The following is a 115343-nucleotide window of genomic DNA, read 5'->3' as shown; positions in this document are numbered from 1 at the left end:
ATCACACCTGCTATCACCGGAAAAACAGGCATAAAGCTCATGCCGATGATAAAGATTGAAAAGACATGGCGGCTCGGAAAACTCTTTCCCTTTGTATCTTTTTGAATAAGTGGTCTGATCTGCATCTGCTCATAAGGACGTGGTGCGTTGTAAACACGTCGGAATATGCTGACAACCACAAAGGCAACTCCCGGCACTAAAACAGTGTGATATAGCATCTCATATTTTTCTGAAAAAAGCAAATACAAAAGAAGCATAGGATATGCTGCTATCGTAAGTAATGTGATCACACGGTTTAGCCCCAGCATAAGCCCAAGCATTCCCGGATGCTTTCGTAAAGCATCTGCCATCTGATTATACTGCTCTTCGCGCATCCTACTCCTCCTGCACTTCACCATGCGTATCAATATATTGATTGACATCTGTCAAAAACTGTTGCCAGGCATCCTCATGCTCTACATAATAAAGTGGGCATTTTTTACCCGTCACATCATAATGACGAATGACATCGTCCGTTGTCAACTGAAAACGTCCCATCAGATATGCCGTCAACTCCACAAGCGAATCGTAAGTCTGCTGATTAAACTTACCTGTGGCATCCGGGTGACAACACTCAATGGAAATCGTGTCGTTGTTTCTGTCATTGGAAGCATAACTGATCTCATTGGTTGGGATGCACTGCACGATCTCTCCGTCAAGCCCCACAATAAAATGACTGCTGGCCATAGTCTCATGACTGTCTTTTAATCCTTCAAAATAATTACGGTTCTGGATCGCGGTGGAACCCGGATTGGCAGTATAGTGTATCACAATACCCTTGACTTCATTCATCGCAAGTCCCGGTCTGGAATAATCATTGATGGATAAGAGTTCCACATCGAGTTCCGGCTGCTGACTCACCACCTTATGGGCTGTTCTGCCCGAAAATACATCAACTACCTTGTGTCCGATTCCCAGTATAATGGTCAATGCTCCCACGGTCGCCAAAAATAAGATGATGACCTCTAGGATCAATTTTTTCTTTTGTTTTTTTGTAAATTTATGTCTTTTCTTCTTCGTTGCCATAAATCTATTATAGCCTTTTTTTTTATTTTCTCAATGCACAATAAAAAAGAAGGTGCCAGAAATAAACCAACACCTTCCTAAATGTACAAAGCTGGATATAAAACTCACGCTATGTATTATAAACTGTATATATGAACCTGGCCTGTAATCCCACTGCCGTCCTTTGGCACTTCCTTCGGACGTCCATACGGATCCGGTGTGCTGCTCATCTGGCGTTCCAGTGTTGTTGCGACCTCAATGCGGATCTTATTTTCGCCTGCTGCCAAGGCATCTGACAGGTCGAATACATAAGGGGCAAAGATCTGCAGTCCCAGATGCTTGTCGTTGACATAGACATCCACAGTCTCAAAGGCATCCGTAATCTCAAGCCAGTATCTCTTTCCGGCCTCTGCCCTTAGTGTATTCTCATATCGAATCCAACCGGAAAATTCCGGATCTACCTTGGCATAATCATCCGGGAAGGATACTTCTTCGGCATCGGAAAATGCAGGATAGTCGATACTCTTTACGGTACTTCGTTTCCATGTATGCAGAGGTGCCAGTTCTTTGGCTTCATCTGCAATTGCAGTCTCTTCCGTCACGGCACCAGCAAGCATTTGATCCGTCCCTGCATCCTGAGCCAGCAATAGGAAACGGCTCTTGCCCGGAGCAAGTCTCAGGCTGATTTTTCCATCCTTATCATCACTTGCATAGATTTTTTGCTCCCATGCATCATATACATAGACAGAAATTGTCTTTTCTTTTTCCTGCACCAGATCAAGACTTCCCTCGTAAACTTCCTTTCCTTCGTTGACCAGCATGTAGATCTGCATGCCGTCTTCCTTAATATAATGATAATAACGGATGTAGGAATCCTGCGGTGCTATGGTAATATCAGCCACTTCTTTTGTCTTCTCCGCGATGTCAGCCAAGCCTATGATCTCTGCGTCCGCGAGATTCTCTTCCAAAACCTGCTCTGATATTTCTCCATCAAACACTCCCTCCGGCTTCCCATCAACAAAATATACCGGCAGACCGGCGTCGGTAAGTTTCTTTACGTCTGATACAAATGCTGCATCCATAAACTGCATATACGGTACAAGAACTGCCTGATACTTCTGTGTATTGATCTGCAAACTGCCAGTTTCGATCTTTGTATGATATGTTTCCTTGTCTGAAAAAGCATCAAATGGGACAAAATCAAATTCCACCTGATTTTCCGCGAGGGCTCTTGCCACCTTTTCATCCGGCAGAACCTTTCCTGTCCACTCACCTTCTCCATGATAGAGCAAAGCCACCGGTGCCACATGTCTGCCACCGGAAATCAGTTCATTGGCACGATTCATATAAACCATCAATTGTCCAAATGCCTTATACTCCGGATTGTGTCCATGTGCATAGAAATGTGGTGGGCAGTCCGGATCCGGGAACTGTGCTGCACTAAAGGCATGCGGAACATAGTGGTTGACACCTCGCACCATAAAGTGATCTGCCAGATATTTTTCCAGACGAAGTCCCTCCTGCCATCCGTAGTTTCCAAAGATCTCACACATAGCATTTCCATGCTTGTTCTCGTCCAATGCTGCCAGCGAACTTGCCAATTTTCCAAGCATAAAGTGATAAAACTCACCATTTCTTACCTGAAATACACCAAGGTCATAATTATCATCTTCGCCCTGTGGATATACCTGTCCACCGATATCATCAATGCCTGCCATATCCTGTCCAAAAAGTGACCGGAAGTAGTGTCCTAACGTAGAACCTGTCCGGCAGTGCTGTCCGTTATCCTCAATGATATGTCCGATGTACTGCACACCGTGGTCGCGACACCAATCACCGATCTGGTAAGAAAAATTCTTCTCTACCAGTCGTGTCAGTATATCCATATATGTATATCTAGCTTTTGCGCGCTGACTCTCATCGCCCTCAGTCTCCCAGATCAAGGGCAGTTTTCGGGCAAAATCTGCACCCAGTTGCGCCTTTAAAGCCGCCTCCAATTCCTGTCCCCATGGGTAGTCCATATCAAAACCAATGCCCATCTCATGGTGCAGTTCATACAGATGACCATTACCGAGTTCCGGTTCATCTGAGAAAAATCCTGCGATCGTCTTGCCAAAATCATCTGCATAGTGCTCCCAATGCTTTTCATAGACGGCATCGATCAGCACCCGGCAGGATGCACCATCCGTCATATTGATATAGTCCGGGTGTGGACCACGGTTTCTTGTGGTGTTCATCTTGTACAAAACGCCATCTTCCTGTGGTGTATATGTGAACGTGCCGTCTTCTGCAACAAGTCCTGTCAGATCTTCTGCCCGTCCATCCGAAAAATGTACGGATATCCCAAGCAGTCTATCATCTGCAAATGCCGATTGCGGCTTGCTTTCATCCTTGCCGCCAAACATCATGGCAATCTGTTTTTCTACATCCCCAGGCTTCTTCTCATCCGGATGTTTCACCTGGTCTGCATCCAGCGACAAGACCTCCCCTGCTTTCAAAACATACTTCTGGCAGCAGATACTACGTCTGGCCAGAGAAAGCGGTTGGTCCTTCATGGCTCCGTTGGCAAAGCCAGTTGGGAAATGGCTGTCATCCAGAATCCACACCTTCATGTTACGTTTTCTCGCCTCGTCCAGGATCACATCCATATCCTGCCACCATTTGTCACCGCAGAAATCCGGATGTGGACGACTCTCCACACAGACCGCTCCAATATTTGCTTCATCAATCGCTCTCATGTAATCACGGAGCGTATCCTCGTCCTCTCCATGCTGCCAAAAGAATGGCAGAATGTAATTTTCATGCTGATCGTTTAAAATCCTCTCAATTGTTTGACTCATCGCCTATCCTCCTCGTTTTCCTATGTTTCAAGACAAATTTTCTCGAAAATATACTTATCTTATTTTAGATTATACGAATCTCCTAATTCCTCTGTAATCTCTGAACTTAGCCATTGTATTGACCAAACTTCACATTTATGTTATGAAATAATAAGATAGACAGGAGGACAGCACATGACACCGGAACATCTTGATGAATTTTTACGACAGGAAAACGACTATGAAAAGGATCCCAGCGCCACCTTTAATCTTACGGCTTTTAACGAGATCCTCTTACATATGACCTCTTTCCCCTACATAGAGGATTCTAAGGCTTTTACAGAACATATGATAATTTCTGCCGATGGTGTTATTGCATCCAAGCAGGATCGTCATCATGCGGTACTTCCCCATGCGCATAACTGGATGGAACTGGCATATATGTATTCCGGTCACGCCGATCTCACCATTGCCGGTCAAAAGATTTCTCTGGTTCAAGGGCAATGTATACTGATAAACTACAATGTTTCCCATTCCTGCGCCCCATGTGGTCACGATGATATTTTGATAAACCTCCTTTTGAGCCGTAATTATCTGCAAACGAATTTCTTTAACCGTTTTTCAGACAGCGGTTCTCTCGCCCACTATCTGATTGCCTCGCTTAACAATGAAAATAGGGAAAACGGTTATATCCATTTTAAATCGGCCGACAATCGCAGGCTTTCCGTTTTTATGCGGGAATTTCTGTGTGAATACTACGACAAAAGTATCCATTATAATGACTATCTGGACAGCCTTACGACCCTGATCTTTTTGGAACTTTCCGACATTTATAAGGACGAATCCATCCGGGATGCATCAGAACACAATGAAATTCTTTCCATCCTTCGTTATATTGAAGGCAACTACCGCAACTGCACCCTAAAAAGTACCGCAGAATTTTTCCACATGAATCCCAATTATCTGTCCGGTTACATCCACAAACACACAGGAAAAACTTTTAAGTCGCTTATTCAAGAACAGCGGATGATGCTTGCCACAAGACTTTTAAGCAACTCCGATCTTCCTGTCACAGACATTGCCCTGCAGGCCGGTTATGAAAATATCACCTTTTTTTACAAGAAATTCCGTCAACTCCACGGATGCTCGCCGGCAGAATACCGGAAACAATTCCAATAAAAACCTTCCCATACAAAGGATTTCCATGTAAAATAACCTATTCAGACAAAAGTTATGCTAGAAAGGATATAAGTAGTAAATAAAAGGAACACCGCCTCTTTGATTATAAAGACCGGTGTTCCTTTTCTTATTCCTTAATTGGCATTTGTATTGTTTGGTGTGGTCGTTTTATTGTTGTCTGTCATATTGTCTGTGGCATTTTCCACACCATTGGTCACATCTTTGACACCATCGGATACGCCGTCGGTCACATCCTTAACGCCGTCGCCTACACCATCGACAACATCATCAATGATGCCGCCGCCATTCTCCTTCGTCTTTGTGTCATCACTTGTGTCCTTCTTGTTGCCTCCGGTCGCGTCGTTGACATTCTGCGTTTCGTTCTTATTATTGTCGGTTGTGTTCTTGTTGGTTCCGCAACCTACAAAAGTAGCGAGTGCCAATACCGAAAGTGCCAATACCAGCAGAAGTTTTCCTTTTTTCATCGCGATATTCTCCTTTACACAATTTACCTCGTTCCTTGCAAGGCATTTATAGTATGGCTTGGATTTTCTGTTTTTATACCTAGTCCTATGCGTTTTATCGTTTTCGCTTGAGTGGGAAGATCAGGGCTCCCAAATAACCAAAGATGAGTGCCGCCGAAATCCCCACAGCCCCGGCCTTGAGCCCACCTGCAAAAGTTCCTAAGAATCCCTGTTCTTCCACGGCTTCTTTGACGCCTTTCCATAAGACATTGCCAAAGCCAAGCAGGGGCACTGATGCACCTGCGCCTGCAAATTCCACAAAAGGTTCATAGATGCCGATGGCTCCTAAAAGTGCTCCTGTGCAGACCAGAAGTACCATGATACGCCCCGGCAACATTTTTGTTTTTTCCATTAAGATCTGTACCAGGGCACAGATCAGACCGCCAATGACAAATGCTTTTACATAGTCCATCATGCCACCTCCTCATGTTCGATCACGACACCATGCGCAATGCCTGGTACACTGTTGCCCTCATTGAAACTGACCGGAGATAAGAGCGCTCCCGTCGGAATAAATAAGATCCGTTTCCATTTGCCAGATATGACACGGGGCAGATAATAGGATGCCAACGTGACCGCTGAGCAGCCACAGCCGGAGCCTCCCGCACAGGTGTGCTGCTCGTCTGCATCAAAAATTTCCATGCCACAGTCATAGTGATTGTCTGTGATGTCGCATCCACCGATACTGCAAAGTTCTGCCAGGATCTCGCTTCCCACACTTCCCAGATCCCCCGTGATGATGGCATCATAATCTTTGGGACTCCGCTCAAAATCTTTCATGTGGTTTAAAATGAGGGCAGATGCTGCAGGAGCCATGGCAGCCCCCATATTCTGTGCATCCCGGATGCCCAGATCCATGATCTTTCCCGTCGTGATGCCTGTGATCTTTGCCCCGGATTTAACCGTTCCCAAAATATAAGCACCGCTGCCTGTGACCGTCCATGTCGAACAAAGTGGTCTTTGGTTGGCATATTCTATAGGAAAACGGAATTGCCGCTCTGCTCCGCCAAAGTGTGAGGAAGTGACCGCAGCAACAAGATCAGCATAGCCTGCCGCAACGCTCATGGCTGCCAAAGATAAGGCTTCTCCCACCGTCGAGCAGGCACCATACAAACCGAAAAATGGTCTTTGAAACTCCATCAAGCCAAAAGAGGATGCAATGGTCTGTCCCAAAAGATCGCCCGCAAAGAGATAGCGCAACTGCTCTCCGTCCATCCCTGCCTTACCCAATGCCAGCGTCAGCGACTCTTTTTGCATCTCGCTTTCCGCACGTTCCCAGGAATCCGCGCCAAATCGGTCATCCGTACAGATCATGTCAAAACAATCCCCCAGTGGTCCCTCTCCTTCCAATTTTCCAACAACAGATGCCGTCTGCATGATATAAACCGGCTTCGGCAGACAGAGACTGTCCGCCCCCATTTGTATTTGCATACTATCCTCCTCGCCACAGGGACGTTCCTTTTGCCACAAGGAGTGTCCCCTTTGGCTCGTTCCCATGTTTTCGTTATTTTTCTATAGGATAGGATGCGTAAATTGAAGAAAAATATACTGGTGAAACACCATTGATAGAAAATACTCAGATTGAATATCTTTGATTTCAAAAAATTGATGCCAAAGGGACGCTCCTTGTGACAAAAGGAACGTCCCTAGTGGCCATCCCTGCCCTGGCGAAAGAGGTCTGCCATCTGGGCATCGTACTCATCCGCCGGACGGTAGCGCAGGAGCAAGGTTTTCAGATAAGCCTTGACCGGCTCAGTCTCTTCATCCGGTGTATAAGACGCTAAGGCTTCATCCACGATCTCCTTCATGACAAGCGGTGCGGTTTTCTCATCCACCGCCAGATCCATCAGACCTTTTAATTTTCCACAGGCATAATAATATTCATAGTTTCCCACCAAAATGGATGCCTGCATATCCAATTTCTTTTCTACAGCATTGACTGCCAATTCTTCTACCATTAATTACCACACTCCACACTGATCTCGTTAAATACACCCATGATATCGTCAACTGCAAGATCCTTTTTCTCCTTCCCGGACTTATCAAGAATCGCCTGCCCCTGATGCATCATCAAAAGCCGGTCACCATATTCCACTGCATAACGGAGATTGTGGGTGACCATCATGGTGGTCAGATGTTTTTCGGCTACGATCTTACCCGTCAGTTCCATAATGATCTCTGCTGTCTTTGGGTCTAATGCCGCCGTATGCTCATCTAAGATCAGCATGTCGATCGGTGTCATGGTCGCCATCAAAAGTGCCACTGCCTGCCTCTGTCCGCCGGAGAGGGAACCAACCTGCGTACGCATCTTATCTTCCAGCCCAAGTCCCAGCGGAAGCAACAACTCCCGGTAATAATCTTCCCGGCTCTTTTTGACGCTCATCCCCAGATTGTATGGCTTACCCTTATTGTCCGCAAGTGCCATGTTTTCCAAGATAGTCATATGCCCGCAAGTACCCTTGGAAGGATCCTGATAGACACGCCCGATACTGCGATGGCGCAGATAATCTTTCTGCCTTGTAATATCCTCGCCCCCAATCAGGATCTGCCCCCGATCCACACCGATACTGCCACAGATGATATTTAAAAGGGAAGTCTTTCCCGAACCGTTACTGCCGACGATGGAAACAAATTCTCCATCCTGGATCGTCAGATTGAAATCGTCAAACAGGCACATCTCGCTGACGGAGCCTGCATTATAATATTTGTGAATATGCTTTAATTCGATCATGCCCGCTCCTTTCTACGCTTTCTGCCCTGATATTTCTCGATCCTTGAGGAAAGTACCAGGATCAAGAGGAATAAGACTGCCGTTACCAGTTTTAAGTCCGTGGATTGTAGTCCGATACGGATGGCTGCTGCCACACAGCCCTTGTAAAGGATGGATCCCAGGATCACGCTGATAGAAAATCCAAACACACTGATCTGTCCGAAAAGTGCTGTTCCAATGATGACCGATGCCAGACCAATGACTGCGGTTCCAACACCCATAGATGCATCAAAAAAACGCTGCTGCTGGGCGAACATGGAGCCACTGAGGGAAACCAGACCGTTTGCAATGGCAAGTCCTAAAATCTTGATCTTGCCCTTGTCAATCCCCATCGAAGTCACCAGTGTTTCGTTGTCCCCGACTGCCTTTAAAAGATAACCGGATTTTGTCTTTAAATACCAATCCAGCACACATTTTACGATCACGACAATGATCGCAATGATGATCAAATTCTTATAAGGCGACAGGGCACCGCCAAGCAAATGATTGGTCAGACTATTGTTATAAATATTGTCATAATTGTAGATCGGCAGATTTGCCTTTCCCGCAATACGAAGGTTGACCGAATAAAGCGCCGTCATCATGATGATGCTGGCTAAAATATCCCGCACCTTTAATTTTACATGAATGAGTCCTGTGATCGTCCCTGCCATAAGTCCTGCTGCAAAACTAAGAAGAAGGGTCAGATATGGGTTCATGCCCTGTGAGATCAAAACAGCAGACAAGGAAGCCCCCAAAGGGAAGCTTCCATCTACTGTCATATCCGGAAAATCCAGGATCTTGTATGTGATATACATACCAAGTGCCATGATCGCGTAGATCATACCTTGTTCAAAAACACTGATAACTAAAGTCATTTTATTCCTCGCTTACTGTGATCGTATCAAATACTTCTGCTTTTTCGGTAAATGTATTTGGTAAATCGATACCTAACTTATCTGCCACTTCTGTGTTTGCGTAGTAACTTGGGTCTGTGATCTTTTCAAATGGCATTTCAGAAGCCTTTGCCTGACCCTTTAAGATCTTTGCTGCCATTTTTCCGGTCTGGATACCCAGTTTCTTGTAGTCGATACCTGCTGCTGCAAGACATCCATTCTTTACCTGCTCTACTTCGGAACCGAATACCGGAATGTTTGCCTGATTTGCATGCTCAAGTACGGTCTGTAAACCGCTGACTACGGTGTTGTCTGTCAGGTTGGTAATGCAGTCTACCTTGCTTACCATGTCTGCTGCTGCCATATCCACATCAGCGATGGTGTTGATACCGGTCTCTACGATCTCAAATCCGTAATCCGGTGCATATTCCTTGTAAGTTTCAATGGTGCTGACTGAATTTGTCTCGCTTGTGGTGTAGATAATACCGATCTTCTTTGCATCAGGCATCAGTTCGCGGATCATCTCTAACTGTTCCTTGACCGGAAGTGCATCGGATGTTCCTGTGATATTTCCTACGGAATTTCCGTCATCATCTGCAAGCTGCGCTGCGACCGGATCGGAGATTGCCGTATAAACAACCGGGATCTCTGTATTCATTGCAGAATTGTATGCGCTCATGGCACAAGGTGTTGCAATGGCACAGATCATATCGACCTTTTTGGAAACATAGTTGTCTGCGATCGTGCTTGCTGTACCGGTATCGGTCTGGGCATTGTCATAAAGGACTGTCAGGTTCTCGCCCTCAACAATACCTTCTTCCTTCAGCCCCTCCAAAAAGCCTTCACGGCAATTATCCAAAGAGCCATGCTCCGCAAACTGGGCAATACCGATCGTGTACTCTGTGTCGGATGACTTCTTGCTGTCACTGCTTGCGTTTCCACAACCTACTGCTCCGATTGCCATCATTGCTACCATCATTCCTGCTACAATTCTTTTCTTCATTTTCTTTTCCTCCTAGAATTCAATACTTTTTCAAAGACATTTGCCATTCTTTGAATGATGTATGAATCGGATTCGGAATTTGGACTGGTAAATAGGATAATAAAAAAACCGCCCCAGAAAAACTCTGAGGCGGTAATAAAATCATTATCGCGGTACCACTCAAATTGGCTGCTATGCAACCCTCTCATTCCACATACCATCATACGTGCCAGTTTAGTAACGAGTCTGGTTCCCGTCATCCCCTACTCTGAAAAGATCATTTCAGGCATGCCCTCACAAGTCCATTCCTAACTTTTTGCATTGCCATCTTCCACCAACGATGACTCTCTGTGAATGTTCCAAGATAGTACTTCTCTTGTTCAACGGTTTCTCAAATATATGTTATTTATACTCCAATGTTGTCCCTCTGTCAAGAATTTTTTATAAGGATTTTTACAAAAAATCTTTTCGTACCCTGCTAAGGATTCCATCCGTCACCCCCGTATTGTGCCGCATCCGCCGCTCCAAAGAAGATAGGGTTCTTACCTGCAGATCCAGATCATAGGTCACTTTATGCTTCTTACAATCCAGCCAGGCGATCGCATCCATGACCATATAAAGTTCCAGATACATATTGCCCAAGAGAATGGTCTTGAGCAGATGATAATCCTCATAGACACATAAGAGCATTTCATAGAGATAGTATATGTAATACTTGCGGTATTTGTCATAAGTTCCCGGCATTTCCTCTTCCATTTCCTGCCAGATCTTTTCAAAAAAGGCTCCTGCTTCCTCTGCCGTCTTACCATTACAAAGACGATAATAAAGCCGGATACATTTTTTCAGGTAAGCGTTGTTGACCGCCAGATTTGGCAGATCCAACTGATGCGCAATGACCTTATCTACCAGATCCATAGGGAAAAATAACATCTGCCTTGGTGCACCTGCATCCAAATCCTCCTGTTCTCCTACCCGCCTGCTTTCCTGACACCGGTTCCTATAGGCATCTAACACGGTATTTGCCTCAGCACGCTTATCACGCATCAGATGCTCATGCATGGCATCGAAGCACCGGTATTGCCGGTATAAAAGTGCGACGTCAAAACGCTCCTGCGTCTGTGCCTCATCCACCATGGTCTGACGCAGATCCTGTAAAAATTCTAAAAAAGGAAGATCCTCATTGCCTATCTTCCAAAGGATCTCTCTTTCTTCCTTTTGCCAAGGAAGCATGGAAAGCGGCTCTTTTTCCTCTAAAAACAGGCGTGCCACCTCCGGACAGGCAAGTTCTAAGGCGATCTCCGCAAATGCTTCATAAGAGATCGTGCGCCTCGGATATTCCCTGCATACACGCGGCATCAGATCCGTCCTGCCCTCCTGCTGCAAACCGCACAATCCCTCCCCGGTATGATAGGGACAGGATCCCAAACGCTTTCTGATCTGGGGGCTATCTGTCTTTTGTCCTTTGATATTTCGCAGGAGAGTCTTTCTACGGTCTGCCGGCTCCTGCTCTATCTTTTCCATCGTTTTCGCATCCACCAAAATCTGCCAGCCCTTGCAACAAGTCTTGGGGCATACCCCCTTGCTGCAATGAAATTTATCTAAAAAGGAAATCCCGAAATACTTCATACTATTTGTCCTCATCCGTCTCCTGTGCTATACTGTTCCGCGAACGAAATCATTTACGCTACGAAAAAGGAGATCTTCATGAAATTAGATGCCGTAATCTTTGATATGGACGGAACCATTACAGACACCGAAAAATTTTATAACCGCACCTGGCCACTCGCTTTTGCCGCCTGCGGTTATCCTGATTTTACCAGAGAAGATGCCCTGATGCAACGAAGCCTCAATCACGCGGATGCACAAAAACTCTGGGGCAGCCGCTACGGGGAGGATTTCTCCTTTGAGACCGTGCACCAATACAACACAAAACTGGTTTTGGATCTCATGGAAAAAGAAGGTATCGAGACAAAACCAGGCTTAGACCAACTGCTGACCTATCTCAAAGACCACAAGATCCGGGCGGCTGTTGCCACTGCCACCAAACTGGATCGCGCTTTGGAACGTTTAAAGACAGTCGGACTGGAAAACGCTTTTGATACCGTGATCAGTGCTTCCATGGTAAAACAGGGCAAGCCTCACCCGGATGTCTATCTGCATGTCTGCAAGGAACTGGGCGCGGATCCGGCGCATTGTCTTGCTCTGGAGGATTCGCCTAACGGGATCCGTTCGGCACATGATGCCGGATGTATTACCGTCATGATCCCGGATCTTACCATGCCGACACCGGACATTGAGCCACTGCTTTATGACTGGGCTGGCGATCTTTCCAAGGTCATCCCTCTAATCGAACGCTTACAGGCAGAATAAGAAGACACAAAAAGCAAAAGAGGCATGCACGCAGCATGCCTCTTGTCATTTCAAAAGCCTGTCTTTTATTTACCCTCATAGGTCACAACAGATGCGACATCATACTTTGCCAACTTATCTCTGCCGTGAAGTCCTGCAAGTTCCATCAAGAATACGATCTTGACAACCTCGCCGCCAAGTTCTTCTACCAGTTGTGCAGCAGCCTCGATCGTTCCACCGGTCGCGATCAGATCATCTACCAATACCACCTTTTGTCCCGGCTTGATAGAATCCTTGTGCATCTCGATCGTTGCAGAACCATACTCCAGATCATATGTCTTGGATACGGTAGCGCATGGCAGTTTACCAGCCTTACGAACCGGCACAAATGGCTTGTTCAGCGCATAGGCGATCGGCACACCAAAGATAAATCCTCTGGACTCTGCTCCTGCGATCACATCAAAATCCACGCCATCCAGCAACTTGATCATCTCATCGATTGCCAGATGTAGTCCATCTGCTTCCTGCAAAATACTTGTAACATCACGGAAGATAATGCCTTCCTCCGGAAAATCCGGAATACTTCTTATGTAGTCTTCAACCTTTTTCATCGCTTGACCTCTTATCTTTTATTTTATAATGTCCGATACCCTGCATCAAACACCAAGTCCTATCTCATGTTATACTCATGCGCCCCACATGTCAAGTGGCAGCCTTGCCCTTTTCCAGTATATCTTTCATCTGCTCACAGATCGCAATACTGGTATCCAGATCCAGATTTCTGACACTAGCCGCCAGTTGATCGATCCTTACCTGCAAAGTTTCCTCATAGGCATAGCCCTCCAGCATCTGCATGATCTGATCTATGCCGTCATAATCCAGATTTTCCGCATCGGCACATAACATAGAAAGCATACCAAGGATCCATGCTCTATCTGTCATATTGGGTTTCTTTTCTAACGGCTGCATATGCACCGAAAGATTTTGCCTGCAAGCCTCGACTTCTTCCATCAAAACGCCATGCAGATGTCGCAGACGTTCTTCCTTGCCGTCTCTTGCCGCATATTCTAAGATCCTGGCAAGCGCGGATGCCTGCATGGCTCCGATCAACGCCAGATTGCTCTTTAGGGCATGCACCTTGATCCGATAGGCATCTATCCCCTTAGGGCCGGAAATATCCTGATATAAAAGATCCAGTTCCGCAACAGCGCTCTCACAGCCATTATAAAAATCTTCCACGGATTCCCACAACATCTGCGCATTCAGAAAATGCAAGAGCCCATATTCCCAGTCAAAGCCTTCCACCTGCGGCAGTTCCTGTAAGGCTTCGTGATTTTTTTCACCGTAGACTTCCGAGTTATTGCCGGAAAGTTCTATAGGCTCCACATGGATATTGTGGAGTGCCAGTTGCTCTACGATCAGATTTTCCAAGCGATGGGAATCGATCGGTTTGGACAGATAGTCCGTAAAACCGATCTGCATATACTGCTCCTTGGCACCGATGATGGCATTTGCCGTCAGTACGATGACCGGCGTATCCTTGCAGCGGTTCTCCTGCATGCTCTGCATATAAGAAAAAGTCTCGACACCGTCCAGTTCCGGCATCATATGATCCAAAAAGATAATATCATAATGGCGCTTTTTGACCATTTCCAGACAGGTAAAGCCATTGTCCACCTCGTCGATCTGGATCTGTGTATGCTTGAGCAGTTTGCAAAAGACCTTGCGGTTCATGGCATTGTCATCCACAAGGAGAACATGCACATTTGGCGCCAGAAAAGTAAAATGCTGCTCTTTGCTGTTGTCTGCATTCTTTTTATCCTTGACCTGGAAATGCCCGATCGGGGTCCAATCTTTGACACGCTGTTTTAGATCAAAATAAAAGGTAGAGCCCTGCCCATAGACACTCCTGACCTGTAGGTTAGAGTCCATCATATGCAAAAGATTTGCCGTGATCGCCATACCAAGTCCCGTACCCTCGATGTTGCGGTTGGTCTTTTCATCGATACGCTCAAATGCCTCAAAAAGACGATGCAGGTCTTCCTCCCGGATCCCCACACCGGTGTCTTCGATCTCAAAATGCAGGACTTCCGAATCTTCTTCCTGGTGCCCGGTCACGGAAAAATTGATACCGCCCTCTCTGGTGTATTTGATGGCATTGCTCATGATATTATTGATGATCTGGCGCAGGCGCAGGGAATCTCCCCGATACATGGCAGGCAGTTTCTCATCCACATGGATATGCAGATACAAGCCCTTTTCCTTAGCACGCAGACCGAATACCGTCACGGTATCGTGTAGCACATCACACAGTTCGTAATCATCTGCCATCAATTCCATCTTACCGGATTCAATTCTGGAAAAGTCCAAGATCTCGTTGACGATCTCAAGCAGGGATTCCGTTGAAGTCCGAATATCCTGTGCCAGACTTCTGGTATTATCTTCCCTGGTCTCACGCAGGATCATTTCATCCATGCCCAGAACCGTATTGATCGGTGTTCGGATCTCATGCGACATATTTGCAAGGAAATTGCTCTTGGAATGGTTGGCGATCTCCGCCTCTCTCTGCGCGTGCTTTGCTTTTTGCGTCACTTCCACCAGAAGTTTGTTTTTCTCCTCCACGATGCTATCCTGCTGCTTTTGCATCCATGCCTGCACCTTGACGATCAGACCTACCGCCACCGTCGTGACAAAGATACTCTGAACCACATCGAGGAAAAAACTTGCCTGCAGCATCTGCCCGTGCACCAATTGTGGATATTTGTAAGAGAGCCAATAACAACCGATGATAACGATAGCATCCAAAGACAACATAACAACAAAATTTACGCCATCCAAAAGCAGGAAAATAAATAAGATTCCCAGCGCAAACCAACTGGACATTCCACTTTCAATACCACCTTGGGAGAAAAAGATGCCAGGAAATAAAAAGAAGCAACTCACAATAACCATAAAATTGGAGGCTACACCCAGCCGCCCCTTATAATTTGCCAGATAAAAAGGAAGGACAGCGATCAGAATTGCCACAATAAAGATCGGCACCGGCTGTACCGGCAATAGCGATGCTATTGCCATGATAATAGAAAATACTCCGCCCAGCACTGCGACCACGACCATCACATTAAATAGAACCAGCCGCATACCCTTGGTACGCACATTGAAAAAACTTTTGATCTTATCCACAAAACTCTGCATAAATTCCCCCACGATATCACGTCAATATTATGTTTATTATAACGTGACTGCCGCGAAAAAACCATCCTTACTTATTCCAGACTATCCCTTAAGCACAACTTTCCCCATCCTGTCCTCTCAGACGGCATAGGCTCTCCCAGCAAGGGAAGCGCCCCACGCAAAAGATATGCCTTCAACTTTTCCCCATAGGCATATGAATCATTCCCTTCCAGAATCCCCCACTGCATGATCAAGGCAGCCGAACCGGTCACAAAAGGTGTTGCCATGGAAGTGCCGCTTCTCGTCACATAACCACCGCCCGGCGCGCAGGATGTGATATCCACACCCGGTGCCACCAGATCCGGCTTGACTTCCCCGGTCACCCAAGCAAATCCCCTCCCCGAAAAGGAGGCATACTGATTTCTCCTGCTGTCATATGCTCCCACCGAAATGACCTTGTCGGCAGTCGACGGCACCGTCAAAGTCGTTTCCTCACTCGCCTGTAAAAAGCCGGTATTTTCATTCAGACTTCCCCCCGTCTGCAGCCAAAGAGCATAAGAGCCATCCTTGATCCGCCGAGGCAAGAGCCTGATCGTCCAGACGCCAGCATCCACATAATCTGTCCTTGGCAAAAATGCAAAATAAATCTCCTGATAAATCTGGTAGGGACTTGGTGCGTCAAAGAAAACATGAATCTCTGTATTGTTCCATACATAAGATGCGATCTGCCCTTCCCCGACTCCCTGCTCACTATCTAAAAAACGGAAAACCTGACTCTGATCCGGTGCCAAAAGCACCAAATCCACAACATCCTGATAGCGTTTCCAAAATTGCAGATTGACACTGGTCTCATAGACATCCACTGCCAGTTCGATTCCTAATTCCTGTCTGAATGCAGACAGTCTCCCTTGCTGATGCAATGCCTCCTGTCCCTCATTCCCGGTACCGATCGCGATCGCCATCTTCCACTGATTTGCCACCTGGGATAGATAAGTCTCCAAAAGCGATGTTCCTGTGTGAGATCCATAGTTATTTCCAAAACTGATATTGATCGCCACCGGTTTCCTTTCCTCTATGGATTTTCGCTTGACATACTCCACTGCTTCCATCAACTGGGTGGTCAAAGGGAATCCACCGGATCGGGCTGTCCCTAGTTTTACGACGATCAGGGGACTTTCATATGCCACTCCCCGGTTTCTCCCCCCGGATGCCCTGCCGTTTCCTGCCGCAATCCCTGCCACATGGGTACCATGCCCGGACGGATCTGTCACCGGTACTAAAGAAAGTGCCGACGTGCGATCCTCCGCTGCCAGCGCCTGATCAATCTGCGCCTTACTGTATTCTTTTCCATCCGCAAAAAGCCATGCGATCCGGCTGCTTCCATCCGCATTGCGAAAATCCGGGTGAAAATAATCAATGCCCGAATCGATAATGGCGACAAAAATCCCCCGGCCAGACAAAGGTCCTACCGGGGTCATCTCTTGTTGTAACGGCCAGATACAGGATGCACGCACGCCCTGTGCCACTCCTGTTACGATCCGTTTGGGTTGCTCTATATAAATCACACTATCCTGCGCCGCCAGCGCCTCGATCGCATCCTCTGGGACAAGTGCCGTGACATAGCCACCGCTCAATTCCTGAAAACTTGCCTGGGGAAAAGCCTGCCGCAAGGTCTGCACCGATCCTGCCAGACGCAGGATCAACTCCCATGACTGGCTTTCTTTTTCATAGCCTGCCGACAGACTGCCGGATTTCTCCAGTTCTTCTGTAGGAAGCTGCAACGCCAGTTGCAGCGATGCATCTATCTTATCGCTGATCACATCCATAAATTACATCTGATGGCGCACGATCAGATACTCGTCATTGGACTGATAGTAAGGACAGGACGCCGTATTTCCCATCAAAAAACGTACCATATCATCCTCATCCAGATCCATATCACACACATAACATTCATCTTCGTCATCATAGACAAAATTATTGCACATTTCACAGTTTGAAGCCTCTGCCATGCTCATCTCTCCTTTTTTGTCATTCTATGACTTGTGTCATCCCTTCATGCCAAAAGTCTTTATCCAAAGATAAAGCGGAGCAATCCGCCAACCAGACATGCCGCTAAGATTGCCGCCAACATAATGGCATACTGATAGCCTTCATGCTCGCGTCCCCACTTGGTATGCATGACGCCCAGATAAATCCCAAGCCCTGCAAAAATAGCGATGACATTTATAATCATATTCAACCAATCCATAAATGATTGCCTGCCTTTCTCTCTTCTTTTATGCCTGCTGCAAGATTTCTTCCAATGCCGCAAACAGACGTTCCATCTCCTCTTTTGTTCCGATGGTAATGCGCAGGAAATTGTCAATGCGCGGCTTGTTAAAGTAGCGCACATAGATATCCTTTTCTTTTAAAGCCGCAAAAATAACTGCAGCCGCCATCTTGGCATGGCTTGCAAAAATAAAGTTTGCCTTGGAATCCAAAAAAGTAAATCCCAGACGCCGCAACTGCTCTTTTGCCCATTCTCTGGTCTCAACGATACGGTCGACCTGCTCCTTAAAATAAGGTGTATCCTCCATGGATGCCTTGCCGATCTGTATGGTCAGTCGATCCATGGTATAAGAGTTAAAGGAGTACTTACAATCGTTCAGATAAGAGATCAGTTTGGGGCTGCCCATAGCATAGCCGATACGGCTTCCTGCCAGTGATCTGGATTTGGAAAAAGTCTGTACGACCAAAAGATTTTCATATTTTGGTAACAATGCCAGCGCACTTTTTGTTCCAAAATCCACATATGCCTCGTCAATGATCACGACAGAGTCCGGATTTGTCTTTAAGATCTCCTCGATGGCATCTAATGACTCTGCGATCCCGGTCGGCGCATTTGGATTGGGAATCACGATCCCGCCGTTTTCTCTCTTATAGTCCTCGATACAGATACGGAAATCCTTCTGCAAAGGGATCTGTACATAAGGAATACGGAAAAGTTCTGCCCAGACATCATAAAAAGAATAGGTAATATCCGGAAAGAGGATAGGCTTGTCACTGCTAAAGAAAGTCAGAAAACTCATGGCAAGGACATCATCCGATCCGACACCGACAAAGATCTGATCTTTAGAAAGTCCTTTTTCTAAAGCAATCGCCTCGATCAGATCTGCGGCTTCGGGATCCGGGTATAGCCGGAGTTCTTCCGCATCAAATCCATCTAAGACCTTTTGCACCCGAGGGCTTGGTGGATAAGGATTTTCATTGGTATTTAGTTTGATCACCTTACGTTTTGGCTGTTCGCCCGGAACATAAGGTTCCACTTTTCTAACATATGTCTCCCATCCACTCATCTGCCTCTGTCCTTTCTATAATGCGTTATATGCTGCTACTGCCGCATCTAAAACTGCCTTGTTGCTGACTTTTGCCTTTGCGGCATCCGACAATCCGTTGTAGGCATTCTGTGCTGCGTCAATGGCGGCCTTGCTGTTTACCGTCACCGGTGTGCCGATCTGATCGATCAATGCGATGACTGTATTTGCCTGATTTTGTGCATCCGCATCTGCCTGCTGTGCAATACCAGCCCAGATATTTGCATATGCATTTTCGGCATCTACCAATACCTGATAGTTGTCTACACAAGCCTTGCCGGAATCTTTTAAGGCATCGTAAGAACTACGTGCTGCAGAAATGGCTGCGCCGCTGTCCGCCGTCACGCTTCCGATCGCATTGATGGCACTCTTGCAGGCATCTGCCTGCTGCTGGGTCAAAGAATCCACGGTCTCTGTGCCTGCCAGATCATACATGAGTACCGGGAAGCCTGCCTGCACATAACTAAAGATGGTGCCGGCAGCCGAAAGTGGCAGGTTGACACAGCCATGAGAACCATAGCCCTCACGGTAACGCTGTCCACCAAAGGACTTCTGCCAGGTCGCATCATGCAGACCGATATCTCCGTTAAACGGCATCCAGTAAGATACCGGTGTTCTATAGTTTGCTCCCTTAAGGATCGCATTTCTCTCACAATATGTAATGCGAAAAGCACCACAAGGAGTCACATGACCGTTGTTTGGATTTCCGGTAACACAAGGAGTATCCATAACAACAGATCCGTTTACGACCAGATATACATGCTGTGCCGTACGGTTGATCTCCACATAAGAGTTGCCATAATCGTTGCCGTCATGGCTGGCTGCTGTGTACTGATAAACGAAATCACGGCTGACATCCTTACCACCCTTGAGATCTTCGGTCAACTGTGCCACTTCGCCATCCTTGTCGATACGCCATCCGTAGTTGCCACCCGGTACGGTAACGGTCACGCCATACTGTGTTGCCAGTTGTTTTGGCTGTCCGTAAGTATCGTATTTCTTGCTCATGGTAGAGACGAATTCTTTCATTTTTTCGGTATCAAATGCCGGCTGCATATCGTCGTCACCGGAAAGCCATGTGCCGATCGTATCCTTTGGCACAGACTCGGTCGCACTGCCGATCTGGTAAGTAATCTTGGTATCCAGATAGCCATTGAGAGTTTTGATGAGTTTCTTGACTTCCTTGCTATCCTCGGTGTATTTCGGCTGTTTGTAGCATTTATCCTTGGTCAGATCCAGGGTCTTTTGCAAAGATAAGGCTGCCTGTTCTACCTTTTTGTTTAATTTTTCAACCTCGATCTCCGTACCGTAGACTTCTTTGGTGATAACAAAAGAACCATCCTTGTAGGAGACCTTTGCATTTTCGGTCGCCTTGACATTCTGATTGGTCACACAGGAGAGTTTTGCCACATTCTTTTCCAGCGTATCGGTATCACAGGAAACCAATGCATCATCCATATACTCTGCCGGTACGAACAGACGATATACCCAGAGGAAACCGTTCTGTTTCTTCAAGAGTGTCTTGATCTTCTTGTCGCTGATGTCGATCTTGAGTCCCAATTCATCGGAAGAAAGTGTTTCCTTGTCTCCTGCGCTGTCTACCACGGTGAGATCATATCCCTTTGCCGCATCTTGCAGACGGGTCTTCATGGTGGTTTCACTGGCTGCAGAAGCCTTCACACCATTGACCGTGCTGCGGAAAAAGAAGTGGCTCTGGAAAAAGATGCCAAATCCCACAAATACGATCAAAAGCGCACCTAAGACACTGCCACCAATGATGGCGATCTTCTTTTTGTCAACGTTCTTTTTCTCTTCTGTGCTCGTTTCCACAGTCGATGGTGCGTCCGTTTCTTCACCCTTTTTTGAAAATAACTTTAACATAATAATTACCTTTCCCTTACTCTACGCTCATTTATATAAGGATGCGATCTGCTCTAACCATAGTTCGGCACATGCATCTGAAGGCATTCTGAGATCTCCTCGCGGTGACAGACTGACCGTACCAACCTTTGGTCCGTCCGGCAGACACGAGCGTTTGAACTGCTGCGCAAAAAATCTGCGATAAAATGTATGCAGCCACTTTAGGATCGTGGCTTCGTCATAATCCTCTGCAAAGGCATATTTTGCCAGCCGATAGATCTTTTTCGGCTCACTGCCATAACGCATCAGATGATACAAGAAGAAATCATGCAATTCGTATGGACCTACCAATTCTTCTGTCTTTTGCGCGATCACACCATCCTTTGGCGGCAGGAGTTCCGGCGATACCGGGGTATCCAAGACATCGCGCAGCACATCTGCCAATGCTTCATCGGCAAGATAGGTCGCATAGTAGGAAACCAGATAGCGCACCAGAGTCTTTGGTACAGATACATTGACCCCATACATAGACATATGGTCGCCATTGTAGGTCGCCCAACCAAGCGCCAGTTCTGACATATCACCGGTTCCGATGACCATGCCTCCTTCTTTATTGGCAATATCCATGAGGATCTGGGTGCGTTCCCTAGCCTGTCCGTTTTCATAAGTCACGTCATGGCATTCGGCATCCTGTCCGATATCTGCAAAATGCTGAAGCACAGCATCCCGGATCGAAATCTCACGGAAAGTCGCTCCCAGACTTTTTATCATAGAAACCGCATTCTGATAGGTACGGTCTGTCGTTCCAAATCCCGGCATGGTCACAGCGATTACGCCCTTGCGATCCAGTCCCAGCATATCAAAAGCACGCACGGTAACCAAAAGTGCCAGGGTCGAATCCAGACCACCGGAAATGCCGATCACCGCCGTTTTTGCTCCGGTGTGTGCCAGCCGCTTCTTCAAGCCCATAGACTGGATGTCTAAGATTTCCTCGCAGCGTCTGCGCAGGCTTGCCTCATCTGATGGTACAAATGGTGCCTTGTCTACAAAACGTGTCAGTTTCGTCTCCTGCAAAGGCAGAGAAAAATAGGTCTCATAATAGTCGGCATCTGTCATCTCATAGGTAGACATCATATGGCGTTTTGCAGTGATTGCATAGACATCTATTTCGCTTAGGACCATTCCGGTCGCAAAGAGGTCACTCTCTACTAAGATACTGCCGTTTTCCGCGATCAGGCTATGCCCGGAATAGACGACATCCTGTGTGGATTCGCCCTCGCCTGCGCTGGCATAGAGATAGGCACAATATAGGCGTGCCGATGTCATTGCCACCAGATCTTTGCGGTATGCATTCTTGCCTGTCACTTCATCGCTGGCAGACAGATTGGCGATCAGGGTCGCTCCGTGCAGACAATGCCTGCCGGATGGCGGACACGGTGTCCACAGGTCTTCGCAGATCTCGGAGGCTATGACAAGTTCCGGTATCTCTCTACAACGAAAGACCTGATCTGTTCCCAGAGGTATGTCAGTCTCCTGTCCTTCCAGACAGACATTTACGATCTCCTGCATACCCGGTGTAAACTGTCTTGCCTCGTAAAACTCTGCATAATTTGGCAGATAGGTCTTTGGCACAAATCCCAGTACCTTTCCACCGCAAAGCGCTGCTGCAACGTTATATAATTTGCCCTGATGCTCCCATGGCAGTCCGACAAAAAAGATACCGGATAGGTCTTCCGTCTTTTTTGCCAGGCTAAGAAGCCCTGCCTTTGCCTGCGTCAGCAAAGTGCGCTGATAAAAGAGATCATGGCAGGAATATCCTGTAATGCAAAGTTCCGGGAATACCACGATCATAGCCCCCGCCTTAGCACTTGCTTCCATCGCCTCTTGTATCTGTTTTACATTATAAGTGACATCTGCGACACGCACCTTTGGTGTGATACAAGCCACCTTGATAAATCCGTCTTTCATACTCTTCTCTCTTATCTTATTTGCGCTTACGCATCTCGATCAATTCGTCCACGGTATAATTGTATGCCTTGTTGCAGAACTGACATTTGACCTCGATCGGCTTGCCATCCGCAATGATGTCTGCCACGTCCTCATCCCCAAGACTGCACAGACTTCGCTCCACACGCTCTGCGGAGCAATCGCAGACAAAGCCCGCATCCACTGTCTCATGGAAGGTCACGTCAAAGCCTGCCAGAACGGTCTCTAAGATCTGCTCCGGCGTCTTGCCCTCGGATAACATGGTTGTCACTGATGGCAGATTTTTGATATTTTCCTCTAATTTTTCAATGATCTCATCGGAAGTAAAAGGCATGAGTTGGATGATAAAGCCACCTGCCTGTGCCACGGTATTATCTTTATTCATCAAAACGCCAAGTCCAACTGAAGACGGCACCTGTTCACTGGTCGCGAAATAATAAGTCAGATCTTCGGCGATCTCGCCTGTCTGCAACGGTACCGTGCCCACATAAGGCTCTTTTAAGCCCATATCCTTGATCACGCGCATGATGCCCAGATCAATGGCTCCGCCGACATCTAATTTGCCATCCTTATTGGGTGGCAGCATGACATCCGGCACATTGGCAAAGCCCTTGACATGTCCCTTGGCATCCGCTGTGACCGTGATCCCTTTCATCGGTCCGTTGCCCTGGATCTGCAGGGTCAGCATGTCGTCGTCCCCCTTCATCATAATGCCCATCATGGCAGCCGCCGAAAGCATACGTCCCAGTGCCGCGGTAACGACCGGACTGGTATTGTGGCTTGCTCTGGCAAATTCCACCAGATCCTTTGATGTAATGGCAAATGCACGAATAGCATCATCTGCCGCGGTTGCTCTTACAATGTAATCTTTATATGCACTCATCTTTTATCCTCTCTTCTTTCCCACTTCTCTTGCAATGACATATATGCGCTCAGTCTCCTCCAATACTGGCGTCATGGTATCTGCGTCTAAGATCTCAAGCAGATCCATCCCTCCCTCACGCAATGCCTTTTTTATCGCTTCTATCTCATAGGCGCGCTGATAATGCACCTCTTCAAATCGCATAAAGTAATCCGGATCTTCCTCATCCTGAATATAGAGCGTCAGGTCATATTCGTTGATCCCGGTCGTCTCGTCAAAGGTATTCTCCCAGATAAAACTGCCCTGCTCGCGGTTCTCGGCAAAAGTATTATCCGCCAGTTGACTGCGATACTTATACGGCGTATTCAGGTCAAAGACAAAGATACCGCCCGGATCCAGATAATTATTGACTAAGCGGATAACCTCGACCAGATCTGCATATTCCACGATATAGTTCATGGAATCACATACACTGACCACTGCCGCGACCGTGCCATACAACTCAAAAGCACGCATATCCTGACACAGATAAAGGATGCCCTCTGCAGGATGCTCCATGGCAATGCCAAGCATTTCATAAGAATTATCAATGCCTATCATGTCATAGCCGGATTCTGCCAGCCGTCTTGTCATCTTGCCGGTGCCGCAGCCCAGTTCCGCTACCAGCCCCTCTGTAATTTTATACCGCGCCAAGATGCCCAGTAAATTGTCTTTCCACACATCATAAGGCACATTGTCCATAAAAAGGTCATAGACCTCTGCAAAACTTTCGTACGCTGCCATATTACCTCTTTCCTATAAAAAGGCATACTTGTCCAGTAAACCTTTTTAACCATAAGTAATACTAACACATTTATCCATAAATGCAAACGAAAAGTGGTCTTTGCCCGCCTTGAAAAAATCAGGTACAAACCTTATACTGAGAAAAACAAGACATTGGAGTATGCGAAATCATATGAAAGAAAATTTTGAACATTACATCAGCAGGAGCATCCGCTCCTTCTATCAGCATAGAATTGTATCGCCGATCATCTTTTTAGCCATCTTGGCACTGCTTGCCTTTTTCTATCCGGTCAGCAATCTCATGCGTCCGGCGAGTGCCAGCGGTGAGGACGATATCGAAAAACTATACCAAGACAATGACCGCTACATCGAGATCACGCTGAAAGACCTCTACTTTACCGGTTATACCAAGCGCTGGCTGGATAGCACGGTGGGCTATTATTACTATACGGTCATGGGCGACGACTGCATCATGGTTCTCTTGAATCCGGACGACTCCCAGCAGGGACTTCCGACTATTGACAAGATCATGATCCGCGGCAAGATCCTATATAATTCCCATGCCATGAGCAAATTGCTGCTCTATCTGTCGGAAGATCTGGCATGGTCGCAGAACGGCATTACTTCCACGATCTCACCTTATATGATCTCACAGCCGGATGCCACCGATCTTGCAACGACACTTTTTAAACTGGTCTATATTTTAAGCGGGCTTTATGCTTTTATCAGTATCATCCGCTATGCCATCTACATTGCCTTTCCGGTGCTCTCCGTACCTGTGCAGAGGCTCCGTTGTTATGGCAAGCCCCGCGAGATCTTAGCGGAAGCCGAGGAAGAACTGGCAACCCTGCCACAGCTTGCCACGGAAGACATGTTCATCACGGAGCATTATTTTATTGAAACGTCCAATTATGGTGTGGCGATCGTGCCGATCAGTCAGATCATCTGGATCTACAAATACTCTACCCTGCATAAGTTTTTGTGGCACCACTTTTCTATTTCCTATACCTTGCATATTACTGCCGCCAAACGTCAGTACATTCATTGTCCGAAAAATATCAAGTCTGACATTGATGGTATCATGGACTATCTGGCAGAAGCCAACCACGATATTCTGGTAGGATTTAACGAAGCCAACCGTCTTAAGGTCGAGGAGATCCAGGGCGACCTTGCCCCGTTCAAGAAGTTCTGGGCATTTCTCAGTAAGAAAGTGTAGGCGACAGTTCGGGCTGGGGATGTGGACAGATGCTGAGGCGAATTTCCTATCACACAAAAATCCCTGCAAGAAACGCCAGCACGTCTCCCGCAGGGACCTTCTATTTTATCTTTTCAGACGGACTATGCTCCCATCTTCTTTTGCATCCACGCATACAGATCCTCATATACTACCTGACGGTCTGTCTCATTTAAGATCTCATGGCGATCATCCTTGTATAATTTCAAGGAAACATCCTGCATGCCTGCTGCAAGGAACTTGTCTCTGGCAGCCTCAACACCCTTGCCCATATTTCCAACCGGATCACTATCACCGGAAACAAAGAAGATCGGCAGATCCTTCTTCATCTTTGCGATGTTGTTTGGATCATTGTCATACTTGGTAGACTCTACCAGTCCACGGTATGCACCTAAGGAAAATGTGTAGGTACACTTTGGATCCTGATAATATTTCTTTACAATATCAACATCCTTTGTCAGCCAACTCTTCTCCGGCCTAGCACCTGTGCAGTCATACTGCTTGTAAGGTGCACCATAGGTCATATCTCTGACCATAGTACTGCGATACTGATCTGAGCGGAAGAAGGATAGGAAATTAATCAACGCAAGTCCTGCATTGATGGTTCCGTCACTCTCTGTACCGGTTCCCATAATGATGGCTCCGTCCAATTCATCCATTTCCTCTGCCTTAACGCACAGACATTTTCTTGTCATATAAGATCCCATGCTGTGTCCCATGATAAAATATGGAAGTGTCGGATATTCTGCTTTGGTCAGTTTGTAGTTGCTGTAGATATCCTCTACCATGATGTCACTCGGATGCTTTGCATGCATGATGCCCCATTCTTTCGGTGAAGAAACAGACTCTCCATGTCCGATATGATCATGTCCTACTACCACGAACCCCTTACTGTTCAAAAATTCTGCAAACGGGCGGTAACGCTCGATGTATTCTACCATGCCGTGTACGATCTGAAGCACGGCAACCGGCTCCTGATCCGGCGTCCACTTGACGCCGTGAATCTGTGTTACCCCATCTGCTGATGCAAATTGATATGTCTGCTCTGCCATTTTATAATCCCCCTTATTATTTGTCTCATATATGTAAATGGTATTGCTACCTTTACTTTTGTATCTCTGAACCGCCGGCATCAGCAAAGGTCTGCTTCATGTGTGCGACCGTCTGCTCTAAATGCGTTGTGCTCTCTTCTTGCTCCATATAACAGGTGCCGATCTTTTCCATCTCTTCCAAGATGCACTCCTGCCTGCTGATATCATCTGTCACACGTCCCTGATACTCCTGCAAAGTCTCAATCAGACCTGCCATAGATGCCTCCGGTGACTCTGTATCAGTCTGTCCCGCGTTATAGCGGCTCACATCCGTTGCCATCTTGCTAAGCGCACGGTTGTTGTCCTTGAGCAAAGAAATAAACTGATGGATCTGTCCACTCATCTCGGTGATCTCCTTCTGGAGATTTTCTGCCTGCTCTAAGGTGTCCGATAACTGTCCGCCAAAGACTTCTGCCAAAGACCGGATCTGCTCTGCGCTACGGATAAAATCCGCGCCCTCGTCGCCCAGTCTCCCCGCATCGATTGCTGCCTGTAAGGCGAGTGCACTGATCGTCCCGGTAAACTTTTCCAAGCCTGACATCTGTTCCATCAGACGCTTGATCTCGGATGTCTCTTTATTGGAGCCTTCTGAAACCGACTTGGCAAGTCCGGTATAATGCTTGCTCTGCTCCATCAGGTCGGTCAATGCCGTCTCCTGCTGGTGTAAAAAATCAGTATGCTTGGCACTTTTTTCCAGGATCTGTCCCACTTGCAGACTATCCTGTCGTAAGACCTCGACACATTCCTGTATGCCATCTTCCATGACCTGCTGGTCATTCCGTGTATCCTTGGCATAACCTACAACCTTGGTCAGGCTTCGATCCATCTTTGCCGCGCTCATCTGTAACTGATCCACATCCATCTGTGCTTCTGCCACATCCGATGCCGCCGTCTGAAGCATAGCCTCGTATGTCTCCACCTGTCGCCCAAGCGTCTCAGCCTGCTGTAACTGTTGCTTCACTTCTTTGCTATGAAACATGCCTGCGCATACCTCCATTCATACATTTTCTTACACAAATGTATACTATGTATTCTACATTTTTTTGTAGTATTATGCAACATCTAGCAGACATTTGATATGACGATCTGCAGGCTTCTTCTGCCACGGAAGTCATTGATCTGCGGATAATATGTAATGGTAATGCATCCCCGCTCGCCTTCAATCTCCTCTAATACCGTCCGCTCCCCAAAATAAAGACCTTCCATGCGACTGCCATCCTCCCCCTGCAGGGTCAGACGCAGGAACTGCTTTTGTTTGCCGATAGGCATTTTTCGCAGGATGCAGACATTTTTTTGCGCGAATACCGGCTTGGGATTGCCATTTCCAAATGGCTCTAATCTTTCCAACTGCCCGATCAATTCCTCACTGATGTAGGAAAAAGGCATAGGCACATCAATGTGGATGAGCGTCTGCATTTCCTCTTTTGTCATCTGCGTATTGGCATTGATGGCTGTCCGAAAGGCATCTATATTTTCGACCGGAAGAGACAGACCTGCCGCCATAGGATGTCCACCAAATTTGCTAAAAAGTTCCTTGCACTTGCACATCTCATCATACATGGAAAAACCTTCGACAGACCTGCCGCTGCCTTTTGCCCCATTTCCGTCTGCCGCATCCACCAGAATAAAGGTCGGGCGCTCATAGCGTTCCCGGATGCGCCCGGCTATGATGCCTGCGACACTCTCATGCACCTGTGGCAGATAAATGACTAAGACAGGCGCATCCGCGTCTGCCGCCTGCTCGATCTGTGCGATCGCCTGCGCAACGCCCTGTTCGGTCATGACCTTTCTTTCTTCATTCAACTGGCGCAATGTTTCCGCCAATCCGGCTGCGCTTTCTATATCCTCAGCCTCCAAAAGTTCCAAGGCCTTTGTAGCAGAATCCAGCCTGCCGCTGGCATTTAAACAGGGACCTAAGACAAAGCCGACATGATAGGCACTGATGTCCTCTGGCGCAAGATCACAGCGTGCGATCAGAGTCTGCATCCCCAGATTCTTGGTATGGCGCAGCCGGTCTATACCAAGGGCTACGATCGTTCTATTTTCTTCGACCAGTTCCATGACATCCCCAATCGTTGCAAAAGCCGCATTTTCCATAAAACGCATGGCTTCCTGACGCGCAATGCCTGCCGCTTCATACAATACCCAGATCACTTTCCATGCCACGACCGCTCCACACAACTTTTTACACCGATACAGGCAGTCCTCCCGCTTGGGATCGACCACGGCATCCGCCGGCGGCAGATGATAGACTTTTTTGCCTTCGACCATTTCGTAAGGCACCTCATGATGGTCCGTCACGATCACCTCTATGCCCGCCTCCTTGGCATAGGCGATGGCATCCGCCGCCGCGATCCCATTATCGCAGGTGATGACAAGACCGATCCCATCAGCCACGCACTTTTCCATCAGACGGATATTGACACCATAACCGTCCTCGATACGATCGGGTATGGCATAGTCTACGATCGCCCCCAGACGCAGCAGTCCCTGATGCAGAATATAAGTCGCCTGGATCCCATCAATATCATAATCGCCAATGATACGGATCTTTTTGTTCTCTTTTATCGCCTTTTGCAAAAGAGCGACCGCCACATCCATATCCTTTAAGGCTTTTCCATCCCCAAGATCTTTTTCGCTGGGATGCAAAAATGCAGTAATGGCTGCATCCTCCGTCAAATCGCGATTGACGAGTATGCGCGCCACTACCGGATCGATCTGATATTTTTTGCCCATTGCGGTAAAATCTGCCCGCTTACTATACATGAGCCATTTTGCCATGTTTTTTCCTCTTTTCTCTATTTGTAACTTGTATCTTTTTTACAATTCCGCTATACCGGTTACTCCCACATAGATCTGGGAGATTTTATACCATGTACGATAGTCTACCACACCTGTCGCCGGCAGTCCAAAAATAGATTGGAAGGTACGCACCGCTTCCGCTGTCAAAGGTCCATAAATACCATCCACAGCCACACGCGGAATCGCCGGATAATCCCCTGCAATCACATTCAGATGTTCCTGCAGCTGGCTCACCTTTTTTCCTTCTGAACCCACAGACAGTTCTCCTGCCCAGGATGTCGGTATGCCACTGATTTCTTCCGCTGTGCTAATATAGATATTACTGCCATAATAATAACGAAGAATTTCTATGGTACGAAGCCCCTGATCTGCCAAATCTTTCGAGCCCCACTGGCTGAGCCACTTTGGACATCGTACATTTTTCCCATCACAATATTGCGTCAAAATTGGTTGCTTGACATTTGGTCGTGCCAGATAATTGGTATACATTTCATCGACCACTTGTGAAATCGATTCAAAGATGGTACGTCCATACGACCATTTTTGATCGTATGCCGTTGATGATGTAATGGTAAAATCATACCCTTTGCCACGATACCACTCCGTATAAACACGGTTCAGTGTAAATGACATAATGGCAAGTACATTTGCACGAATTGCAGCATCCGGCCAGGTCGCATAGATTTCACTGGATGCCACATTTTTGATATAATCCGGATATGTCACATAATAGTTCTTCGCTTTTGCATCGGACGGAGTTCCATCATGCACAATAATATACTCTGGGATCACCACGCGGCTTAAAACGATTTCTCCGGTTTCAGTAACTGGTTTTACCTCTGTCTCCGGAATTTTAGGCGTTTGCGGTACATAAAGCGTATTGCCGGGCACCACAATTTCTTCTGTTTTTCCTGTCATACTTCCCGTGGGGATCAAAGGAACCGGCTGCAGTGACAGTTCCTGCGGCAATACCTCCGCATTTGTCAGTTCTAATGTTTCATACCCTGCAGCTTCTACCACGATATTATATTGTCCATAAGGCATCCCCATTGCCTGCGATTCTAAGCTGTATTCTAACGGCGGTGTTTCTACACGTATATCCGGAATCTGTCCTGCTCCGTCCGAAACATAACTTGCTATTTTCTCACCATCTGACGCCCGGTAAATGCTCACCTGCGCCCCACGCACCGGTCCTCTGTTAGTACTATCATATAATTCAATTTCGAGTTCTCCTGAAGATGCAAATCCTATGTTTCCTGGTGTTGTCACATCCATTTTTTTCTCCTGCAGCCATCGTCTCTTTACTATATGACAGCATTAGGAAATGCGTGATTTTTCATCCACACTTCGATCAATCTGTAAATTCTTATAATACTGCATAGGTGTCACACCATATTCTTTCTTAAATGCCCGGAAGAAATGGTTGTACCCACCAAATCCACCCAGTTCATACACTTCGCGAATGCTTTTCCCCTGCTCAATATAGCGTCTGCAAAGATCAAGTCTTGCCTTTACAATATAAGCATGTGGTGTCTCTCCGGTCATTTTTTTAAATTCTCTTACAATGTGATACCGGCTGACATAGAATTCATCCTCTAAACGTTCCAGCGTAATATCCTCCGTCAAATGTTCCTTAATATAAATAAAGATATCATCCATCACCACATGTTTTTTCTTATTCACCTTATGCTGTCTGTCCTCCTGCACAGACGAGCGCAATGCCAAAATAAGCAAAATGGTCAACTGGCTCTTCTCATATAATGCATGTGCAAATTTTTGTTCTTCTTTTGCCATTGCATAGAGTTTTTTCGAAATATTTTTAATCAGCATTGCTGCTTCACTCTCTGCATGTACCATTTTTACCTGAAATGGTACGACATCAAACGCCGCATTCAAATCGGTATGTTCATCGGAAAGTGTTTTTAGTAAGTCAGCGCCAACATAAAGAACATACAGTTCCAACGGATATTTGTTTTTACGGTATTCCAATTTGATACGATTGCCGGGTTTGATAAAAATAAGATCTTCCATCGTACAAACCTCATTCCGTTCCTCTGCCTGTAAATAGGAAACACCGCCAACAACAAAAATAATGGTATGACGATTGCCTTGTCCAAAACTTCTCTGACCGCTCTCCACAATCTTTACATGCTCCATTTCATATCCTTGTCTCTTCATATGTTCACTTTGCACATTCCTTCCCTATATTTTTTGTTTATTTTGTCAATTTTAACGATATATCAATTTTTCATAGTTTGCAAGCAATTTTTGTATATGTGGTCTCTTTTTTTGTTTCTATAATAATACTGTAGCTACCAAAACATTATAAAACGAGAGGTATTTTATTATGAAAGAAACAAGACCTTTTTCTATGAAGGACAAAATCGGCTACACTCTGGGGGATTTAGGGTGTTGCTGTACGGAACAATTCCGTGCTATGTATCTAGCAATTTTTTACACATTGGTATTAAAAGTAAATCCAGTACACGTCGGTATCTTAATGTTGGTGACCAAATTGTGGGATGCCATCAACGATCCACTCATCGGTGCATTGGTTGATAGCCACAAAAACACCGGAAAAGGTAAATTTATTCCTTGGATTAAATTTTTCGCTTTCCCAACTGCTGTTCTTTGCGTGTTAGGATTTGTTAATGTAAGCAACTTCGCATATGGTGCCCGTCTTGCATATATGTTCATTACTTATGTTGTATATGAAATTATGTACACTTGCGTCAACGTTCCATTCGGAAGTCTTTCCAGTGTTATGACAGACGATGTAAACCAGCGTACAGATCTTTCCCGCTATAGAAGTCTTGGTGGAACCATTTTCATGACGGTTATCGTTATCGCTGGTCCATTATTCCTTTACAAGGATAACCAGCCAGTACCTAGTCATTTCCTGATGATGGCTGCTGTCTGTGCCGTTATCGGTTTCATCTGCTTGATGATTACAGCAAACTGGTGTAAAGAGCGTGTCATTACAGAACCTATAAAAGAAGAAAAAGAAAAACTCAATTACTTACAAGTATTAAAAGATATCACCAAAAACAAAGCTTTGCTCGGTGTTATGTTATCAAGCTTTATCGGTATCGTTGGTGCAGGTATGGTAAACGGATTGAATACTTATTTATTCCGTGACTACTTTGGAAACGTTGCTATCATGGCAATTTCTGGTATGTTAAGTGTCCTTTGGTCACTCATCGCTTTCGTTGGTATCAAGTTTGTTGCAAAGAAATTTGGTAAAAAAGAATGGATTATGTACAGTGCTACTTTCTCTGTCGTTGTATTTGCCATTTTATTCTTCTTCCCAATGAAGAATCCTTTGCTCTTTATCATCATCAACGGTATCTGCTATCTCGGTGTCAGCGGTTTCCAGGTATTGATCTGGGCACTTGTAAATGATGCCATTGATTATCAGGAACTCCAGACTGGAAAGCGTAACGAAGGTATCGTTTACTCTGCTTACACTTTCTTCCGTAAACTTGCAAATGCAGTATCTGGAAGTATGAGTAGTTTCGCACTTGCGATTGCTGGATTTAACGTAAATCTGGAAGTACAGAGTGACGCTTTCGCTGGACATCTCTGGAAAACCTATACCGGCTTATATGTTGTTGGTTACTTATTAGCTGTACTTGTATTAAAGTTTGTATATCCATTAACCAAAGAAAAAACAGAAGAAATGTTACATCAGTTAGCAGATAAGAGAAACGCTGCAAACGCTGAATAATTTTTAGAAAAGAGGTAAATCACATTGATCAAACAAGTCGAACTTACCAATCGTTCCGGTCACGTTTTACGCGGAATTGTAGATATCCCAGATGAGGGTTCACGTTTTCCTGCCATTGTAAATGTACATGGCTTTACTGGAAATAAGAGTGGATACAAAAACAGTTATACGCAAACGGCAAGATTTCTTGCAAAGCATGGTTTTGCCAGCGTACGTTTCGATTTATTCGGAAATGGGGAGAGTGATGGAGAATTTGAAGATATGACATTTACCGGCATTCTTGAAGATATTGAAGATATTATAAATTGGACAAAACAGCAGGATTTTGCTGATCCGAAAAAAGTAATTCTTTCCGGTCAGAGCATGGGCGGCTATGCAGCCGCTACTGCTGCTCCAAGAGTAAACCCTTACGCATTGATTCTCATGTGTCCGGGCGCCGGTATGTGGTTTGGATGTAAGGAACGCGCCGAAGCTATGGAGGCAAAAGGCATCACAAGTGCTGATATTGAAGGACTTTGCTTTGCAACATCTTTTAATCATGATTTATACCAGTACGAGCCGTTTTCTTCCGCTGTTGGTTACGAAGGTCCTGTCCTTATCGTTCGTGGTACCGCTGATGATTTAGTAGATGATGCTACCTGCCACAAATATGAAACACTTTATTCTGGAAAATGCACCTATCAGACCATCGAAGGTGCAAACCATAACTTTGCCAGTGCTTCTGCAAGAAAAGAATTAAATGAATCTATTCTTACCTTCTTGCAGGCATTAAAATAAATGAAACAGACTTGAAAGGAAGTATGACTTATGAAACTATTAGAACCTATCGCAGTTGGAAAAACAACCTTTAAGAACCGCTTGATGTTTCCTCCGCTTACAACCGGATATGAGGAAAAAGACGGTTCTATCGGTGAACAGAGTTTCCGTTTTTACGAACGCCTCGCTAAGGGTGGTGTTGGTTATATTGTAATCGGAGACGTTGCGCCTCTTGCAACATTCTCTCCTACACCAAAGCTTTTTTCTCCTGCACAGGCAGAAGGATTCAAAAGACTCGCAGATGCTTGTCACGAAAATGGTGCAAAGCTTGGAATCCAGTTATTCCATCCGGATTACAACGTTGCCGCATTAAATGATTTATTCCATCAGGGAAAAATGCAGGAAGCAAGAGCAAAATTGCATCATGATATGCAGCATTTTGTAAACGAAGTAACTGCAGAAGAACTCGAAGAGATCATCAAGCACATGGAAAACTGCGCTATTTTAGCACAGGAAGCCGGCGTTGACTGTATCGAAGTACATGGAGACCGTCTGGTTGGTTCTCTCTGCTCTCCAATCTTAAATCACAGAACAGATGCATATGGCGGAGATCTTGCAAACCGTACACGTTTTGCATTAACACTCGTAAAACGTTTAAAGACTGTTGTTCCAGATATGGTGATTGATTATAAACTTCCTATTGTGACTCCACTCGGTGAAAATGCATTCCGTGGTAAAGGTGGTCTTCCATTTGATGAAGCTTGCATTTTTGCAAAAGAATTGGAAGCAGCCGGCGTAGATACCATTCACGTAGCACAGGCAAACCACACAGGAAACATGGGTGATACCATTCCTGCTATGGGAACACAGCCATACGGCTTTATGGTTTCTTACTCTAAGAAGATCAAGGAAATCGTTTCGATTCCAGTATCCGTTGTAGGACGTATTGTGACACCAGAAGCTGCTGAAGCTGTACTTACCAGCGGTTCTGCTGATATTATCGCACTTGGTCGTTCTTTGCTTGCAGATCCTGATTTTGCTAATAAGTGTGCAGATAACCACGCTGGTTGTGTCAGAACATGTATGATGTGTAACAAGGGTTGTACCGACAACATTCAAAACCGTGCGTTCTTAAGCTGCGTTTTAAATGCAGAAAATGGTTATGAAGCAAGCCGTCAGATTACTCCTGCTGCTACTGCAAAACGTGTTGCTATCGTTGGTGCCGGAATTGCAGGCTTAGAAGCTGCCCGTGTTGCTGCTTTACGTGGTCACCAGGTTACTATTTTTGAAAAGTCATTACAGATTGGTGGACAGTTATTGATTGCAAGTGTTCCACCAAGAAAAGAAGAAATGATGCGTAGTATCAACTACTACTGCAACGTATTACCAGAATTAGATGTCACCTTCCGTCTTGGTCAGGAATTTAGTGAAAAAGATTACGCTTCCTTCGATGAAGTCATCGTTGCAACAGGTGCAACGAATGCCATCATCCCAGTTCCTGGAAAAGACCTTCCAACGGTTTTCAGTGCATGGGATGTTCTTGCAAAGAAAGAAATCGTATTTGGCAAGGTATCTGTCATCGGTGGCGGACTTGTCGGTGTCGAAACGGCTGAATATCTGGCTTCTCGCGGATGCAAGGTTACCATCGTTGAAATGATGGATCAGATTGCAAAAGAAGAAAGCAACACCATTCTTCCTACATTGATGAAAGAATTAAACAGCCATGAAGTAGAAGTTCTCACTTCTGCTAAATTGATGGAAATCACAGAAAATGCGGTTATCGTTGAAAAGACAGTTGACGAAAAGACAGAAAAAGCAGAAGTTGCTTCTGATTTCGTTGTGATGGCTGTTGGTGCAAAGAAGAATGTCGCAGAATTAAACAATTGCACATTGCCAATCCACTATGTTGGTGACTGTGCCGGCGAACGTCCAAGCAACATTGATCATGCAATCAAATCTGCTTACGACGTAGCATGTGAATTATAAAAGCACTTCTTTTCGAAGTTGTTTTATAACAGCATAATGAAACTCCCAAAAAAGGCGCTCTGCATAAGCAGAACGCCTTTTGTATTACTTACAATATGATTTATGCAAGTGCTGCTGTAATGATAGCCATAGAATAAACTTCTGCTGCATTACATCCACGGGACAAGTCGTTAACTGGAGCATTTAATCCTAAAAGAATAGGACCATATGCCTCGAAGTTACCAAGTCTCTGTGCAATCTTGTAACCAATATTACCTGCATTGATATCAGGGAAGATAAAGGTATTTGCATGACCTGCTACTTCTGAATCCTTACACTTTGTACGAGCAACACGTGGTGAAACGGCTGCATCAAACTGAATCTCTCCCTCGATTGGAAGGTTCGGGAATTTTGCCTTTGTCTTAGCTGCTGCATTACGCATCTTATCTACATCTTCGCCCTTTCCAGAACCAAGTGTTGAATAGCTAAGGAATGCAACCTGTGGGTCAATACCGAAGATTCTAGCACATTCTGCTGTCTCTCCTGCGATTTCCACCAATTCGTCCTCTGTAGGATGAATATTGATTGCGCAGTCTGCCATAGCAAGTACTTCGTTCTCACCTGTAGCAGCTGGACGAACCATGATAAAGCAAGAAGATACGATAGAGTTGCCCGGCTTTGTCTTGATCAACTGCAAAGCAGGTCTTACGGTATCTGCGGTAGAATAAGTTGCACCACCAAGTAAAGAATCAGCAACGCCCATCTTTACAAGCATGGTACCAAAGTAGTTTGCCTGTGAAAGAATGCCTCTTGCCTGCTCCGGGGTAACGCCCTTTTTCTTTCTCAGTTCGCAGAACATCTCGATCATCTCGTCCATTCTGTCGTAATTTGCTGGATCAATGATCTCTGCGCCACGGATATTAAATCCACTTTTTTCTGCTGCTGCTTCTACTTCCTCCGGCTTTCCGATCAAGATCGGTGCTAAGAAATTAGATGCAAGAAGTCTTGAGGATGCCTCAAGAATACGAGGATCGGTTCCTTCTGTGAAAACGATCTTCTTTGGGTTTTCTTTTAAAATGTCAATTAACTGTCCAAATCCAAACATAACTGTTTCCTTTCATACAAATTTATTTCTTATTTTCCATCCATCATTCTAACACGCTTGGATTATTTTTCAATCGCTTTCGCGCAAAATCATGTTTTTTCTACAAGACAATAGTTAGTTTATACAAACCTGATAGATTTCTTCCAGAACTTCCGGCAGGTCTTGCGGATCGATCGCCGTATAATTGATGATAAATGTATGCGGGATCACCTGACTGCCGTCATAGGTATAATCGCTCATACCCCGCAGGCGGATGCCCCTTTGTTGCAACTGATCCTTGATAACGCTGTCCTCTTTTTGTGTATCAATATGTAAAAGAAAATGCAAGCCGGCATCCTCCTCATAGATGGATGCCATCTGCCACAGACGGCTTTCCTTTAATTTGGCAATGACCTGATTTCGGTGGTTCTTGTAAAAATTGCGCATACGGTTGATATGCTTTTCAAAGTAGCCCTGCTGCAAAAAAGCAGCCAGGGTGTACTGCTCAAAATTTGACACCGTGCAGGCATAAAAGCCTAAATTCTCTTGGAATTTTCCGACCAGCGTCCGGGGTAGAACCATATAACTGATACGGATAGAGGGGGTCAGGCTCTTGGAAAAGGTATTCAGATAGATCACCCGCCCCGCTCCATCAATACTCTGCAAGGTCGGAATGGGCAGACCGCCAAAACGGAACTCACAGTCATAGTCATCCTCAATGATATAACGTCCCTCTTTTTCGGCTGCCCAGGCAAGCAACTTCTGCCGCCTGCTGATAGGCATAGCAATACCGGTCGGGAAATGGTGGGTCGGCGATGTATGGATGATCTCTACCTTTTGCTTTCTCAGCGACTCCATGGAAAGTCCATGCGCATCCAGATCCACATAGCGGTAGTCCACGCCATTATGCGCATAGATCTTCGCCAGTTTTTGATAGCCCGGATTTTCGATGCCATAGACATGGTCTCTCCCCAAAAGTTGGATGAGCAGATGATACAAATACTCGGTTCCCGCACCGATCACGATCTGTTCCGGCAAAATACGCATACCGCGAAAATGATACAGATGGTCCGCGATCGCCTGCCGCAGTTCATAGACACCTTGCGGTGGCGACGGCAAAAGCACATCCTTCGATTGGCCACTTAATACAGCACGCATCAGGTGTGACCACGTACTCATAGGGAAGCGTTCCCGGTCTACATGGTTGGATGCAAAATCCATCCGCCAGTTTGCCTTTGTTTCCTCGTGGCTGGCATCGTCCCCCTCAATAAAAATTTTCACCGCAGGATCCTCTTGTAAAGGTTCTGTCAGATAGGGCTGCACCGCCGCCACATAATAACCCTTTTTCTCCACGGCATAGATATATCCCTCTACCAACAACTGCTCATAGGCACTGGCAATGGTCATCACGGAAAGTCCCAACTGCTTGGCAAAAGCCCGCTTGGACGGCAGGTGTTCCCCCTCTTTTAATCTTCCTTCCTCAATATCTTCTTTTAATACTTCATATAAATATTGGTAGTAGGGTTTTTCGCCCCTCTCCTCAAAAGTATAGGTAAGCATATACATCCCTCTATTTTTCTTTTTTCGTAAAAATCGACTTTTCCTATTATTTCTCTAGGTTTTTCAGTATTTTTTAATCTGGTATGGTCGAATTTGTTTAAAATGGTTATTTTCACATAACCAATTATGCATATAATGATACTCAGTTACTCGCACAAAAGCAAGACTTTTGACAAGATAAGAGAAAGAAGAGGGAAAAATATGAAAACGAAAAAATTGATTTTTGCAGCTTTATTTGCAGCACTGACCTGTGTTGCTACCATGATCATCAAGGTACCGACACCTACCATGGGTTATATCCATCCAGGTGATTCGATTGTACTTTTGTCAGGATTTTTACTTGGACCACTTTATGGCGGACTTGCAGCCGGTATTGGTTCTATGTTCTCTGACTTATTTGGCGGATACTTCTCCTATGCACCGGCAACCTTTGTCATCAAGATGCTTACCGCTGTATTTGCCAGCCTAGTTTACCGTGCTTTTACCAAGAAACTTTCCGAAGTTTCCGGTGGCAAGCAGGCAGCCTTTACCGCGATCAGTGGTGTCGTTGGCGAAGCCTTCATGGTATTTGGATACTTTGTATTTGAGATCTTTTTGATGGCACTCGCAGCAGGCGATGGTTTCTCAAGCACAAGCCTTGCCGCAGGTCTGGCATCCTCAGCCAGCGGTGTTCCGTTCAACATCGTGCAGGGACTCTTTGGTGTGATCCTTTCCACCATCCTGTATCCACTCTTAAAGAAACCGCTTGCGCAGTATTCTAAATAATTTTGTAGTAAATTTATTTTCATTTGCAAATTTTACATTCTTACATATAATATATATGTCTAAGAAAGCATATTCGTTTATAAAGGAGTATGAAAATGAATTTACCACTAGATCCCATGATGCTGCTCAGTGTCGTCAACATGAATTTAAGAGACCGATATCCATCCCTTGCAGAGTTTTGTGCAGCAGAGAATGTCGATCAGGCAGATCTTGAAAAACGACTGGCAGCCATTGATTATTATTATGAAGCAGACAGCAACCAGTTCCGCTGATGTTCGCTTACTGTCCAGACATGAAAAAAGGTTTGTGAAGCCTTCCCAGGTTTCACAAACCTTTTTACTTTTGGTTCTTTTTACGCCTCGTCAATCGCCTTGCCGATGTCGTGGCGCATATATTTGTTTTCAAAAGAGATCCAGTCTGTTGCCGCATAAGCCTTGGCTCTGGCGTCCTTTAAATCCTTGCCCTTGGCTGTAACACCAAGTACACGTCCGCCATTTGTCACGATCTGTCCTGCATCATTTAAGGCTGTACCTGCATGGAAGCAGAAATACTCCTCATTGTCGAACTTATCAAAGCCTGTGATTGGAAATCCCTTCTGGTAGGAAACCGGATAACCATCTGATGCAAGTACCACGCAGACAGCTGCATTATCCTCAAATTCCAGCGTCAACTGATCTAAAGTGCCATCCACACATGCTTCCATAACATCTATAATATCATTCTTCATACGCGGCAGTACAACCTGTGCCTCCGGATCTCCAAATCTGGCATTGTATTCCAAAACCTTTGGTCCGTCCTCCGTGAGCATCAAGCCAAAGAAGATAACACCCTTAAACTCTCTGCCCTCGGCTGCCATAGCATCCACTGTCGCCTGATATACATATTTCTTGCAAAATTCATCCACTTCCTTGGTGTAGAAAGGACTTGGAGAAAAGGTTCCCATGCCTCCGGTATTTAAACCTGTATCTCCATCCCCGGCACGCTTGTGATCCTGCGCGCTGCTCATGATCTGGATGGTCTTGCCGTCCACAAAAGAAAGCACAGAGACCTCGCGTCCGGTCATAAACTCCTCGATGACCATGGTATTGCCGGCATCTCCGAACTTCTTGTCCATCATGATGGTATGTACCCCTTCGATGGCTTCTTCCAGGGTATTGCAGATCAATACACCCTTGCCCAGTGCAAGACCATCTGCCTTTAATACGATCGGCATCTTGGCGGTCTTTAAATAAGCGATCGCTGCCTCTGCGTCGTCAAAACGCTCATAGGCTGCCGTAGGAATATTGTATTTTTTCATAAGATCCTTGGAAAATGCCTTGCTTCCTTCCAGAATTGCCGCATTTTTTCTCGGTCCAAAGACCTTTAAGCCCTCTGCTTCAAAAGCATCCACAATACCACCGACCAAAGGGTCATCCATACCAATGATTGTAAAATCAATGGCGTTTTCCTTAGCAAATGCAACTAATTTATCAAAATCCATGGCACCGATCGGTACACATTCCGCAATCTGACCGATTCCGGCATTGCCCGGTGCACAGTAGATCTTGTCTACCCTTTTACTTTTTGCTACGCTCATACAGATCGCGTGCTCACGACCGCCACTGCCTACAACTAATACTTTCATGCCATTCTCCTTACTCCGCAATTCTAACTTTTCCATCTACCACGCTAACCTTGCCTCTTGCGATCAGATCGATCGCCTGCGGCATGATCTGCCATTCTGCCTCTTCCATCACACGACGCTGTAAAACTTCCGGTGTATCATCCTGCTGCACAACTACTGCCTTTTGTAAAATGATCGGTCCCGTATCTGTCCCCTCGTCCACAAAATGCACGGTCGCACCTGTCACCTTGACACCTCTGGCAAGCACACCCTCGTGCACTTTCAAGCCATAGTAGCCGGTTCCGCAAAAGGACGGAATGAGCGACGGATGGATATTGATGATACGATTGCGATATTTCTTTATCATGATCTCCGGGATCACGACCAAAAATCCGGCGAGTACGACCAGATCCACCTTGGCTGCATCCAGTTTTTCCAAAAATGCCGCATTAAAGGCATCCCTGTTCTCATAAGATTTCGGCGAAATACAGATACCCTCAATACCAGCCTTTTTCGCACGTTCCAAGGCATAGGCATTTGGATTGTTGCTGATGACCAGGGAGATCTCGGTATCATGGATCCGCCCTGCTTCTATCGCATCAATGATCGCCTGAAGATTGGTACCGCCACCGGACACACAAACTGCTAATTTTAACATAGATCTACACCCTTTTCACCATCAATGATCTTACCAACAACATATGGTCTATCCCCAGCAGAACGCATTGCTTCCATGGTCTTATCGACATCTGCCGGATCCACGGCAACGATCATGCCAAGTCCCATATTGTATGTATTATACATCATGTGTTCATCCACATTTCCTTTTTCTGCCATCAACTTAAAGATTGCCGGCACTTCATAGGAATTCTTCTCTACAACGGCACGCTTGCCTTCCGGCAGCATACGCGGGATATTCTCATAGAAGCCGCCGCCTGTGATATGGCTGCATGCCTTGACTGTCACACCTGCATCCTTAACCGCCTTTAATGCCTTGACATAGATTCTGGTAGGCGCAAGCAATGCCTCCCCCAGTGTTGTGCCAAGTTCGTCATAATAGGTATCCAAAGACTCTTTTGTCATGTCAAAGATCTTGCGCACCAGAGAAAATCCGTTGGAATGTACCCCGGTAGATGCCATACCGATCAGTACATCGCCATCCTTTAAATTCTCACCGGTAATGATGTCCTTCTTGTCTACGACACCAACGGCAAAACCTGCCAGATCATACTCATCTTCCGGCATAAGTCCCGGATGCTCTGCCGTCTCGCCGCCGACCAGAGCACAGCCGGACTGCTTACAGCCTTCGGCTACACCGCTGACGATGGTTGCGATCTTTTCCGGATAATTCTTGCCACAAGCAATGTAATCTAAGAAGAAAAGTGGCTCGCCACCTGCACATGCCACATCATTGACACACATGGCAACCGCATCAATACCGATGGTATCATGCTTGTCCATAAGAAATGCCAGTTTTACCTTGGTACCACATCCATCTGTACCGGAAAGAAGAACCGGTTCCTCCATATCCTTGATGGATGAAAGATCAAATGCACCGGAAAATCCGCCAAGACCGCCCAAAACTTCCGGTCTCATGGTCTCCTGCACATATTTTTTCATCAATTTGACAGATTCATAACCTGCCTCAATATCTACACCTGCTTTTTTGTAATCCATGCTTTTCACTACTCCTTTTGTGCTGTTATGAGTATCTCTGTTCCCATTATAAAACCTGTGTCTTAGAAATTCTAGTAATAAAAACTACTAGGATATATTAGTCATCCTAATATATCCTAGTCCCATGCATCTTATTATTTTTCCATATAAGCCTTGTAGCCCACTTCCTGTAAGCGCGCGTCTTTCTCTACGACCTGATCTTTCAGATCCTCGCTGTATTTCTTTAACCTCTCTAAGATCTCATCATCGCTGGTCGCTAAGATCTTGGCTGCCAAAATGCCCGCATTTGCCCCACCATTGATAGCGACGGTCGCAACCGGGATACCGCTTGGCATCTGCACGATAGAATACAAAGAATCCACACCGCCAAGATCAGATGTCTTCATTGGGATACCAATGACCGGCATTGGGAAAAGTGCTGCGCACATGCCCGGAAGATGTGCTGCCTTTCCGGCTCCCGCAATGATGACCTTAAAGCCTCTTGCCTCTGCCCCCTTCGCATATTCAAAGAACACATCCGGCTCTCTGTGTGCGGAAATGATCGTCATTTCATAATCGATCCCCAGTTGTTCCAAGACCTCTGCTGCCTTTGCCATGATCGGCATATCAGAGTCGCTGCCCATTACAATTCCTACTTTAGCCATTTTCTTTTCCTCCTTAAATTGTAAGTTTCTTCTATTTATCGTTCCAATTCGACGTTTAATTCCTCGGTTCCCGGCAGGACAAATCTGCCCTGTGAAAGAATGGTGATCTTTCTGCCATCCGCACATTCCACCACGATATCGCCCAACTCATCATAAGGGATGGTAATATCGGTATGGCAGTTAAAATATGCCTGGTCCGCGGTCTTTGGGTCCTTGCGGAGCCAAGATACGCTATTGTCTCTCGCTACAACTTCCTTACCGTCCGGGTTATACATCGGCACATCTTCCGCATGGGAATAACAGGTATCACCCACAGCAAAATGCGGTCCTGTCTTTTCCGCGATCAGGATCGGCAGTTTGTCCGCAATGTCATAATCTCTTGCCATGCGGTAAGCCGTCGTGTTAGTGCCGATCGCAAACTCGCCCAACGGCAGGGTCTTATGGTGATAAAGGACATTGTCCTGAATGTATTTTTTATTCTCTGCTTCCGTCTCAAAGTTGGCACAGTCATAGGCTGTGATCTTGCCGTCCGTAAATACGACCTCCAGATCTTTGTAACAGAGTTCTCCCAGATAGACCTGTGTCACATGCAGAACGCCATTGGTTCCTTCCAGAACCGGAGATGTAAAGACTTCCCCCACCGGAATATTGACATCGGCCACGCAGTTTTCAAAGATCGTCTCTTTTGCAGGATCCGCCAGCGGATGCAGCTGCACCCGGATATCTGTGTGATTGTCTCCACGTCCGGTCACATGTACGCTCTGTCCCTGATCCAGTGCGTCAATGATATGCTGCTGGATGGTCTGGTATTTTTCATAGTCTAAGGTGTTGAGTTCAACGGTCTTGGCAAAGATCTCCTCAAATTGATCGCCGATCGCCGGCAATGGATAGGCAATGATGGTAAAACTGTAGGATTCTCCCGGGATATAGGTGTTGGTGATCTTACCGGATTCCACAGCATTATATACGTTCAGAGAATTCTGCTTGTCGGAATACTTGGCATTTGCCTCCTTGTTGACCGGCGCAAATGGTTCTTCGCCAAAGACTTCCACAACCGCCGGACCGCCAAAGGTCAGTGCCTTGTCTTTTTCCTTTTCAAAGGTGTCACGCATGACTTCCAAGCGGCGTTCTACAAAGGATTTATCAAAATAATATGCCTTATCATCCTTGTGGTCATAATCATACTGACGGTTTGGCGATACACTGTAATAACCACGCTTGCCACCGCCCCTGCCGTAAAGTGAGATCGTCGCCTCACGCAGGATAGTCGTCTTTAAGCCCATGTCCGCAAACTGTGCCATGGCAGCCTTTACCATACGCTCCATGCCAAGCGGTGCCTCGATCTTGACCGTCTTTTTCGCATGGATATCCTTGCCAGCCATCTCAAAGCCCTTGCGATAGCCCTCCGTAAAGGTATGCGCCATAGCATCGATCTGATCTTGCGGCATCTTTCGCAGATAATCTGCCATCAAAAGTTCATTCTTACCGACCGGTGCACCGATGCGGTAAAGATAGGCATTGCCGGATAAGTCTGCTTCCTCGATCCATTTGGTAAAGAAATCATAGGATGAATCGATCATTGGCAGAATCGTATCCGGTACAAAACTTTCCGCATAGTCATGATAGAACCAGTAGATCGCATCCTTTACATTTCCTGCAATCCATTTCAAGGATTCCCCGGAGAATGCTCCTGTCTCTGTTCCCATCTCCTGCATTTCTTCCACAAAACAACCGTGGAGTTCTACAAAGAGTTCGTTCCAGATGCAGAGCAGGTCCAGCCTTTCTTCAAAGGCATCCGGTATGGTCGATAACAGATCTGCATAAAGCATGCTGAGCATACCGCCCAGTTCTGCTCCCAGCGTCTCCTCAGCATATTCCGGATTTAAATAAGAAGCCTCATAGACCGCCGGCTCCAATCTGCCATACAAGTCCGCGTGTATCTTTTGCCGTTCCTCTAAGGAAAGCCTCTCATAGGCGCCCTCTGCCACACAGACATATGTCTTTTTTACCAGCCCAAGAAACGCTGCCACTTCTTTAAAATAAGAAGCAAAGGGATCCGGCACCTCCGCATCTTCCTTTAACTGATCTACCCGCTCACTTACCAGAGCAAATCGTTCTTCATATTCTTCCTGTCGCTCTAATTGTCTCATTTTTCTACCCACCTGTCTTTTATCCAATCAGAATACCGATACAATATAAGATCACCCAGCATGCCGTCGCGATCGCCGGAACGACCACGCCAAGGATACGGGATATCTTTTCAAAATTATCATTGCGTGCCATATGCGCTCCTGTCACGCATGTCGCGATCGCCAGGATCATGGCAAGCACCGAGATACCGCCGATGATATTGGCACTGCTGCCATCTGTATTTGCTGCAATAAAAAGTGCCAGTACCAGGATCAAAAGCGATGCCGCCGCTCCCAATGCCGCACCTATGGATGGTGTAGATAAGGGTTTCTTTTGCCCACTATATCTTCTACTTCTACGATTCATGTCTATATTTCCTCCAAACCCGATAACACAGGAAGCCCAGCATACCGCCCAAGGTATTGAGTATCACGTCATCCACATCACAACAGCCCACGCGGCTGAACAACTGGATCACTTCTACCGTGATGGAAAACTCCATGGAAAAAAGTGTTGCCGCCCAGAGATCGATCGGTCGTCTGCTGATACAGGGCAGGAAAAATCCAAAAGGGGCAAAGCCTATGATATTGCCCAGCAGGTTCAAAAGTACCCGCCCGGTTCCAATCGTCTTGTGATATTGGATGTAACGCATGATCTCCCGAAAAGGGATCAGATTGTAGCGATACTCATCCACTGCATTTTCCCGAAATGCCTCTGCAAAAAGCAGAAAATATATCAATAGTCCCATATAGAGGATAAAAGGGATCACATACCGGATCTTATTTGTCTTGTTCATAAAATAACCATCTTTATCGCACGCCATACTGGTCATAGTATGCGTCGATAGCCGCTTTCATAGAATCGTCAATGACTATTTTACCCTGATGCTCATGATTATATAAGTGTTCTACCACTTCTGACATAGACACAATGGCATTGGTCGCAAAGCCGTAAGTCTCTGCCACTTCATCCAGGGCTGACTTGCTGTGGTCACCGGAGAGTCCGATCTCCTGACGATTTAAACTTACCATAAGACCTACGATCGTAACGTCACCCTGTGCGCGGACGATTGGAACGGTCTCTTCCATAGACTTACCAGACGTTGTTACATCTTCAATCATCACAACACGGTCGCCATCTTTGATTTTATAGCCCAAAAGAGAACCCATATCTGCACCATGATCTTTTGCTTCTTTACGGTTGGAGCAATATTTTACTTCTTTTCCATATAAACGATAGAAGGCTTCTGCCGTGATGACTGCCAGCGGAATACCCTTGTATGCCGGTCCAAACAGTACATCAAAATCCTCGCCATATGCATCGTGAATCGCGCGGGCATAATACTCACCCAGTCTCATCAGCTGTGAACCACTAACATATGCACCGGCATTCATAAAAAATGGAGACTTACGACCACTTTTCAATGTGAAATCGCCAAATTTTAAAACATCACTCTCTACCATAAACTCAATGAATTCCTTCTTGTAACTTTCCATATAATCAAGACCTCCTCTGATTCTTATTTTTCCTTTAAACCTTCCACAATTTTACTATAAACTCCCCCGCCTTGCAACCACAGGGATTTTCCCGAACATAAAAATGCAGACATCATCACAGGCAAAAAGAATGCCCCCACCATCACTTCTGCCGGTGGGAGCATTCTATCAAATCATCCTGTACTTTTTATTTAATTTTCTTTTTTACGAGCGTTACTGCCATGCATCCGCAAAGACCGGCACCTAAAAGCAGAAGCCATGCGATAGGTAATGAAGTATCGTTTGTCTTTGGCGATGTCGTTGCTGGGGTTGTTGTAGTTGCAGCCACATCTTCATATACCAATGCATAGGTGGAAAATCCATCCGTTGCAAATGTAAATTGTTTTGTATTCGCATCAAACGTTCCGTCAATTACCGTTGCTTTTCCATCATGAATACGAACCATGCGATAAACTCTCTTCACACTGGTATCTGTGTTAATAAATTTATCCGGGATTGTGATGGTTATACCGATTGCACTGCTTGGATCTGTGATATTCCGATCCGCCAAGCCTGCAATCTGAAGCAAAAGATTGATATCATATGTTTCTGCCATCTTATTCTTGCCAATGACACTTTCGATTAATTTTGCTTCTTTCTCTGTCAATGTCTTAACATTTACATTGAGCACAACATTTACATTTGCACCATTTGCAATCGCTTTCTTTTCTGCCGCGGTAAGACCAATCGCATCTAACAGTTCCTTTGTCGTCTGTGAAAATGTTGTCTGTGGTGCACCTGCGCCGGCATTAGCCTCAGTACTATAAACCGGTGTCTTACTCTTTTCTTTCTTTACAATAACGTAGGTAGAGAACTGATTGGTTGCAAAAGAGACAGTTCCGTTGATTGCTGTGGTATCAAGTGCTGTCAGCTTTCCATTGTGGTTTCTCACTACCGTATAATCATAATTGGCGTCATAATCCTTCAACGCCAAAGATAATGTGATTGGCTTTTCAAATTCCGTAATTCCGGTTTCCCAATTGGTGCCATTTCCTTTGCTGACAACCTGGTTCAAAGAAAGATCTACTGCCTCTGCTGCTACAGCATCGGAAACAAGCGCTGTGGCTGCTGCTGTGTTGTAATTCGTGTTATCAGATACCTTCAATTCCAGATTTCCGCTGTTTGTAGCATTTGCACCATTTGCAATTGCAGCATTTTTGACTGTATTTCCCGTTGTCACTACGGCATCTTCTGATTTTGTAAAAATACCTTTAAAGTGAACGCTTGTATCCGGCATGGTAAATGTGAACGTAGATACATCTTTTTGTGCCTCTAACGTAGCGCCGCCATTTAACTGAACTCCCGATAACTGGTAACCATAATCCGGTGTCAGCTTAATGGTAATCTTAGCACCAGGATCTGCTGCAAAGTGTCCGCCATCTTTGTTTCCTGCATTTGCTGCAAAATTGTCCGGATCCTTCGGAAGTTGTGCAACCGGTGTTCCGTTTACTGCAATAATTTCTGCTGTTCCATGCTCCAAATAAGCATCTTTGCCATAGCGTACATCGTCATACGCCCATGTGATCGTGTTGACCTTTTTATCAATCTGGATATGCTGTGAGCCAGAGCCATCCAAAACGAGCGGTGCATTTTCGCTAAAGCCCATGCCTGCTACATTTGGCATAAACTGTACCATATAGTTCGTATCGTATTTTACATAGAGAGAAACTTTTTTTACAGAATCCGCAAACTGATAACGACCGTCCTGTGATACGGTAACCATCTTACTCTTTATCAAATCGTTAATCTTCTGATAAGAGGTATCCTCATTCACCTTTACATAAATATTGTTGGCATCATTTCCTGCAGCAATCATTTCACCAAATTTATCTCTTGCATTACCTTCTAAGACAAATTCAATTCCCTGTGATACTGGAGGCTTAGGTGGCTGTGGTGGATTTTCTTCGCCGCCGGAACCACCCGCTGCAGAAGAAAATCCAATATGCTCAAACTGATACTTTCCATCTGCTTGCAGTTTCAATCCCTCATTTGACTTTAATGTTTCCAAATTTGTTTGCAATATGTCCTGTCCATTAATACGTAACGCCATATGCTGCCCCAAATTGGCATTTTTCTTAACAACAATTCGTACATTTGTTGCCGTTACATCCCCTGTTGTCGTTTGTGTATGCCAAGTATCTGCATCCCCATTTTTCCATTGCACCTCACCATGTGATATATCTGTACTTTCAAACGAAGCAAACGTCAGATTTCCCGTGTTTTCCGCCGTACTTCCTGCCGCTTCTCCTTCTGCCAATACTTTTTGTGCCGGAATCATCGTTACCGTCAAAAGCATTGCTAAGACCAGCGATAAAATTCCACGCATCCTTCCTTTTGTTTTTTTCATGTTGTCTTCCTCCTTTTGTCGTTTTTTATCTATGTATTGTTATTTTCTTGCATACCATCCCATTTTAAAGTGAACCGCTGCCACCACAGACAACGCACTTGAAACTGCCACCGCACACAGGACAATCCATCGCTGTTCCAACGCCACCGCAATGTGTACAGGTGTGTGTCTTTGCGCCACCACAAAAAGTACAGGTATTTCCATGATCCAGTCCACTGCCAAAGCAGTTACCACACTCCTCAATACCATCACCGCCACAGGCAGGACACGTCATACGACCACCATCACAATCCGGACAATCTCCCGTACCATTGCAGTTTGAACATGCTTGTTTGATCAATCCCGCTTCTCTTTGTGTCGTCCTGACTTCTTCACTCATATCCATCGCTGTCGTAACTGTGATATTCTGTTCTTTTGCCGCTTCCGTTACCATACGATCCATTTTTGTCTGTAATTCGGTAGCATTCAAATCGGTCGTACATTCTGTGATGGTAAGTGCTACCGTCTGGTCTTCTTTCATGTAGCCTTTTTCTGCTGCAATAGAAACCACAGTCTGTAATGTCTCGTCTAGTGTTTTCCCGGCAAACGATTTCTTGCCATATGCATCCTTTGCATCTGCATTCAGGCATTCCAATGCCACGACATTTTCATCTTCATCAAGATAAATATTAAATTCAGGATTAATTTTTACATGAATCACAGCCACATACTTCGCATTCTTTAATAGTGCTGCTACGTCATCTCCTGTTTCTTCCGGTTCATTTGTCTTTTCTGTTTTCTGATTTGTCGCACTCTTTTGTTCTTCCTGCTTTGCTTTTCCACATCCAAACATCATGGTAGAACATGCCAATACAAGGCAGAGTAAACAACAAAAAACTCCCACATTACGTCGTTGCATACGCTCACCCTCCAACAAAGTATTTACTACTTAATGATGGGTAAAATTCTAGCATATGCGGTCGTAATATGGGAGTTGACATATGTCTCAAATTGTCAAATTCCTTTACTTTTCCTGCATCCAGGCATAATAAAATTGGAGCAAACCAATTCTTGCCTTGGTATTTGTTTTCTCATTCATATTCGAAATATGGCGGTACAATGCTGCCCGCGAAATAGCAAGCTGCGTTGCCATCTCTGTCACATTATCTTCTGAATGAAGCATGCACGCAAGCACTTCCACTTCACGCGGTGTTAAGGAAAATTCCTGCGCAAAAAGTGCAAGCAATTCCTCCTCGCTTTTCTTATGTGTTTCTAATATCTTTTCTGTTTTTTCTGCTTCCTGCGATAAAATTGCATTTTCCTGTTTCCATCGCATTTGATCCCCATATCTCTGGTATACAAAAATCAAAACACTTGTAATGGCAAATAACACAAGTGCAATTACAATGGTGACATAACTTGGCGAATGTAAAAGTGCCAGTGACATTGAAGCCGTTCCCACCGCACACAGATTGTTGACAGCACGCCCCAGTCCAGCCCATAGTTTTCCCTCTTTCATTGCATACGAAAGACGCATAAAACTGCTGGCAAAATAAATGGAAAAGAAGCCGGCCGACAGATAAAATACAACCAATCCCAATAGAAATGGTCCACCGCACGTGATCACAACCACGCAAATCGTTGAAAGCATCATCACACAATACATGATGATGTTCTGGTAAGCACCTTTTTTGATATCATATAAAAATCCTGCAAGCAAACCACTGCATGCAAGTAAAAGCCTCGGCCATTGTCCAATATCCGCACCTCCACCAGCATGTACCAATGTCACCGCGTTATCTAATGTTGCAAAAATAAATGTCATGAGAGCGACAATAAAAATCAACAGCATGCCAGTCTTTCGTGCAACACCATCCGCTTCTATGAGCGGATGCGTTTCTCCTTGCGCACCGACCTGCTGTGCTTTTACCATAAACAAACCTTCCATAACAGCAAATGCCAAACATAAGAAAATCACCTGCACTGCTACGGATGAAATACAATTGTTATTGATAAACTGTAATAAAATCCCAAAGGCATAGGCACATCCTACCGTCCGTGCCAAATGCGATTTTTCTGTCTCATTTTCTGCCGCAAAAGTCTGCGCCACCAAATAATGCACACCACTTCCAAAATACCCAAGCAACAAGAATAAAAACATACCTGCGCGTAATGTATGTCCATAGCCGCTATGAATCTTGATAAAAAAGAACATCAGAATCACAGCAGCACTGCTCATGCTCCAAAACAGTTGCTTTATCTTTGCCGGTAACATTTTTTCCATTGGTGCATACAACAAAAATCCCAGCACACTACTCCCTAAGATATAGTTCTGTGCTAAGACCACACCATCTGCATCTGTCACAAAAGCCATCATATTATCAAAATAATATTCTGCACCAAGAAATACAAAGTAAAAAATCCCTAGCATTAAAATGGATCTCGCAGTACCTTTTCTCATATCTTTCTTCCTACCATTCAATAAGAGACAGCCACTTGGGCTGACTCTATCCTTATTTATACCCCCTATTTATTGAAACAACATGAAATCATTATAACGCAGTTTCCAAAGACACTAAAGGAATTTATTCTAAAGAAAAGTTTATAATTCATAAATTATGGTTTGAAATCGTACGCTTCGTAGGCTGTTGTATCGGAATAGTCCCACCATTCTCCCGCATAACCTACAAAACCACATTCTGTCATCACACGCTCCATCATTTTAGCGTTTCCTGCCGCTGTTTCCGGCACATCGCTGTAATCACGGTCTGCCTTGAGAGAAAAATCATCGAATGCCGTCGGCATTTCCACCTCATTTCCATCGAATGTAACAAGCGTCATGTCAATTGTCCCTCCAAGGTTATGTGCTTTCATACCATTGGCTGGGTTTGCAACATAACGTGGATTTGGACAGACCTGCCACAACTTTTCCTGTGCCGCAAACGGACGATAGGCATCCCATATTTTTATGTAATATCCCATAGCTTTGAATTTTTCCTGTGCCACTGCGAGTTTTTTTACTGTTCCATAGCGCAAATAGGCATCCTTAAAATCGTAGATGACCGTTCCCGTAAAATTATCTGCTGTGGCATACTTAAGATCCACCACAATATCCGGAATATAATCTGTAATTTTCACGAAGTCTGTATCTGCAGGTTCTGGTAACTGTTCTGGAAGTTGCTCTGCTTGCCGACTTTCCCTTTCTATTGATGTTTCTTTTTCCTGTTCGACCTTTTTCCCCTCTTTCCTTTGCACAGTTTGATATCTGCCATAGAAGATGACTCCTATCGTAAGACCAATCAGGACTACCACAAGAAACAGAAACACTCGTTTCTTTTTTTGCAAATTCATCTAACATCCTTCCACATGATCTGGGCCATTGCAGGCTCTTGTCACGTCATTGCTTGTCACATATTGATTATAATAGACCAATTCCACATCAGCAACCTAACAATAGAAATCGTCCACTTGTATGTGAAAAAACGTTTGCTAAACCCAAAACCGATTGGCTCTTTGTGAACCAATCGGGCTATAATTCCAAAAAAGTACACTCATCCTATACTAAGATGAGTGTACCCTTTGCGGTGTTACAAACTAGTTACAGACTAGAGAAGTGATTCATAAAGTTTTGTGATCTCCTCTACGCTTGTCTCTCTTGGGTTACCCGGTCTGCATGCATCATCATATGCTGACTGTGCCAGGAATGGAATATCTTCCCTCTTTACAATATCCTTTAAGTCTGCCGGGATACCAACATCTGCTGACAACTTCTTGACAGCATCAATAGCAGCCTTTCTGTACTCTTCCTGTGTCATATCGTCAACACCTTCTACCCCCATAGCGCGGGCAATCTCACGATACTTTTCGCCGGAAACCGGTGCATTGTACTCCATACCTGTTGGCAGGATAATAGCATTTGCCACACCATGTGGTGTATCGTAAAGTGCGCCCAAAGGATGCGCCATAGAGTGAACAATACCAAGACCTACATTAGAAAATCCCATACCGGCAACATACTGTCCCAAAGCCATATCTGCTCTGCCTTCCGGTGTGTTCTCAACAGCAGCACGGAGAGATCTTGAGATAATCTCGATTGCCTTTAAGTGGAACATATCGGACAACTCCCATGCGCCTGCTGTAATATATCCCTCGATCGCATGTGTCAGTGCATCCATACCGGTTGCAGCGGTAAGTCCCTTTGGCATACTTGCCATCATCTCAGGATCTACAAAGGCAACAACCGGAATATCCTTAGGGTCTACACATACCATCTTACGGTTTTTCTCTGCATCTGTGATAACATAGTTGATGGTAACCTCTGCTGCGGTTCCTGCAGTTGTTGGCACTGCAAAAATAGGAACACATTTATTCTTTGTAGGTGCAACGCCTTCAAGACTTACAACATCTGCGAATTCCGGGTTCTTAATGATGATACCGATTGCCTTCGCTGTATCCATGGAAGATCCGCCACCGATGGCAACGATATAATCAGCGCCGGATGCCTTGAATGCTTCCACACCGGTCTTTACATTCTCAACCGTTGGGTTTGGTTTGATGTTTGAGTAGAGTTCATAAGCGATCTTTGCCTCATCCAGTACGTCAAGCACTTTCTTGGTTACACCGAACTTTACCAGATCAGGATCTGAGCATACAAATGCTTTCTGAAATCCCCTTCCCAATGTTTCTGTTGCAATCTCTGCGATTGCTCCTGCACCATGATAAGATGTCTCGTTCAACACAAATCTGTTTGCCATAATAAAAAACCTCCTAATTTTGTTAAAATACCCAATTCTTCCGAACTGTCTTTTTCTACATTTTAACGCAATCCTAAGGTTTTACAAGTGAGTTTGATATTTTTTTGACAATAGACAAAAATGGTTTTCTTTTTTGCAAGAGAGGACACTTTTAGGAAAAGTAATCACAGTCTCCTTCTGCCCCTACTGCCTTCAAGGATTTCTTTTTTGGAGGCGCCTTGTCTCATCTGCTCGTATCTCTCTGCTTTCTTTTCTCTTATAAACATATTCCCAAAACCGTCCTTTCGATTGCTTCTCGATTTCCTCTATTAAATCACGTTCACTTTACCATAAATAGCAGGACAAAAAACGGACACAATCATGCGTCGATTGTGTCCCAAAAATTCCTATTCTATTCTCTTTCACTCCACAGTCCGGTAGGGCTTGATCTCTGTCATCCCCTTTTTATGTTCTCCTAAGAACTTTTCCAGTGTTGTCATGTGATACCAGCGGTCAAATTTATATCCGCTGTAATGCTGGGTTCCAGCAATGTGATAACCCATTTTCTGATGGAATTTCAGACTATCAAAGGTCAGGTAGTCATCTTCTGTCTCAGGCTCTGCGACCAGCGCGTAACAATTGACCACTCCCTGCTTTTTCAAAGCCGCTTCCAGTGCTTCATACAAAATACGACCCAATCCACCGCGCCTTGCTTCCTGATGGATATAAATAGACACCTCCACATCCCAGGCAAAAGCAGCTCTTTCATGATAGCGGTGGGCATAGGCATACCCAAGAATCTGACCATTACACTCAGCGACCAGATAGGGATACCACGCTTGAATACTACAGATCCGGTCAGTAAACTCTGCCACTGAAGGGACTTCTGTTTCAAAGGTGATCGCCGTATTCTTCACATAATAAGCATAAATTTCACACAAGGCCTCTGCATCCGAAACCCTAGCCTCTCGCACGCATATTTTCTTTTCATCCATCACATAATCACCTGATTTCCACCGTTGTATCTGGCAAGTTGTAACTTTTGCTCTGCTCTCTCAAACCAATCCTGCATCTCCATGCTATCTTCATAGACAGCCACGCCTCCGGACACCTGCAGTAAGCACTCCTCGGTCATATCCAACACCTGTATCTGCTGGATTTTTTCAAGCAAGTGGTCCAGTTTTTCTCTGCTTTCTGAAACATTTTTTCCGCCGATGGTAAATTCATTGCTATCCCATCTGGCGCAGGTGCAATCCGGCATCCGTCTCTGCATGCAATTTGCAATTTCGATCAGCGCCTGATCTGCCGCCACATGCCCATAGGTCTGACGGATCCACTCGTAATTATCCAGTTCCAATACAGCGATCCAACATTCTGTGGCATTCTCGCCTTTTATTGCTGCCCGGACGACATCCTGCATGCCATAGCGATCCAAAAGCCCGGTCATTGCATCTGTCTGTGCTAACTGACGCAAATTCTTTTCCATAGAATAAGAGTAGCGCGTCATGACATAGGCTAAAATGATCGGAATGACAAAGGCTAAGATCAAAATAGATAATTTTGTGTAAAAGTTTACCCATTCCGGCAAGACATAAACCGCCTTGTGATATCTGTCTATAAATTCAATGCAGATATAACTTATCATATATATTACACTGTAAAGGATCCCGTGCGCACTGCGTCCACGCAATTTCAGCGAGAAATAATCTGTATAGAAAAAGACGATTGGCATGCCAAGCAAAGTGATCTGTAGTCCACAATCCGTCCCCACAAAATAAGCTGCAAAGATCATGTGTACCATGACTTCGATCCCTACAATGCTGATAAACCAATCTATCTTTTCTTTTTGGATGATCCAGAAACTGATAATATAGATCAATACACTCAAAAAATTCAGGTTTCGCATTTCCACGACGTCTAAGGCATGGAAATAGAAAATAAACCATGTATGAATAATGAGCAGGGAAAAACTAAGGATGCGTGCAGACTGCATTGCTACTTTTTTATTAAAAAAACGATCCATACCCGCTCCTTAATGTACCGCTCCGATCAGATCCTGCACATTTTCCACATGCATACGTTTCATATAATCTTCGATGCCATCTGCGATCTCAAGGGTTGCCATCGGGTTATAGAAATTGGCGGTTCCTACCGATACCGCTGTAGCACCTGCTAAGATCATCTCGATCGCATCCTCGGCATTTTCAATACCACCCATACCAATGATCGGAAGTTTCACTGCCTGTGCCACCTGATAGACCATGCGTACCGCGATCGGATGCACTGCCGGTCCGGACATACCGCCTGTCTTATTTGCCAATGCAAAAGTCTGGCGATTGATATCGATCTTCATACCGGTCAGGGTATTGATCAAAGAAAGGACATCTGCACCGCCTGCTTCTGCCGCGCGTGCCATCTCCGTAATGTCTGTTACATTCGGGCTGAGTTTCATAATAACCGGCTGTTTTGCATGCTTTTTCACTTCTTTGGTGATCGCCTCTACCGCCTTTGGATCCTGTCCAAAAGCAATACCGCCTTCTTTGACGTTCGGGCAGGAAATATTGATTTCCAACATATCCACACGCTTTTCCTGTCCCAGACATTCCACAACCTCCAGATAATCTGCCGTAGTCTTTCCACAGACATTAACGATCACCTTGGTATCATAGCCTTCCAAAAAAGGCAGATCTCTCTGGCAGAAAACATCAATGCCCGGATTTTGCAGTCCGATGGCATTGAGCATACCGCTGCGCACTTCCGCCACACGCGGTGTCGCATTGCCCGGCCACGGCACATTTGCCACGCCCTTTGTCACGACCGCACCCAGACGGTTCAGATCTACGAACTCACTATATTCGGCTCCGGATCCAAAGGTTCCTGATGCCACCATGACTGGATTTTTTAAGGTTACCCCTGCTAAATTTACCTGTGTATTCATTAGAGTTCCACCTCCTCAGCCAGAAATACCGGACCATCCTTGCAGACCCTTGCATTATGCACATGAGAATGTGCATCTACTTCCTTGGTCTGGCAGACACAGCCCAGACATGCACCAATGCCGCAAGCCATCCGTTCTTCCATAGAAATATAGCACTTGATGCCCTTTTCTTCCGCAAACTTCTTAACGGCAGCAAGCATAGGCTTTGGACCGCAAGCATAGATGACATCCCCAGTCACATTCTTTTGCCGTAAGACATCCACGACCGTACCGTGTAGCCCAACCGAGCCATCATCCGTTGCGATCTCCACCTGTCCGTATGATTCAAATTGCTCTTTTAAAAACAACTGATCATCCCGATAGCCCAGAACGATTGTTGAATCCTGTTTTAATTGTTTTGCTAATTCTAACATCGGAGGCACGCCGATACCGCCACCGATTACGATTGGATGCTGACCTTCGAGTGGAAAGCCATTTCCCAAAGGTCCCAGAATCCTGACCTGTTCGTCTGTCTGCAGTTTGGAAAATTCTTTTGTTCCTTTTCCTGCCAGCCGGTAGACCAAACGAATGGCGTTTCTGTCGGTATCGATCTGACAAATGCTGATCGGTCTCGGTAAGAGGCGGCTTCCTTCCCCACAATAAAGGGATACGAACTGTCCCGCTGCCGCTTCCTTTGCAACATTGGTCGCCAGCCACATACTGTAGACACTTTCTGCCAATATGGTCTGTTCTAATACGGTTGCCATTTCCTGAATCTTTGCCATAACATGTACTCCTTGTTAATTTAATGCTGACTTAATATCCGCAATCATGGCTTCAACCGCCATACGACTCGCATCTGCAAAATTCTCTTCCGTAATGCCCTTTGCCTGATACTGTTCCTGCTTATAGGCTGCGATGATACCACGGGAGGAATTGACGATAGCGCCCAGACCATCCTTGTCAAAGAAATGTACCAGATCTGCACCCTTGCCGCCCTGTGCGCCATATCCCGGAACCAGGATATAAGACTTTGGCATCAATTCACGCAATACCTTTCCCATTTCCGGATAGGTGGCTCCTACAACAGCACCGACATAACTGTAGTCATCACCCATGCAGTCGCTACCCCATTTATCAACCATCTGTCCGACAAATTCATATAGAGGTCTCTGCTTGCCCTCATCATCCGTGATCACGCGATCCTGAAATTCTCCACTGGACGGATTGGAGGTCTTGACCAATACAAAGATTCCCTTTTTCTCCTCTTTGCAGACTTTGACAAACGGCTCAATGCCATCACTGCCCAAATATGGATTGACAGTCGCAAAGTCCTCATCAAATGGTGTCAGCACCTTACTTCCTACGGCGACTTGACCCAAATGCGCTGTCGCATAGGCTGCGGATGTGGAACCGATATCTCCACGTTTTACATCACCGATCACGACCAGATCCTTTTCGTGGCAGTAGTCTACGGTCTTTTTAAAAGCTGCAAGCCCCGGCAGTCCGAACTGCTCGTACATAGCGATCTGTGGCTTTACCGCAGGGATCAGATCATAGGTTGCATCTATGATTGCCTTGTTGTATGCAAAAATGGCATCTGCCACTGCCTCTAAAGACTCACCCTTTTCTGCCACGGCTGCATCCAGCAGGTGCGTTGGCAGATAAGAAAGCATAGGGTCTAAGCCGACCACGATCGGTGCGCCTGTCTTTTTAATTTTTTCATTTAACTTGTTGATCATATCTCTATCCTCACTCTTTTTATTCTTTTCCTATGATACCCCAGTTACTTCTGATAAACAATACGTCCATCCAAAATCGTACCAACCACACGACCGGTCACTTTTCTTCCCTCAAACGGCATATTCTTTCCCTTGCTGGCAAATTCTGCTGCATTGATTTCGTAAGTATCCTTTGGATCAAAGATCGTGATATCTGCAAGGTGTCCTACGCTGATATCTCCCTTGTTAATGCCAAGGATACGCGCCGGGTTGGTACTCATTTTCTCTGCCATACCCATCGGGGTCAGATAACCTGTTTTTACAAGTTCGGTAAAGGTAAGTGCTGCCGCCGTCTCCATACCTACGATGCCAAACGGTGCGCTCTTTAGATCTTTTGCCTTTTCCTCTGCCGTATGCGGTGCATGGTCGGTAGAGATCACTTCCATAATGTCGTCGCGCAGACCTGCCTTTAAGGCATCCACATCCGCCTTGGTACGCAGTGGCGGGTTCATCTTATAATTGGCATCCCCTTCCACAATATCATCTTCCGTCAGTGTAAAATGATGCGGACATACTTCACCGCTGACCTTGATACCCTTTTTCTTGGCATCACGCACCAGTTCTACCGATTCCTTGGTAGAGCAGTGACAAAGGTGGAGTCTTGCACCGGTCTCCTCCGCCAGCATGATGTCACGGGCTACGATCACGTTCTCTACGGCATTGGAAATACCGGATACGCCAAGTTCCTTTGACTTATTTCCTTGATTGATGACACCGCCCTGCACCAGATTGATGTCCTCGCAATGTGCCAGTACCGGGATGTCTGCCTTTGCTACGATCTTCATGGCTTCCCGGTAAAGTCCCGAATCCATAACGCTCTTGCCGTCCTCGGAGATTGCCGGGATACCGGCTTTTATCATGCCGGATAGGTCTGACAATTCCTTACCCTCCATGCCTTTTGTCACAGAACCCACCTGCAATACATGGGTCAGCCCAACCTCTGCTGCCTTATCATGCACATAGTGGATGACTTCCGGGCAATCGGCGACCGGCTTGGTATTTGGCATGGCAACGATCGTGGTATATCCCCCATGTGCTGCTGCCCGCGATCCGGTCTCAATGTCTTCTTTTGCGGTAAGTCCCGGGTCGCGCAGATGCACATGCAGATCGATAAATCCCGGAAAAACATAGCAGCCGCTGGCGTCGATCACCTGATCGTCCGCTCCTGCCGCCAGATCCTTTTGCATCTTTGTCACGCGATCTCCTTCCACATAAAGATCCATGACCTCATCCGTTCCTGTCGGTGGATTTAAAATGTGTCCGTTTTTGATTAAAATTCCCATCTTTCACTCCTGTTCACAGGGACGTTCCTTTTGCCACAAGGATTGTCCCCTTTGGTCTTTTTCAAAAAGAAGGGACGAAAGGTTATGCCTTCGCCCCTCAAATGCTATTGTTGTACCAGTGTCTCATCCACAAACTTTTGAATGTTGGATGCGTTCACATATTTCTTGGTATGTTCTCCGTCTACCACAACAAGCGTCGGTGCCTGCATAACACCATACTGCTGTGTCAGTTCCACATTTTCCTCTGCGTCGATCACAACGTATTCCTGATCCTTTAAGATCTCCTTTGCCATGGCGCAGTTTGGACAAGTCTTTGTGGTAAAGAGATATTTTACACTATGCAAAGGCTGGATCTTGACATCATCTTCCGTGATTGTCACCAAACTCTTTGCCGGCTTTTTCAAAACAGACTTCTTGATGTCATATAACTTTCTGTTCTTGTATTCCTGGGTCTTACCCTCGTTCCAGTTCTGTACCGGACGATAGTAGCCTGTGATACGGGAATATACTTCTGCCTTTGCTCCACAATGCGGGCAGGTAAAATGCTCGCCTGCGATATATCCATGCTCCTTACATACAGAATAGGTCGGAGACAAGGTGTAATACGGCAACTTGTAATTTTCTGCGATAGTGCGAACCAGTTTTGCCGCTGACTCCCATGTGTCTAACTTTTCACCCAGGAATGCATGGAATACGGTTCCTGAAGTGTAAAGGGTCTGCAAGTCATCCTGAATATCCAATGCGTCAAAAATGTCGGATGTGTATTCTACCGGCAAGTGTGAACTGTTGGTATAGAAAGGTGTATCTCCTTCCTTGCCTGCCGTCTTGATATCCGGGAACTGTGCAACATCATGCTTTGCCAGACGATAAGTCGTAGACTCAGCCGGTGTTGCCTCCAGATTGTAAAGATCACCGTATTCTTCCTGGTAATCAGACAGGCGCTCGCGCATATGGTTGAGGACGTCCTTGGTAAACTGCTGTGTCTCTTCATGTGTCAGATCCATGCCAAGCCACTTTGCATTGAGTCCCACTTCGTTCATACCAATCAGACCGATCGTTGAAAAATGGTTGTCAAAGGTTCCCAGATAACGCTTGGTATATGGATAAAGACCTTCATTTAAAAGTTTGGTGATGACACCACGCTTGATCTTTAAGGATCTTGCGGCAATATCCATCATATGATCCAGTCTTGCATAAAAGTCTGCCTCGTCCTTTGCCAGATATGCGATACGCGGCATGTTGATCGTAACAACGCCAACAGATCCGGTACTTTCACCTGAGCCAAAGAAACCACCGGATTTCTTGCGGAGTTCTCTCAAGTCCAGACGCAACCTACAGCACATAGAACGCACATCGCTCGGCTCCATGTCACTGTTGATATAATTTGAAAAATACGGTGTACCGTATTTTGCGGTCATTTCAAAGAGTAGTCTGTTGTTCTCGGTATCAGACCAGTCAAAATCTCTTGTAATAGAATAAGTAGGGATCGGATACTGGAATCCACGACCATTGGCATCGCCCTCGATCATGATCTCAAGGAATGCACGGTTGACCATATCCATTTCCTTCTTGCAGTCCTTGTACTTAAAGTCCATTTCCTTGCCGCCGACGATAGCAGGTAATTCTGCAAGATCTGCCGGAACGGTCCAGTCCAAAGTAATGTTGGAGAATGGTGCCTGTGTTCCCCAACGGCTCGGTGTATTTACTCCGTAAATAAATGCTTCGATACATTTTTTCACTTCGCGGTAGGTCAGATTGTCTACCTTTACGAATGGTGCCAGATAGGTGTCAAAAGAAGAGAAAGCCTGTGCTCCTGCCCATTCGTTCTGCATGATGCCGAGGAAGTTTACCATCTGATTGCAAAGCACGGATAAATGTGCTGCCGGAGCAGATGTGATCTTGCCGGAAATACCGCCCAGGCCTTCCTGAATCAACTGCTTCAAAGACCAGCCTGCACAATAACCGGTCAACATAGACAGATCATGGATGTGGATGTCCGCATTGCGGTGTGCCTCTGCGATCTCCTCATCATAGATCTCGGAAAGCCAGTAATTTGCCGTCACTGCGCCGGAATTGCTTAAGATCAGACCTCCTACAGAATAAGTAACGGTAGAATTTTCCTTTACACGCCAGTCTTCCACCTTTACATAACTATTGATAACGTCCTTGTAGTCTAAGATCGTAGACTTCATATTACGCATCTTTTCACGCTGCTTACGATACAGGATATATGCCTTAGCGACCTCGGTATAACCGGTCTGCTCCAAAACGGTCTCAACACTGTCCTGGATCGCCTCTACCGATACCTTTCCGTCCTTGATCTTATCCTGAAAATGCGCAGATACGCGCAAAGACAATAAACCAATGATATCATCATTATAAGACATCTGTGTCGCATCAAATGCCTTGGCGATCGCATCATTGATCTTCCCCAAGTTGAACTCTGTTACTTGTCCATCCCTTTTCACAACTTCAAACATTTCCTAATCCACCTTTCAAAATCCCTTGGTTCTCCAAACTCCATACATGTAAGCGACATGTTTCTCGTTCAAACGCTATTTATGTATAAATTCTATCAAAATATGGTGCATGGGTCAATATCATTTCACTATATATAGTATTTTCGTCATTTTGACGACAAATACAAAAAATCCCCATGAAAAGCCGATTTCATGGGGTATTTTGTCACTTATTCATTTTGCATTTAATAAATCAATGCAAAAATTTTATCTAGTTTGTAGAAAAGTCTGCTCTCTTAAGGCTGCCTGATCCGTCGGATATTTTGCCAGATATTCTGTCATCTTCTCCTTGGCACTGCTAAAATCGCCTGTGTATTCCAGTGCTACGATCTCCCCCTTGAGCAGATCCTGCATCGCGGTATCATCTTCTTTTTTGATGCCTTCCTGATAATACTCCAATGCCTTGTCATAATTGCCCGCCTTGATCTCCATATTACCAAGAAGTGCCAGTGCCTCTGCCGAAGGCTTTTCTTCCTTGACATACTCTGCTAAAAGTTTGGATGCGCTGTCGCTGTCCCCGGATGCCTCATAAGTCTCTGCCAGATAGACCTTAGCGTCTGACGCCTTCTTCTCTACTGCCGTCTGCAAATATTCGATCGCCTGCTTATAGTCTCCCTGTTCCAGATAGATCCGTCCTTTGCCCAGATAGTCCTCACCGCTTTTTCCTTCCAGAGCCAGTGCCTCATCCAAGAAATTATCGCCCTCATCTTCCATCCCGGAGGCTTTCAGATTCTGGCTGATCAAAATATATAATTCGTAATTGCTGCCGGCGCGCTTGACCGCTTCTTCATAGTCTTTGATTGCCTTTTCCTTCTCTCCCTCGTTCAGATAAACGCTGCCCCGTAAAAAGCAGGGACGATAATCGGTCTCATCATAATCAACAATCGAGTCATAGACGGCTATGGTTTCCTTTAGATTGCCCTGTGCATACTCTGCTGCCGCCTTATAAAAACAGATATCCACGACATTCGCATCCACTTTTGCACCGGATAACTGCAATGCCGCATCAAAGGATTCTACCGCTGTCTTGTAATCTGCCGACTGCATGGCAGTAATGCCTGCCTCTTTCTTTTCTTCCATCTGCTGTGTCGTCTTGCTGCCACATGCACTCAAAAGCCCCAGACACAAAGTCAGACCAAGGGTTGCCCCCGCCAGACGTTTTATGACATTTTTGCATTCTTTACACATTTTAAAAAACTTCCTTTTATCTTGCATTTCATCTTTTTTCACTCCATTTATCATACCAAAACTATAGTTTTTTGTATAGAATGGTTCACATTTTATTTGTATTCGCATAGGCTATTAAAAACATATGCAAAGGTTTTCTCATGTCAAAGACCATCATTATAGATCCGGGCCATGGCGGTTTCGACCCCGGTGCCGTCTATGAAAACAGAAAAGAAAAAGATGACAACTTGAGATTAGCCCTGGCAGTAGGTCAGGAATTACAAAACGCAGGATATCAGATCATCTACACACGCACAGACGATCGTTACGATTCACCTTACGACAAAGCGCAGATCGCAAACTCTGCGGGTGGGGATCTGTTTTTATCCTTCCATCGTAATTTTGCCGAAACTCCAGATCTCTATCAGGGTGTGCAAGCCCTTGTATATGATAAAAATCCTCTGGCGCTCCGCGTTGCCAAAAATGTCAATGAAAACTTGGAGGAGATCGGATTTAAAAATCTGGGCATTGAATCCCGCAAGGAACTCGTTGTGCTCCGCCGCACTTCCATGCCTGCTGTTCTCTTAGAAGTCGGCTTTATCAATTCCAAAGAGGACAACCGACTTTTCGATGAGAATTTTGATGCTATTGCCCGCGCCATTGCAGATGGTGTGATGGCTGCTCTGCCACTGCGGACGACACATGCCCCGACGGCTTCTACAGAGCAGGTTCCCCCTATACCGCAGACCACTTCTGATGCTTCTCAGACGACTTCCGGCAAAACAAACCAAATGAGTGCAGATGCGCAACATGCTCCTGTGGAGGCAGCCTCTGCACCTGTGGAAAAGGCACGATCCATCGCACCGGAAGCCAGTCCGTCCGATCCGGTGGCTGACATGCGCCGGCAGCTTGCCGATGCGCCCTGTGAACCACTGCCTATGCCGGAAGAAAAACCAATGCCTCGTATGTGGTATTATGTGCAGGTTGGTCTTTTCCGCTATCCGGAGAATGCGGTCTACCTGATGGAGCAATTAAAGGGGCAGGGATATTCCGCAGTCTGGAAACGCATCGGCGGACTGATCGCCATCTGGGTCGGCCCTGTCGATAACTTGGACGAAGCCGTTGCCCTGCAGAGAAAACTGCAAAATGACGGCTATGAGACATTGATCGTCACGGATGACTATATCGGGAAGTAATAAAAATGCCAGAACCTGTTTTGATCCGGTTCTGGCATTTCTTTTCTCATTTTATGTTTTCTATACTTCTTCTGCTTTTTCCTCGTCCGACTTTGGCAGTTTGATATGCACTTTGGTGATACGCTTCTTATCCACGCCCTCTACCCGAAGCATCACACCATCCCCGGTCACATAGACTTCTCCCTTTTGTGGGAAATGATCGAAAAGCCCGGTCAGATAACCACCGATGGTATCATAATCTTCTGAGGTAAAGGCAAGGTGCAGTTCATCACACAGATCTTCCAGATTCATAGAACCAAGGACATCATACTCCCTGTCGCTGATCCGGATGAGATCGTCTTCCTCATTTCCGTCAAATTCATCACGGATTTCGCCCACCAATTCTTCCAGGAGGTCTTCTAGGGTCACAAGTCCTGCCACTGCACCGTATTCATCCAGCACGATTGCAAGGCTTAAGCGCTCCTTTCGCATCTCCTCAAACAATTCCGAGGTATTCTTCTGTTCATAGGTAAAATATACTTTTCGCAGATAATCACGGATGGAAAAATCCTCTCCGCGCGGTGCTAGGATCATATCCTTCATATTGATCAGACCGATGATATTGTCCGTGTCTCCCTCATAGACCGGCAGTCGCGTGAACATATCCTCTTTAAAAGTTTCCACTAATTTGTCATAGGACCAGTTCACATTGACCATGGTCATATCAATACGGGGTATCATGATCTCCTTGGCGGTCGCATCCGTAAAATCAAAGATGTTATGGATATACTCTCGTTCTTCTCCCTCAATCTCGCCACTCTCATGGCTGGCATCTACCATGATGCGCAATTCTTCCTCGGTAATGGCTCCCTCATTCTGGTTGGGATCTACGCGAAGCAGACGTAAAAATGCCAAAGATAACTTGTTGGTTAAAAAGATCACCGGTGTCAAAATCACCATTAAGCCCCAAATGATCTTTGCATAAGACAAAGATATCTTGGTCGCATTGAGTGTTGCCAGTGTCTTCGGCGAGATCTCACCAAAGATCAGGATCAGCAGGGTCAAAAGTCCTGTTGCTACCCCTGCGCCCACACTGCCCAACAGGCGTATGGCAAGTGTCGTTGCCAGTGATGATGCTGACAGGTTGACTACATTATTGCCGATCAGTATCGCCGACAGCATCTTTGCCGAATCATCTGTTACCTTGAGCACACACTGTGCCCGCTTATCGCCATCTTCTGCCATAGATTTCATTTTGATCTTGTTGACGGTTGTCAGCGCTGTTTCCGCAGAAGAAAAGAACGCAGATAAAAGTAAAAGAACAACCAAGATCACTAACTGAAGTATCGAGACGGTATCCAAAAAACATCACTCCTTTTTCTTTCTTATAATAATATCTCGTTATTTCATTTTATTATATATTTTTTCTTTTAGAAATCAAGCAATACCAAGGATATTCCTCGTATTTTCACTCGGATAAAGACAGTTCATAAGAAAAAACCGGCTCTTCCTCCTCCTGTGCCGTGAAAGTCTGTAAGATTTTCTCTTTACAGGCAGGATCGACATACCAAAGCGACTCCTCCATCAGCCCGCCTGCTTCTTCTGTCTTCTTATTATAATAGGTCTGGTCGATCTTTCGCAGTACAATGGCATTGCCATCCCGATACTGTCCCTGATAAATACCGCTTTCTGTGATGCCCATCTTGACCAGACGCTCTGTCATGTTTCCGGCACCATCCACTGCCTTATAGCGTGCCGTCACATATCCTTTCTCCCCCAGAGAAAGCAGCGTTTTTTCATCCGGCAGTTCCACATCCAGTACCAGATTTTCCCTATCCTCGGCATCACTTGCTCCGGCTGTTCTTAGGACTTCCTGTTTTGTCACCGCACCTGCCTTGACTTGATTTTTTGACCAGTAGCGGTTTTTTGCAGAGATCTCCGGCGGTCTGTCCCAGACACTGTAAAAGGTCAAGGGCTCTAATCTGCCGTCGACATCTACTTTTTCTGTTCCACTTTCCAAAGCCTGCATGCCCCAGGCATTTAAGTCTGCCGGGCTGCCGACAGCAAGCACATCCGCATCCTTATAAATGGCATCCTCCCGCATTGCCCAGCCCATATGGGCATAGGTCTTTCTTTCCAATACTTTCTCGGCAAAATTTTCATCCCATACCAGACTTTCTTCTATGCGCGCAAAGGTATTCTCCGGTAAAGAAACCGTCTTTTTACAATCACGGATCCTATAATCTTCCCCGGCAGTCTGACCGTTTCCACATATGAGAACATCCGCTATCACGTCATAGTTCGCATAAAAACAATAGTCCTTTGTGCATGCCTCTGCGGAAAATACCTTATCCTGTCCGATCTGCCAGAATTCCTCTGTCGTTTTGGCAGTCTGCCTCCACCCGGTCTGCTCCAGAGAAGTAAAGACTCTTCCATCATAAAAGACCGCTAAGGCAGGTGCACTTATGGTCTGCTCCTCTTTCCAGTACAGGGGCTTTTGCTCCGGCAGGGAAAATGTTACATGGGGATTGTCCAGATTTCCCTCAAAAGCAATCGTATATGTCTCAGATACAATGACCTGTCCGACAGACGCATTAGATCCTGTGCCCGCCCGAAGGATGGCAGACCGGTATTTCCCCTGCCCCGCATTCCAAGTCTTTGTATGCGTATTGGTCAGAGTAAATTTTTCTTTCATCCGGTCTGCCGTATTCTGGGTCTTATCATAATCGCAGGAAAGGACAAGCCTCCCCGGCTCCGGGCATTCTTCTTCCAACGTCAGGGAGATCTTTGAAAGATTTTGGGATAGCGCACCGGACAGTCTTAGGCTCCTGTCTTTTGCCAGCCATATCCCCTTGCCGCAGATGGCGGTTTCCCCGGATAGATGATATTCTCCTTTTTGCAAAATATCATACGAGTTGTTTCTCTCCATCCTGCCATCTTTTTGCGCGCAGTATGCCCCATCTACATTGTCGATCCCCGTCCCATTATCATAGATGGCACAGGCGGTCACAGAGAGATTTCCGCTGTTGCAGATGGCAGTCGTATTATTGTGCAGACTGCTTTTTTCTATCTCTCCGGTCGGACGATTGAAAAAGCCATGTATCAGCCCATGTGTATTGCCATAGATCTTGCAGGCATCCAAAAGATAGGTAGACCATGGCTCATTTGCCGTAGCCAAAACGCCGGTCAGACTATCTTTGATATGACACTGGCGGATCTCAATGCGATTGGCAGCATTAAGCCACAGCCCGCAATTTGCCCCCTGCATACTGCATCCTTTGGCACTGCCGCTCGCCTGCCCCATATAAGCAATGCCCGCACCGCCATAGAGCCATTTACTGCCGTCATAGCGTGGTGCTTGCGCCGAACAGTCTGTCAGATACATTCCGCCATCCGTGACCATAAATCCCCAGGATGAGTCATAAGCCACGCAGTTATTGCAGATCAGCGTTGCTCCCCTGCCATCCGTATTCCTTGCAAAAAATGCTGCACCATCACAGTTATATGCCCGACAGTTGTTAAAGACGCCGACTGCCGGGAAGCCCGAGCCATTTTCCGATACGATATTAAACCCGGTGCCACCGCCCAGATGGTCTACCCCGATATAGCCATAATTCCAGTTATTGCAGATAGTCGTATCACTGCCATACCATGATGCATTGATACAATCCACGGCAGAAGAACCACCTTCCGCTGCTGCACCATTATTTCTGTGGTTGTTTCCATTGAGTGTCAGATTGCCCTCTGTGATCAGGGTTGCACCATTCTGCACCGTGACCATGGGTCCCGGCTGTGACAGATAATTGACCATCTGATGTCCGTTGCCGTTGATGGTAAAACAGGCACCGTCTGTGATCAGCCAGCGTTCTGTTATCGGAATATCCTCCAAGAGGACAAATTTTTTCGCCCCATTTAACCATGCGCCCACGACAAAATCCGTCCAGGAAGAACACATCCAATAGTCGTAGAACCAGCCACCGCCATAACTTGTGACCGACATGCTCTGTTCCGGCATACTTATCCCGTCTTGCAACTCCGCGCCTGTGCCTTCCTCTACTGTCGCGGCTTGCGAATCTATGTCCGCGCGCGATTTCTCGTTTTCTGCGGTTTGCATCTCTTCGTCCGTGTATGTCACCTCGCTTTCTGTGTCTTCCATCTCTAAGTCATATCCTATCTGTCGGTCGTCTGCTTCTGCCACCATTCCTTCCATGTTTGTCTTAGACATCGCCCCATCTTCCCGATCGAAAGCCAACTTTTCTGCATCCTGGTGCTCCACCAATTCCACCTCTGTGCTCTCTGCCCGAACCGGCAATACATTTCCACCGCCAGATATGACCGTAAGCACCAGCAAAAACATAGCACAAATCCTTTTCCCCTGTTTTCGTTTTTCCTGTTTTTCTCGCAATCTTCTTCTCATGGTTCCTCCCCATTTTTCTATGATCTCATTTACTCAAAACACGCATAATAGGTCTGTGTTTCCTTTACCTGCGCAGGAAATGCTTCCCCGCTCCACTGATCTGCCTGTCTTGACCAGCCTAAAAACTTTCGCCCCTCGACCGCCGGGGTCTGCGGTAAGATAAAGTCTGCTCCATCCTCTACCCGGTATGCCTGCCACAGTCTGTCATCCACATAAAAACGCACCTCATGATCTTCTTTTTCCATCTTCTGATCCCACAGGGCAGTTTTTATCACTTGACAGGTTCCCTCTGTTCCATTGGGATGCCGGTAGGTCTCGGTCACCCCCACGGACAGCAGACCATTTTTGCTATCCACACCGTAGATCTCCACCTTACACTCCCCTTTGATTCCAAGCCCCTGCATTTTCTCTTTTAAGATCCGGCAAAAAGCATCCGCCCATGCCTCGTCATCCTTTATACTTTCTGCCTGCATCCATTGTTCCTGCATGGTCTGATCCAAAGCCAGACTGACCGCCTCCTCCAAGGTCTTTTCATGGTCTGTCCTTCCTTCGACGGTCAGAAACATGAGCACGGAAAGAAACAAGATCGCCGCAGAAACGATACCATACACGATATATTTCATCCTTGTTCTCCTTCTTCCACACGCAGATAGATCCAACCATTCTGACTTGCCCCCTGCGCATCCCAAAGCATGACTTTTGCCCGATAGATGCCGCTACGCTCAAAGCAATAGTTTTCTTCTCCCGCCGCATCTTCCTGCGCTTTTACCACTTCCCTGCTGTCGGTATCCTCGATCCAAAGGATGGAAAAAGACGCCTCCTCTCCCCTGGCATCCCTTGCTAAGATCATATCCTTTGCCTGATAGGACTTCCCGACCAAAAGCGTCTGCGTGGTTGCTGTCGGGACCGAATCTTCTTTTGCCCTTCGGATGGCTTGATCGGAAGTTGTCATCCCATATGTCTCCTGTCCCATCTTCTCTTTCATCTGCTTTCCCAGTGTCCGAGGCAGCCCCTTTTCTCCTGCAAAAGACAGGCAAAAGAATAAGGTCAGCAAAGCCCCTGCTACCACCATGGCAAGCATAGTCCTACCATAGTTTCTTATAATTTCTGTCATATTCTCCCCTTATCCAAACATCTGCTCTAATGCCAGCGCCAACCCCATGCCAAAAGGACTTTTTATCTCTTGCCAGAACAAGATCCCCAACATGACGGTCGTAACGACCGCTAGCAACATTTCCCCATAAGTATCCATAATCTCTTTCATCCCACTTCTCCTCTCTTTACATACAAAATGCCTGTATTGCCAAAAGAAAGACGCCACAAATACTGCCGCCGATGACACTGTAAAAAAGCGCCATCCCATAATCCCGCATAATTTCCTGCATATAGTTCCCCCTTTACCATAAATCCACCGCAATCCTTCTGGTATTTTCCAGATCAAAAAAGGAAATCCCATAGTCATAGGTCAGCGTCATACTTCCATAGGCTGCCTGCTTACTTTCCCCCGGTCGATAAACTTCCACACTAAGGTCATAGTCCATTTCTCTTGCATCTGCCTGACAGGCTTCGATCACATCCTCTGCAAAATGTGCTGCCTCGATCCTTTCGGCACTGGCAGTCAGAAAGGCATTTGCATTTCGCGCTGATACCGATGTCGCCGTAATGCCGATTCCCGTAACCGTCAAAAGCATGAGACAGAAAACCCCGATAAATGATTTTATAATGACTTCCATAAACTTTCCCCTTTCCTACATCTGCAAGATACTGCTTGCCATCATGACATAAAAGAGCATGACCATATCCACTAACATCTTGGCTCCCCCGGTCAACTGCGGTGCTAAAAATAAGGCATAGAGCCCACCTAAGGCATCCTCGTTTTTCATCTTCTGTGCCTGATCGAAAAGCAGTTGATTTCTACGGATAATATCACTGATCTGGCTGGACGCATTGCCCCCGGTGCCCTCCGACAAAGAATAAAGCATCTTCATGGAGGACTGTACTTCCGGCAGGGCATAGGTCTGCAAAAATGCCAGATAGGGCTCCATGTCTGTCGGTTTCTGCTGCAGATCCTGTATCAGTTGGCGCAGTTCCGGCTTTAAGAGCAGGGGTGCTTCCTCATAGGATTCCATGATCGCCACCTGCACATTTTCACTCTGCAGGAGCAAAGACACTTCTAAGAGCCACTGCGGAAAGACCTTTTGCAGGGCACGGGTCACCTTTCTTTTTGCAATGCCATAGCCCAATTCTCTTTTGCCTGCCGCATCACACCGCTTTACTTTTTCATACTGGCGGAGTAAGTCTTTCTCATCGCAGGTCTTTTCCATACTGCCACTTGCCAGTTTCTTATCCGCCACATAAAAGATCCACAGATCGATCAAAAGCGTGGCAAGGGTTGTGACCTTAACCAGGGCATAATCGGAGATTGTCATAGAAATGCCGTTTGCCACATAGACAAAGGCAGAACACAAAAGCAAAGATACGACGACCGAGACCAAGATCTGCGTCCGCTTTCTCTTTTTCTCCTTTAAAAGTTCATATTCCCGGTCTGCCCACATGCGCCTGGCATCCAGCATCAGTAAGATAGCCTCCCCATATTCTCCCCCATTTTGTTCTACCTGCAAGGCAAAACGGTGCATGGTTGCCATCTGCTGCAGGGGATATTCCTGCTCGATACGCGACAGCGCCTTCGCCTCCACCTGATTTTCCCCATAGGTCTTTTCAATATAGGTGATCGCATCCCTGATACAGGTATGCATCCTGCCCTTTGCCAAAAGTTTTTCTACATCCTTTAAGGTCACCAGCACCTTGCCCGATTTTTGAAAAGAGTACAAAAACTGCTCCATATAGGTGTTTGCTTCCACAAACTGCAACTGCCCATAGCGGTTGCGATAGAGATTGCGCAGAAAAAAGGGAAACAGAAAGGCACACCAGCCACACAAAAGGACAAGATAGATCCCATCCAGATGAAAATACTGCCCCAGCAAAAGGGCAAATGCCACCACAACACCATACATCCCCAGACTTTTCTTCCAGGAAAAAACATAGCCATATTGATACAATTCATCCCATAGCAACTTTCGCTTCATAATACGTTCCCTTCCTCTCTCCCCATGCATCGGAAATCACTTTTCCATCTTCTACCACGATCTGCACCTGATTTTTTCCATCTTCTCTGGAAAAAAAGCAGACCTGATCGATATATCTGCTGATCTGATAACGCTCCATGCTATCTTTCCAGCCGCGCCTGCGCACCAGAATTCCAACATCAATAAAGGAATAAATATCATTTTCCATGCGTCCGGCATCCCGCTCATTTCCCGCCATATTTAACATACGATCCGGTATCTTTCTCACATCCGACGTGTGCAGAGTCGTCATGCCGTGTACCCCCGTACTCAGACACTCCATCAGATAGACCACTTCCTTAGACCTAGTCTCCGAGAGCATGATCCACTTAGGATTCAGGCGCAGACAGGTCTTGATCGCCTGCGTGTAGTCCATCTGCCGGTTGATCCGCAGTTCCAGACAATCATGGTCTGGATGCATACTGGGATAATGCCATTCCGTCGTATCCTCGATCGTGATCACACGCTCATCCTCCGGGATATAACCGGATAAAAATTTACAGAGTTCCGTTTTGCCCGCTCCCGGTTCGCCTACCACTACAATATTTTTATGGTCTGCCACACAGGACAAAAGCAGGTCTAAAACCTCCTCTTTGCAATAGCCTTCTGCGATCATCTGTCTGGCATGCAGCCGCACATAGGGCAGGGACTTGCGGATGCAGATGCTGCGCCCGGTCAGACACACAGACTCATGCACAATGGTAATGCGCAGACTTGCCGTCTCTGCCTCCAAGACCGGATTTTGCCGGTTGAATGCCTTGCTCACACCATTTGCCACGCGCCCGGTAAACTGGTCCACGAAATCCTGACTTAAGATCAGATCTTTGCATACATGACGACAATTATCGCTGTCCGTGATCCAGACCTCTCTGCCGTTGTAATCCACATCCGTCACATCATCATCGATAATATAGGGATAAAGCGGTCCGAAAAAATCACCACTTTTACCCAATGCGATCATCCGTTCACTCATGTCGTCCCCCTTACAGCGCATTCTTCGTGAAGAAATACGTCAGTAACTGGGAAAAAGCCCCACCGACAATACTGTTTTGATCCTTACCGATCAGTGTCGAAACCAAGATCAACATTGCTCCGATCACAACCACGGTGATCATAGCTGGTCCATATTCTTTAATAATATCCTGCATATTCTCTCATCCTTTCATTTTTGCATAAAAGGACATAAAGCATACCCAAATCGGAATAAGCCGGCGATACGCCGTCGAAAAAAGATGCCATCTCATAAGATGGTGAGATTGATATTAACAAGTCTTTTTCCTTTTGGCAAGACCTTTTTGAATTATTTCAAAAGTCTGACAAAAGCCAATATTATTTTTTCTTTACTCCATCCCTCATATGACCTATAATATATTGCATATTTCGTTGTTGTTATCGGCAGCGACAATTTTTTAGAAAGAAGAGGTATTTCATATGGCACAGAATCCTATCGTAACCATAGAAATGGAAAATGGCGACATCATGAAAGCAGAATTATATCCTGATGTTGCACCAAACACAGTCAACAACTTTATCTCCTTGGTAAACAAGGGCTACTATGATGGTATTATCTTCCATCGTGTGATCCGCGGCTTTATGCTGCAGGGCGGCGATCCGACCGGCACAGGTACCGGCGGTCCTGGCTATTCCATTGCCGGAGAATTTTCTCACAATGGTTTCCAGAATGACCTCAAGCATACACCGGGTGTCCTTTCCATGGCACGCACCATGGTCCCGGATTCCGCTGGCAGCCAGTTCTTTATCATGCACCAGACCAGCCCACACTTGGACGGCGAGTACGCGGCCTTTGGTCAGATCATCGAGGGCATGGATGTAGTCAACAAGATTGCTGAGACCGCAACCGATTACTCTGATCGTCCTTTAGAGGAACAGAAAATGAAAAAAGTGACCGTCGAGACTTTCGGCGTAGATTATCCGGAACCGGAAAAATGCTAATAGGCTAATAAAAAGACAGATGCCTGGGCGCTTATCTTGCACCAGAGCATCCGTCTTTTTTATTGTCATTTTTTATTTGTCATCATCCATAAATACCGAGAAAGATGTTTTGCCTAATACATCATTGACAAAGCCTTCGGTATCGTCTCGTACCTCTTTCCAGTCAAGGGCTTCCAGATTATGAATGTAGTCCGCCTGATCGCCGAAAAGATCCGGCAGTCCTTCGGTCACCTTCCTCATCTGCCCTTTAAAATATCCTTTTGCCATCGTATCTCCGTCACAGGTCATGACCATATCGGTAGCCTTCAGGCTAAATCCATCCTCTGCCTCCTGCCATGTGATATGGGATGTCATCTTGTACTGTTTGCCGGTATTGGCATAGTAGGTCATTTCCGCATCGATCCAATGAGAATAGTCGGGATTGCGCACCATCTTCATTTCTACGCGCTCATCGTCCGGCAGTTCATAATACATATAGGCAGTGCCGACATCCTCGCCATCAACGACCATGGATGCACCATCTAAGACATCCGACATATCCACAGAAAGCCTGCGCAAATGGTTGTGCTTGGTCAGATACATGGAGCAGACCACATCATAATCCGGGGCATCAATTCCTAAAAGATCCCAGATAAACTGTCCACATCCCTGCGGAATGGTGATCACAAACTCCTCACTGACCGTGCCATCTTCATCTTCGATGGTCTTACCCGTCTGATCGATGGAGATCTGCTTGGTCAGGTCTGCAATATCCTGCATATGATCCTTGAACCATGTTTTATCGATATCAGAAGTCAGATCCGGCATTTTCAAAAAGAGATCCTGCCCCGTCGGGAAGGCATAGCCAATATCATCCCCCAAAAGCGGGGCTTCCATGTAGACCGTCTGATCCTCTGCATAAAAATCCAACTCGCCCATATCGACCCACAAAAGATCCATATCCATCTTGGAAGAAATGCGCTTTTGTGCAAAAGACCGCTTGGCATCCACATCAAAATAGATGGAAGATTTTACCTGCTGCATACCGGAAAGTCCTACTTTACCAGTCAGTTCGGTATCTCCATTGCCATAGTCACGGCACATCTCCATAATATCAATATCATGCAAAAGATAGCCCGGATTTTTCAGTGTGACCTCCATAAAATAAATGGAGGATAAAAGTAAGCGGGAACTTGGTTGCTGCGCCCAAGTATAAAATGCCCCACCGGCGACCACGATAAGTGCTGCCAAAATCCCTAATATGATCTTGCCTCTTTTTTTCATAGGCCTTCCCTACCTTGTCTTAAATAAATGGATTATAAAATCTGCTTCCATCATGATATGTAACCACAAGTGCTATGACCATAAAGACTAGTGTTACGATCATGACCGCATAGTCTGCTTTTGCAAGTTTGCGCCCCATATACCAGGTACGCTTTTTATTTTTTCCATAACCACGCAACTCCATGGCATTGCTGACCGTGTCGATCCGATCCATACTGGTAAAGATCAATGGGAAAATGATGGCTGACACATTTTTGATTCGATCCATCAGTTTTGCCTTGCCGGACATCTCGATTCCGCGCGCTTCCTGTGCATTTTTGATTTTGTGGAAATCATCCTGCACATCCGGGATATAGCGGAGCGCGATCGCCATCGCATAATCGATATTATAACTTACGCCAAGTTTATTCAATGATGCCGCAAGTTCGGATGGATTGGTCGTGATGATGAACATAAATACCGCCGGCACGATCGTAAAATACTTGAGCACAACATTGAGTTCATAGAACAACTGCTCCTGGGTCACCACCCAGCGGCCGCCCAGACTGTAAAGGATGTGCTCTGTGCCATAGATCTTTGTTCCCTGTCCCGGTGCAAAGATAAAAATAGCCAGAATGTTGATGATCATAAATACCAATATCACCTTAAAAACGGAACCAACCTGTTCCCAACTGGTCTTGGATAGTTTAAACAAGATTAAACTGGTCGCAAGCATAATGGCAAGCACCCTGGTATCATAGGTCAACATACAGGTGATGGTCCATGCCAGAAAGAAGATCAGTTTGGTAACGCCACACAGATCTTCCATCCATGTTCCTTTTTCTTCATAAGAAAATAATTTTGCCATTATCTCACCGTCCTTTCGTAGTTGATAAAGCATTCAACAAACGCAGACGGTGACGGGATACCGCATTTTTCTGCCATCTCATAAAGTGAAGTCTGCTTTAAGTATGCCCGATCTGCGATCTGCCCATTCGTCAGGATATTTGCCGGTGTGTCGTCCGCGATCATCTGTCCGTCCGCGATCACAAGGGCACGATCCGTATATTCCAGCATCAAATGCATATCATGCGTGATCATAATGATGGTGGTACCAAATTCTTCGTTTACCCGTTTTAAGAATTCCATGATCTCCGTATAGTGACGGTAATCCTGTCCGGCTGTCGGCTCATCTAAGATCATGATCTGAGGGTTCATGACTAAAATAGAAGCAATAGTCACACGCTTCTTTTGTCCGAAACTCAGGGCTGAGATCGGCCAGTTACGGAAAGGATAAAGACCGCAGATCTTGAGTGTTTCATAGACTCTTTCCTTGATCTCATCTTCCGGGACACCGCGCACGGCAAGCCCCAAAGCCACCTCATCATAGATCATTGCCTTGGAGATCATCTGATTTGGATTTTGCATGACAATACCGATCTTTTCGCCACGCTCCTTGATGGAAAGCGGTGCGATATCCTGACCATCCAAGAGGATCCTGCCCTTATCCGGCTGCAAAAAGCCACAGATCAGGCTGGAAAGAGTCGTCTTTCCGGCACCATTTTTTCCAACAATGCTGATCATTTCGCCTTTATTTACCGAAAAATCAATATCCTGTAAGATCGGGTGCTTGGCATCATAGGAAAAATCCAAATGCTCTACGGCAAGAGCCACCTGGCTATTTTTTCCCTTTGCCGGTGTCTGGGCACTGGCAAACCATTCCTGTACCTGTCCTTTGTAGGCAGAAAAATCCATGGTCTCCACATGTGCCGGACGATCTTTTTCGGAAATCGTGCAGCCTGCATGCTTCAATGCCGTCACATAAAGCGGTTCACGGATGCCCTCTTTCATCAGTATATCACAAGATAAAAGTTGATCCGGTGTCATATCCGCAACAATCCTGCCATCACCCACGACCACAATACGGTCTACATCCTTATATAAAGCATCTTCCAAACGGTGCTCAATGATAAGGATGGTCTTATTCTGTTCTTTTTGGATGGAATCGATCAATGCGATCGCGCGTTTTCCTGTTGCCGGATCCAAATTGGCAAGTGGCTCATCAAAAAGCAGAATATCCACGTCATCGATCATGACGCCTGCCATAGACACACGTTGCTTCTGTCCACCTGACAATGCTCCCGGTGCATGGTGCAAAAGATTTTTCACATCCACCATATCGGCAATCGCATCCACACGTCTGTGCATCTTTTCTTCTTCCATACAGTCGTTTTCCAATACAAAGGCGATATCTTCCGCTACCGTCAGTCCGATAAACTGTCCATCTGTATCCTGTAAAACAGTGCCGACCATCTTGGATAGTCCAAAAATGCCCAGGTCTTTCGGTTCCTTTCCTCCAATATATAACTCACCGGTACTTTCTCCTGCATAAGAAAAAGGAACCAATCCATTGATGCAGTTGGCAAGTGTTGACTTTCCTGATCCGGATGGTCCTATGATGAGAATTTTTTCTCCGGGATAGACGCTAAGGTCAATATCCCGGAGAGTTGGTTCTACCTGTGAATTGTACTTAAACGAATAATTTTTAAACTCGATAATAGGTTCCACAATCACATTTCCTTTTAATAATTAGTCTTCTTTTGTAAGGCTTGATGACTTTGCACCAATCTTAGTATAACCCATGCCAAGCAGAGTTCCAAGAATTGCTGTAATAATAATATTTGCTACAAATGCACATGCACCCTGTGCAAATACCTTATTGGTAGGCTCTGAATAGATGACAATGTCTAGTACCGGAGCAACGAGAATCCATGCAACCGCATTTGTTACAATCTGTACTATATTAAAAAGTACAATTGCTTTACGATCAAATCCGCCTTCTTTGATCTGATACTTCTTAGCGAAAAGGCCTACGCCGATACCAATCACAGCTTCTGGAATAACCCAGCTCCACCAGATACTACCATAAAACATAGCATCGCCAAGTGCATGACCAAGAATACCTACAATGCCACCAACAACTGGTCCAAATACTGCTGCTAAAAATGCAAGGACTGCTGCTCTTGGCTGTAATGAAGTGTTAGGAATAATTCCCAATGGAATCTGCACCTCTGTAAGCACGATAAAGAGCGCTGTTCCGATACCGGTCGCAACGACTTCTTTAATACCAAACTTTTTCATTGAATTTTCCTCCTTGTTTGTATAATACTGCCTTATTATATGTTATCTTGACATTTTTCTCAATGTCCTTTTACACAAAAAATGCCGCAAATCCGTAGGATTTTTGGCATTTTGCAAGATTTTGCTGTGTTTCCATAGTATTTTGATAGGATTTTGGCAGTTTGGATTTTCTGCGAAAGAATCGAGCGGAGGTGTTACGCGTGTGCTTATTTGAATACGATCAGGAAAAACATATCAAAATGGAAAAAGCAGAGTCCTATCAGGACGGAATCGCCTTAGGAGAAGAACGCGGTAAGCGACTTGGACAGGAAATGGGGCAGGATATCATCAATCGTCTGAACCAGTCTTTGATAGCCGATAATCGTCTGGAAGATTTGACGCGCAGTGTTCAAGATCCAATATATCAGAAAGAATTGTTAAAAGAATATGGTATCTTGATGTAAGGTATTTCAAAAAGAGCGTGGGGAGATTTCAATCCCTACGCTCTCTTCTTTTGCTCAGTTAATACGACAAGATGTAGATTGCGTTATGTGACTAACGCGCTCCCTTAACTCTTAGATTACTGAAGTAATGACCGAACACCCTTCAGCAACAGATGTAAAATCTACAAAACAATCTGATGGAACAACTACCGCAACTAAGTATTTTGCAGACGCAGCAAAGTCAGTTGTAATAACAACTGCAAGTGGTATGGTTAGAAGCGAAAATGTAAATGGCACTCTTAACTTCAATTTACATGTAGGTGCAGATTCGTCATCTGACAACAAGATTGGTGTCCAGATTGATGCAATGAGCGCGGCAGGAATTGGTGTTAAGGGTCTTAAAGTTGATACAGAGGATGATGCTACTGCAGCTATTGATACTATTTCACAGGCTATCCAGTCTACACAGGGTGTTCTTTCCTTACTTCAGTAGTCCAAGCGTTAAAACGAGTGTATAATTACATGGAACAATGTATAGCACAAAGTAGTAATTAAGCAAGTGAAAAGAGGTCACTGGGAAATGCTTTTGCAAATCCCTGCGACCTCTTTTACACTTTTCAATCATTAGCCAGCCGATGACAAGCCATTCATCTTTTCTAATCTGATAATACGCTCCGAATGATCGGATACAACCGACTTCAAAACATCTGTATCTGTTTTCATCTGCTCATGGCTCTCGATGGATATTTCATACTTTCTGTACTCCGTATTGACAACCTTGCACAGATCTTTCAGATTCGGCACAACATAATTTTCAAGAAGTAACTCGACATTTGTCATACGCTCCTTTAAGCCTTGTGTTTCCGTCTTGAGTCCTTGCATCTCTGATTTCAAACTTTGTGTCTCTGTCTTGAGTCCTTGCATCTCTGACTTCAAACTTTGTGTCTCTGCCTTTTGCTCTGCCATATCTGCCTTTAAGTTAGATACATCCTGCTTTAGTTCTGATACATCCCGCTTTAGCCCTGACACATCCCGCTTTAGCCCTGATACATCCTGCTTTAGCCCTGATACATCCTGCTTTAGCCCTGATACATCCTGCTTTAGCCCTGATACATCCCGCTTTAGCCCTGATACATCCTGCTTTAATCCTGAGATATCAGCCTTGATCGGATTCAACTTTTCATCTAGTTTCTGATCCAGTTTTTCATCCAACTTTTTGTCTAACTTCTCATCCAGCATATCTGACATGACCCTAGTCATGGCTACCAGCAATTCTTCATTTGTCATAACTCTGCCCCCTTTCCTACAAATTCCCCTTGGTAAATAATATCCGTTGATATGCTACTGATTGTACTATCCCCTATCAGAAATTGCAAGAAACTTTTTCATAAATGACACAATGCGTGTATCTTCTTATAAATCCCATTCCGCCTGTCTGGTGTGCAAAAGTTCATGCGACTTATGCGACAGTGGCCGATCTAAGAATTTATCATAAGCCTGGACGATCGCCGGATTTTCATGTGAAAAGCGCAACTGGCTTCCCTTATCCAGCGCATACAACTTCTGTCCACGCTGACATGCCAATTCCAAGCCATCATGGATCGGTTGTCCACCGCCTCCGGCACATCCGCCCGGACAGGCCATCACTTCTACGAAATCATAAGAGACCTCGCCTCTGCTGACGCGCTCCATCAGATTTCTGGCATTTCCCAGTCCACTGACTACGGCTGCATGCACCGGCGTACCGGCAATATCCACGGTCACTTCCCGAATGCCATCTTCTCCACGTACAATAGAAAAATCATCTGCCCCCGGATTCTTTCCGGTCACAAAATAGTATGCACTACGAAGTGCTGCCTCCATGACTCCACCGGTCGCACCAAAGATCACACCCGCTCCGGTACCAATACCAAGCGGTTCGTCAAAAGCATCTTCTTCCAAGGTATCGATATTGACCTGGGCTGCACGAAGCATACGGATAAACTCTCGCGTTGTAAGCGAAACATCGACATCCCGATCTGCTCCACTGTCATTGACCTGTGGCACTGCACATTCATACTTTTTGGCAGTACAAGGCATGATGGAAACACAGGTGATCTTGTCCGGTGTCACACCCAAGATATCTGCATAATAAGTCTTTGCAATGGCTCCAAACATCTGCTGTGGCGATTTTGCTGTAGATAAATTGTCTACATAATCCGGGAACTGCGATTTCATAAAGCGTACCCAGCCCGGACAGCAGGACGTAAACATTGGCATTTTTGCATCTTTTTCATGTGAAAGACGCTCCAACAACTCATGTCCTTCTTCCATAATTGTCAGATCCGCAGAAAAATCCGTATCAAAAATATAATCAAATCCAATCTGTCTTGCGGCAGACACCATTTTCCCTACTGTCGCCTGCTCTGTAGAAAGCCCAAAGCCCTCGCCCCATGCGGCACGAACTGCAGGAGCGATCTGAGCGATCACGATCTGATCCGAATCCATAATGGCATCCATGACCTTAACCGTATCATTTCGTTCACGAAGTGCACCGGTCGGGCAATGTGTGATGCATTGTCCACAAAGGACGCAATCCATATCTTCGATATTTTGCATATCTACCGTGCTTACACTGGTACGTTTGCCTGTATTGATAATGTCCCACACGCCCATGGTCTGGATCTTGTCGCAGACCTGCACACAGCGCATACATTTGATACATTTCGCAGAATCACGGATGATCGGGAAAGAATGATCCCATGGCTGGTTCTCGATCTCGATCTTGTATGGGATTTCAATAATATTCAACTCTCTGGCAAGTCTCTGCAGATTACAATCATTGCCTCTTACACAGGTGGCACAGCGAAAATCATGCTGTGATAAGATCAATTCCACGTTGGTACGTCTTGCAGACTGCACCTTGGGACTGTTGGTAAAGATTTCCATACCCTCTTCCACCACATTATTACATGCAGCAACAAGATTCTTTTTCCCACCTATCTCCACTAAGCAAACACGGCATGCGCCGATCTCATTGATCTCTTTTAAATAGCAGAGCGTAGGGATGCGAATGCCTTTTTCTCTGGCGGCATCCAAAATCGTCGTGCCTTTTTCTACCTGAATTTCTATTCCGTTAATCTTGGCATTTACCATCTTAATTCCCTACCTCCTCTCAGTACTCCACATCCATAGTGATCGCAGCGCAGACATCTGGCTGCTTCCTGAATCGTTTCTTCACGGCTCATAGCATTCTCAATGCCGTCAAAATCGTTCTTGCGTTCACACGCTTCTCTTTCTGTCAAATGGATACGTCCACTTGGCAACTTGTCATTCATAAGAGGAGATGGGATATCCACATCTACGGTGATCTCGTGATGATATCCCAAATATTCATCAATATTGGCAGCCACGACCTTGCCTGCTGCAATCGCCTTGATCACGGTTGCCGGTCCGGATACGCAGTCTCCACCGGAAAATACGCCAGGATTTCCTGTTGTCTTACCGCCCTCATCCGTGATGATACGGTTCCATTTGGTCGAAATGCCCTGTTCTTCAAACTGCTCACTCTCGATATCCTGTCCGATGGCAACCAGAATGATATCTGCCGGCATGCGGATTGGATCCTTGTCCGCCTTATTGGACTTTGGTCTTCCATTGCGGTCATAAAGCCCACTGATCTGCGGCTGCGTCCAGAGTGCCACTGCCTTGCCTTCTTCATCTGCTTCCACGCGAAGCGGTGCCTGCAGGGTAAATAATTCCACCCCTTCCTCAATGGCTCCACGCACCTCTACCGGTGATGCTGTCATGTCTTTTTCCTGACGTCTGTAAATGATGCTTACCTTTTCCGCATTGGCACGAACAGCTGTTCTCGCACAGTCCATGGCAACATTTCCACCACCGATAACGGCTACCTTTAGTCCGCTAAAGTCTAAGCGCTTTTCCAGTCCCACGTCGCGCAGCAGATTGACTGCTGAGATAACGTTCAGGCTGTCTGCTCCTTCAATGTCAAAATTCTTGTCAGTCTGTGCACCGATGGAAATATAAACGGCATCGTATTCCTTTTCCAGATCTTCCATTGAAATATCACGTCCGATCTGTGTATTTAGGCGCACTTCCACACCGGTCTTTAATATGTAATCAATATCCTGCGCCAGACGTTTTCTCGGGAAACGATAATTTGGAATACCATAGCGAAGCATTCCTCCAAGTGCCGGTTTCTCCTCAAATACCACAGTCTGATGTCCCATCAGTTGCAGGAAATAAGCTGTCGTAAGTCCACTTGGTCCGCCACCGATGATGGCGATGCGCTTCCCTGTAGGCTCTGCCTTTGGCGGTACCGGAATGGAATCCAGATCTGCAAAATCTACGGCAGACCGTTTGAGTCCGCGAATATTGACAGAAGAATCCAGCATGTTTCTACGGCATCTCTGCTCGCAAGGATGCTCACAGATCAATGCACACGCCACCGGAAACGGATTATCTTTTCGGATCAGACGCACAGCATCCTCATATCTGCCCGCTCCGGTAAGAGCGATATAGCCCGGAATGTCTACATGTGCCGGGCACTGGTCGATACATGGGATCGGCTGTTCAAAACTACCGCTGCATCTGTGATGCTTTACATGCGAAATGTAGTCCTCCTGCAAGCCGTCCAAGCCCACAAGCACCATACGTGCCGCCTCAAATCCGATTGCACAGTCTGCTGACAACTCGATATTCTTTGCTGTCTTTTCGATCAGAGCCAGTGTATTCTCTGTCGCCCGATTGTTCAGGACATCCTCCAACAGATCCTCCAATTTTCCCAAGCCGTCCCGGCATGGCACACACTTTCCGCAACTCTGCGCATGGCATACTTTTAACATGGCAAGTTGCATCTCCACCAGACAAACTCCCGGTGGGCTGGCGATGATTCGCTGCTTAAATTCCTTGGCAAGTGTCAAGGTCGTAGACGATGCACGATCATCTGTCATAACCGTTAATCTACTCAATGTAAAATCCCCCTTTACTTTTTCTTCGCCTTTTCAGAACTACCCCTTTATTCTAAAAAGACCTTGCATACTTATGTAATTTTTATTATACAGGTGGGGAAAAACGATAGCAAGAATTGATAATTTTTTCACGTTGTTTTTGAGAAAAAGAATATGACAAAAAACCGCTGCAAGCCTTGATTTTACAAGGTTTTGCAACGGTTTTTCAATGTTTTCAAGAAATGAGACACGGGGGATTCGAACCCCCGACAACCTGATTAAAAGTCAGGTGCTCTACCAACTGAGCTAGTATCCCATGTTATAAAAGATAGCTGGGCTAGCAGGATTCGAACCTGCGAATGCTGGAATCAAAATCCAGTGCCTTACCGCTTGGCGATAGCCCAACAACTTCATAATGTTGCTCTATCGCAACAAAGGTGGATAAAGGGATTCGAACCCTTGGCCTCCAGAGCCACAATCTGGCGCGCTAACCAACTGCGCTATACCCACCATATTGAGATGAGTAAGACAAGGTCTTACTTAAAAAATATTACTACCTCCTGCATAATGACAAGAAATAGTAACATCAAATGTGCTCGAAGGGATTCGAACCCCCGACCCACGGCTTAGAAGGCCGTTGCTCTATCCAACTGAGCTACGAACACATAAATAAAAGAGCGGGTGATGGGAATCGAACCCACGTATTCAGCTTGGAAGGCTGATGTTCTACCATTGAACTACACCCGCATACAAGTCGGGGTGACAGGATTCGAACCTGCGACCCCCTGGTCCCAAACCAGGTGCTCTAGCCAAACTGAGCCACACCCCGATGTATTACCGCGTCGTCTCTCCGTGACGCAAGTAATATTATATGGCAGAGTCAGATAAATGTCAACAACTTTTTTCACTTTTTTTATTTTCTTTTTCCAAGCCCTGCCAGTCCTTGCCACAGGCGGATTTCCCATCTTTCGTCATCTTATTTTTTGCAAAGATCACATATAGATCAGATTAAAATGCAGGTCTCCCTGTGGGTCTACATCCACGACCACATAGGAGGGTCTTCTGCCGTCCTGTCTCGGATAAGAGATACTTCCCGGATTGATGATGGTCATATCCTCCTCATACGTCACTTCCGGCACATGCGTATGCCCGTAGAATACAATGTCCGCACCTTTTTCCTTGGCAGCCTCCACAAGCATCTGCGTTCCATAATTTACATTATAATAATGTCCGTGTGTCAGCATGACTACATGACGTCCTACCTGCATCACCACTTCTGCCGGCAGATCACTTCCAAAGTCGCAGTTGCCGCGCACGATCTCCAGCGGACATTCCGCTACCGCCTCGATATAGTCCTCGCATCCTTCGCCATCGCCCAGATGATAAATGCGGTCCGGCATGACCCTTTCGATGGCGATATCCAGATTATCATGTTTTCTGTGTGTATCACTAACAACCAGTATTCTCATATTTAATCAATTCTTCCTTCATCTTACGCAATGCATTTCCACGATGGGAGATCGCGTTCTTTTCTTCGCGGGACATAGCCGCCGTACTGCATCCATAGGCATCTACATAAAAGATCGGATCATAGCCAAATCCATTCTCCCCCTCCGGCTCCCAACCGATATATCCCTCAATCGTGCCTCTTACCACCTTTTCGCTGCCATCCGGGAATACCGCTGCCACAGCACAGACAAACCGTGCCGTACGTTTCTCCTTCGGCACACCGTCCAGTCGCTCGATCAGATTGGCATTCTTGATGTCGTATGAGGTATCCTCGCCCATGTATCTGGCAGAATAAATGCCCGGTTCCTTGTTCAGATAATCGATCTCCAGCCCGGAATCGTCTGCAAGAACGATGGCATCCACCTGGTCTGCGATGGCTCTGGCTTTGATCAGGGCATTTTCCTCAAAGGTCTTTCCATCTTCCACGATATCCACAGAAATCCCTGCCTCTTTCATAGAAAGGATCTCATAGCCCAGATCTTCGTAGATTTCACGGATCTCCCGCATTTTGTTTTGATTGCCTGTAGCAAAAATAATTTTTTTCATGGTCTTACTCCTCCAATGTCTGGAGCACAGCCTGTGCAAGTGCTTTTGCGGCTGCCTCCTGATATTCATCACTCTTTAATTTATCCAGTTCTTCCTGATTTGTCATAAATCCGATCTCCACCAAGGCTACCGGCATCTGCGCCGTCCGAATGATATAAATATCATCCCCCACGACAACGCCCTTGCTCCCGGAACCAAGTGTCTGTAAAAGTTGATCCAGACAGGTCTGGGCAAAGGCTTTGGACGCCCCGCTTTCATCTGCTGCATGATACATGACCTCGGTACCATTGATCCCGGACATCCTGCCGCTCGCCGTCGTATTGTTGTGGATGCTCAGGAAAAGATCTGCCTGCAAAGTATTAGCAAGCCCTACTCTTTTTTCCAGTGACAGGCTGCTGTCATCGGTTCGCGTATAGAAAATACCTATCTTGTCCTGATCTTTAAAATACGGCAGGATCTTTTTTGCGATCGCCAGATCAATGTCTTTTTCATCGGTTCCCAGAACTTCTGCTCCCGGATCACTGCCACCATGCCCGGCATCAATGACCACGATCTTATCATAGCGATCTCTGGGTGCCACAAAATCCATATAAAGATAATGGTCCTGCCAGGTCACATCCGTAATATAGACATTATCCAAAAGGATATCGATCAGCCCCTTTTTATTTTCCACATCATATTTGATGTCGTCAATATGGTCGCTGCTGCCGATCATGGGATAATCATAAAAATAGGACTGGCTGATCTCCGGTATATAGATCCGCACCTCTTGATCCACATAATTCTGCTCGATACTAACATCTGCGGTCTTTACTTCCTCCGGGATCTCCAGACGCAACTGTCCCTGCATCTCGATGTCCTGCTGCCCCTCTTTTAAAACGGCGGTCTCCGCCTGCATCAGGGATAAGACCGACTCGCCTTTTTCCACCTGTGTGGCATATTGCAACTGCTTCTGCTGCGCCCACACATGCAGATCCGGGATGCCCAGGAAAATACCACAGACTGCTACGCTTAATACAAGCAATATGGTCGCGACCAGACCCACGACTTTTTTTTCTAACTTCATCCTATCATCTTTCCCATCGTCTAGTCTTCTTCCACTTTCTTTCCATAGGCTTTGAGACAAAGATTGCCGCCGGCGGTCTCCTCGACACTTTCCCAATCCAGCCCGTTGTTACTGATGTAGCCCTCGCCATCCGAAATATCTGCATGCTGGCTCAGAGCATCTGCCGGATATTCGATCGCCATAGGATGATCCATACCGGGTGTGGATAATACCACAACAATGGCAAATTTATCTCCCTCTTTTACGCTATAAGGTCTGTCAAAAGGAATGGTGTAATACCCCGCATCTTCCAATTCGCCCCGCGCCACTTCCACGCGGCTGGCAAGGGATGCCGTGTTGCGATAATCTGTAACCATATATAACTGATATGACGTATTCTTGCCCAGTGCATAAAAGCCTGCACTTTCGATCTGTTCATCTTCTTTTGCCTCATAAATGTTGGCAGCATGGATCTTGTCCTTATTGTAACCGACCTGTCCGACCCAGCCACACAGATCTGACTGATAAATGGTATCGTAATTGTCCGCATCCTCTATACCAGCATATGAGACCGCCTGATCGCCGATATTGGTATCATAATAGGAAACATAAAACACACCATTTTCGCCAAAGGTCGCGCCCCAACTGTTCTGACAGATAAAGGCTCCGTCCCCCGCCACTTTTCCCGGGAAATTGGACGCACTGTAATGGTCGTCCCAGCCAATGATCACAACATCATGATTTGGCTTTTCCGCCCCGGTATAGCAGTAGGCATTCTTTTTTCTATTATAATAGGAAGACTTACTTAAATTTGTCGTGGATAGGCTGGCATAAATGGATGTCGATACACCGCCATGCTGATAGACCGCCCATTTGATATCGTCGATGTCATCACTATCGTAAAAATGGACTTCCTGCACATGTTTATCCACGGTCTTTTCCCCTGTCTGCTCCGGTCCCATCCAGGATACCAGATAAGATACCGCCATGGTATAGTTGCCGCCCAGAGACGTATCTACCTGATATGCATTGTCCGAGGTCATAGAGTCTGCATCAAAGGAAAACTTTTCTTCCGGCAAAAGAGAGGATTCCAAGGCAGAAAGTGCTGCCTGCGCCCAGCAGGTCGAAGTGTCGCCCTGGTTGCGCACAGCGGACACACGATCTTTCTCCCGCAGATCATAGGATGCCGGAAGGCTTCCTTTTTGCAGATCACCCGAGATCGTCGCCTGATAATTGGTCTCATCATAACTATAGGTACAGCCAAACTCACGGCACAGATCCTGCAAAGAAAGATATGCCTGCTTCTCATGCAGCTCCGGCATGACATCCAAAGTGATCGCCTTGTCATCCCGCTTGGCATCCAGACTGTTGATATAAAAGGTATAAGAGCGGTCACCATAATCTAAGAGGATCTTTTTGTCCTCATAAAAAGAGGCACTGCATCCAAAAAAGTCCTCCACAAAGGAAAGCGATGCCATGACCTGCATATGGTCACCCATGATGATACCGTCAGCCGCACCGTAAGTGTCCTCGCCCACCGTCAAGTGCAGATTGCCCTCCTCATTGATGCTGCGCGCCTTGAGCGGATAAAAGACCTCGTCCTGCAACTTGGCGCCACGAAAGGCTGTCACATCCGCATATTCATCATTCCAAGTATTGAGTTTTGCCAGAAAGGTCACTAGAAGTATGACCGTAAGTACTATATATCTCTTGGAATATCTCATACCCTATCCTTCTTCTTCGGCGGTTTCGGACCCATAAACTGATAGAAATAGGTCCGGATCATTCCATTGTATAACTTGCGGTTCTTGTCCGCCTTGCGTCCGATATAACGCTCTGCCTCCTCATAGGATGTAATCAGATACATTGACCATGCATCCAAATCACGATAGACCTGTCCAATCGTCGTATAGAGTGCCGGAAGATCTTTCTTGTCCTCCAGGCGTTCTCCATACGGCGGATTGGTAATGATAAAGCCGTATTTTTTGCTGTGCTTTAAGTCTGCCACATCACGTTGCTGAAAATGGATCAGATGATCTACGCCTGCCTGCTTGGCATTGGCTCTCGCAATACGGATCATATCCGGGTCAATATCGTAGCCCTGCAAATCACAGGAAATATCCGTATCTACCATCTCCTCGGCTTCTTCTACCACATCATACCACATCTGCTTTGGTATCAAATGTGTCCATGCTTCTGCCGTAAAGGACCGGTTCATGCCCGGTGCTATATTTGCCGCCATCATGGCTGCCTCGATCAAAAAAGTGCCACTGCCGCAAAAAGGATCTACCAGGATGCGGTCTGCCCGCCACGGGGTCAGCATGATAAGAGCCGCGGCCAGTGTCTCAGAGATCGGTGCCTTGCTTGTCCATGTCCGGTAGCCCCTCTTGTGCAAAGGATCGCCGGTCGTATCCAGTGCCACCGTTACTTCATCTTTTAATAAGAAGATTCGCACCGGAAAAGAAGCGCCGTCCTCTTTGAACCAATCCGTATGATAGGTCATCTTCAAACGGTCTACCATTGCCTTTTTGCAAATGGACTGGATATCCGATGCACTGAAAAGTTTGCTTTTTACAGAAGAAGCCTTTTTGACCCAGAACTTTCCATCCTGTGGAATCCAGTCTTCCCATGGCAAAGCCTTCATGTTTTCATATAATTCATCAAAGGTCGTGGCACGAAATCTGCCGATCTGTACCATGACGCGCTCTGCGGTGCGCAGAAAGATATTACTCCTGCAAATGGTCTCCAGATCCCCTTCAAAGGTCACTCTGCCATCCTCCACCTTTGTAATATCATATCCGAGATCGTAGATCTCTCTTTTTAAAACTGCCTCCATGCCAAAATGACAAGGTGCCACCAGTTGTATTGTCTCCATAAAACAAACCTTTCTCTAGCCATAATCATAGATAATTACATATTATCTTTTGTAAAAAAATGTGTCAATGAATATCCCTATAGAAAAGTTTATAAAAATTTTATTATTTTTTTATTGCAATCCGAAAAAGGACGTTATATAATTAGCCATGTAAGAGGAAGTTTCCTTTTACACCCCTTATTAATTATTTATACTCCCCTCAAAAAAGACCGATTTATCGGTCTTTTTTATTTTTTATCATCTTTTGTCGACAGCGTCAAGGAAACCGTTTTGTAATCATCAGTTTCCGCAAAAAAGACGATCCACGCATAGCGGATCGTCCTATCCATGTCTCTATTCTATTTGCTCATCTATGCATAAACATCAATCTGTGATCCCAGCATACCATAAGAAGATCCCACGCTATCCTGTCCATAAAAAGTCGTCACACCCTCAAAGGCGGATGCGGTCGCATTGTAAGCCTGCTCTACCTCCTGCGCAGAAGATATGCCTGACAGGCTCTTTCCGCCGGTCTGTGCATTCGGATACTGTACCGGATCAACGGCTCCGATCCCCTGCAGACTCTGTGTCTTGGATGCTTCATATGCCGCCGAAGTCTGTGACTCATTGGAAAGTGCATAAGACTGCGGACGGATCTGTGAATATGATGTTGTCGCTCCCATGCGACCAATGGATAATGCCATAATGCTCTCCTATTTATAGTGGTAATGCGGTTCAACAAACAAATCCATCTATAATTATAACAAAATTTTTCCATAAAGCAAGTATTCGTTTGCTTTTCTTTTTGTTCTTCCTGTACTATAGTAGTCTTTAGTAAAGTTTCATTTTTAAAGAGGTAGTTTTTGATGAAGATCCAGATTTTTGCCATGACCCACAAGACCTTTGATCCCCCGCCGGACCCGCTCTATGTTCCCCTGCAGGTCGGACATGCCACGCATGAAGATCTGGGTTATCTTGCCGATGATACCGGGGATAATATTTCTGCTAAGAACTGCTATTATAGCGAACTGACCGGTCTTTACTGGGTCTGGAAAAATGTAAAAGATCTGGATTATGTCGGTGTCTGCCATTACCGGCGTTATCTTTTAAATGATGCCGGCAGTATTTTTACCCGGGCACAACTGGCTCCACTCCTCAAAGATTATGACATGATAACCTCCAAATGCCTGACCCTGAATTTTTCTTATGCTTATGGTTTTGGAGAAAATCACACACCGGAGGATCTTGCGGCAGCCGGTCAGGTCATTGCCAAACTCTATCCTGACTTTTATCCTCTCTATGCCAAACGCTTGCAGGAAAACCATACTTATTTTGGCAATATGATGATCTGCTCCAAGCCTCTCTTTGATGAATACTGTGCCTTTCTCTTTCCGATTTTTGAAGCCATGCATCCACTGCTTGCCCTGGATACCTATGATGATTACCACAAGAGACTCTATGGTTTTATCTCCGAGTTTCTCCTTATGGTCTGGTGCGAGTATCGTCACCTGCGCGTCAAAGAATGTAAAGTCGGTCTGATCGGCGAAAAAAAAGAAACCAAAGAGACTGCCCAGAAACTCTTTACCTATTTTAGGAAAGAGGACATTGCCGGTGCCAAAGCCCATTTCTTATCCGTAAAAGAAAAGCGACCGGATATCCTCATGGAAGCCTCGGATATCGACGGTCGCCTGCATCTTTGCCTGCAGATCATTTCTACCTGTGAATTTGAACTGGCATCCTGCCAAAAGATCCAATTAGACCTGCATCAGCCGGAGGATGCTCTTTTGACTGCGTTTACAAAGTTGAATCATATTTCCACTGAATTATCTTTTAGCAAAGGACAGTTTCCAGCCATGACAAAAACTGATAGGGACTTCTTAAAGACCTTTAGCCCGGATGCCATCGCCATCAGCCTCTGCCTCTACTGCCCGGATGATGCCCACCGTAAAGACTGCTGCAAATATCTGAGTCAAAAACTCGACTGCACCATTCCCTGCCTATAGATCCCTTGTCATTTCCTCATCCAGATCATGAAAGACAATATCTAAAATACTGATGTATTCCTGATAGCAGGGCGTGTCTGCCAGATCTTTTACCACATCTGCGACCGCGTGATAATACCAGTACTGTTCTTTTTCGTCTTTCATATTAAACTTCTGCCAGATAGCGCGCCCATCCCGTTTAAAATCACGCAGACTCGCCCGCATATTGGATAACTTGTCCGCCAGCATGATACATTTGACCGATCGGCTGGCATCCCTTGTCTTTTCCAACTGCTCCTGCTTGCGGATCTTCCAGGTCTCACTCTTGGGTCTGTCCTCGCGCTTATTCTCCGATTCATGTGCCACATAAAAAGCGATCTTCTGTCCAAATTCTGCCTCGATCTCCTCGATCGTGATCGGTGTATCCTCCACGACATCGTGCAGTGCCGCCGCCGCGATCACTTCATTGTCATTTGTCATGGATGCCACCAGCATCATGGTCTCCATAGGATGTGCGATGTAGGGCACCAGACTGCCCTTACGCACAGCGCCCTTATGTGCCTCGGCTGCATACTGGATTGCCCGCTCTATAACAGAAAAGGGTCTGGCTGTCTCATCCTGGGGCAAATAGTCCGGGAACTCCCCCGTGATCCCCGCTAAGATCAATCCCGCCGTCCGCATCTCCTGTTCTTCCGGCAGACGTTTTTCCTCTTGCATCTCCTCCATGTCATAGTACCAGCACTCCGGTTCCTCCTCCATATTGCCGAACTGAGAAAATCCGCCAAAAAGCGGACAGGAAGTACAATAACAATACGCCCCCACCATGACAGTCTGCAAGGCACGGCAATAATACTGTCCGTCACTCCCCCGTTCTGCCACATGGCTCGTCAAAACATAATGCAGATTTGAATTTTTTTCCATGGTATCGCCTTTCTTTTTTCGCATCCTCTACCACACATACATCTATACTAAAATTTGCCCATCCATCATTTCTTCCATACTTTCCAGATTTTCTTCGGAGTGTTCCAATTCCCTGGAATAGCGGTAAGCGATCTCTGCCATATCTTTTATCGTTATGGTCTTGTCCTGTTCCAGCCATTTTGCCAGCCACAATTCACGGATCAGATAGGCATTGACGACTGCCTCCTGCGCCAGCGCATAGACATACTCATCATAAACGGCTCCGCAAAAATAGGCAAAAATGAAATAAACGACGATCTGCTCCATCTTGACAAAAAGATCCGGCTGGCTGGTCTCAAATTCCTGCTGCAGATGCGTATAGGTCTCTTGATCGGTCTCATATAAAAGATGCTCTGCCGCCAGCAAACGTTCCCGCCACATATAGGAAAGCGGCTCCAGGGCATAGAGATTGCGGAACAGAACATGCATATCTTCTAAGGAAGCAAAGGCTCTCACACCCTCTTTAGCATCCTCTGCCGCCTTGGCGTCCAAAAGACAGGCTTCCCATCTGCCCTCATCCAAGGCTTCCTGCATGGCATTTACCTTTCTAAGCATGGTATGACAACGAATGGCAAAAGGAATCCGACGATCCTGCATAATGGCGATCATAGACTCGCGCATTACAACTAATTTTTCATATAAAATTCCATGAAATTCTTCATAAGGCTCCTCTATCTCATCATCTTCCCAAGTCTCCCAGGAAAGCGGCTGAGTGGTCGCTAAAAGCTGCTCCGCCACTGCCGGACAGGAAATAGCAAGCGAATATTCCCTGACATTTTCAAATTCCTCGGTATGTCTGGGATAGGATGTGCAGGTCAAACAAAGGCTGTCCTCGCCCAAGTGACAATACATATCACACAGACCGTCCTGGCGCAAGAAGGCACAGCGTGCGTCCGCATCCTGTCTGAATACTTTTTCCTCCCAATCAATCCGTGCGCGCAAGGTCTCCCCATAAGCACTTGTCTCCTTTTGATAGCCCTCTAAAGCCTCATCATCGATCTCGATCAACCAGCCTGCACAACATGTTTGGGGGCAATCTCCGGCAATACATCGAAAACTGTCGTACCCTCTGACTTTTCGTCTCAGCATTTTCTTTTCCGTCCTTTTTTGATATAGATTTATTCTACAATTCTTTTTCCCTATTGACAATCCCAAGGAAATGTCATATATTGTTACTACGACAGACGTAGCAATGTCAGTCGTAGCATTGACTGTCGTAGTAATAGACATTTGACAGATAAATGGAAGGAGCGATCTATGATATGACAAGGATCAGCAGCGATGTCATTCGAGGCTACAACGATACCATGATCCTGTATCTGCTCTGGGATCAGCCATCCTATGGCTATGAGATCTCCAAACAGATCAAGGCGATGAGCGATGAGAAATACTGCATCAAGGAAACGACGCTCTACTCCGCATTTACCCGTATGGAGAAGAACGGTTACATCACTTCCTTTGACGGCAACAACCCGGACACCGGGAAACGCCGCACCTACTATCGCATCACCGATGCCGGCAGGGCATACTATCATGAAAAATGTGCCGAATGGCAATTAACCAAAGAAGTCGTAGAAAAATTTATCAAAAAACAAGGAGAATAGTTATGGACGCTATTAAAAATTATTTAGAGACAATGTTTTTAAATCTTCCAAACACCCCCGAAGTGCAAAAAGCCAAATACGAACTCGGACAGATGATGGAAGACAAATACCGGGAACTCATTGCCGATGGCAAGACAGAGAACGAAGCCATCGGAACCGTGATCGCCGAGTTTGGCAATCTGGATGAACTGGCAGAGGATCTTGGCATTGACAGTGTATTACACCACAGCCAGACCTTTGAAGCAGGGCGCATGGTATCTCTTACTGAAGTAAAAGAATACCTGAAAGCATCTTCCCGCCATGCCTTTCTGATTGCACTTGGCGTACTCTTGTGCATCCTGAGCCCGGTCTCTACGATCGTTATGAGCAACATCGGAGAACTCACCGAAAGAGAAACGTTCATGGAGGCTCTTGGTGTGATCGGCATGTTTCTTTTCATAGCCATTGCAGTAGCACTTTTTGTTACTTCCGGCATTACCATGAACCGTTGGGAATTTATGAAACATCAGCACTGTTCTTTAGATTTTGCTACCACGGAATATGTGCATGACAGACGCAATATGTATCGCACCACACATGCCGTTCTCTTAAGTGTCGGCATCATCTTCTGCGTTTTGTGCGCTGTACCTGCCATTATCATGGATGCTTTGCCACTGCCTGACTTTATCGATGATATTTCCGGTGCTGCGGTACTCATCATCATAGCCATCGGTGTATTTATGATCGTTTTGACATCCATCAAGATGGATGGTTTTAACACCCTTTTAAAACTCAACGATAGTCGTTCCATGGGCGGACAGTATGTAGATTATCAAAAGCAGGAAAATTACAGCAATAAAACGGTTGCCGCCATCATGTCTGTTTACTGGCCTACCATTTCCGCAGCCTATCTGATCTGGTCTTTTTTAAGTTTTGACTGGTATATGACCTGGATCATCTGGCCGCTGGCAGCCATTGTTCACAAATGTATAAAGAATATCTGGGCTGACTAAGGAGGTTACTTATGAAAAAAAGAACATGGTATTTAACCCTATTAACCATTATCACTGTTATCTGTATTGCAATCGGACTACTCGTTCATGTAGTGCTTCCGGCTGGCAACTGGCTGTCTGACATGAGTGATGATCTGAATGATGTGAATGACTCCGAGTCTTTTCTATCCGGAAGTACAGTATACGAAGAAGTGGCGGCTTTTTCAAACATCCATCTGGAAATGGAAGTATCTGATATTAGCATCGCTTATGGCGACACCTATGCGATTTCTTATAAGACCAACAAAGAAAATCTGCTGCCACAGTATGAGGTAAAAAATGAAACACTTTATATCAGCCAAAAGACAAAGAAAGTACATGGGCTGACCAACAATGCCGATTGTACTTGTAAGATCACGGTTCCTAAGGATGCCGTTCTAAAACTGATCGACGGAACGATTGATGTCGGCGACTTTACTATGGAAAGATTAGGCACCGATACCCTGAATATTTCCTCCAGCGTTGGAGATATTGATATTTCAGACAATCTTTTTACCACCATCACTCTCCAGTCCGATGTTGGCGATATTTCACTGGAAAATGTCACTTTCCAGACAGCAGCACTTAGTTCCGATGTCGGCGATATTGATGTTGAGACTCCGTCACCGCTGGATTCCTACAAGATGGATCTGTCTTGTGATATAGGCGAGATTGAGATCAATGATCGTTCTTTCCGGAGCCACTACAAGCAGGATGCTGCAGCAGCAAACGCACAGGCCCTGACCGTCACAAGTGACACGGGCGATATCTCGATCGAATACTAAGACTTAGAGCGTTCCTTTGTGGGGCGCTCTTTTTTGTTGGGGCGCAAGTGAGAAAGCACTGGGGGCGGGCAGGCGCAGGCACTAAGAAAAAAGTCGCGCAATTCTACGTCTCTATAAAGAGGCATTTGTTTTATTTTATGAAAACTGTCTCTTTAAGAGACGTAACGAATTGGCTCCTAATATTTTTCTTAGTGCCTGCGCCTGCCCGCCCCCAGTGCTTTCTCACTTACGCCCATAAAAAAATCCGCAGACACAAAATGTATCTGCGGATTTTATCTCTAGGATTCTTCCCAAAAGTTCACCGGTTCATATTCCTGCAATTTCGCCAAAAATCCTTTTTCTCCCAAGAGTTCCTGAATCCGGTCTAGGACCGCCTCATCCCGCGCATAAACTGTATGATAATGATAGCCCGATGTCACATTCATCAACTGGCTGGATTTGCCACTTTTGAGTTCTGCAATATACTGCTCGATATCATAGCGGGAATGGATATTCAGTTCTCCACGGATCACACCATAGGTCTTGTGATAGACAAAGACATCCTTGACCCAGCCTCCCAGATCAATGATGGTCTGTAGTTCCTCTGCCGTCTCCTCCTCTGTATGAATGACCTTGAAGACACGCAGGGTCTCCTGATTCTTGTCGATGACATAGCCCCTGTTGGTCGAATGAATACAGATGTCCTTAGCACGGAGCAATGCCACATCCTGCACAATGACCTGCCGGCTCACATCAAGCATCTTTGCCAGTTTGACACCGGAGATAGGCGTATCGCTCGATTGCAAAATATGAATGATCTGATTTCTACGTTCTTCTCCACTCAACTTTTCTTACCTCACGCTCCGATCGGATGCAGATTTTTCAAGGAAATATCCATGATCGGTGCCGAATGTGTCAGCGCACCGCTGGAAACATAATCCACACCCAGACCGGATAATTTTGCCAGATTTTCCTCGGTCATATTGCCGCTGACTTCGACCTCTGCCTTTCCGTCAATGATCGCCATTGCCTGTGCCATGGTATCATGATCCATATTATCTAACATGATAATGTCCGCACCAGCCTCAACTGCCTCTTTTACCATGGAAAGATCTTCGACTTCCACCTCGATCTTGCGGACAAACGGCGCATATTCCTTGGCGCGCGCAATGGCTTCCTTCACGCCGCCTGCTGCACCAATATGATTATCCTTTAAAAGAACCCCATCTGTCAAATTATAACGGTGGTTATTTCCTCCACCCACACGAACCGCATATTTTTCAAAAATACGGTTGTTTGGCGTTGTCTTTCTGGTATCCAAAAGTTTGATGCCGGTACCTTCCAGCATGCCTGTGATCTGATGGGTATAAGTCGCGATACCGCTCATGCGCTGCAAATAATTGAGTGCCGTACGCTCTCCACACAAAAGCACACGGATATCCCCGGTCACCTTTGCCATATGATCCCCGGCTTTTACCACGTCCCCGTCTTTTGCAAAAAGTTCGATCTTTGTCTTTGGATCCAGCATCTCAAACACACGGCTGAAGATCTGTAAACCACAGATGATTCCATCCTGTTTGCAGATCAGATCCACCTCTCCAAGTTTTGCCTCCGGCATCACACTGTTGGTGCTGACATCCTCACTCGTGATGTCCTCCTGTAATGCGCTTCTGATATATGGGTCTACATTTAATGTCATTGTTACCTGATCAAACATAATCTCTCTCCTCTAAAAAATAACTCTTATGCACTTGCCTTGACTGCCTGCTGCACCATTGACTGATATTCTTCTTCCAAAGCCTCCCGATCCTCATAGGTCGAAAGGTCAATCGCATCCATGATCCTGCGCCCGGCATCTTCATCCCTTTTGCCCGGGTTTTCCGTCATATCCAATGCTGCCCTTTTTGCAAAGACCAGACTCTCCAAAAGGGAATTGCTGGCAAGACGGTTTTTGCCATGCACACCATTGCAGGCAGTCTCACCTACGGCATACAGATGTTCCATACTTGTCTTGCTTTCATGGTTGACCTTGATGCCCCCCATAAAATAATGCTGTGCCGGCACGACCGGAATACATTCCTTATGCACATCATAGCCCATCTGCCGACAATGCTCAATAATATTTGGAAAATGGGAATCCAGTTCCTCTGCCGGGATCTCCCGCAGGTCTTCCCAGACATAGTCCGTACCATCTTTTTCCATCTGCTTGCGGATCTCCTGGGTCAAAAGATCCCGCGGCAAAAGTTCATTGACAAAACGGTTGCCATATTTGTCATATAATTTTGCACCTTCCCCACGCACAGACTCAGAGATCAAAAAACTCCTCTGTTCCTTTTCTGTGGAATAAAAAGTCGTCGGATGGATCTGCACATAGGTGATGTCCTTGAGTTCCACCCCATGCTTGATCGCCATGGCTATACCGTCACCTGTCAGGTGTCTGAAATTGGTCGAATGGCGATAGACACCGCCGACACCGCCGGTCGCGAGCACGACTTCTTCTGCACTGACTTTTTCAAGAGTTCCGTCTGCCATACAAAGGATGCCGCCATAGCAAACATTATCTGCGCTGACAATATCTACAAGTGTGGTATATTCCATGATCTTGATATTCTCACGTTTTCTCGCCTCTGCCAAAAGGTGACTCGTGATCTCTTTTCCGGTCACATCCTCATGGAAGACGATACGTTTGGCACTGTGCGCGCCCTCTCTGGTATAAAGCAGGTTGCCATCCGCATCCTTTTTAAAATCTGCGCCCCAGCCGATCAGATCCTTTAAAACATCCTGCGATGACCGAATCATGATCTCTACGGATGTGCGGTCGTTTTCATAATGTCCGGCAGCCAGCGTATCTTCAAAGTAAGCATCATAATCATCTTCCCTTGTAAGCACGCACATGCCGCCCTGTGCCAGATAGGAATCATTACTCTGGGCATCGGACTTGGTCACGATCAGTATTTCCTTATCTTTGGACAAATTAAGTGCAAGATAAAGACCGGAACAGCCGCATCCTGCAACTAAAATATCTGTTTTCATTTTCTTACATCTCCAAACATTACTGGCCTAATTCCAGCATTTTTTGTAAAGACTTCATGGATTTTTCTGCCAGATTCTTTTCTACAAAGACCTCGTTGGTATCATGTGCCAAAACATCTAAAACCTTTTCCAAAGTCACCTTTTTCATATTGACGCAGACCTGCTGATCCTTGACCGTGTAAAGTTTCTTGCCCGGTGCCTGCTTTTTGATCTCAGCAAAAACGCCATCCACGGTACCGATGATGAACTCGTCATGGTTAGTATTTACAACATAGTCAATGATACCCGAGGTACTTCCTATATAATCTGCCTGCACCAAAACATCCTTGGTACACTCCGGGTGGGCTGCAAAAAGGGCATTTGGATGTGCTGCTTTCGCCTCCTTTACCTTGTCCGTTGTAATAGCGACATGGCGTGGACAGCAACCCGCATTTAAAATAATATTCTTTTCCGGCACCTGTTCTGCCACATATGATCCCAGATTACGGTCCGGGATAAAGAAAATGTTTTCATTTGGCAGTTTGCGCACAATCTTCACTGCATTGGATGAAGTCACGCAGACATCTGCCATGGTCTTTAATTCCGCAGTCGAATTGATGTAGCATACAACAGCCACATCTTCATACTGGGCTTTGACCTTTTCGATTTCCTCCCCGGTCGCCATATGTGCCATCGGACAGTCTGCTGTCGCATCCGGCATAAAAACACGCTTGTCCGGATTTAAGATCTTGGCACTCTCTCCCATAAACTCAACACCACAAAAGATGATGCGGTCAGCATCCGTCTTTGTTGCCACCTTGCTCAGATAAAAAGAATCGCCGATGTAATCTGCAATATCCTGCACTTCCTCGTCCACATAATAATGCGCTAAGATTACCGCATTCTTTTCTTCCTTTAACCTGATGATATCCTCTACGATTGACATAAATTGCTCCTTTGTACTTCTTAATACTTTTAGGAGTATACCACAGTGCTTGTCAGGTGACAAGACACATGTTTTTACATATGCGACATAAAAGGGATGTAAAAAAGACCGAACCACTACTCCGCAGTCCGGTCAAATAAAATCGCCGCCAAAAAAGGCAGGCATCCATATAATATGTAAACATAGCGTACTTCCCCATTCAGCGGTACCGCGACAAAAAGTGTCCAGGCCACCGTCAGTGGCAGTACATAAAGATTTCCCCTCTCACGCTTTTTTCGTGACTGCATCAGCAAAAAGACAACACAGCACCACCATGCACTTGACGGATGCAAGAAATATTTCATGATCGTATTCTCCTGCATAAAAAGCAGATAGGCATTGACTGCCTGATTGACCTTCGACAGCAGGATCACATTTTTTACCCCGAGATCATTTTTATAAACAAAATGATGATAATCGGAATGCCCCCGCCAGCCCCAATAGCCGTTTGTCATACGAACCCATGCCTCAAAATAGGTATTCGGATAACGAAGCCCGAGCGACAACCAGAGTTTCAGATATGCCAGTTTGTGCTTTTTTAGATAAGCATCCCTGCCCCAGAACTGGATCTGTCCCTTGATCTCATCCGCACGCCATGGATTGTAATTGTCATGGATAAACTGTGAAAAGGTCTGCCCCGTCATATGGGAGACCTCCGGGCACAATGCATCCACCGCCTGCCTTTCCTCTTTTGATAAATGCTCCTCCTCTGCGATCACACGCGCGATCTGCTGAATAGGCATGGAAAATTTTTCAGATTCATACCCCTGCCCAATCTCCGGGAATAGTCTTAGTCCAGCCACTAAGACCACAGAGATTGCCACCACACATCCCATGACCGCCAGCCGAATGCTCTCGCCATCCTTTTTGTGCCCCAGCAAAAAGATAAAGAACAAAATCCCAATGGCAACCAACCCATTGCTCCGCAAGAGAGATACGCCCAGCCCACCTATCAGCATATGGCAGACATCTGCTCGTTTCGATCCTGCAAAATGCGCACAGGACAAACGATAAAATGACACAACAAAGATGACACCGCAACAGGTAAAGAGCGTATCTTTATTGACATAAGCAGCAAAGAAAAGATGATAGGGAAAAACGAGGAAATAGCCCAGAATAATCCCCAGATATCTTTGCCTGATCCCGATCTGCTGCAAGGTCTTTAAAAGATAGGACACCATATAGGAAAAAACAAGAACTTGCATGACGGTAAAGAAGAATACCCCCAACGTCAGGTCTCCGCCCAATATTTCTGCCAGTTTTGCGCCCAGTGTCAGCCAGAGTGTGTGATAGATCGGATGGTGGTTGCTGTACTGCCCGGTCACAACCTGGGTCAGTTGATTGATGGAATCATACTGCAGGCCTCCCGGGAAACGGCAAAAGAGCAGATAATTCATCTGAAGCAAAAAGACTGCCAGAAAAGCCAACCGGCTCCACCAGACCTCCTGCTGTATCTCCTTCTTTTTCTTCCATAGTATAAGGAAAAAACTAAAACAAACCTCCAGTACAAGGCGAAACAGGCAGCGGACTACTCCCATAGGAAAAAGAGATCCATAATACAGATAAGGCAGATAGCCCAGATAATGTATGGACAAAAGCAGCATGCTGTATCTGCCACAAGTCGCCAGAAAACCATCCGCGCGCACATACTTTTCTAACTTTCGGCACAAAAGTATAAGGCTAAGACTGCCACAGGCAGCCATGGCAAGCCCAAGAAAAGTAATACCATAGTCTCTTTGTGCCATGTCAAAGGCGGGCACGGCGGATTTTTCCTGTAAAAGAAATGCCAAAAACCAGAAGATACCTGCACCGATTAGAGCTTTATCCCCTGTCGCAATCTTCTTTTTTCCTTCCTGCTCCCACTGTGGCAATCTTTCTCTTAGCCAGATACCGATGTCCACAAAGCCCATCCCGGCAAGTCCCAGATCCAGCGCCAGAGGCAGTGGCAGATGCAATATAAGAACCAGTGCCCATGCAAGAAGAACCAAACTTTCCCATTTCTTCGGCATCAGCAGATGGAGGGCATCCAAAAGCAGCCGGGCAAAGAAAAGGGCCGGCAAAAACCAGAGCAGACCGATCGCTGCAACTTCTTTTCCAAAGGCCATGACATCCGATCCACTTGCCAGCAAAAGACTTGCCAGCCGATTCAGGGCAAAGTCTTTTGTGTATGCCGCGTCAAACTGCCCCTCCACAAGATAAGTCCATAAAGTCATGACCATAAACAGAACAAGTGCCGGTAAGAGCAGGCGTTTTGCCGATTTTTTGGCAGCCTCTCTCCACTCCAGCCAGTTGTTTGACAAAACCATGGTCATACCGCTGCATACAAAAAAAAGAGGCATGTGGAAAGAATAGATCAGATCCTTTTGCCAGCCCAAAGATATAGTATGCCCCACGATCATAAACAGGATACCGATCCCCTTTGCCATATCCAGATAGGTCATGCGATTTTTCTTCATCCCGTCCTCCTGCATGTCTTACTTATGATATAATGATAGCATATTTTCGTTAAGTTTTTGTTGTTTGGAGAATATTATGCAAAAATATAAGTTTTTCGATATGGTCTTTTTTATTATGATGGCATTTATCTTTACTGCCCTCATTTTTTTCCAGAGAACTGTGGAACTTCCTTATCTAAAGGAGATCGCCCCGATCGCCTGCTACCTCTTGCCCTGTCTCCTGCTCCTGTATCTGTGGCGGCGTTTTATGGTAAAAAGCTGCGCAAGCGCCAACTTAGGGCATCTGCGCCTTGCCTGTCTGCTCGCCCTCCTTTTACAGGTCTTTATCGCCTATCATATCTGGTTTTATGTAGGCTTTGATGTCGGGATCGTGCGTATCAGCGCCCAGTATTTTGTGCAGGGACAAGTCTACCCTTATGCTCCGACTTACTTTGCCACCAATCCCAACAATACCTGCATTTATTTTATTACGGTGCTTTCCCTGCAAATAGGAAAGTTTTTCTCTGTAGACGGCTATTATCTTTTGATCCTCTTTGGCATCCTCTGCAGCAATATCGCCCTCTATCTGACCTGCCGCTGCGTCCTGCTTCTGACAGACTCCCGCGCGGTCGTCAGTGGTACTTTTCTTCTGGGTTTGCTGCTCTTTGGGCTGTTCCCTTGGATCTTTGTCCCTTACAGCGATATTTTATCCCTGCCTTTGCCGATCCTGACCTTTTACCTCTACCTGCAAATGAAGCGAAAAGATACTATGCCACTTTGGATAAAAACCTCTCTGATCTGCCTGCCTGCGATCTTTGGACGCCTGCTCAAGCCGACCAATCTCATCATCCTGATCGCACTGGCTATCCTTTTTGCCTTGGACCTTGTACGCGGGCAATTTCAGCATGGTCTGAAAAAAGCAATCGTGATGCTTTGCACCTTTGCCGCTCTTTTTGCCCTTTCCGCGCTTGCCTCCAAAGGCATGACATCCTATCTGGCTATAGCACCGGATAAGAGTGTAGAAAAATCTTTTGCTCACTATGCCATGATGGGACTGAACGAAAAGACCATCGGCAATTACAGCCAAACCGACGATGAACTCTCGACATCCATCTACGATTACGATGCAAAAAAAGATGCCAATCTGACCCTGCTCAAGAAACGTTTGCAGGATATGGGCTTCTCCGGTTATCTCTATCATGTCCTGCGAAAGACTGTCTGTAATTTTTCCAACGGAACCTTTGGCTGGGGCAAAGAGGGCGCAGATTTTGATGAATATATCCCACAAAGATCGGACGGGATTTCCCGGTTGTTAGAAAATTTCTACTATATGAAAAATACCGATGCCGACTATGTCATCGGCACCGGTGGAAAATATTTCACTTATTATGTGCAGTTGGCGCAGATCGTCTGGATCTGCACCTTACTGCTTTGTTTCTATCATGCTTTTCTCTTGTTGAAGCGTCCTTCCACATCAGAGGAATGTCTGATCCATCTGGCACTTCTCGGCATCTTTGCCATGGTCACACTTTTTGAGACAAATGCCAGATATCTGATCTCCTATCTGCCATTCTTCGTCCTGTGTGCCACTACTTCAAAATATCAGAAACCACTTTGTGTGGGATTTCAAAACTAGGACAGCCCATAGACATCGGTCCGACATCGCCTTCGTTAAAGCAGATCACAATGTTGCCCTTGTCATTTAGATAAAAGGATTGGTCAGCAGCGATCGCATCAAAGTTCGACTCTGCCACTTCCGGGTCGTCGATCCAATACATCACATTCTCATCCGCTTTCATCTGTGCCCGCATCTGCTTTTTGATATTCTTGCTGATCGGTGTCACATAGTCTGCACCATCCTTGAAAAGGTCTGCTAAAGCAAGACGCTGTCCGGTCGCAAGATCGATCGTATAGTAATAATCTTCTTCCGAGCCGCTGCCTGACGCCTGATAACACATAAGTTTCAAGGTAAAGTAATCATCGGTCGTGCTGATCACTTCATGTTTGATCGTAATATCCTGATAGCCCTGATTTCTCATATTGTTCTCAAACTCTGTGATATAGCGTTCGCTGATCGCTGCGATCTCCGCATTGACTTCTGTTACAGACTGCGCCACATTGGCATTGTCCGTATCCCCTGCCACGAGTTTTGGCTCATCGACATCCGCCATGTTCTTGCCATCATCATACTGATAATCGCGGAAAGTAACGGCGCTCACCAGATTTCCCAAGACCGGCACCTGCTCCATTGCCTGCGCCACGCTTGCCGATGTATTTGGCAAAGCCACAAATACCAGGGCTACTGCCGCTGCCGTCGCCCCTATTTTTAAGATGCGGTTTCCTCTTTTTCCCATCTCTATGATCTTTTTCCCTTGCGTTTCCTGTTTTGCCTGCTGCATCCTTTTTTTCATCTGCTCCACCTGATCTTCGCTCATATGAACGGATTCATAATCTTCTTTATATGCTTTCAAATCTTTTTGTCCCATGCTTATTCCTCCCATATCCAGTCATTCTCCATCTGTATACGCATCTTCTTGATGCCCCGATACAGACGGCTCTTGATCGTACTCACTTTTTCATCCATAATGTCTGCTATCTCACTGATCTTATACTCCTCAAAATAGCGCAGCAGGATCACGGTTCTATCCTTGTCCTCCAAGGCATCCAGCGCCTTCCAGAGATCCATGTCCTGATAACGATCCTCCGTCCATGGCTCCGTCACGACTTCCTCCGTACTCACCGTCTTTTGCTTTTTCCGGCAAAAACTAAATACCTCATTGAGCATCAGGCGATAAAGCCAGGTCTTAACGTATTCCGGCTTTTCTAAGGTCCTGCACTTTTTGATCGCCTGATAGGCTCCCTCCTGCACAATATCTCCCGCATCTTCGGGATTTTTTACATAAGCGTAAGCCAGCCGATAGTAAGAATCATAGTTTGCAAGCAGTGCTTCCTCGACAATTTCCTGTTTGTCATCTTCTGTTTTCTTTGTGCGAAAAAAGGACTGCATGTTTTCACCTCCATCATCTGTTTTTGTTTCGAAACTATATATTAGACGCCACAGAAGCAAAAAAAGTTTCAAATCCAAGAAATTTTCTCTCAAAGCCGAAACTTTTATCCTCCTGCTTATCTTAGTAGGTCTCGCGCACGACTGTCTCAATCGCCCGCTCACTGTTCTTTTGACATTCTTCGCGGTTTCTCTCATAAAACCTCTGATATAAAAGGTCGATCAGATATAGTTGCGCCGTTTTTGCCGCCATAGAGCCTCGCTCTAAAGGTGCCTCACGCATACCGGTCAAAAGGATGGCATCCGCATAAGCCGTCAGCGGCGACTTGGTGTAATGCGTAACTGCTGCCACTTTTGCTCCCGCCTCATGGGCTAATCTCGCCACCTGTACCGCATCCTTGCTGGCACCGGAATAAGAAAAAATAAACATGACGTCGCGCTCTGTCATCATGGTTGCCGCGATCGCCTGCAAGTGGGGATCCTCCACACAGACAACCTTTGGCATGACACGGGCGAACCTGCTGTGCGCCTCTCGTGCCATCAAAAGACTGTCGCTGACGCCAAAAAAGTGGATCCTGTCCGCCTGCTCAAACATCTGCACGATGGAAAGCAGAGTTTTCTCATCCACCAGCAGCATGGTCTCATGCAGAGCCTTCTGGTGAGCAAGGAAAACCTTCTGTGCCCAGTCTGTCTGTCCGGCTGCCGCCTCCGGCTCCGGCCTATGTTCTACCCCCGTCCTATCGTCTGCATGGGCTTCTAAGATCGCTCCGACCCGCGCCTGACTGATCGAAACCTGCACCTTAAAATCCTGATAGCCCTGCGCGCCCAATTTGCGGCAAAAACGTGTCACACTGGCTTCCCCCACCCCACAGGCAAGCGCCAGATCCGTGATCGACATATATATGATCTCGTCCTGATGGGACAAGCAATAATCTGCCAGTTGTCTTTCTTTCTTGGTAAATTGATTTCCCATGGACTGTATTTTTAATAGGATATTCTGCTGTTCCATCCGCCGTCTTTCCTTTTTATTTTTTGAAAATGATTTTCAAAAATAATTGTATCATGAAAATAATTGTGATATTATACCTTTGAAATGAAAATAATTTTCATTTACATGATAACAAAGAAGAAATCAAAAGGCAAGGAGTGGATATTATGCTATTATACAAAGTAAAGGATTTTAAGGAACTGAGCCGTAAGGCTGCCAACATCATTTCCGCACAGGTCATTTTAAAGCCGACCTCCGTGCTGGGACTTGCAACCGGATCTACCCCGGTAGGCACTTACAAGCAGTTGATCGAGTGGTACGAAAAGGGAGATATTGATTTTTCACAGGTCACCACCATCAACCTGGATGAATACAAGGGGCTCGGTGCCGCTGATGTCCAGAGTTATCGCTATTTTATGAATGATAATCTCTTTAACCATGTCAACGTCAACAAAGACCGCACCTTTGTACCAAACGGTCTTACCGAGGATCCAGAGGAAGCCTGCAAGGCATATGATGATCTGATCGCTGCCTGCGGCGGCATCGACCTGCAACTGCTCGGTATCGGTGGCAATGGTCATATCGGTTTCAACGAGCCGACTGACTCTTATATCAAGGCAACCCATGTGGTAACCCTTTCCGAAAATACCAGAAGTGCCAATGCCCGCTTCTTTGCCTCTATGTATGAAGTTCCGACACATGCCATTACCATGGGGATCGGCGGTATCATGGAAGCCAAAAAGATCCTCCTGCTTGCCAGTGGTAAGGCAAAGGCACAGGCGATCTACGATGCCCTCTACGGACCGATCACGCCACAGGTTCCGGCTTCCATCCTGCAACTCCACCCGGATGTGATCGTAGTTGCCGACGAAGAAGCCCTGTCCCTCCTTTAGGGACGTTCCTTTTGCCACAAGGAGTGTCCCTTTTGGCACAAGACTTTAAGAAAGAAGATGCACATTATGATCATTAAAAATGGACTGGTCTTTACCCAAGACAAAAGATTTGAAAAAAAAGATATTTATATAGAGGACGGCAGATTTGTCTCGCCGAATGCCTACACAGAAGATAAGGCAGATGTGATCGATGCTGAAGGGCAATTTGTTCTTCCCGGATTGATCGACATCCATAGCCACGGCGCAGTCGGTTGTGATTTTTCGGATGGCGATAAGGGTGGTGTCAAAAAGATTTTAGCCTATGAGAGAGCACACGGCATCACGACCTACTGCCCAACCTCCATGACACTGCCGCAGGAGACTCTGGAAACCGCTTACGCCAGTCTGAATGATCCATCCTTTTTCCATCTGGCAAACGTCAGAACAGATCAACCTGCTTCCGGTCAGAATCCGGTGGAATCCGGTTATGCCCGTATCGCCGGTATCAATATGGAAGGACCATTTTTGGATGAGGCAAAAAAAGGTGCTCATCAGGCATGCTATCTGCGTCCAGCAAGTGCAGCATTTTTTGATGCCTGTCAAAAGGCTGCATCGGGTGCCATCCGTCTGGTAACGGTCGCCCCAAACATCGCCGACAATATCGACTTTATCCGAGACTATCACGAGAAAGTAACGATTTCCCTCGGACATACTTGCTGCGACTGTGCTACCGCAGAAAAAGCGATTACTGCCGGGGCTGACCATCTGACACATCTATTCAACGCCATGCCTTCTCTTCTTCACAGAGAACCGGGACTGATCGGTGCCGCCATGGATGCTGAAGATATCTATGCCGAACTCATTGCCGATGGCATCCATGTCCACGGCACCATGATCCGCAATGCCTTTCGCATGTTCCCTGACCATATCTGTCTCATCAGTGATTCCATCCGTGGCACGGGACTTTCGGATGGTTCTTATGAACTGGGCGGTCAGATCTTCCATGTCAAAGGCAAACTTGCCACATTGGATGACGGTACCATCGCCGGCTCCGTGACCAACCTCTATGACAGTATGTGTCATGCCATCGAGATCGGCGTTCCTATGGAAGAAGCCATTGCTGCTGCCACCATACATCCGGCAAAAAGCCTTGGCATCTACGACCAAGTCGGCTCCATTACGCCGGGCAAATATGCTGACATCTTACTCGTAAATAAAAAAATGGAACTACAGCGCGTACTGTAGTTCCTCTTTCGGGACACTCCTTTTGCCATAAGGAGCGTCCCTTTTTGCTTTATACCTTCTTAGTGCAGATCCTCATCATCGTCATCAGGATCGCCGTCATTGTCAAACATAGACTCACGGTTGATCACACGCTTTTCTACACGATTTTTCTCCACTAATTCTGACAGACGTTCTTTGACCTCTGCCGCATTTTTTACACTGACGATCTCAAAATCCGCCATGCTCTTGTCTGCGGAACATACCTGAATGGTTCCCACGCCAAAGATCTTTTGTCCCAGCGTACGGGTCAGTTTCACATCCAGAATACGATACAAACGTACCTCATCCTCTACCGTCGTAAAAAAACCGGTCTGGACAAACAGACGATCCTCCGTCAAAGTATATTTTGTAAAACTCAGTGGCAAGCCAAATAAAGTTCTCTTGCGGTCACTCCAAATTACATTTCTCTCAGCCATATCTTCTCCTTTGCGCTCCAATCCCAGCCCCAAAATCTCGGTTTCGTGGCATATCTTTACTCCTAGTATACGTTTCCTTGCCTTACTACGCAAGTAAGAATTTTCTATACCATCTGCACCAGCCAGACATTGCTTTTCACCATAAAGTAACCAATGATGACCTTGATCAGTTCGGTCGCCTGTACGAAAAAGTAAATGCTTACGATGCCAAGCCCCGTAAAATGCGCCAGCACATATGCCACCGGTACCACGACCACCCAGGTAAAGACAGAGTCAAACAAAAAGGTGACAAAGGTCTTTCCCCCGGAACGCAGGGTAAAATAAGAGGCATGCGAAAAGGAGCAAAACGGCATGATCATGGCAGATACCGCAATGAAATTTGCCGCCAACGATTTGATTTCATCCGTAGTGTTATAAATACGCGGGAAAAAGCGTCCCAGTACAAACATGCAAAAAGCCACAATGACACAGCAGAATACACTGAAAGCGATCATCTTGTTATCGGCATCCTTGGCTTCCTCCAAATCTCCCGCTCCCAGATACTGCCCAACGATAATGCTGATGCAGGCTCCCAGTTGGATATAGACGATATTAAAGAGATTTGTGATCGTTGCCGCAATATTGACACCTGCCACAACAGCAATGCCGCGGATGGAATAGCACTGGTTGACCGTCGTCATACCTGCTGCCCACAAGACTTCATTGATCATAAGGGGCAGTCCCTTGACAAGGATTGCTTTAAGTTCGGCCTTCGGTATGCCGAATCCCCGGTAGGCTCCCTCCAGATAGCGGTTTTTCGTCTGGTGGGTATGCGCCCATAGGATCACGATCCCCGCCTCAATATAACGCGCCAAGACCGTTGCCAGTGCGGCTCCCACAACGCCCAATTTTGGAAATGGTCCGATTCCAAAGATCAGAAGGTAATCTAAGACTGCATTGGAACCTACCGCCACAAAACTTGCGATCATCGGCACCATGGTCTGTCCTGTTTCCTTGATATTGGTTGCATAAGACTGGTTGACGGCAAACGGTATCAAACCAAACAGCATGACCGCCAGATATTGCAGACCATATTTTAAAGCCACTTCTGTCGCTCCGCTTCCTGTCGTATCTGTCAGATATAAAGAGATCAACTGGCTTCCTCGACTTGCAAACAAAGTCATGGCAATGACCGTGACCAGCAAAGTCGCATACAACTTAAAACGGAAGGAATACATATGCCCCTTGTGGTCGCCCTTACCAAAATACTGAGCGCCAAAAATGCTCGCCGCGGATGCCGCGCCAAAGATCGCCAGATTGTAGACAAAAATCAACTGGTTGACAATGGCAACGCCGGACATCTGCTCCGTGCCCAATTGTCCCACCATGATATTATCCAAAAAACTGACCAGATTGGTAATGGCATTCTGTAGGATCATTGGCAGCGCCAGATATAAATAACGCCGGTAAAATGCCCCGGTCCCTATGTATTTCTTCTTAATCTTTTCCATCAAAACTTACCTCTTTCTCTTTGCTTATCTGTGCCAAACGGGACAGTCCATGTGGCAAAAGGAACGTCCCTACTGTGCTGCGATCTTAGCCGCCAGATCCTCTAAATGTTCCCAGCGCTCCATTTTTTCTTCCAGAGTCTGCTCGACTTTCTTTTTCTCCTCCAGCAACTCGCCTAATTTCACGGAGTTGGTCGCATTGGCAGCCATATCCTCATCTAATTTTTCCAATGCTTCTTCCAAGCCTGCAATGTCATCCTCGATACTTTCATATTCCCGCTGTTCATTGTAAGTAAATTTCAGTTTCTTGCTCTGTTCCTTTTGCATTTTATAAGCCTGGGCACCGGACAGATTTGCCGTTTCTTCCCCAGTCTGCTGACCTGTCTTGTCTTTTTCCCCCGGATCCGTCAGACTCTCCCCGCCATAGGTCTCATAATATTCCTGATAAGAGCCGTTAAAAAGGGAGATTTTTCCTGCCCACTCAAATACCAGCATATGATCGACCACGCGGTCTAAGAAATAGCGGTCATGGGAAACCGTGATCAAAATCCCCGGAAATGTGTCAAGATAATCTTCCAAAATACAAAGGGTAGAAATATCCAGATCGTTGGTCGGCTCATCTAAGATCAAAACATTTGGTGCTCCCATCAGTATTTTTGCCAGATAAAGTCGTCTTTTCTCGCCACCGGATAATTTTCCGATCATCTGGTACTGCAAAGAGCCTGCAAATAAAAACTTTTCCAACATCTGTGACGCAGAGATATAGCCGTCTTCCGTGTGGATATATTCGGCGGTATCCTTGATATAATCAATGACACGCTGTCCCGGATCCATATCCTTTGCCTCCTGCGCATAATAACCGATATTGACCGTTTCCCCGATCTCAATACGTCCTTGATCCGGCTGCACTTCTCCCATGATCATCTTTAAGAGGGTGGTCTTGCCGCAGCCATTTGGTCCCAGAATGCCAATACGGTCTTTCTTCAAGAAATGATAGGTAAAATCCCGGATCAGTGGTTTTCCCTCATAGGCGATTGCAATATCATCCATCTCGATCGTTTTATTGCCCAGACGCGTCGACAGACTGCCAATCTCCACCTCCGTATCCACGGCTACCTTTTCCTCATCGCGCAAAGCCTCATAACGCTTAATATGGGCTTTCTGCTTGGTCGAACGCGCTCTTGCCCCACGCTGCATCCAGGCGATCTCCTTGCGCAGGATATTTTGATGTTTTGCCTGCGTAGACAGCGCCATCTCCTCCCGCTCTGCCTTAAGCGCAAGAAATCCTTCATAATTTGTTTTGTATGAATATAATTTTCCTTTATCCAGTTCCACGATACGATTGCAGACCAGATCCAGAAAATACCTGTCATGCGTGATCATGATCAGACTGCCCCGATAAGACTTGAGCCAGCCCTCCAGCCATTCTGTCATATTGTGATCCAAATGGTTGGTCGGCTCATCCATGATCAGAATCTCATTTTTTGATAAAAGGACGGCTGCCAGGGCAACCTTTTTCTTTTGTCCCCCGGATAAATGATCGATCGGCTGATTCAGGTCCGTAAAGCCCAGACGGTTTAAAATACTCTTGGCTTCTCCCTCCACGCCATAGTCTCCGGAAAGGCTGGTATCTCCTGCTATGCCATGCATCTGGTTCTGTCCAATGACATATTCCAGGATCGTCTGTCCCGGTGCAAATTCCGGATTCTGTGGCAGATAATTGATCACCACATGATTACCCTTGGTATATTCCCCGGTATCCCCTTCCTCGATGCCTGCAATAATGCGCAAAAGGGTTGATTTGCCTGTACCGTTAATCCCGATGATGCCGACTTTTTCACCATCTTCCAGACTAAAATCGATCCCATCAAACAGGACCTTATCGGTATATGCCTTCGTCAGATTTTTTATAGTAAGTAAGTTCATTTTTTCTTCCAATCCTCCGCGAGTAACTGTCGTTTTCTTCCGTTTGGTCTTCCATCTATTGCTATTTACATGGTCACTATAACCATGATATTTCCAATATGCATGCCTACTTAGAATACCACAATTTGAGCAAAGAAACCACCGGCAGGCTGACTTATATAATCTTTTCTTTGAACTTTATGCAAAATAGGGTATGATAATCTCATGAGTCAATATTATAAATTTTTTCAGAATAAAAAATGTGAATATTTTCCCTGTCATAAGGGCATCCCGGAGGCTGACTTTAACTGTCTTTTTTGTTATTGTCCGCTTTATGCTCTGGGCAAGTCCTGTGGCGGGAACTATGAATTTTTAGAAAATGGAGTCAAATCCTGTATGAACTGTGCCTTTCCCCATCATCGCAAGAACTACGATCTGGTAAACGCACGTTTTGGGGAAATTGCAGATCTTATCAAACGCAATGGGGAGGAGGATGGATCTCATGAAGTGTAAACTGCTGCCCAAATTATCCACCGGCGATTGGAAAGATTTTTGCGACCGTTTTCATTTTCCTGCAAAGGAATTAAGGCGGATCCAGGCGATTTATCAGGCGCTCCTGCCCCTGGTCGATTGCTATGCCTATTATTCTTTAAAGCAGGATCTCCCCGAGATTTCCCTTTCTCACTATGCCTATGGCTTTGTGACCTTAGGGAATGGTGTTGATGAATTTTCGGAACTCTATCTCAATCATGAACAGATACAGGAGGCTTATATCGTGGATTGTATCAGCCTCCTGCTCCTCTCTAAGGCATACGAGGACTTTGCCCATATGATCGAAGGTGAAAGCAGCCTCTACCTGGAAAAATTGTCATTTTTGGGCGATGACTATCCTTTGGATCTGCTTCCACAGATCTATGATAACCTTAATCCGGGTGACATAAGCCTGACTGAGAGCAATATGCTAAGTCCCTTAAAGACCGCCACCCTGATCCTGCATTTAGATACCAAGCGCCACGCGGCATTAAATCAATTATGCAACTCCTGCGACACTTGCAAGAACTTTTCCTGTCCATCACGAAAAGTCTCTGCCAAGCAGATTCCCCGCACTTATGGGGCTATGCAGATATTTCATAAGAAATAGGCTGTCTCAATCCTTCCGGTGGCGTAAATAACAGAGCCGAGATACGCTCTGCGAGTCTCGCTCTGATTAGCGTTCGTCAAATACACGCATTTATGCGGTGTATTTTCCTCGTCGCCATAACAAAAAGGACAAGGCAAACTGCCTTGTCCTTTTTTGTAAGACGTGCGTGAGAGGATTCGAACCCCCGACACCTTGGTCCGTAGCCAAGTGCTCTATCCAGCTGAGCTACACACACATACTATTTAAACGTTGCTCACACAACATATTTAATTATACATCTTTTTCTTGGTTTGTCAAGAAAAAAATGAACTGCCGCAGACCGGAATCGAACCGGTACGATGTCACCACCACAGGATTTTAAGTCCTGCGCGTCTGCCAGTTCCGCCACTGCGGCTTGTTACGAGCACTTAACGAGAACAAGCATAGCGCCGTTCGAGTTTAGTGCGATACATACTTGACCCTTAGTGAGAACGAACGTTAGTGATGTTCGAACTTAGTAGTCAAGTGCTGTTACGAGCACTTAAAGTGCTACTACTATATGACATATGATGGTTCAAATCAGATGACATATATAATGGGACCTATAGGGCTCGAACCTATGACCCTCTGCTTGTAAGGCAGATGCTCTCCCAGCTGAGCTAAGACCCCATAACGCCCCAAGCGGGACTCGAACCCGCGACCTCCGCCGTGACAGGGCGGCGCTCTAACCAACTGAGCCATTAGGCCAAATAAAAGAAATCGAGTACAAAACCTTTAACTATAGAGTGGACCTTCGGGGACTCGAACCCAGGACCGACCGGTTATGAGCCGGTTGCTCTAACCAACTGAGCTAAAGGTCCAAATTAAAAGCCGATGATCGGACTCGAACCGATAACCTGCTGATTACAAATCAGCTGCTCTGCCAATTGAGCCACATCGGCCTGTTATGAGCACTTAACGAGAACAAGCGTAGCGCCGTTCGAGTTTAGTACGATACGTATTTAGTCATAAGTGCTACTTCAATCAGTGACTCCGACGGGAATCGAACCCGTGTTACCGCCGTGAAAGGGCGATGTCTTAACCGCTTGACCACGGAGCCATAAAGATATAGCGCAGAAATATATCTGCGTAATAAAAAACTCCCCCTGTTGGACTCGAACCAACGACACTGCGGTTAACAGCCGCATGCTCTACCGACTGAGCTAAGGAGGAATATAAAAGGTATAACACCTTCAAAATTTCATACAGATTCTTTGAATCAAACCTTCTTGGTTA

105 protein-coding genes, 14 tRNA genes and 1 other annotated feature (1 of these 120 running past the window's edge) are annotated in these 115343 nt (G+C 46.0%); of the genes, 21 read left to right on the top strand and 98 right to left on the bottom strand.

Annotated features, from left to right (window positions below; genetic code table 11):
• The 3 genes from DW183_RS04425 to DW183_RS04415 form a co-directional block, all read right to left on the bottom strand.
• Window positions 1-374, bottom strand: the 5' portion of a protein-coding gene (locus DW183_RS04425) for a phosphatase PAP2 family protein (RefSeq protein ID WP_158573015.1). The gene continues 127 nt to the left of window position 1, outside the view; only the first 374 of its 501 coding nucleotides appear in the window; it begins with the start codon at window positions 372-374; its stop codon lies beyond the left edge, outside the window.
• A gap of 1 nt (window position 375) precedes the next feature.
• On the bottom strand, window positions 376-1065 hold the full coding sequence (locus DW183_RS04420; protein ID WP_118280811.1) for a peptidoglycan recognition protein family protein: 690 nt from the start codon (window positions 1063-1065) through the stop codon (window positions 376-378).
• Window positions 1066-1181: 116 nt separating this feature from the next.
• The gene (locus tag DW183_RS04415) at window positions 1182-3884 is read right to left on the bottom strand and encodes a glycosyl hydrolase (protein ID WP_118280810.1); all 2703 of its coding nucleotides are present in this window, start codon (window positions 3882-3884) and stop codon (window positions 1182-1184) included.
• Between the two features lie 174 nt (window positions 3885-4058).
• On the opposite strand from DW183_RS04415, the gene DW183_RS04410 reads away from it, so the two are divergent.
• Window positions 4059-5042 carry an AraC family transcriptional regulator gene (locus tag DW183_RS04410; protein WP_118280809.1) on the top strand — a complete coding sequence of 328 codons (984 nt, stop codon included), beginning with the start codon at window positions 4059-4061 and terminating at the stop codon, window positions 5040-5042.
• Window positions 5043-5176: 134 nt separating this feature from the next.
• Here DW183_RS04410 and DW183_RS04405 read toward each other — a convergent pair whose 3' ends face one another.
• The 8 genes from DW183_RS04405 to fliB (DW183_RS04365) all read right to left on the bottom strand — a co-directional run bounded on the left by DW183_RS04405 (window position 5177) and on the right by fliB (DW183_RS04365) (window position 11834).
• Entirely contained in the window at window positions 5177-5527 is a 351-nt protein-coding gene (locus DW183_RS04405; RefSeq protein WP_118280808.1) for a hypothetical protein, read from the bottom strand.
• 94 nt (window positions 5528-5621) lie between these two features.
• Complete coding sequence (locus DW183_RS04400) at window positions 5622-5978, bottom strand: SpoVA/SpoVAEb family sporulation membrane protein (protein ID WP_118280807.1); 357 nt, start codon at window positions 5976-5978, stop codon at window positions 5622-5624.
• Window positions 5978-6997, bottom strand: coding sequence for a stage V sporulation protein AD (locus DW183_RS04395; protein ID WP_118280806.1), 1020 nt, complete (start codon window positions 6995-6997; stop codon window positions 5978-5980). The genes DW183_RS04400 and DW183_RS04395 overlap by 1 nt, the downstream gene beginning before the upstream one ends.
• 215 nt (window positions 6998-7212) lie before the next feature.
• A complete protein-coding gene (locus tag DW183_RS04390; protein WP_118280805.1) occupies window positions 7213-7524 on the bottom strand; it encodes a DUF3837 family protein in 312 nt (103 codons plus the stop codon).
• Entirely contained in the window at window positions 7524-8297 is a 774-nt protein-coding gene (locus DW183_RS04385) for an ABC transporter ATP-binding protein (protein ID WP_118280804.1), read from the bottom strand. Before DW183_RS04385 ends, DW183_RS04390 begins: the two co-directional genes overlap by 1 nt.
• Complete coding sequence (locus tag DW183_RS04380; protein WP_118280803.1) at window positions 8294-9193, bottom strand: ABC transporter permease; 900 nt, start codon at window positions 9191-9193, stop codon at window positions 8294-8296. The genes DW183_RS04385 and DW183_RS04380 overlap by 4 nt, the downstream gene beginning before the upstream one ends.
• Before the next feature lies 1 nt (window position 9194).
• Window positions 9195-10214, bottom strand: a complete 1020-nt coding sequence (locus DW183_RS04375) for an ABC transporter substrate-binding protein (RefSeq protein ID WP_118280802.1) — start codon at window positions 10212-10214, stop codon at window positions 9195-9197.
• A 122-nt stretch (window positions 10215-10336) separates the two neighbouring features.
• Window positions 10337-10586 (bottom strand) — a binding site (T-box leader).
• Window positions 10587-10646: 60 nt separating this feature from the next.
• Window positions 10647-11834 (bottom strand): flagellin lysine-N-methylase, encoded by a 1188-nt coding sequence (gene fliB, locus DW183_RS04365; RefSeq protein WP_158573014.1) that lies wholly within the window; start codon window positions 11832-11834, stop codon window positions 10647-10649.
• A gap of 63 nt (window positions 11835-11897) precedes the next feature.
• On the opposite strand from fliB (DW183_RS04365), the gene DW183_RS04360 reads away from it, so the two are divergent.
• Complete coding sequence (locus DW183_RS04360) at window positions 11898-12563, top strand: HAD family hydrolase (RefSeq protein ID WP_118280799.1); 666 nt, start codon at window positions 11898-11900, stop codon at window positions 12561-12563.
• Window positions 12564-12628: 65 nt separating this feature from the next.
• Here DW183_RS04360 and DW183_RS04355 read toward each other — a convergent pair whose 3' ends face one another.
• The 10 genes from DW183_RS04355 to DW183_RS04310 form a co-directional block, all read right to left on the bottom strand.
• Window positions 12629-13153 (bottom strand): adenine phosphoribosyltransferase, encoded by a 525-nt coding sequence (locus DW183_RS04355; RefSeq protein ID WP_118280798.1) that lies wholly within the window; start codon window positions 13151-13153, stop codon window positions 12629-12631.
• Between the two features lie 91 nt (window positions 13154-13244).
• Complete coding sequence (locus DW183_RS04350) at window positions 13245-15737, bottom strand: response regulator (protein WP_118280797.1); 2493 nt, start codon at window positions 15735-15737, stop codon at window positions 13245-13247.
• A gap of 71 nt (window positions 15738-15808) precedes the next feature.
• The gene (locus DW183_RS04345) at window positions 15809-17536 is read right to left on the bottom strand and encodes a S8 family peptidase (protein ID WP_118281351.1); all 1728 of its coding nucleotides are present in this window, start codon (window positions 17534-17536) and stop codon (window positions 15809-15811) included.
• Between the two features lie 9 nt (window positions 17537-17545).
• Complete coding sequence (locus DW183_RS04340; protein ID WP_186853892.1) at window positions 17546-17728, bottom strand: DUF6472 family protein; 183 nt, start codon at window positions 17726-17728, stop codon at window positions 17546-17548.
• Window positions 17729-17787: 59 nt separating this feature from the next.
• Window positions 17788-17967, bottom strand: a complete 180-nt coding sequence (locus DW183_RS04335) for a hypothetical protein (RefSeq protein WP_118280795.1) — start codon at window positions 17965-17967, stop codon at window positions 17788-17790.
• 28 nt (window positions 17968-17995) lie between these two features.
• Entirely contained in the window at window positions 17996-19054 is a 1059-nt protein-coding gene (hisC, locus tag DW183_RS04330) for a histidinol-phosphate transaminase (RefSeq protein ID WP_118280794.1), read from the bottom strand.
• 15 nt (window positions 19055-19069) lie between these two features.
• Complete coding sequence (locus DW183_RS04325) at window positions 19070-20953, bottom strand: peptidoglycan binding domain-containing protein (RefSeq protein ID WP_118280793.1); 1884 nt, start codon at window positions 20951-20953, stop codon at window positions 19070-19072.
• Between the two features lie 27 nt (window positions 20954-20980).
• Window positions 20981-22900, bottom strand: coding sequence for an NAD(+) synthase (locus DW183_RS04320; protein ID WP_118280792.1), 1920 nt, complete (start codon window positions 22898-22900; stop codon window positions 20981-20983).
• Between the two features lie 16 nt (window positions 22901-22916).
• Window positions 22917-23801, bottom strand: a complete 885-nt coding sequence (gene hslO, locus DW183_RS04315) for an Hsp33 family molecular chaperone HslO (protein ID WP_118280791.1) — start codon at window positions 23799-23801, stop codon at window positions 22917-22919.
• A 3-nt stretch (window positions 23802-23804) separates the two neighbouring features.
• The gene (locus DW183_RS04310; RefSeq protein ID WP_118280790.1) at window positions 23805-24563 is read right to left on the bottom strand and encodes a class I SAM-dependent DNA methyltransferase; all 759 of its coding nucleotides are present in this window, start codon (window positions 24561-24563) and stop codon (window positions 23805-23807) included.
• A 172-nt stretch (window positions 24564-24735) separates the two neighbouring features.
• On the opposite strand from DW183_RS04310, the gene DW183_RS04305 reads away from it, so the two are divergent.
• Entirely contained in the window at window positions 24736-25779 is a 1044-nt protein-coding gene (locus DW183_RS04305; protein WP_118280789.1) for a DUF6709 family protein, read from the top strand.
• 122 nt (window positions 25780-25901) lie between these two features.
• Here DW183_RS04305 and DW183_RS04300 read toward each other — a convergent pair whose 3' ends face one another.
• The 5 genes from DW183_RS04300 to DW183_RS04280 form a co-directional block, all read right to left on the bottom strand.
• The gene (locus DW183_RS04300; RefSeq protein ID WP_118280788.1) at window positions 25902-26849 is read right to left on the bottom strand and encodes an alpha/beta fold hydrolase; all 948 of its coding nucleotides are present in this window, start codon (window positions 26847-26849) and stop codon (window positions 25902-25904) included.
• 52 nt (window positions 26850-26901) lie between these two features.
• A complete protein-coding gene (locus DW183_RS04295) occupies window positions 26902-27867 on the bottom strand; it encodes a hypothetical protein (RefSeq protein WP_147403365.1) in 966 nt (321 codons plus the stop codon).
• An 83-nt stretch (window positions 27868-27950) separates the two neighbouring features.
• Complete coding sequence (gene recJ, locus DW183_RS04290) at window positions 27951-29669, bottom strand: single-stranded-DNA-specific exonuclease RecJ (protein WP_118280786.1); 1719 nt, start codon at window positions 29667-29669, stop codon at window positions 27951-27953.
• Window positions 29670-29708: 39 nt separating this feature from the next.
• Window positions 29709-30965 (bottom strand): peptidoglycan-binding protein, encoded by a 1257-nt coding sequence (locus tag DW183_RS04285; protein WP_118280785.1) that lies wholly within the window; start codon window positions 30963-30965, stop codon window positions 29709-29711.
• A gap of 42 nt (window positions 30966-31007) precedes the next feature.
• Window positions 31008-31868, bottom strand: coding sequence for a helix-turn-helix transcriptional regulator (locus tag DW183_RS04280; RefSeq protein WP_118280784.1), 861 nt, complete (start codon window positions 31866-31868; stop codon window positions 31008-31010).
• Window positions 31869-32037: 169 nt separating this feature from the next.
• On the opposite strand from DW183_RS04280, the gene DW183_RS04275 reads away from it, so the two are divergent.
• Genes DW183_RS04275 through bilR form a run of 3 tightly spaced genes read left to right on the top strand, consistent with a single transcriptional unit; the run spans window position 32038 to window position 36159 of the window.
• Window positions 32038-33417, top strand: a complete 1380-nt coding sequence (locus DW183_RS04275) for an MFS transporter (protein ID WP_118280783.1) — start codon at window positions 32038-32040, stop codon at window positions 33415-33417.
• A 24-nt stretch (window positions 33418-33441) separates the two neighbouring features.
• Window positions 33442-34194 (top strand): alpha/beta hydrolase family protein, encoded by a 753-nt coding sequence (locus tag DW183_RS04270; protein WP_118280782.1) that lies wholly within the window; start codon window positions 33442-33444, stop codon window positions 34192-34194.
• Between the two features lie 30 nt (window positions 34195-34224).
• Window positions 34225-36159 (top strand): bilirubin reductase, long form, encoded by a 1935-nt coding sequence (gene bilR, locus DW183_RS04265; protein WP_118280781.1) that lies wholly within the window; start codon window positions 34225-34227, stop codon window positions 36157-36159.
• Window positions 36160-36259: 100 nt separating this feature from the next.
• On the opposite strand, the gene pta is transcribed toward bilR, so the two are convergent.
• Together pta and pdxR are read right to left on the bottom strand one after the other, a co-directional pair.
• The gene (pta, locus tag DW183_RS04260; RefSeq protein WP_118280780.1) at window positions 36260-37243 is read right to left on the bottom strand and encodes a phosphate acetyltransferase; all 984 of its coding nucleotides are present in this window, start codon (window positions 37241-37243) and stop codon (window positions 36260-36262) included.
• 114 nt (window positions 37244-37357) lie between these two features.
• Window positions 37358-38782 (bottom strand): MocR-like pyridoxine biosynthesis transcription factor PdxR, encoded by a 1425-nt coding sequence (gene pdxR, locus DW183_RS04255; RefSeq protein ID WP_118280779.1) that lies wholly within the window; start codon window positions 38780-38782, stop codon window positions 37358-37360.
• 201 nt (window positions 38783-38983) lie between these two features.
• On the opposite strand from pdxR, the gene DW183_RS04250 reads away from it, so the two are divergent.
• Both DW183_RS04250 and DW183_RS04245 read left to right on the top strand, forming a co-directional pair.
• Window positions 38984-39547 carry an ECF transporter S component gene (locus DW183_RS04250; RefSeq protein WP_118280778.1) on the top strand — a complete coding sequence of 188 codons (564 nt, stop codon included), beginning with the start codon at window positions 38984-38986 and terminating at the stop codon, window positions 39545-39547.
• Between the two features lie 95 nt (window positions 39548-39642).
• Entirely contained in the window at window positions 39643-39819 is a 177-nt protein-coding gene (locus tag DW183_RS04245; protein WP_118280777.1) for a DUF4250 domain-containing protein, read from the top strand.
• Window positions 39820-39899: 80 nt separating this feature from the next.
• Here DW183_RS04245 and purD read toward each other — a convergent pair whose 3' ends face one another.
• The 21 genes from purD to DW183_RS04140 all read right to left on the bottom strand — a co-directional run bounded on the left by purD (window position 39900) and on the right by DW183_RS04140 (window position 63883).
• Entirely contained in the window at window positions 39900-41171 is a 1272-nt protein-coding gene (gene purD / locus DW183_RS04240; protein WP_118281350.1) for a phosphoribosylamine--glycine ligase, read from the bottom strand.
• Window positions 41172-41181: 10 nt separating this feature from the next.
• Entirely contained in the window at window positions 41182-41808 is a 627-nt protein-coding gene (purN, locus tag DW183_RS04235; protein WP_118280776.1) for a phosphoribosylglycinamide formyltransferase, read from the bottom strand.
• On the bottom strand, window positions 41802-42827 hold the full coding sequence (purM, locus tag DW183_RS04230) for a phosphoribosylformylglycinamidine cyclo-ligase (protein WP_118280775.1): 1026 nt from the start codon (window positions 42825-42827) through the stop codon (window positions 41802-41804). The genes purN and purM overlap by 7 nt, the downstream gene beginning before the upstream one ends.
• 134 nt (window positions 42828-42961) lie before the next feature.
• Entirely contained in the window at window positions 42962-43471 is a 510-nt protein-coding gene (gene purE / locus DW183_RS04225; protein ID WP_118280774.1) for a 5-(carboxyamino)imidazole ribonucleotide mutase, read from the bottom strand.
• 35 nt (window positions 43472-43506) lie between these two features.
• Window positions 43507-45621: an aminopeptidase gene (locus DW183_RS04220; RefSeq protein WP_118280773.1), complete on the bottom strand. Its 2115-nt coding sequence runs from the start codon at window positions 45619-45621 to the stop codon at window positions 43507-43509.
• 19 nt (window positions 45622-45640) lie between these two features.
• On the bottom strand, window positions 45641-45967 hold the full coding sequence (locus tag DW183_RS04215; RefSeq protein WP_118280772.1) for a hypothetical protein: 327 nt from the start codon (window positions 45965-45967) through the stop codon (window positions 45641-45643).
• Window positions 45957-46397 (bottom strand): VanZ family protein, encoded by a 441-nt coding sequence (locus tag DW183_RS04210; RefSeq protein WP_118280771.1) that lies wholly within the window; start codon window positions 46395-46397, stop codon window positions 45957-45959. The genes DW183_RS04215 and DW183_RS04210 overlap by 11 nt, the downstream gene beginning before the upstream one ends.
• A gap of 13 nt (window positions 46398-46410) precedes the next feature.
• Entirely contained in the window at window positions 46411-47097 is a 687-nt protein-coding gene (pyrE, locus tag DW183_RS04205; protein WP_118280770.1) for an orotate phosphoribosyltransferase, read from the bottom strand.
• 187 nt (window positions 47098-47284) lie between these two features.
• Window positions 47285-49483: an InlB B-repeat-containing protein gene (locus DW183_RS04200; RefSeq protein ID WP_118280769.1), complete on the bottom strand. Its 2199-nt coding sequence runs from the start codon at window positions 49481-49483 to the stop codon at window positions 47285-47287.
• A 64-nt stretch (window positions 49484-49547) separates the two neighbouring features.
• The gene (locus tag DW183_RS04195; RefSeq protein ID WP_118280768.1) at window positions 49548-50381 is read right to left on the bottom strand and encodes an anti-sigma-I factor RsgI family protein; all 834 of its coding nucleotides are present in this window, start codon (window positions 50379-50381) and stop codon (window positions 49548-49550) included.
• A 105-nt stretch (window positions 50382-50486) separates the two neighbouring features.
• On the bottom strand, window positions 50487-51923 hold the full coding sequence (locus DW183_RS04190; protein WP_118280767.1) for a helix-turn-helix transcriptional regulator: 1437 nt from the start codon (window positions 51921-51923) through the stop codon (window positions 50487-50489).
• A gap of 155 nt (window positions 51924-52078) precedes the next feature.
• The gene (locus DW183_RS04185; RefSeq protein ID WP_118280766.1) at window positions 52079-52813 is read right to left on the bottom strand and encodes a M15 family metallopeptidase; all 735 of its coding nucleotides are present in this window, start codon (window positions 52811-52813) and stop codon (window positions 52079-52081) included.
• A gap of 254 nt (window positions 52814-53067) precedes the next feature.
• Entirely contained in the window at window positions 53068-54216 is a 1149-nt protein-coding gene (gene fucO, locus DW183_RS04180) for a lactaldehyde reductase (RefSeq protein ID WP_118280765.1), read from the bottom strand.
• A gap of 401 nt (window positions 54217-54617) precedes the next feature.
• Entirely contained in the window at window positions 54618-55190 is a 573-nt protein-coding gene (locus DW183_RS04175; protein WP_118280764.1) for a GNAT family N-acetyltransferase, read from the bottom strand.
• The gene (locus tag DW183_RS04170) at window positions 55190-56218 is read right to left on the bottom strand and encodes a GGDEF domain-containing protein (RefSeq protein WP_118280763.1); all 1029 of its coding nucleotides are present in this window, start codon (window positions 56216-56218) and stop codon (window positions 55190-55192) included. Before DW183_RS04170 ends, DW183_RS04175 begins: the two co-directional genes overlap by 1 nt.
• A 9-nt stretch (window positions 56219-56227) precedes the next feature.
• Window positions 56228-57133 (bottom strand): dihydroorotate dehydrogenase, encoded by a 906-nt coding sequence (locus tag DW183_RS04165; protein ID WP_118280762.1) that lies wholly within the window; start codon window positions 57131-57133, stop codon window positions 56228-56230.
• Complete coding sequence (locus DW183_RS04160; RefSeq protein WP_118280761.1) at window positions 57133-57897, bottom strand: dihydroorotate dehydrogenase electron transfer subunit; 765 nt, start codon at window positions 57895-57897, stop codon at window positions 57133-57135. The genes DW183_RS04165 and DW183_RS04160 overlap by 1 nt, the downstream gene beginning before the upstream one ends.
• 15 nt (window positions 57898-57912) lie before the next feature.
• Window positions 57913-58854, bottom strand: a complete 942-nt coding sequence (pyrF, locus tag DW183_RS04155) for an orotidine-5'-phosphate decarboxylase (RefSeq protein WP_118280760.1) — start codon at window positions 58852-58854, stop codon at window positions 57913-57915.
• Window positions 58855-58898: 44 nt separating this feature from the next.
• On the bottom strand, window positions 58899-60176 hold the full coding sequence (locus DW183_RS04150) for a dihydroorotase (protein ID WP_118280759.1): 1278 nt from the start codon (window positions 60174-60176) through the stop codon (window positions 58899-58901).
• Window positions 60177-60280: 104 nt separating this feature from the next.
• Window positions 60281-62656 (bottom strand): ribonucleoside triphosphate reductase, encoded by a 2376-nt coding sequence (locus tag DW183_RS04145; RefSeq protein WP_118280758.1) that lies wholly within the window; start codon window positions 62654-62656, stop codon window positions 60281-60283.
• 246 nt (window positions 62657-62902) lie between these two features.
• Window positions 62903-63883, bottom strand: coding sequence for a tetratricopeptide repeat protein (locus DW183_RS04140; protein WP_158573013.1), 981 nt, complete (start codon window positions 63881-63883; stop codon window positions 62903-62905).
• Between the two features lie 140 nt (window positions 63884-64023).
• Here DW183_RS04140 and DW183_RS04135 point away from each other — a divergent pair, with 140 nt between their 5' ends.
• Complete coding sequence (locus tag DW183_RS04135) at window positions 64024-65058, top strand: N-acetylmuramoyl-L-alanine amidase (protein ID WP_118280756.1); 1035 nt, start codon at window positions 64024-64026, stop codon at window positions 65056-65058.
• Between the two features lie 60 nt (window positions 65059-65118).
• Here the strand turns inward: DW183_RS04135 and DW183_RS04130 are convergent, their stop codons facing one another.
• The 9 genes from DW183_RS04130 to DW183_RS12410 all read right to left on the bottom strand — a co-directional run bounded on the left by DW183_RS04130 (window position 65119) and on the right by DW183_RS12410 (window position 73727).
• A complete protein-coding gene (locus DW183_RS04130) occupies window positions 65119-66399 on the bottom strand; it encodes an HlyC/CorC family transporter (protein WP_118280755.1) in 1281 nt (426 codons plus the stop codon).
• A 106-nt stretch (window positions 66400-66505) separates the two neighbouring features.
• Window positions 66506-69454, bottom strand: coding sequence for a right-handed parallel beta-helix repeat-containing protein (locus DW183_RS04125; protein ID WP_118280754.1), 2949 nt, complete (start codon window positions 69452-69454; stop codon window positions 66506-66508).
• A gap of 29 nt (window positions 69455-69483) precedes the next feature.
• Window positions 69484-70077, bottom strand: coding sequence for a hypothetical protein (locus DW183_RS04120; protein ID WP_118280753.1), 594 nt, complete (start codon window positions 70075-70077; stop codon window positions 69484-69486).
• Window positions 70074-70568, bottom strand: coding sequence for a hypothetical protein (locus tag DW183_RS04115; protein WP_118280752.1), 495 nt, complete (start codon window positions 70566-70568; stop codon window positions 70074-70076). Before DW183_RS04115 ends, DW183_RS04120 begins: the two co-directional genes overlap by 4 nt.
• Window positions 70569-70577: 9 nt before the next feature.
• A complete protein-coding gene (locus DW183_RS12415) occupies window positions 70578-70718 on the bottom strand; it encodes a hypothetical protein (protein ID WP_158573012.1) in 141 nt (46 codons plus the stop codon).
• 133 nt (window positions 70719-70851) lie between these two features.
• Window positions 70852-71187: a hypothetical protein gene (locus DW183_RS04110; RefSeq protein WP_118280751.1), complete on the bottom strand. Its 336-nt coding sequence runs from the start codon at window positions 71185-71187 to the stop codon at window positions 70852-70854.
• Window positions 71188-71202: 15 nt separating this feature from the next.
• Window positions 71203-72540, bottom strand: a complete 1338-nt coding sequence (locus DW183_RS04105; RefSeq protein ID WP_118280750.1) for a hypothetical protein — start codon at window positions 72538-72540, stop codon at window positions 71203-71205.
• The gene (locus DW183_RS04100) at window positions 72515-73552 is read right to left on the bottom strand and encodes an ATPase, T2SS/T4P/T4SS family (protein ID WP_158573011.1); all 1038 of its coding nucleotides are present in this window, start codon (window positions 73550-73552) and stop codon (window positions 72515-72517) included. The genes DW183_RS04105 and DW183_RS04100 overlap by 26 nt, the downstream gene beginning before the upstream one ends.
• A 10-nt stretch (window positions 73553-73562) precedes the next feature.
• The gene (locus tag DW183_RS12410) at window positions 73563-73727 is read right to left on the bottom strand and encodes a hypothetical protein (RefSeq protein ID WP_158573010.1); all 165 of its coding nucleotides are present in this window, start codon (window positions 73725-73727) and stop codon (window positions 73563-73565) included.
• A gap of 283 nt (window positions 73728-74010) precedes the next feature.
• Here DW183_RS12410 and DW183_RS04095 point away from each other — a divergent pair, with 283 nt between their 5' ends.
• Complete coding sequence (locus tag DW183_RS04095) at window positions 74011-74532, top strand: peptidylprolyl isomerase (RefSeq protein ID WP_118280748.1); 522 nt, start codon at window positions 74011-74013, stop codon at window positions 74530-74532.
• Window positions 74533-74604: 72 nt separating this feature from the next.
• On the opposite strand, the gene DW183_RS04090 is transcribed toward DW183_RS04095, so the two are convergent.
• From DW183_RS04090 to DW183_RS04075, 4 genes are read right to left on the bottom strand one after another with little or no spacing between them, the layout of a single operon-like run.
• Window positions 74605-75795, bottom strand: coding sequence for a hypothetical protein (locus DW183_RS04090; protein WP_118280747.1), 1191 nt, complete (start codon window positions 75793-75795; stop codon window positions 74605-74607).
• 19 nt (window positions 75796-75814) lie between these two features.
• Window positions 75815-76642, bottom strand: coding sequence for an energy-coupling factor transporter transmembrane component T family protein (locus DW183_RS04085; RefSeq protein ID WP_118280746.1), 828 nt, complete (start codon window positions 76640-76642; stop codon window positions 75815-75817).
• On the bottom strand, window positions 76642-78342 hold the full coding sequence (locus DW183_RS04080) for an ABC transporter ATP-binding protein (RefSeq protein WP_118280745.1): 1701 nt from the start codon (window positions 78340-78342) through the stop codon (window positions 76642-76644). The genes DW183_RS04085 and DW183_RS04080 overlap by 1 nt, the downstream gene beginning before the upstream one ends.
• Window positions 78343-78363: 21 nt before the next feature.
• On the bottom strand, window positions 78364-78915 hold the full coding sequence (locus DW183_RS04075) for an ECF-type riboflavin transporter substrate-binding protein (RefSeq protein ID WP_118280744.1): 552 nt from the start codon (window positions 78913-78915) through the stop codon (window positions 78364-78366).
• A gap of 200 nt (window positions 78916-79115) precedes the next feature.
• Between DW183_RS04075 and DW183_RS04070 the strand changes: the two genes are divergently transcribed.
• Window positions 79116-79358 (top strand): hypothetical protein, encoded by a 243-nt coding sequence (locus tag DW183_RS04070; protein WP_118280743.1) that lies wholly within the window; start codon window positions 79116-79118, stop codon window positions 79356-79358.
• A 127-nt stretch (window positions 79359-79485) separates the two neighbouring features.
• Window positions 79486-79830: a hypothetical protein gene (locus DW183_RS12525; protein ID WP_199649403.1), complete on the top strand. Its 345-nt coding sequence runs from the start codon at window positions 79486-79488 to the stop codon at window positions 79828-79830.
• Between the two features lie 131 nt (window positions 79831-79961).
• Here DW183_RS12525 and DW183_RS04060 read toward each other — a convergent pair whose 3' ends face one another.
• The 15 genes from DW183_RS04060 to DW183_RS03990 all read right to left on the bottom strand — a co-directional run bounded on the left by DW183_RS04060 (window position 79962) and on the right by DW183_RS03990 (window position 90944).
• Window positions 79962-80624, bottom strand: a complete 663-nt coding sequence (locus tag DW183_RS04060) for a hypothetical protein (protein WP_118280742.1) — start codon at window positions 80622-80624, stop codon at window positions 79962-79964.
• Window positions 80625-80750: 126 nt separating this feature from the next.
• Entirely contained in the window at window positions 80751-82472 is a 1722-nt protein-coding gene (locus tag DW183_RS04055) for an NADH-dependent [FeFe] hydrogenase, group A6 (protein WP_118280741.1), read from the bottom strand.
• Entirely contained in the window at window positions 82466-84307 is a 1842-nt protein-coding gene (locus DW183_RS04050; protein WP_118280740.1) for an NAD(P)-binding protein, read from the bottom strand. The genes DW183_RS04055 and DW183_RS04050 overlap by 7 nt, the downstream gene beginning before the upstream one ends.
• Window positions 84308-84529: 222 nt before the next feature.
• Window positions 84530-84602 (bottom strand) — tRNA-Lys (locus DW183_RS04045).
• A 16-nt stretch (window positions 84603-84618) separates the two neighbouring features.
• Window positions 84619-84690: transfer RNA gene (locus DW183_RS04040), tRNA-Gln, on the bottom strand.
• 32 nt (window positions 84691-84722) lie between these two features.
• Window positions 84723-84796: transfer RNA gene (locus tag DW183_RS04035), tRNA-His, on the bottom strand.
• Between the two features lie 81 nt (window positions 84797-84877).
• Window positions 84878-84951, bottom strand: a tRNA-Arg gene (locus tag DW183_RS04030).
• Window positions 84952-84962: 11 nt separating this feature from the next.
• Window positions 84963-85033, bottom strand: a tRNA-Gly gene (locus DW183_RS04025).
• Between the two features lie 7 nt (window positions 85034-85040).
• A tRNA-Pro gene (locus DW183_RS04020) sits at window positions 85041-85115 on the bottom strand.
• A 163-nt stretch (window positions 85116-85278) separates the two neighbouring features.
• Window positions 85279-85755 carry a metallophosphoesterase family protein gene (locus tag DW183_RS04015; protein ID WP_118280739.1) on the bottom strand — a complete coding sequence of 159 codons (477 nt, stop codon included), beginning with the start codon at window positions 85753-85755 and terminating at the stop codon, window positions 85279-85281.
• On the bottom strand, window positions 85736-86341 hold the full coding sequence (locus DW183_RS04010) for an XTP/dITP diphosphatase (protein ID WP_118280738.1): 606 nt from the start codon (window positions 86339-86341) through the stop codon (window positions 85736-85738). The genes DW183_RS04015 and DW183_RS04010 overlap by 20 nt, the downstream gene beginning before the upstream one ends.
• A 4-nt stretch (window positions 86342-86345) precedes the next feature.
• The gene (locus tag DW183_RS04005) at window positions 86346-87407 is read right to left on the bottom strand and encodes an N-acetylmuramoyl-L-alanine amidase (RefSeq protein WP_118280737.1); all 1062 of its coding nucleotides are present in this window, start codon (window positions 87405-87407) and stop codon (window positions 86346-86348) included.
• Window positions 87408-87427: 20 nt separating this feature from the next.
• Window positions 87428-89110 carry a lectin like domain-containing protein gene (locus DW183_RS04000; protein WP_118280736.1) on the bottom strand — a complete coding sequence of 561 codons (1683 nt, stop codon included), beginning with the start codon at window positions 89108-89110 and terminating at the stop codon, window positions 87428-87430.
• The gene (locus DW183_RS03995; RefSeq protein ID WP_118280735.1) at window positions 89107-90261 is read right to left on the bottom strand and encodes a THUMP domain-containing class I SAM-dependent RNA methyltransferase; all 1155 of its coding nucleotides are present in this window, start codon (window positions 90259-90261) and stop codon (window positions 89107-89109) included. Before DW183_RS03995 ends, DW183_RS04000 begins: the two co-directional genes overlap by 4 nt.
• A 350-nt stretch (window positions 90262-90611) precedes the next feature.
• Window positions 90612-90944 (bottom strand): hypothetical protein, encoded by a 333-nt coding sequence (locus DW183_RS03990; RefSeq protein ID WP_118280734.1) that lies wholly within the window; start codon window positions 90942-90944, stop codon window positions 90612-90614.
• 162 nt (window positions 90945-91106) lie between these two features.
• On the opposite strand from DW183_RS03990, the gene DW183_RS03985 reads away from it, so the two are divergent.
• Window positions 91107-92243 carry a DUF4422 domain-containing protein gene (locus DW183_RS03985; protein WP_118280733.1) on the top strand — a complete coding sequence of 379 codons (1137 nt, stop codon included), beginning with the start codon at window positions 91107-91109 and terminating at the stop codon, window positions 92241-92243.
• Here the strand turns inward: DW183_RS03985 and DW183_RS03980 are convergent.
• Window positions 92238-93143, bottom strand: coding sequence for an HD domain-containing protein (locus DW183_RS03980; RefSeq protein WP_243069512.1), 906 nt, complete (start codon window positions 93141-93143; stop codon window positions 92238-92240). The two genes, DW183_RS03985 and DW183_RS03980, sit on opposite strands and share 6 nt — an antisense overlap.
• Window positions 93144-93185: 42 nt before the next feature.
• Complete coding sequence (fliB, locus tag DW183_RS03975) at window positions 93186-94271, bottom strand: flagellin lysine-N-methylase (protein ID WP_147403364.1); 1086 nt, start codon at window positions 94269-94271, stop codon at window positions 93186-93188.
• Between the two features lie 173 nt (window positions 94272-94444).
• Between fliB (DW183_RS03975) and DW183_RS03970 the strand changes: the two genes are divergently transcribed.
• The 3 genes from DW183_RS03970 to DW183_RS03960 are packed head-to-tail and all read left to right on the top strand — an operon-like array spanning window position 94445 to window position 96581.
• On the top strand, window positions 94445-94786 hold the full coding sequence (locus DW183_RS03970) for a PadR family transcriptional regulator (protein ID WP_118280731.1): 342 nt from the start codon (window positions 94445-94447) through the stop codon (window positions 94784-94786).
• A gap of 2 nt (window positions 94787-94788) precedes the next feature.
• The gene (locus DW183_RS03965) at window positions 94789-95778 is read left to right on the top strand and encodes a permease prefix domain 1-containing protein (RefSeq protein ID WP_118280730.1); all 990 of its coding nucleotides are present in this window, start codon (window positions 94789-94791) and stop codon (window positions 95776-95778) included.
• 11 nt (window positions 95779-95789) lie between these two features.
• Window positions 95790-96581, top strand: a complete 792-nt coding sequence (locus tag DW183_RS03960) for a DUF4097 family beta strand repeat-containing protein (RefSeq protein WP_118280729.1) — start codon at window positions 95790-95792, stop codon at window positions 96579-96581.
• Window positions 96582-96859: 278 nt separating this feature from the next.
• On the opposite strand, the gene DW183_RS03955 is transcribed toward DW183_RS03960, so the two are convergent.
• From DW183_RS03955 to DW183_RS03935, 5 genes are all read right to left on the bottom strand, one after another.
• Entirely contained in the window at window positions 96860-97405 is a 546-nt protein-coding gene (locus DW183_RS03955; protein ID WP_118280728.1) for a transcription repressor NadR, read from the bottom strand.
• Between the two features lie 11 nt (window positions 97406-97416).
• Window positions 97417-98277 (bottom strand): carboxylating nicotinate-nucleotide diphosphorylase, encoded by an 861-nt coding sequence (gene nadC / locus DW183_RS03950; protein WP_118280727.1) that lies wholly within the window; start codon window positions 98275-98277, stop codon window positions 97417-97419.
• Between the two features lie 26 nt (window positions 98278-98303).
• Window positions 98304-99593 (bottom strand): L-aspartate oxidase, encoded by a 1290-nt coding sequence (locus DW183_RS03945; protein WP_118280726.1) that lies wholly within the window; start codon window positions 99591-99593, stop codon window positions 98304-98306.
• Window positions 99594-99612: 19 nt separating this feature from the next.
• The gene (nadA, locus tag DW183_RS03940) at window positions 99613-100518 is read right to left on the bottom strand and encodes a quinolinate synthase NadA (RefSeq protein WP_118280725.1); all 906 of its coding nucleotides are present in this window, start codon (window positions 100516-100518) and stop codon (window positions 99613-99615) included.
• Window positions 100519-100634: 116 nt separating this feature from the next.
• Window positions 100635-103013 (bottom strand): DUF6020 family protein, encoded by a 2379-nt coding sequence (locus tag DW183_RS03935; protein WP_158573009.1) that lies wholly within the window; start codon window positions 103011-103013, stop codon window positions 100635-100637.
• Window positions 103014-103089: 76 nt separating this feature from the next.
• Between DW183_RS03935 and DW183_RS03930 the strand changes: the two genes are divergently transcribed.
• Window positions 103090-104628 (top strand): hypothetical protein, encoded by a 1539-nt coding sequence (locus DW183_RS03930; RefSeq protein ID WP_118280723.1) that lies wholly within the window; start codon window positions 103090-103092, stop codon window positions 104626-104628.
• Here DW183_RS03930 and DW183_RS03925 read toward each other — a convergent pair.
• The 3 genes from DW183_RS03925 to DW183_RS03915 form a co-directional block, all read right to left on the bottom strand.
• A complete protein-coding gene (locus DW183_RS03925; RefSeq protein ID WP_118280722.1) occupies window positions 104582-105478 on the bottom strand; it encodes an RsiV family protein in 897 nt (298 codons plus the stop codon). The genes DW183_RS03930 and DW183_RS03925 overlap by 47 nt on opposite strands.
• Before the next feature lie 2 nt (window positions 105479-105480).
• Complete coding sequence (locus DW183_RS03920) at window positions 105481-105999, bottom strand: RNA polymerase sigma factor (protein ID WP_118281348.1); 519 nt, start codon at window positions 105997-105999, stop codon at window positions 105481-105483.
• Window positions 106000-106120: 121 nt separating this feature from the next.
• A complete protein-coding gene (locus DW183_RS03915) occupies window positions 106121-107005 on the bottom strand; it encodes a MurR/RpiR family transcriptional regulator (RefSeq protein WP_118280721.1) in 885 nt (294 codons plus the stop codon).
• 146 nt (window positions 107006-107151) lie between these two features.
• Here DW183_RS03915 and nagB point away from each other — a divergent pair, with 146 nt between their 5' ends.
• Both nagB and nagA read left to right on the top strand, forming a co-directional pair.
• A complete protein-coding gene (nagB, locus tag DW183_RS03910; protein ID WP_118280720.1) occupies window positions 107152-107877 on the top strand; it encodes a glucosamine-6-phosphate deaminase in 726 nt (241 codons plus the stop codon).
• 66 nt (window positions 107878-107943) lie between these two features.
• Window positions 107944-109101 (top strand): N-acetylglucosamine-6-phosphate deacetylase, encoded by a 1158-nt coding sequence (gene nagA / locus DW183_RS03905; protein ID WP_118280719.1) that lies wholly within the window; start codon window positions 107944-107946, stop codon window positions 109099-109101.
• A 59-nt stretch (window positions 109102-109160) separates the two neighbouring features.
• On the opposite strand, the gene DW183_RS03900 is transcribed toward nagA, so the two are convergent.
• The 3 genes from DW183_RS03900 to DW183_RS03890 all read right to left on the bottom strand — a co-directional run bounded on the left by DW183_RS03900 (window position 109161) and on the right by DW183_RS03890 (window position 112969).
• Window positions 109161-109556: a PH domain-containing protein gene (locus DW183_RS03900; RefSeq protein WP_118280718.1), complete on the bottom strand. Its 396-nt coding sequence runs from the start codon at window positions 109554-109556 to the stop codon at window positions 109161-109163.
• A 104-nt stretch (window positions 109557-109660) separates the two neighbouring features.
• On the bottom strand, window positions 109661-111046 hold the full coding sequence (locus tag DW183_RS03895; protein ID WP_118280717.1) for an MATE family efflux transporter: 1386 nt from the start codon (window positions 111044-111046) through the stop codon (window positions 109661-109663).
• A 69-nt stretch (window positions 111047-111115) separates the two neighbouring features.
• Window positions 111116-112969, bottom strand: a complete 1854-nt coding sequence (locus DW183_RS03890; RefSeq protein ID WP_118280716.1) for an ABC-F family ATP-binding cassette domain-containing protein — start codon at window positions 112967-112969, stop codon at window positions 111116-111118.
• Window positions 112970-113173: 204 nt separating this feature from the next.
• Here DW183_RS03890 and DW183_RS03885 point away from each other — a divergent pair, with 204 nt between their 5' ends.
• Together DW183_RS03885 and DW183_RS03880 are read left to right on the top strand one after the other, a co-directional pair.
• Window positions 113174-113461, top strand: coding sequence for a cysteine-rich small domain-containing protein (locus DW183_RS03885; protein WP_118280715.1), 288 nt, complete (start codon window positions 113174-113176; stop codon window positions 113459-113461).
• On the top strand, window positions 113451-114089 hold the full coding sequence (locus DW183_RS03880) for a hypothetical protein (protein ID WP_118280714.1): 639 nt from the start codon (window positions 113451-113453) through the stop codon (window positions 114087-114089). The genes DW183_RS03885 and DW183_RS03880 overlap by 11 nt, the downstream gene beginning before the upstream one ends.
• Window positions 114090-114250: 161 nt before the next feature.
• Here DW183_RS03880 and DW183_RS03875 read toward each other — a convergent pair.
• The 8 genes from DW183_RS03875 to DW183_RS03840 all read right to left on the bottom strand — a co-directional run bounded on the left by DW183_RS03875 (window position 114251) and on the right by DW183_RS03840 (window position 115280).
• Window positions 114251-114324, bottom strand: a tRNA-Arg gene (locus DW183_RS03875).
• Between the two features lie 75 nt (window positions 114325-114399).
• A tRNA-Leu gene (locus DW183_RS03870) sits at window positions 114400-114483 on the bottom strand.
• A gap of 181 nt (window positions 114484-114664) precedes the next feature.
• Window positions 114665-114737, bottom strand: a tRNA-Val gene (locus DW183_RS03865).
• Between the two features lie 4 nt (window positions 114738-114741).
• Window positions 114742-114815: transfer RNA gene (locus tag DW183_RS03860), tRNA-Asp, on the bottom strand.
• A 39-nt stretch (window positions 114816-114854) separates the two neighbouring features.
• Window positions 114855-114928, bottom strand: a tRNA-Ile gene (locus DW183_RS03855).
• Window positions 114929-114936: 8 nt separating this feature from the next.
• A tRNA-Thr gene (locus DW183_RS03850) sits at window positions 114937-115009 on the bottom strand.
• 86 nt (window positions 115010-115095) lie between these two features.
• Window positions 115096-115167 (bottom strand) — tRNA-Glu (locus DW183_RS03845).
• Between the two features lie 40 nt (window positions 115168-115207).
• Window positions 115208-115280 (bottom strand) — tRNA-Asn (locus DW183_RS03840).
• Window positions 115281-115343: the final 63 nt, after the last annotated feature.

Origin of the sequence: Roseburia sp. AM16-25 (assembly GCF_003473825.1) — a bacterium.
Classification (GTDB): Bacteria; Bacillota; Clostridia; order Lachnospirales; family Lachnospiraceae; genus Pararoseburia; species Pararoseburia lenta.
This window is presented reverse-complemented; position numbering and strand designations above follow the sequence as displayed.

Coding starts and splice junctions, on each gene's coding strand:
- DW183_RS04420 (WP_118280811.1), bottom strand. CDS start 1,065: ATGGCAACGAAGAAGAAAAGACATAAATTTACAAAAAAACAAAAGAAA.
- DW183_RS04415 (WP_118280810.1), bottom strand. CDS start 3,884: ATGAGTCAAACAATTGAGAGGATTTTAAACGATCAGCATGAAAATTAC.
- DW183_RS04410 (WP_118280809.1), top strand. CDS start 4,059: ATGACACCGGAACATCTTGATGAATTTTTACGACAGGAAAACGACTAT.
- DW183_RS04405 (WP_118280808.1), bottom strand. CDS start 5,527: ATGAAAAAAGGAAAACTTCTGCTGGTATTGGCACTTTCGGTATTGGCA.
- DW183_RS04400 (WP_118280807.1), bottom strand. CDS start 5,978: ATGGACTATGTAAAAGCATTTGTCATTGGCGGTCTGATCTGTGCCCTG.
- DW183_RS04395 (WP_118280806.1), bottom strand. CDS start 6,997: ATGCAAATACAAATGGGGGCGGACAGTCTCTGTCTGCCGAAGCCGGTT.
- DW183_RS04390 (WP_118280805.1), bottom strand. CDS start 7,524: ATGGTAGAAGAATTGGCAGTCAATGCTGTAGAAAAGAAATTGGATATG.
- DW183_RS04385 (WP_118280804.1), bottom strand. CDS start 8,297: ATGATCGAATTAAAGCATATTCACAAATATTATAATGCAGGCTCCGTC.
- DW183_RS04380 (WP_118280803.1), bottom strand. CDS start 9,193: ATGACTTTAGTTATCAGTGTTTTTGAACAAGGTATGATCTACGCGATC.
- DW183_RS04375 (WP_118280802.1), bottom strand. CDS start 10,214: ATGAAGAAAAGAATTGTAGCAGGAATGATGGTAGCAATGATGGCAATC.
- fliB (WP_158573014.1), bottom strand. CDS start 11,834: ATGAGGACAAATAGTATGAAGTATTTCGGGATTTCCTTTTTAGATAAA.
- DW183_RS04360 (WP_118280799.1), top strand. CDS start 11,898: ATGAAATTAGATGCCGTAATCTTTGATATGGACGGAACCATTACAGAC.
- DW183_RS04355 (WP_118280798.1), bottom strand. CDS start 13,153: ATGAAAAAGGTTGAAGACTACATAAGAAGTATTCCGGATTTTCCGGAG.
- DW183_RS04350 (WP_118280797.1), bottom strand. CDS start 15,737: ATGCAGAGTTTTGTGGATAAGATCAAAAGTTTTTTCAATGTGCGTACC.
- DW183_RS04340 (WP_186853892.1), bottom strand. CDS start 17,728: ATGGCAGAGGCTTCAAACTGTGAAATGTGCAATAATTTTGTCTATGAT.
- DW183_RS04335 (WP_118280795.1), bottom strand. CDS start 17,967: ATGGATTGGTTGAATATGATTATAAATGTCATCGCTATTTTTGCAGGG.
- hisC (WP_118280794.1), bottom strand. CDS start 19,054: ATGAGTGGATGGGAGACATATGTTAGAAAAGTGGAACCTTATGTTCCG.
- DW183_RS04325 (WP_118280793.1), bottom strand. CDS start 20,953: ATGTTAAAGTTATTTTCAAAAAAGGGTGAAGAAACGGACGCACCATCG.
- DW183_RS04320 (WP_118280792.1), bottom strand. CDS start 22,900: ATGAAAGACGGATTTATCAAGGTGGCTTGTATCACACCAAAGGTGCGT.
- hslO (WP_118280791.1), bottom strand. CDS start 23,801: ATGAGTGCATATAAAGATTACATTGTAAGAGCAACCGCGGCAGATGAT.
- DW183_RS04310 (WP_118280790.1), bottom strand. CDS start 24,563: ATGGCAGCGTACGAAAGTTTTGCAGAGGTCTATGACCTTTTTATGGAC.
- DW183_RS04305 (WP_118280789.1), top strand. CDS start 24,736: ATGAAAGAAAATTTTGAACATTACATCAGCAGGAGCATCCGCTCCTTC.
- DW183_RS04300 (WP_118280788.1), bottom strand. CDS start 26,849: ATGGCAGAGCAGACATATCAATTTGCATCAGCAGATGGGGTAACACAG.
- DW183_RS04295 (WP_147403365.1), bottom strand. CDS start 27,867: ATGTTTCATAGCAAAGAAGTGAAGCAACAGTTACAGCAGGCTGAGACG.
- recJ (WP_118280786.1), bottom strand. CDS start 29,669: ATGGCAAAATGGCTCATGTATAGTAAGCGGGCAGATTTTACCGCAATG.
- DW183_RS04285 (WP_118280785.1), bottom strand. CDS start 30,965: ATGGATGTGACAACACCAGGAAACATAGGATTTGCATCTTCAGGAGAA.
- DW183_RS04280 (WP_118280784.1), bottom strand. CDS start 31,868: ATGAAGAGACAAGGATATGAAATGGAGCATGTAAAGATTGTGGAGAGC.
- DW183_RS04275 (WP_118280783.1), top strand. CDS start 32,038: ATGAAAGAAACAAGACCTTTTTCTATGAAGGACAAAATCGGCTACACT.
- bilR (WP_118280781.1), top strand. CDS start 34,225: ATGAAACTATTAGAACCTATCGCAGTTGGAAAAACAACCTTTAAGAAC.
- pta (WP_118280780.1), bottom strand. CDS start 37,243: ATGTTTGGATTTGGACAGTTAATTGACATTTTAAAAGAAAACCCAAAG.
- pdxR (WP_118280779.1), bottom strand. CDS start 38,782: ATGCTTACCTATACTTTTGAGGAGAGGGGCGAAAAACCCTACTACCAA.
- DW183_RS04250 (WP_118280778.1), top strand. CDS start 38,984: ATGAAAACGAAAAAATTGATTTTTGCAGCTTTATTTGCAGCACTGACC.
- DW183_RS04245 (WP_118280777.1), top strand. CDS start 39,643: ATGAATTTACCACTAGATCCCATGATGCTGCTCAGTGTCGTCAACATG.
- purD (WP_118281350.1), bottom strand. CDS start 41,171: ATGAAAGTATTAGTTGTAGGCAGTGGCGGTCGTGAGCACGCGATCTGT.
- purN (WP_118280776.1), bottom strand. CDS start 41,808: ATGTTAAAATTAGCAGTTTGTGTGTCCGGTGGCGGTACCAATCTTCAG.
- purM (WP_118280775.1), bottom strand. CDS start 42,827: ATGGATTACAAAAAAGCAGGTGTAGATATTGAGGCAGGTTATGAATCT.
- purE (WP_118280774.1), bottom strand. CDS start 43,471: ATGGCTAAAGTAGGAATTGTAATGGGCAGCGACTCTGATATGCCGATC.
- DW183_RS04220 (WP_118280773.1), bottom strand. CDS start 45,621: ATGAGACAATTAGAGCGACAGGAAGAATATGAAGAACGATTTGCTCTG.
- DW183_RS04215 (WP_118280772.1), bottom strand. CDS start 45,967: ATGAATCGTAGAAGTAGAAGATATAGTGGGCAAAAGAAACCCTTATCT.
- DW183_RS04210 (WP_118280771.1), bottom strand. CDS start 46,397: ATGAACAAGACAAATAAGATCCGGTATGTGATCCCTTTTATCCTCTAT.
- pyrE (WP_118280770.1), bottom strand. CDS start 47,097: ATGGAAAGTTACAAGAAGGAATTCATTGAGTTTATGGTAGAGAGTGAT.
- DW183_RS04200 (WP_118280769.1), bottom strand. CDS start 49,483: ATGAAAAAAACAAAAGGAAGGATGCGTGGAATTTTATCGCTGGTCTTA.
- DW183_RS04195 (WP_118280768.1), bottom strand. CDS start 50,381: ATGCAACGACGTAATGTGGGAGTTTTTTGTTGTTTACTCTGCCTTGTA.
- DW183_RS04190 (WP_118280767.1), bottom strand. CDS start 51,923: ATGAGAAAAGGTACTGCGAGATCCATTTTAATGCTAGGGATTTTTTAC.
- DW183_RS04185 (WP_118280766.1), bottom strand. CDS start 52,813: ATGAATTTGCAAAAAAAGAAACGAGTGTTTCTGTTTCTTGTGGTAGTC.
- fucO (WP_118280765.1), bottom strand. CDS start 54,216: ATGGCAAACAGATTTGTGTTGAACGAGACATCTTATCATGGTGCAGGA.
- DW183_RS04175 (WP_118280764.1), bottom strand. CDS start 55,190: ATGGATGAAAAGAAAATATGCGTGCGAGAGGCTAGGGTTTCGGATGCA.
- DW183_RS04170 (WP_118280763.1), bottom strand. CDS start 56,218: ATGGATCGTTTTTTTAATAAAAAAGTAGCAATGCAGTCTGCACGCATC.
- DW183_RS04165 (WP_118280762.1), bottom strand. CDS start 57,133: ATGAATACACAGGTAAATTTAGCAGGGGTAACCTTAAAAAATCCAGTC.
- DW183_RS04160 (WP_118280761.1), bottom strand. CDS start 57,897: ATGGCAAAGATTCAGGAAATGGCAACCGTATTAGAACAGACCATATTG.
- pyrF (WP_118280760.1), bottom strand. CDS start 58,854: ATGATCAACAAGTTAAATGAAAAAATTAAAAAGACAGGCGCACCGATC.
- DW183_RS04150 (WP_118280759.1), bottom strand. CDS start 60,176: ATGGGAATTTTAATCAAAAACGGACACATTTTAAATCCACCGACAGGA.
- DW183_RS04145 (WP_118280758.1), bottom strand. CDS start 62,656: ATGTTTGAAGTTGTGAAAAGGGATGGACAAGTAACAGAGTTCAACTTG.
- DW183_RS04140 (WP_158573013.1), bottom strand. CDS start 63,883: ATGTGTAAAGAATGCAAAAATGTCATAAAACGTCTGGCGGGGGCAACC.
- DW183_RS04135 (WP_118280756.1), top strand. CDS start 64,024: ATGTCAAAGACCATCATTATAGATCCGGGCCATGGCGGTTTCGACCCC.
- DW183_RS04125 (WP_118280754.1), bottom strand. CDS start 69,454: ATGAGAAGAAGATTGCGAGAAAAACAGGAAAAACGAAAACAGGGGAAA.
- DW183_RS04120 (WP_118280753.1), bottom strand. CDS start 70,077: ATGAAATATATCGTGTATGGTATCGTTTCTGCGGCGATCTTGTTTCTT.
- DW183_RS04115 (WP_118280752.1), bottom strand. CDS start 70,568: ATGACAGAAATTATAAGAAACTATGGTAGGACTATGCTTGCCATGGTG.
- DW183_RS12415 (WP_158573012.1), bottom strand. CDS start 70,718: ATGAAAGAGATTATGGATACTTATGGGGAAATGTTGCTAGCGGTCGTT.
- DW183_RS04110 (WP_118280751.1), bottom strand. CDS start 71,187: ATGGAAGTCATTATAAAATCATTTATCGGGGTTTTCTGTCTCATGCTT.
- DW183_RS04105 (WP_118280750.1), bottom strand. CDS start 72,540: ATGAAGCGAAAGTTGCTATGGGATGAATTGTATCAATATGGCTATGTT.
- DW183_RS04100 (WP_158573011.1), bottom strand. CDS start 73,552: ATGAGTGAACGGATGATCGCATTGGGTAAAAGTGGTGATTTTTTCGGA.
- DW183_RS12410 (WP_158573010.1), bottom strand. CDS start 73,727: ATGCAGGATATTATTAAAGAATATGGACCAGCTATGATCACCGTGGTT.
- DW183_RS04095 (WP_118280748.1), top strand. CDS start 74,011: ATGGCACAGAATCCTATCGTAACCATAGAAATGGAAAATGGCGACATC.
- DW183_RS04090 (WP_118280747.1), bottom strand. CDS start 75,795: ATGAAAAAAAGAGGCAAGATCATATTAGGGATTTTGGCAGCACTTATC.
- DW183_RS04085 (WP_118280746.1), bottom strand. CDS start 76,642: ATGGCAAAATTATTTTCTTATGAAGAAAAAGGAACATGGATGGAAGAT.
- DW183_RS04075 (WP_118280744.1), bottom strand. CDS start 78,915: ATGAAAAAGTTTGGTATTAAAGAAGTCGTTGCGACCGGTATCGGAACA.
- DW183_RS12525 (WP_199649403.1), top strand. CDS start 79,486: ATGACCGAACACCCTTCAGCAACAGATGTAAAATCTACAAAACAATCT.
- DW183_RS04060 (WP_118280742.1), bottom strand. CDS start 80,624: ATGACAAATGAAGAATTGCTGGTAGCCATGACTAGGGTCATGTCAGAT.
- DW183_RS04055 (WP_118280741.1), bottom strand. CDS start 82,472: ATGGTAAATGCCAAGATTAACGGAATAGAAATTCAGGTAGAAAAAGGC.
- DW183_RS04015 (WP_118280739.1), bottom strand. CDS start 85,755: ATGAGAATACTGGTTGTTAGTGATACACACAGAAAACATGATAATCTG.
- DW183_RS04010 (WP_118280738.1), bottom strand. CDS start 86,341: ATGAAAAAAATTATTTTTGCTACAGGCAATCAAAACAAAATGCGGGAG.
- DW183_RS04005 (WP_118280737.1), bottom strand. CDS start 87,407: ATGAAGTTAGAAAAAAAAGTCGTGGGTCTGGTCGCGACCATATTGCTT.
- DW183_RS04000 (WP_118280736.1), bottom strand. CDS start 89,110: ATGAGATATTCCAAGAGATATATAGTACTTACGGTCATACTTCTAGTG.
- DW183_RS03995 (WP_118280735.1), bottom strand. CDS start 90,261: ATGGAGACAATACAACTGGTGGCACCTTGTCATTTTGGCATGGAGGCA.
- DW183_RS03990 (WP_118280734.1), bottom strand. CDS start 90,944: ATGGCATTATCCATTGGTCGCATGGGAGCGACAACATCATATTCACAG.
- DW183_RS03985 (WP_118280733.1), top strand. CDS start 91,107: ATGAAGATCCAGATTTTTGCCATGACCCACAAGACCTTTGATCCCCCG.
- DW183_RS03980 (WP_243069512.1), bottom strand. CDS start 93,143: ATGGAAAAAAATTCAAATCTGCATTATGTTTTGACGAGCCATGTGGCA.
- fliB (WP_147403364.1), bottom strand. CDS start 94,271: ATGCTGAGACGAAAAGTCAGAGGGTACGACAGTTTTCGATGTATTGCC.
- DW183_RS03970 (WP_118280731.1), top strand. CDS start 94,445: ATGACAAGGATCAGCAGCGATGTCATTCGAGGCTACAACGATACCATG.
- DW183_RS03965 (WP_118280730.1), top strand. CDS start 94,789: ATGGACGCTATTAAAAATTATTTAGAGACAATGTTTTTAAATCTTCCA.
- DW183_RS03960 (WP_118280729.1), top strand. CDS start 95,790: ATGAAAAAAAGAACATGGTATTTAACCCTATTAACCATTATCACTGTT.
- nadC (WP_118280727.1), bottom strand. CDS start 98,277: ATGTTTGATCAGGTAACAATGACATTAAATGTAGACCCATATATCAGA.
- DW183_RS03945 (WP_118280726.1), bottom strand. CDS start 99,593: ATGAAAACAGATATTTTAGTTGCAGGATGCGGCTGTTCCGGTCTTTAT.
- nadA (WP_118280725.1), bottom strand. CDS start 100,518: ATGTCAATCGTAGAGGATATCATCAGGTTAAAGGAAGAAAAGAATGCG.
- DW183_RS03935 (WP_158573009.1), bottom strand. CDS start 103,013: ATGAAGAAAAATCGCATGACCTATCTGGATATGGCAAAGGGGATCGGT.
- DW183_RS03930 (WP_118280723.1), top strand. CDS start 103,090: ATGCAAAAATATAAGTTTTTCGATATGGTCTTTTTTATTATGATGGCA.
- DW183_RS03925 (WP_118280722.1), bottom strand. CDS start 105,478: ATGGGACAAAAAGATTTGAAAGCATATAAAGAAGATTATGAATCCGTT.
- DW183_RS03920 (WP_118281348.1), bottom strand. CDS start 105,999: ATGCAGTCCTTTTTTCGCACAAAGAAAACAGAAGATGACAAACAGGAA.
- DW183_RS03915 (WP_118280721.1), bottom strand. CDS start 107,005: ATGGAACAGCAGAATATCCTATTAAAAATACAGTCCATGGGAAATCAA.
- nagB (WP_118280720.1), top strand. CDS start 107,152: ATGCTATTATACAAAGTAAAGGATTTTAAGGAACTGAGCCGTAAGGCT.
- nagA (WP_118280719.1), top strand. CDS start 107,944: ATGATCATTAAAAATGGACTGGTCTTTACCCAAGACAAAAGATTTGAA.
- DW183_RS03900 (WP_118280718.1), bottom strand. CDS start 109,556: ATGGCTGAGAGAAATGTAATTTGGAGTGACCGCAAGAGAACTTTATTT.
- DW183_RS03895 (WP_118280717.1), bottom strand. CDS start 111,046: ATGGAAAAGATTAAGAAGAAATACATAGGGACCGGGGCATTTTACCGG.
- DW183_RS03890 (WP_118280716.1), bottom strand. CDS start 112,969: ATGAACTTACTTACTATAAAAAATCTGACGAAGGCATATACCGATAAG.
- DW183_RS03885 (WP_118280715.1), top strand. CDS start 113,174: ATGAGTCAATATTATAAATTTTTTCAGAATAAAAAATGTGAATATTTT.
- DW183_RS03880 (WP_118280714.1), top strand. CDS start 113,451: ATGAAGTGTAAACTGCTGCCCAAATTATCCACCGGCGATTGGAAAGAT.